Genomic DNA, 101,660 nt, shown 5'->3' with positions numbered 1-101,660 from the left:
TAAGCACTGCCGCGCCAATGGTACTTGGGCTTAAGCCCCGGGAGAGTAGGTCACCGCCAAACCTAGTAAAAGCCCATATCTCTCTTACGATCGAAAATCCCCTAACACCAGAATCTAATGCCAATGAAGGCTGTGTTGTTCCGGCGCACCCGCGCTTTCCAAGGAACGCTCGGTTCCATATCGACACGCATTGCATTCGACAAATCAGCGTTGTTCGCGGAATATTGCACGCGTAACCGAAGCAAACTGAAAGTCGTGTTTTGAAGGTCGTGATCCATCAGGGGTTTCACAAAACAGGCACCAGAACCCTGCAAACGATGTTGTTCAGGAACCGGTCCCTGTTGGAGGATCGACTGAACGTTCTAATCCCCCGCGATCTAAAGGGAGCAGGGTTTTCTGCGCGGCGCTATTCCCTTGTTCAAAAGGACCAAGTCCTCAGGAAATTCCGCCAAAGGGTTCGGCATGCTCTTGAGCCTTTCGACGGGCGGACAGACACACCTCTGCTTATCAGCAGCGAGGAGTTTGCCGGGATGATTCCGGGGCGCAAGGATGTGTGGTCCTATTCTCAGACTCACGTTCTGGCAGAAACTCTGGTCGATGAAATCGACCGGTTTTCAGATGGTACTGCGCGTATCACCCTGTTCTTCACGACCAGAAATGCCAGCGACTGGGTGCGCAGTGTCTATTGGCAGAACATCCGCGCGGACAGGATTCAGCAAGACCTTGTGGAATATAGCGAGCGTCTGCGACAAGCTGCGGATCTTGACGGCGTGGTGAACCGGGTAGAGGAGGCTGTATCACCCCGTGCGGACGTCGTGCGCCTCAACGTGTCCGGGCTTGATGATCGCCTTTTTCCCGTGACCAAGGCGCTGTCGATGCTGAATGTCAGGTCCGATGATCTGTTACCCGTCAACAACCTGAATGTTCAGCCTGATGGAGCGGCAGAGTATTTTCTGGAACTGAACCGATCAACCATGACCGACGAAGACGTGGCGGCGGCAAAGCGCGCCTATCTGGACAGTTTGAAGGCCGCAAGGCGGTAATCCGCAAACCGTGTGTCTGAAAGGTCAGAGGGAACGCTTCCGCTTTAAAGCAATGAGTTCCAGAATTTGATCCCTGGTTCGCTGAATATGGGTTTTCAACAGCTCACAAGCCGCCTCCACGTCGCCGGACCGGGCCATAGACAGAAGCTGGTGATGCTCGATTTTTGCGGGTTCCCTTTGCTTCATCACGCTCAAATGCATGCGGACGTAACGGTCCGCTTGCGTGTTGATCCGGTTGAGCATGTCGCGCGTCAATTGCCTGTCGGCGCCTGCATATAGGGCCGAGTGGTATTCGTGGTTCAGAATACCCCATTTGCCGACGTCATTCTGATCGAAGGAGGCGTCCATCCGGTCCAATATCTCGGCGCAGCGCGCGAAATCCATTTGGGTCATATTTGGAATGGAGCGACGGAACAGGTCCACTTCGATCAGGGTGCGCAGGTCGAATATCTCACCAATTTCCGTCAAAGAATGCTTGATGACAGAACCACCGCGATTGGTGGACCATTTCACCAGCCCCTCGGCGTTCAGCCGTTTCAGGGCCTCGCGGATGGGCATGCGTGAAACGTCGTATTCTTCGGCCAAAGCCTCTTGCCGGATGGTTTCACCCTCGGCCAGTTCGCCGTTCAGAATGCGTTCCCGCAGGTCATCCGTGATGATGTCCGGCAGGCTTTTCTTGGTGATTGCGCGGGTCCCCGGCATGTCAGGTCCTTTATTGATTAGTGTTGGTGGCAATCGACAGCATCGTCACGCGCCCCACGTATCTGACAGTCGATAGCCGCCCGGCCACGGGTCATCGGGGTCGAGCATGTGTTGGTGAACTCCGGTGATCCAGCCGCGCCCGCTGATCTCGGGGAGAACTGCGTTGCGCCCTGCAACCTTGGTGGTGCCAAGTATTCTGCCGGTAAAGCGCGACCCGATGATGGATTGCGCGTCGAATGTCTGGCCCGGTTTCATCTGACCTTTCGCCAGCATCAGGGCCATGCGGGCCGAGACTGCTGTGCCTGTGGGGGACCGGTCGATCTTGCCCGGTTGGATGGCGACGGCGGATTTTCCCGCCAAACCGGCTTCCGTTTCGCTTAACGGGCCACAGAAGGCGCAAAAGGATATATGGGTCCAATCCGGGTTGTCAGGATGGCTGAACCCAAGCTGTTCATTGGCTGCGTTGGTGATCCTGACGCCCAATTGGGCAAGCGTCTTGGCTTCGCTTTCGATGATCTCAAATCCAAGATCCTGCGCGTCAACGACGACAAAACTGTCACCGCCATAGGCTGTATCGACGGTTATCGTGCCAACACCCGGAACATCGAGCGAAACTGCGATCTGATCGGCAAAGCTGGGCAGGTTCTGCACGAAGATGCGCTGTGCTTTCCCATCCCGGCATTCCGCCCGGACCTGCAACAGACCACCTGGCGCTTCGAGCGTCAGGTGGGTTTCCGGTTCCTGCATCGGCAGGATACCCGAATCCAGCAAAACCGTTGCCACGCAGATCGAGTTCGATCCGGACATGGGGGGCGTGTCCTCGGGCTCCATGATGATAAAGGCGGCATCGGCGTCGGGGTGTTTCGGGGGCACCAGCAGGTTCACGTGACGAAACACTCCGCCACGCGGTTCGTTCAGGACAAAATTCCTGAGCGTCTGATCCTGCGCGATGAATGTGCGTTGGTCCCAAAGGGTTTCTCCGGGCGGTGGTGCGACGCCTCCGACAATGACGTCGCCAACCTCACCCTCGGCATGGGCAGAGATCACATGGATCGTTTTTGTGCTGCGCATCAAGGGCCTCCGGGGTCAGAACCGCGTTGCAGAAAAGGGGGACAGGTCGATTGCGGGTTTGGCATCCATCACCAGATCCGCCACAAGCTCGGCCGTTCCGGCGGATTGGGTCAGCCCGAGATGGCCATGGCCAAACGCATAGTGAATGCGCGGGGCCTTGGGCGCGCGGTCGATGACCGGCAGGCTGTCCGGCAATGAGGGGCGGAACCCCATCCATTGCGTGCCGCCACTGATATCGAGGTCGGGCAGGAACTGGCCAGCTTTTGCCAACAGGGTGTCGGCCCGCTTGAAATTCGGTTTCAGGGACAATCCGCCCAGCTCGACCGCACCGCCCACGCGCACGCCGCCATTTATGCGCGTCGCCACAAACCCATGGGCGCTGAAGGTCAGATGCGTGCGCAGATCGAAGGCACCCTGCGGCAGGGTCGTGTTATAACCCCGCTCGGTTTCCAGCGGGATTATGTCCCCCAGCTGCCGGGCCAGAATATGAGACCACGCGCCTGCCGAGATCACCAGATGTCGGGCGTGAACTTGCCCCGATGGGGTTTCCAGAACGACCCGTTCCCCTTGCTGCGTCACGGATGACACGGGCTGCACATCAATTCGCCCGCCGCGTGCCTGAAACTGCGCGGCGAGATGTTCGGTCCAGGCTTTCGGGTCGTTTGTGTTCATCCAATGCGGCGTGAACCCGGCATGGGTGAAGCGGCGGTTCAGACCGGGTTGTATCTCGGCAATTGCCTCGGGGCTGTGGAGCAGATCGAAATCCACCCCATGATCGCGCCGCAGGGTCCAGGCCGATTGACTGGCGCGGAATTGCGCGACCCCTTCATAAAGTTGCAACTGACCGTCGCGCTGTATCATGGCTTCGCCATCGACCTCGGCAATTTGGCGTTCGGTTGCCAGGCGGCAATGCTTCATCAAATCCCCCTGCGCCGCAAGCGAGGCGCGATAGCGATCCTTCCAGCTGGACCGCCAAAATCGCAGCATCCAAGGCGCAATCTGCGGCGCGTACAATGGGGGCACCGAAAGCGGCCCAAGGGGATCGAGCAGCCATTTTGGTGCCTCGTGCATGATGCCGGGCTTGGCCAAGGGTTCGATCTCGGCAAAGGCGAAGGCCCCGGCATTGCCTTGCGATGCGCCTGCGGCGACCCCTTCACGGTCCAGCACCAGAACATCGCGCCCGCGCCGTTGCAGTTCCAGCGCGATGCTGATGCCGATGATCCCGGCTCCGACGATGACGATGTCAATTGGGTCTTCAGGCGGCATTTGTGCTGTCCGTTTCAGGCGTGTCAGATCGGGATACCCAGTTTGAAGGGGTCATTCTCGGCGAAGACGAGCGTGCTGTCTGCCATGATATGGGCCTGCCCGGTCAGAGTAGGGATGACGCCGCCATTTGGGCCGGGCTGATAGGACAGGCGGTAGGGGCTACCGATGACGCTGTGCTGCACAATCTCGGCGCCGGGGGCCAGCAGACCATCTGCTGCAAGACAGGCCAGACGCGCGGAACTGCCGGTGCCACAGGGCGAACGGTCATAGTTGTCATCCGGGCACAAAACGAAATTCCGGCTGTGGACATCGGGCGTACCTGACGAGTCCTGAAAAATGACGTGGTCCACGGGCTCTCCGCCCTCACCGCCCACGGATTGCGCGATGCAGGCCTCGCGAATGGCGATCGTCATATCGGTCAGGGCGCGGATATTTTCGGGGGCGACGGGGATCGGGCTTGGGTCGAGGATGAAGAACCAATTGCCGCCATAAGCGACATCGCCGGTGACTGGTCCGTATTGGGTGGTCTCCACGGTGACCGATTTGCGCACCCTACGGCTTTCGACATTGGTCACGCTTACGGTGTTGGTATCGTGCACGTCGATTGTAATGACGCCTGCAGGGGTCTCGATCTTACTTGTGCCGGGTGTGATCCGGCCCAGATGGGCCAGAGTGACGCCCAGCCCGATGGTGCCGTGCCCGCACATGCCCAGCACGGCGTCGGCATCGAAATAGATGACGCCGGTGACGCAGTCGGGATCGACCGGCGGCACCAGAAGGGCCGCAACCATGCCGGGCTGTCCACGCGGTTCCAGCAAGACGGATTTGTAAAACGCCTCATGCTCGGTCGCCAGCCGCTGCGCGCGCTCGGCCAGCGGGCCGGTGCCCAGATCCGGCGCGTTGTCGAGGATCACCCGCGTGGGCATTCCGCCGGTATGGCTGTCGATCACATGCATTCAGCGATAACCCCGCCCTGCTTTGACCAATCGGCGAACCAGTTGCGGAACAGGTCATATTGCTGTTCGCAATAGTTTCGCTGTGCGTCCGTCAGCGCGTCAGTTTCATTGAAATGCAGGCGGTATTCCTCTTCACCGTTTAACACCAACAGGTGCTTGTAATAGAGCACCAGATCGGTGCCCTCATCAAAGCTGGCCAGAACGCCAAATGCCTCTTCCAACTCACGCGCGCGCATCCGGGCTTCGGCATGACCTTCGGCGGCTTTCTGAGCCAGGGCCGCCAGCAGCAACGCCTCTTTCGGCAGGGCGGTACCGATGCCGGTGATGGCCCCGGTCGCACCGCAGTTGACGAAACCATGATAGACCTCGGTATCGACGCCCACCATCAGGGTCACCTGATCGTCTTGTGAGGTGATGTGCTCGGCGGCATAGCGCAGATCGTCCTTGCCTCCGAACTCTTTGAACCCGACGAGGTTGGGGTGTTCGGCGCGTAGGGCAAAGAACAGATCAGCCTTGGTGGCAAAACCGTAGACCGGGCTGTTGTAGATGATCGCGGGCACATCCGGCGCGGCGCTGAGGATCGCCTTGAAGTGGTTTTTCTGCGCAGCCATGGAGGACCCCCGCGACAGCACACGCGGGATCACCATCAGGCCAACGGCCCCCACTTTCTGCGCGTGGGCGGCGTGGGCAACCGCGGATTTCGAATTGATCGCGCCGGTGCCCACAACAACCGGGATATCGGCAGAGGCCAGCCGTTCGACCCCTTCCATACGCTCGGCATCGGTCAGCAGGGGCCAATCGCCCATCGAGCCGCAATAGACCACGGCGGACATGCCTGCCGAGATCATCTCTTTCCCCTTGCGCACAAGGGCGTCGTAGTCGGGTGTCCGGTCCGCTGTGCAGGGGGTCATCAGGGCGGGCATGGTGCCCGAGAAGATGGATTTGGTCATCGCAGGGTATCTTTCAATGGCGGTGGGTCAGTTGGATTCCCGGCATTCATACTGGATATTGGATCCAGAATCTAGGAATCTGTTGTTTTCCTGCGAAAGGCCCAAGGGGTTTGGGCAAATGGCCGCCGACTTACACCCAAGCCCGCAAACGACTTGCCAGAAAATCGACCCTTTCTCGGACGGTATCCGAGATCACTCCGTTGCGCGGTGCGTCTTGCAAGGTCGTAAGCCATTCTGCCTTGGGGACCTGCTTGCGTGTCCTGCCGCGAAAGCTGAGCTGACGCAGCACGGCCTGGGCTGCGTCAGGCAGATGATCGGGTATGTCGTGCCCGGCCAGAATGCCCCATACACCTGTCCAAAGGCGGCCGACGGTCCACGGGTTGTAGCCGCCTCCGCCCAGCACCAACAGGCGTGGTGCCAGCCCGGTAAGGCCGCGCAGAACATCCCAATGGGCGTTGTTGGACAGCGACAGATGCGCCAGCGGGTCATCCTCGACCGCGTCCGCGCCGCATTGCAGGATGATCGCATCGGGGCGGAACGCGGCAACAGCAGGCAGGATCAACCGGGCGCGCACCAGTGCCATTTCGTCATCATGGAAGCCGCGCGGCAGGGGAAGATTCAGGGCGTTGCCGCCTGCGTCATCCTCCAACTTGCCGGTCTTGGGCCACAGGTTCTGTTCGTGGACCGAGATCATCAGGCAATCGGGATCGCCGCCAAAGCCGACCTCGACCCCATCGGGATGATGTGCGTCGATATCGACATAGGCCAGCCGCCGCACCCCATGCGCGCGCAGGCTGAGCATCGCAAGCACCGGATCGTTGAGATAGCAGAACCCATTGGCCCGATCCGGCATCCCGTGATGGGTTCCCCCCGCCGGATTGTAGATCACGCCACCGTTTGCCAACAGTTCGCCAGCCAGGATCGAGCCTCCGGCGGCTGTGGCAGGACGGCGGAACATCTCGGTGAATATCGGGTTCGAGATTGTCCCGATGTTGAACCGGGTTTTTTGGTCCGGGGTGACGGCTTGCAGATGCTCAGCCTGTTGCAGGGCCTCGATATAGTCCGGGTCATGCCACGCCGTAAGCGCCCAGGGTTTAGCCCGGGGCGAGCGGATATACTGCGCGTCCGGCAACCAGCCCAGGGCACGCGACAGGTCCATGACGGTCGAGACCCGAGGGATCCTGAGCGGATGCCATGTGCCATAAGTTGAGTGGCGATAGATTTCCGAGCCGATGAAACGCGCTGTCATGACGGCGTAGTTAGCGCGGCGGGTCTCCTCGAAAAGGCTATCGGGTTATCGCCACAACACCCCACGCGATCAGAAATCCGGCACGTAGAGTTGGGAATAGGCGACCCGCACCAGCTCGACCGTTTGTTCGCTGCGTCGCTCGATATGGCCGCGCAGGGCAGACACCGCCCGATCCACGTTGCGCGCCTTTACCGCATCCAGAATGATCCGATGCGCCGACATCGAGGTCTGGTCTGTCTCGGCGTTCTCGCGCCGGTCCCGCAGCAACCGCAGGTTGACGATGCGGACATAGCGGATGCGCTCATTGACGTTGTGCAGCAGCTTCAGCAACTCTTGGTTGCCGGAAAGCGCTGCCAGCTTGATGTGGAACTCTTCATCCATGCGCAGAAGCTCATCCAGATCGTGGCAGACGGAATAGGATTTTTCGACCTCGTCCAGATAGGCAATGACCGCGTCGATCTGCTGATCCTCGGCCCCGCCGATGGTGCGCAGCAGCGCCTCGGTCTCAAGCGCGCAGCGCAGTTGGTACAGTTCCAGTACTTTCTCTGGTGTCAGCGGGCGGCAGAAAAACCCCTTGCCCAGCGAAAAGGTCAGGAACCCTTCGGCCACCAGCCTGTTGAGCGCCTCGCGCAAGGGCGTCCGGCTGATGTCCAGCCGCTTGGTCAGCGACGTTTCGTTCAGCCGTTCACCCGGCTTGAACTCGAAGTTGACCGCCATCCGGCGCAGGGCCTGGTAGGCGCGTTCGACATTGCCTTCGGATTTGGACATGGATCTCCTGCCATTCGGTTGGACGTCTTTTACCAAAGACTGCCCCATAATAAACATTAGACTTCACAGAAATCTACAATCCTGTATACAGATCGGCATATCGCTGATTTCAAGCGATTCCCGGCAAGTTGAGAGCACATGACGACCAAGGAAGAACAGGTTGTAGTTGTTGGGGCGGGCATTGTTGGTGTCTCGACCGCGATCTGGCTGCGACGCAAAGGTGTTGAGGTCACGATTGTTGATCGCAACCCGCCGGGTGATCCAAACGCGACATCTTATGGGAATGCCGGGGTGCTGGCTGCGTGTTCCGTTGCACCGGTGACCGCACCGGGGCTGATGCGCAAGGGCCCCAAGATGGCGCTGGACCCGAACTTTCCGCTGTTTCTGCGCTGGTCCTATTTGCCCAAGCTGATGCCGTGGCTGCTGAAATACATGTCGCATGCCAATGACAGCGACACCCGGCGGATCGCGGCCGGCCTGACGCCATTGACCAGCGACTCGGTCGAACAGCATCAGGCGCTGACCAGCGATACCGGTGCGGCGGATTGGGTGCAGACCTCGGATTACAGCTTTGTCTATCCGACCCGTGCGGCGTTCGAGGCCGACAGCTATACTTGGGCGCTGCGCAAGGTGGCCGGGTTCGAGCCCGAGGTGCTGGAAGGCGGCGCGGTTCACGAGTTCGAGCCGAACCTGTCCAAGGATCTGAACCTGCTGGCCGTCATGCGCGACCATGGCTACAGCCGCGATCCCGGTGCCTATATCGCCGCGCTAGCGGCCGAGGCGGAAAAGCTGGGCGCTGTTTTCCGTCAGGCCGAAGTTGTCGATTTCGAACTGACCGATGGGTCCGTTTCGGCGGTCGTCACCAAAGACGGCACATTGCCCTGCAGCAAGGTGGTTCTGGCGACGGGCGTCTGGTCAAAACCTCTGGCCCGCAAACTGGGCCTGTCCGTGCCGCTGGAAACCGAGCGCGGCTATCATATGGAATTCGTACTGCCGGAAAACGGCCCGTCGACCCCGCTGATGGTAACAACCGGCAAGTTTGTTGCGACCCCGATGGAAGGCCGGTTGCGCTGTGCCGGTATTGTCGAGTTTGGCGGGCTTGAGGCCGGGCCGTCCGATGCCCCCATCGCCCTGCTGAAACGCAAGGTTCAGGAAAGCTTTCCGAACCTCACATTCGAAAGCGAAAAGACCTGGCTGGGCCACCGGCCCGCGCCGTCAGACAGCCTGCCGCTGATCGGTGAGATCGGCAAGACCGGCGTGCTGGCCGGGTTTGGGCATCATCACATCGGCCTCACCGCCGGGCCCAAGACCGGGCGGATACTTGCGGGGCTGATCACAAAAGACCGTACCAATATCGATTTGGGCGTGTACGATCCAATGCGGTTCTGAACCAAACTTCAACGACGCCCCCTGAAGGGGCACAAAAGTCAACAAGGGAGACAAACATGTCAAAAACACTTACCAAACTGGCTGCCAGCATTGGCGTGATCACGGCCTCTGCGGCGGCAGTGTCGGCGGAAACCTGGGACCTGCCGATGGCCTATTCGGCCACGAACTTCCATTCGGTAACCGGCGCGGTTTTTGCAGAATGCGTGACCCAAGGCACCAGTGGCGCGTTAACTATTCAGACCCATCCGGGCGGTTCGCTCTATGCCGGGGCCGAGATCAAGCGTGCGATCCAGACCGGTCAGGTCAATATTGGCGAGCGTCTGCTGTCTGGGCACCAGAACGAAAACGCGCTGTTTGGCTTTGACTCGGTACCCTTCCTGGCGACGTCTTTCGAGGACTCGGAGAAGCTGTGGGAGTTCGCCAAAGAACCGCTGTCCGAGTTGCTGGCAGAACAGAATCTGCACCTGCTGTATTCGGTACCGTGGCCGGGGCAGGGCCTGTATTTCGACCGTGAGGTCAACACTCTGGCAGATGCGGAAGGTCTGAAGTTCCGCGCCTATAACTCGGCTTCGGCCCGTATGGCGGAATTGGCCGGTATGCTGCCGGTGCAGATCGAGGCGGCTGAAATCAGCCAGGCCTTTGCCACCGGTGTGGCGCAGGGGATGGTATCGTCTGGTTCGACCGGCTACGACCGCAAGGTCTGGGAAAGCCTGTCGCACTATTATGGCGTCGACGCCTGGATGCCCCGCAACTACATGCTGGTCAATCTGGACGCCTGGAACGGTTTGGATGACGCTACCAAGGCCGTTATGAACGGCTGCGCCGTGGCGGCCGAGTACGCGGGCGACTGGCGCTCGATCCAGTACACCGAATTCACGGTGAACGAGCTGGGCAAAAACGGCATGACCACAGGCCCGGCAAGCGAAGAACTGGCCGCCGAACTGCGTGCGATTGGTGAAACCATGACCGCAGAATGGCTGGAAGCTGCTGGTGAGCCTGGTCAGAAAATCGTCAACGATTTTAAAGCTGCACAATAAAAACAACCGTGCGTTCTTTCCCGGCGGCCGTGGCCGCCGGGGGTATCTTACGACCGGCATGGTCGACCTGATCGCCATGCCTGCCTAACGGGGGACCCGCTATGGCGATCTTCTCAACACTGCGCAAAACGCTGGATGTGATCTATCGCTTTGCAGGCTATCTTGCCGCGTGCTTTCTGATACTGATCCTATTCTTCGTAACCCTGCAGATGGTGTCGCGCTGGGGTGGTGAAATCATCACGGGTGCACCGGACTTCACTGGCTATTGCATGGCTGCGGCCTCATTCTTGGCGCTGCCGTATGCGCTGAACGGCGGGGCCCATATTCGTGTCAGCCTGTTGCTGAATGCGCTGGGCCGGTTCCGAAGGTTAGGCGAGATCTGGTGCTGGGCCATTGCCAGCTATCTGACCTTCCTGTTCGCCCGTTACGCAATCAAGCTGACGTACGAAAGCTACCGCTTCAATGACATCAGCCAGGGGCAGGACGCCTGGCCCATCTGGATTCCGCAGATGTCCATGGTCATTGGAACCGTTCTGCTGGCGATCTGCGCGATCGACAACCTGATCACCATCCTCGTGACCGGGGAAGACAACATGCGATCCTCTGCGGTCGACGCACACGCGGAGTAAGCCTGATGGAAGAAGTCTATCTCGTTACCATTTTCCTGTTCGCCCTGTTCCTGTTGCTGGGAACCGGGGTTTGGGTGGCGCTGGCGCTGTTTGGCGTGGCCTATCTGGGGCTTGAAATGTTCACCTCGCGCCCGGCCGGCGATGCGATGCTGACGCGGATCTGGACCGGCTCGTCCAGCTGGACCCTGACCGCGCTGCCGCTGTTCATCTGGATGGGTGAAATTCTGTTCCGAAGTCGATTGTCGCAGGACATGTTCCGCGGCCTCAGCCCCTGGATGCAGCGGATGCCGGGCGGTCTGGTCCATGTGAACATCGTCGGCTGCACCATCTTCGCCGCCGTGTCGGGGTCGTCCGCTGCGACGCTGACCACAGTTGGTAAAATGTCGATCCCGGAACTGCGCAAACGCGGCTATCCCGAATACATGATCATCGGCACGCTGACCGGTGCGGCCACGCTGGGCCTGATGATCCCGCCCTCGCTGACGCTGATCGTTTATGGCGTGGCGGTCGAGCAGTCGATCTCGAAGCTGTTCATGGCGGGTATCCTGCCGGGCATCGTTCTGGCCGGTCTGTTCATGGCCTATGTCGCCGGCTGGTCCTTTGTGCGCCGGTTCGAGGTGCCCGAGATTGCCGACCGCATGACGTTCACGCAAAAGCTGAATGAAAGCCGGTTCCTGATCCCGATCATCCTGCTGATCCTGGTGGTCATCGGGTCGATGTATGGCGGCTTTGCCACCGCGACCGAGGCTGCGGCTATCGGTGTGCTGGGCGCATTTGCACTGGCCGCAATGCAGGGATCCCTGACCAAACAGGCCTTTGTCGAAAGCCTACTGGGGGCCACGCGCACCTCGGCCATGATTGCCTTCATCCTGATGGGCGCCATCGCCCTGACGCTGGCCATGGGGTTCACCGGCCTGCCGCGCGCCCTGGCCGAGTTCATCGAAGGGCTTGAGTTGTCGCGGTTCTCACTGCTGATCGCCCTGATGCTGTTCTACATCGTGTTGGGCATGTTCCTGGACGGTATCTCTTCGGTGGTGCTGACCATGGCGATTGTGCAGCCGATGGTCGAAGGCGCAGGCATCGATCTGATCTGGTTCGGCATCTTCATCGTGATTGTCGTCGAAATGGCGCAGATCACGCCGCCGATTGGCTTCAACCTGTTCGTGATGCAGGGGATCACCCGGCACGAGATGGGCTATATCGCCAAGACCGCGTTGCCGCTGTTCCTGATCATGGTCGTGATGGTCTTCATCATGATCGGCTTCCCGGAACTGGCGACCTATCTGCCGGACAGCATGGTGAGTTCAGCGGGCCGATAACCGGCCCGCCCCCCCGATTTACCGATAGCCACCCAAGAGGTGCCAAACCATGACGAAACCGAAAATTCTGGCAGCCGTGGACCTTGTCCACAAGGACAGCGACGCCGCAGTGATCCACGAGGCGATCCTGCTGGCCAAGGCCCATGATCATGAGGTCGAGGTTGTTTTCGTGATCCCGGATCAGGAAAACTCTTACGCGCAGAACTACATCCCGGCGGATATGCATCAACAGGTTGTCGATGACGCCGTGCGCGATCTTCAGGCCTATGCCGCCGGTTTTGACTGGCAGGGCGTGGTCCATGACAGTCAGGTGCTGCGCGGTGTTGTCTATGAAAAACTGATCGAACATGCCGACACGCTGTCCGCCGGTTTTGTGGTGATCGGTGCCAGCAAACCGTCGGTCACTGATCTGCTGATCGGTCCGAATGCGGCCCGCGTCGCCCGCTATGCCGGGTGCAGCGTGATGGTCGTGCGCCCGCGCTAAGACACGAATAACCCAAAAAACTCTCACACGGAGACGACCGTGAGCGATCACAAAATCGAAGCCCTGCGGGTTCACCGCATTCTGATCCCTGCCAAGGCCGTGCATTCCCACGGCTCGGGCGATGTTGCGGGTATCAACGTGGCCATTCTGGAACTTGTCACTGACACCGGGATCACCGGTTGGGGTGAGGCCTCGCCCTGGCCCGTGTTTACCGGCACAGCCGAAGGCAACGCCGCCGCGCTGCACGTGCATCTGCGTCCGCATCTGATCGGTCAGGACCCGGTGCAGGTCGAGAAACACATGAACATGGCCGAAAAGGTGCTGGTCGGCCATCCCGAGGCCAAGGCGGCGTTGGAAATGGCGCTGCTGGACATCACCGGGCAGATCACAGGCCTGTCCGTTTGCGAACTGGTCGGCGGCAAGATGCGCGACAGTATGGGGATGAGCTTTTCGGTCGCCAACCCGGATTTCGACGCCGATCTGGATGACATTGCCGCCATGTGGGACGACGGCGTGCGCATCTTCAAGTTCAAGACCGGCTTTGCCGATCACAAGTTCGATGTAATGCGTGTCGAGAAACTTCGCGAGATTTACGGCGATGAAGTCGATATCCGCATCGACTACAACCAGGGTCTGCTGGCCTATGACGCGGTGCGTTGCATCCGCGACCTCGAAGCCTTCCGCCCGACCTTTGTCGAACAGCCCGTCAAGATGCACGAGCGTGAGGCGCTGGCCCATATCACCCATGCCATCGATACGCCGATCATGGCGGATGAAAGCGTGTTTGATCCCAAAGGCGCGCTCTATGGCGCGCAGAACCGGATTGCCGATATTTTCTCGCTGAAGATCATGAAATCGGGCGGCATTCGCCGCGCGCTTGAGGTGGCAGCAATCGCGCGTGCCGCCGGGATTGAAATCTATGGCGGCTGCATGTTCGAAACCGGTCTGGCCCATGCCGCCGGTGCGCATCTGATGGCGGCTGTGCCCGATCTGGTGCTGCAATGCGAGTTTTACATGGCCACCTACTATGCCGCTGACGACATCCTGACCCAGCCGTTCCCCGTCAAGCACGGGCGCGTTCACGTGCCGGACGGGCCGGGGCTGGGCGTTGCGGTCGATCCTGACAAACTGGCGAAATACGCCGTCGCCGAAACACTGACGTAACTAAAAAACTGCGGATTTATTGTATACAGTCCTGTGCGCAAAAATCCGGCTGAGAAAGGTTCAAACCAATGACCGATGCTGACACCCAGCGCATGAACGGCGCTCAGATCATTCTCAAGATGCTCGAACTGCACGGTGTAAGCCACGTATTCGGCCTGCCCGGGGAAACCACAATCGGGTGGTACAAAGAGTGGCGCGAACACTCGAATATCGAATTTGTGCTGACCCGCGACGAACGTACCGCATCCTACGCGGCCGAATCCTATGCCAAGATCACCGGACGTCCTTGCGTGCTGGAAGCGCCAAGCCCCGGTGTAACTCACTGTACGCCGGGTATTACCGAGGCGTATCTGAGCTCGGTTCCGGTGATCTATTTCAGCTCGGACATCCCGATCAATCAGGACAAAAAGCACGGGCTGACCGGGGTCGATCAGACCAAGCTGTATGACAGCATCTGCAAGGAAAGCTTTGTTCTGACCAATGCCAGGGAAATCCCGTTCCTGATGCGCCGGGCCTTCCGCGTGGCGACCTCGGGGCGTCCGGCGCCGGTGCATATCCGCGTTCCGATCAACATCTTCGGGGAAGAGGCCGAGATCAACGATCTTTATGCCGAACCCGAATACAGCACCTATCCGGCGCATCGGCCCGTGGCCGATCACTCGAAAATCCGCGCGGCGATCGATGTGCTGCTGGCAGCCGAGAAACCGGCGATTGTTGTGGGGCAGGGCGGGCTGATTTCAAAGGCGTCCGAGGCGATCCTGGAACTGGCTGAACTGCTGCAAATCCCGGTCGGGACCACCACACCCGGCAAGGGTACCATCCCCGAGGATCACCCGCTTGCCCTGCGCGTGATCGGCGGGCGCGGCGGCATGGAGTATTCCAACCAATATGTGCACGACGCCGATACGATCTTCTTCATCGGCTCGAACACGGACAGCGCCGCCACCGATCACTGGAAGTTGTATGGCGATCCCAAGGCCAAAACCTTCCTGCATCTGGACATTGCCGAGGCGCATGTTGGCAACAACTTCCCCGTCAAAGTCGGTCTGGTCGGCGATGCCCGCGCGACGCTGGAATACATGAATGTTCTGATCAAAGCAGACCACCCAAACCTGACCCGCCCGAATATCGATCTGAACCCGATCAAGAAGACGGCGCTGGACAAGGTGTTCAACTCGAACATCCCCATGCCCGAAGGCACGATTTCCCCGGTCAAGCTGTCTCAGGTACTGGACCGGATCATGCCGGACAACGCGGTGGTCACGTCCGAACCGGGCGTCAGCGCGATCTACCCTTCGGCCCTGCTGACCTTCCGCAAGCCGGGGCGGCGCTATATCACCAACTATTCGATGGGCGCGCTGGGTTATTCGGTGCCTGCGGGGCTGGGCGCGATCTATGCCAATGACGGGCCGGTTATTTCGTTCACCGGCGACGGGTCGTTTGGATTTGTCATCGGTGACATGGAAACGCTGAAGCGCAGCGGCAAGAACATCACCGTTATCCTGACCCGCAACGACACGTTCGGCTGGATCCGGGGCGAGGCCATTCTGCTGGACGACGTGGACGAACCGTGGTCAACGGATTTTGGTCGTGTCGATTATTGCAAAGTGGCCGAAGGCTTTGGCTTCAAGACCGCCCGGATCAAATCCGAAGACGATATCGAGCCGATCCTGTCCGAGGCCATCGCCAACCCCGGCGCAAACTTCATCGAGATGATGGTTCCGTCGCAGGACAAGATCGTTCCGTTTGTCCCCAACTGGGTGCGCGCGGCGCGGGCAAAGAACCTGCCGCATTTCTATTGATGCCTTCGGTCGGGCGCTCGCGCCCGATCCTTTCAACACAGACCCCCCGGCTTTGTTCCAGGCCGGGGGGTCTTTTGTGACTATAGATCAGGACTGACCTGCCAGCCCGAGCAGCGGATCGTCCAGATCGACCGGAAAGCGATCCGGCACCAGCGCCTGATGGAACCAACGAACGAAGCTGTAGATTGAAAACACGGGCAGGCCGGTCAGTTTGCGCACATCCGCTGCGTAAGGCGTCATGTTGGTGCATTCCAGAATGATCGCGCCGATATCCTGATGCTCGGTCACCAATTGCCGCGCGGCGTCGCGCATGTCTTCGCGGCAGGCGGCAAAATCGATCTCGGGCGCGTCGCCCAGAATGTCGCGGGTAAAGACCCGACCGCCCTCGGTTCCGACAATCGGCGTATCCAGCGGGACATTCGCGGCCTGCAGATGCGCGGGTGTCAGCGTTTCCTTCGAGATTGTCAAAATCCCCGGACGTTTGCCGGGCGGCAACATGGCCTGCACCATCGGGGTTTGCATCAGCGATGAGGTGGCAACCGGAACCGGCACCGCCTCGGCCAGTTGATCCTGTACGATGGACAGGAAACCGCAATTGGTGGTGATGCCGTCGCAGCCGGTGGCAACCAGCTCTTTCGCGGCATCAATGAACAGCCCGACCAGTTCGCGGGCGTCATTGCGGACAACCTTGTCCGGCGTTGCGCTGCGGACGACGCGGTATTGCACCGGAAAAGGCCATGTGGTCGCGTTGCCGATATCGCCTGGAATGCGCGGAAACTGAGTTTCCAGCATCAGGATGCCCAGATTGGCCCCGAACACCGTTTTACCGCCATGCAATTTGTGCATATTCGCCTCGTCATATGTCGAACACAGTTGAACACCGTTCTGTATACAGCCTGCCGTTAAGTCAACCATGAATGGTTTGCTTGCCATGTGTCGAGACAAGCGTCGCCGAGAACCCCGCGTTTGAACGTCATGTTGACGCATATCCCCGCTTTGCTGGTTTCTTCGAACACCACTTGAAACTTGAATTCCGGCTTTGGGTCTTGCTGCCGACTGGCCAGCGCAACGCTTAATCAAGCGCGTCACTGGTTTTCAGCGATATACGGATGATCACGAACTCGGCCGGGCGCAGTGCAGCGACCCCGATCAGCATCACCAACCGGCCGTTTGCAATATCCGCCTCGGTCATCGTGTCCCGTCCGACGGACACGAAATACGCCTCGGATTCCTTTGCGCCCGCCAAGGCCCCCGCGCGCCATTGGGTGCTTAGGAAATTTCCCACCGCCTGCGCGACACTGGACCAGAGCTTTTCGTCATTCGGCTCGAACACAACACATTGGAGCGAGCGGGAAATGGATGCTTCAAGAAAGATAAAGAACCGGCGGACAGGCACGTATTTCCATTCCGGGTCCGACGACAGTGTTCGTGCGCCCCAGACGCAAATCCCGCGCCCGGGAAACTGACGAATGCAATTGACGCCGGCCTGGTTCAGAACGTCCTGTTGGTTTGCGTTCAGATGGAACTCGACATCCACGGCCCCGTTGATCGCCACACCCGCCGGTGCTTTCCAGACGCCGCGCGCCGAGTCCACGCGCGCGTAAACGCCACAGACGGCCCCGCCCGGAGGGACAAGAACCTTGTCGCCCGTCTTAGGATGTGCCGCAACAATCCAGGGGTAGTAGATCGCTGCATGGTCAGACGCGCGCCGATTGCGCGGAGACAGCGCGTCGGACCGCAAATCTTTCACGCCGCGCGGCGTATCGAGCACTGCAAAGCGAAAACGATTGCGTTCGCAATGTGCGATGACTTCATCCTGTATCGTAATCTCGGGCAGCGTGTCGTTTCCGATACCCGGCGCATGGACAATCGCGACAGACTGATATGCATCACGCTCCAGCGCCGCGAGGCCGCGATAGTTGGTCGGGTCTGTGATCACCGCCCCTGCCGCGTCGGTCCTGCCTGCGAACTGGGCGGCGGTAGGTCTTTTACCCTCCTGCCCCCCTTTCAAAGCGCCGCTGAACACCAGACCGGCAGGTGTTTCAGCCTGATCGGACAGATCGAGCGTGATCAGCGCAGATGGGTTTTCCGAGAGTTTCTTGCGCCAGAAATCATCGCTGTTCGTATCCAGCGACAGGTCATCGAAGTCTTCGACCAGAACGGGCCGGGGTTTGCGTTTGGAGTCGTCGAAAGGATCGAATAGGTCGCCGGAAAACCCGTGTCCGAAATATGCGACCTGCAGCCGAAATCCGATGGGCACTGGCCCGTCTGCACCGCGCTTCTGTGCGCTCGACGGCAGGATGCGGACCCAGATGGCGTTGCCGAATTGACCGGGGCCGCTTGCGCTCAGACGGTATCCGGCCGCGTCGATATGGGCCGTTTCCGCGCCATCTCCGACGACCCGGCAGACCACGCAACGCTGCCCGCCATTGTCGAAAAACGCTTTGACGCTGAATGGTACAAAGCGGTATTCGGCGAACACATCGCCAAACACACGCAGGTACTCCCGGTACGACGTGATCAGGGGCGGCCTCAGCGGTCCGCGTTCGGTTTCACCGATCATGGCCGTGGTACTGGTTTCAACACCTTCGACGGGCCTTGGGCCCCGGTTGACTTCTTCAACGAAAACACCGGGGGCAAGATATTCTGGCATGACAGAGATCCAATCGGTTCGCGGGGTTCTGACGGCGGCGTTGTCCGGCGCCGCCGGTCCGGGACATCAGCGGGACGAAAACTTCCAGTTGCCTTGCAGGGACTTGCGGGCAACGCCGCTGTGTTCAAGCGCGGTCAGGGCTTCGTCCAGATCCGCGTGTGAGCATCCAAGAATGGTTTGCAGTGTTTTGGCAGACAGCCCCTCGCGCCGGTTTGTTGTGGCCTCAAACAGCAATACAAGCGTGCGTTCCCGAAGCGTCAGTTCGGCCTTTACCGGTTTCTCGCCGCGCAAGGATTTTGCCCATTTTGCGGCCTTGTTGGCCAGCCCGATCATGTCGGCAATACTTTTGGCGGCACCGCTGATGGTCCCGACGGCGACACAAAACGCAAGGATCGCGGCCAGATCCGGCGTGAGCCCGCCCAGAAAGTTCTCTTCTTCATTGGGGCGGTCAGGATCAAGCAAGGCCCTGACATCGTCCAGATCTCCGCCCTGATCCGCTTGGGCAATTGCGGATACAAGTGTTGGATCGTAACTCATACGCGGTCCTCCGAAATGAATTTCAGGTCAAGCGCGCCAAACTGCTGCGCGAGGTCAAGAAAGACCGGCTGCCCGTTCAGGTGGTTGGCCGTGTGAAAGGCGGTCCATTTCCCTTCGATTTCACGTAGGTTGTTGGTCAATCGCTGGGCGCTGCCGACCTGCTTGAATTCATCATAGAGGCACCCGGATAAAACGGTTCGCAACAGACCGTCCCGGAAGGTTTCAAACGCCTCGGGTGTGACCAGCAGATAGGTGCGCAGGGCCCTTAGCGATTGATGCATATCGGCGGACCAAAGGTTTTGATAGGCGCGCACGGACCGCCCCAAAGCCGGGCTGCGATAGTCGGGAACAACCCGCGCCATAATATGATTGATGTAGAACAGCATGATATCGCAGCGGGTCAGCCCATCCGGATGGCTGGCCGTTTCGGGGGTTGTCCCCGGTCCAAGCCCCATCGCCTCGGATTGTATTTGCTGCATCGACCAAAGGCCAAAGAAGGTCAGGTTCCAGCCCAGGAATGAATCGCAGATAGCCTCGATGGCAATCCGAGGCTGACCGTTATAGACCTCAAGCAGACATGCGAAATGCCCGAAAACGCTGAAGCAATCGGCGGTGATTTCCGGGTTCCAGCGCGCCAGTTCCGGGGGCAGGATCAAACGCGCGTGCGCGTCCACCGGCTGCGTTCTTTCAGTGGGTGGTGCCCCAATTGCTGCTGACGCCGCACCAATTCTTTGGCCTTGATCCGCACCGGGAATGTCGACGAATTGATAGACCACCTGCGCAAAACCCTTTGGCAGTTGGTCGAACAGCACATGGCCGATCTCGTGCAGAAGGATCAGATTGGCGACGCTGCCCACCAGGTCCTCAAAAACGCGCTGGTCCATCGCCCGGGCCTCATGAGCAAGCTGCATCAGGACCGGGTCAAACACACGGTTCTTCGATAGAACGACCGACAGGATCAGCCATGTCGCCAGTTGCCTGAGCTGAGGGTTACCCCCGGAAACACCAAGCAGAAATTGGGTCAGAGTCAGGGTCATAGCCGTGCGAAAATCAATCTTCACCGCATGGCAGCCATTGCGTTCAAGCACGGAAAACCCATTGCGCGCCTCGCCTACAAAGACGAAAACTTCAGGCAGTTCGATGCTTTGGCCATAGAGTTTGTGCATAACTTCGGGCAGGCGCTCCCGCAGACGTTGCAACGCCAAAGCCGAGCCGTTCTGATACGCAATCAGGTAGTCGCATTCGCACGCGTGAACGGTCGCCCGGCCGGTTGGGAATGGCGACATATGGCTGTTCTCGGCCCGGTTCTGACCGAGATTGGCCGTGATCCACGCAAGGTAACGCGCATGTGCCTCCGGGATCGGGCCGATATCATCCAGAATGACGTCAACGTTCGGAAGTCGCATAACGTTCTCCCTTCTCGCGACCCTTTCGCACCGCGAAGCGTTGAGGGTTAAGTCGATTGGTCGAAGCTTGGTGCCATGCTTCCCTAAATGACGATCGAACGCGACCCCTGTCAACGTTTCAGGTGTTTTTGGATATTGGGTAAGGTCGTACTACCGGCGGTTCAGCCAAACCAAGACAATGGGCTTGATGTAGTGGCGGAGACGAAGGGATTCGAACCCTCGAGACGGTTTCCCGCCTACTCCCTTAGCAGGGGAAGCGGTTGCTTTTGAAAATATAGTGATGTGCGTAAGTTAAGTTCCATTTGCATTTTTAGTGTGTCGATTTCGTGCCACTTTTCTTGCGGTTTTGCTTTCTGGACTTAGCCGAGAAGGACAATGACTCTCATTCTCACTTTCGCACTACAGCTTCGGCCTCTTCGTTTATAGTAATCTTCCAATCTCGAATCTCGACATTCGAAAATTCTTTCTTCAGCTGAATGTTTGCCATTTTGTGGATCACCCACATTTTGACTTTGTTCGGGAACCAGATTTCAAGATAGCTGAATAGTACGAAGAAAGCCCCAAATAGCGTAGCACAGAACCCAACCGCCCAGCTGATCTGGAATCCCATTAAAAGAGATGCGATCAGAAAAAACACGGTAGAAAACGTCTCAACCAAACCCCATCCGTGCTTTTGTATTCTCTTGTTCAGGTGTTCTACTCGCGCGGCAATGTTCCTTAGCTGTTGTTGTCTTTCTTCTTTCGCTTTTTGTTCCATCGCTTGAATTTGTTGGCTACGGGCTTCCAATTCGATGTTCACATCGTCTTTGAACTGTGCGTAGTCTTCTTTTATTTCAGAGATTTGTTTTCCGGTTTCGCTAGCTAACCGCTTAATTTCGTTATCATGCTGACGAATTAACTCTTGCCGATCTTCCGCAGCCTTCTCTGAGACGTCCTTTGCGACTGCAGCCTTAGCCTTTGCGAGTACGACACCGATGTTCTCTTCGTTTATGAGGCTTGGATCGCCGGCTGTACTACTAACTATAGCGTTTACACTATCCCGGTCTTGAACCAGAAGTTCGATTGTCGATTCGTCTGCTACTTTTAGATCCCTCAGAATTTTCTCAGTTTTTTCTACAACATTACCAGTGTTGGACAGCGCCCTCTCACATGCCGCTAAAAGCGTTTTTTCAGGAATCCTAGATTCCTGTTTGAAACCGCCCGCTAACCATACGCTGGCTGAGAAGGCATTTAAGTGAACTACAGGAGGGCAAGAGCCCTCATTTATCATAAGGTATTCGAGGCACTTTTTTTGAGCGGCGTTGGAGAATTTCCAGTTGTTGGTGACAAAAACGTAGTCATTCCCAAGTATGTTAGCTGGATGGTTGCCTTTTCTTGCACGCATTGTGAGAGCAAGACACTCCGCGTCATGAAATTCACCCGCCTCTGTATTTGACCACGAAGAAGCCGTAACCGAGAAATCTCTGTATCGTTCTTCGGAAAAAAAGTGTTCTTCATTCGGAAAAGTTTCCAGATTTCGCGGTAGAGTTGTAACCCCAAAACTCTTTGTGTATTTCTCTGGGTCTTTCCTGATATCTTCGGCGACGGTCTCGGAAAGTTCGCCGCGCCGAATTGCTGTCGCAGTTGGTCCTCGCCTATTCCTGTGGTCATTGGACAGTACTGCGTGAAGCACTCTTTTCATCTCTTGAACACTGGTTGGAAAAACTACAAACTTTACCCCTAAGCTATTTGCCAAGCCTACCGTCGCATCAATACTTTTTTTGGAGTGTTTTCCGCTAGCACCGGTCACATGAAGGGCTATAGGTGCATCCAATATTGCAACCAACGTACTTCGCTTTGGTTGCTTTCTTTGTTGGGTCATACTTCCGATAACGGATCTGAGCAAACACAGCTCAGACAACTTTGAAAGCAGAGGCGGTAAGTTTCCGTCTTCGTCTGTGTGGTGGAGAATATAGTCAGAGACTATTCCAACTTTCCATCGTTCGAACTTCCCCCCGTCAACAGTAAATTCTTCTTCGTTTAGAAGATCTGAAATTTTGAATATTTCCGACATAAACAATTGAAGAATTTCGTCGTCCGTAATCTTCGGAAGAAGACTCTTGTCATCAACAAACAACCGGAAGTCTTTTATCAGGTCGTCAATGACTGAACCGCTACTATTCCTACGGGACGTTCCTTTGGCATAGAACACTTGGGCGTCGCCGACTTTTTCCGAACTGATGAAGTTATTCTGACCCATTCGGAACGTAAGAGCCTCTGCCACGGGACGCGGTAGATCAAGTCCGATATGCTGCAAAACGGTCTCCCGAACTATGGGTGCGGTGACCTGCTTCCCTTTTTCCATAGAAAGAAACAAAGGGCCAACCAAAAAAGAAAACCTGTCTAGAGCGTCTTGAGCCGCCGGAAAAGCTGCCTCTTGCGTCGCCAAGACGATTAATGCGTCGTGAGATAGTTTCAAGTTGTTCGTCCTCAAAATACTTCAGCTCAAATTTGCAGCGTACCCCCAACCAATTGCAACAGGTTTCTCGCTATCAATCGCAAACTCCAAACACAGCACCAAAATCATTGGTACGCAGGCTGGTGCTGTGACCAAGAGTTCCCGAACAGCTGTGCATTGGCGGACTCGTACACGACTGGGTTTGAGTAAATGGTCATGCATGTGTCCCGTTGAAGACGCTTCTAGCCATCAAAATACAGCCTGAAGCGCTTCAGGGACTACTGTGCCGGTTTTGTGCCAAAAACTCGGGGAATCGGGTGAATTTTGTGCCAATTTGGGTGAAAACCGTGCAACGCAAGTTTTAACGTGCAGTATCTGGCGCGCGGTGCTCGGCCAAAAAACTCTTTAATTTTATGGGTTTATGGCGGAGACGAAGGGATTCGAACCCTCGAAACCATTCCTGGTTTACTCCCTTAGCAGGGGAGCGCCTTCGACCACTCGGCCACGTCTCCGCCGACGGGTATATCCGTGCATGTCACCGAGATACAAGGTCGATTCTTAGCCTCATGTCATTTTTCTGAGCTCAAATCTCCAATCCGAAACGCTCGATCCCAAGGCGCTGCGTCTGACATGTTGGTTGGGCGTTTGGTTGGCACGGAAGTCCTTGCACCAAGGCCCGCACAACACTGTCTGGGAAGGGTGTTTTTTTGAAATACTTGCAAAGAATGCGATGTTTACGGCATATTTGTCTGTATTTAACAAATAAATGATAGCGCAAAGACTTTACGCAGGGGGCAAAAAAACCGGGCAGCGGGCGTTGAACGCTCGGACATTACCTTTGGGGGAAGGAAAGACTGTTGGCCTGGTTAAAAGTGTTTTGTGTTGCGGTTTGCCTGCTGATCATTCCATCTCAGGTGCTGGCGAATATCGGAACGGTCGTGGCGGTCAAACCGGGGGCCGAGATCACGCGTGACGGAAACCGGCAGCCGTTGAAGATGGGGATGGAGGTCGCCTCGGGCGATGCGATCTCGACGGATCGCAGCGGTGTGGTGCAGCTGATTTTCGTGGACGAGACGAAGATCGCCATCGGACCCAATGCCAGCATGGTGCTGGACGTCAAGATGCTGCGGGGAAATCGCAAGGCCAAAAGCTTTGCAGTGCAGGCGCTGGGCGGCAGTTTCAGGTTCATATCCGGCAAAAGCCGGAAACGGGCGTATTCCGTCCGCACGCCGACGGCGACCATGGCCGTGCGGGGTACGATTTTTGACATATGGATCGCGCCGGGCAATCAAAGCTCGATGCTGGTGTTGCAGGGCACGGTTCAGATGTGTGGTCTGAATGGCGGGTGCCGGTCTACAGGTCGGCAATGCAGCCTGTATGCCACCAGTCAGCGTGGCCGTGTCGGGCGTCCGATCGATCAGGAGCAATATGACAAAGCGATCCAAAGCGGCTTCCCGTTCATACAGGCGCAGGAACGGCTGCTTGTCCCGCTGCGGGTCAATATCGAAGGCTGCGCGCGCGAGGCTGCTCCGGTACGGCCCGAGAAACCTGATGGGCCGGAGAGGCGCGAAGCGCGGGCGCGCGAACCCGAGCCATCGCGGCCCTCGCGGCCCGAACCGGATCCAACGCCCGATCCCCCTTCGACAGGCGACCCCGGAACGCCCGGACCAGAGGGCGGCGGCGGTGAATCTTCGCCCGCCGCGCCTTCCGGGGCTGGTCAGGGCAACCCAACCGGTCAGCCAGAACGCGAATCCGAATAGGGCCGGACCTTGACCCTTTCGCTTGTCCAGCGAGGTTGATGTGACCAAAAAACCGCAGGAAAAGAACGGTCGGTGGCGCGTTTTTCGGATCGTGGGGCTGGGGCTGATCCTGTTTGGCTGTTTCATCCGGGTGCTGGACCCGTATCCCGTCCGGATGTCGCGTCTGGTGTATTTCGATATTCTGCAACGCCTGTCGCCGCGCGCGTTCAATCCTGATCTGCCCGTGCGCGTGGTGGATATCGACGAGGCCGCGCTTGAGACATGGGGTCAATGGCCCTGGCCACGTACTTTGCTGGCGCAGATGGTCGAACATCTGGGGGAATATGGCGCCGCCGCAATCGCCTTCGACATGCTGTTTGCCGAGCCAGACCGGTATTCCCCCGCGCGCCTTTTGAATGATCCGGCATTGTCCGGCGTGCTGTCCGTGGATCGCGCGGCGGCGGATTTGGACAATGATGTTCTGTTCGGGGCCGAGATGGCCAATTGGCCGGTCGTGCTTGGGGTTGCTGCGCGGCTGTCTGGCGAAGACCAACCCGTTTTTGCCAAGGCCGGAATCATCGAGATCGGGGACCAACCGACCGAGGGGCTGGTGTCCGTGCCGCAATGGACCCCGCTGGCCCCGCCACTGGATCAGGATGCGACAGGTATCGGCGGCGTCAATGTTTCGCCCATGGGTGATACCGGCGTCGTGCGCCGGGTGCCGGTGCTGTGGGGCGGCCCCGACGGCGCGCTGCCTGCGCTGGGGATCGAGGCGCTGCGGGTTGCGATGGACGAGCCGGTCATTCTGGCCGAAGGCGCGCAGGACGAGACAGGCATTATGCTGGGTGTCGAGATTGGCGCGTTTATCCTGCCCACCACCGAAAACGGCGAGGTCTGGATCAGATACCGCCACGAGAACCCGGCGCTTTATCTTCCGGCCAACAGGATCATGCAATCCGGGGACGACCCGGAAATGCGCGCCCAGATCGAAGGTCGGATCATTCTGGTGGGCACCTCTGCGGCTGGCCTGTTCGACATGCACCTGACGGCGCTGGGTGAATCCGTTCCGGGCGTGTCGATCCACGCGCAACTGCTTGAGCAGATCCTGACCGACGAGATGATCAGCCGGTCGGACGTAAACGCCGCGCTGGAATTACTGGCCTTCGCGTTGCTGGGCCTTGTCGTCATCGTTGTCATGACCCGCCGAGGCGCGGTGGCCTCATTCGTGGCCGGAGGGATCTCGGCGGCTGTGGTTCTGGGGATCAGCTGGCTGGCCTTTCGAAACCATCTGGTGCTGTTCGATGTCACCTTCCCGCTTCTTGGGGGTATGGCCAATTTCGGAGTTCTGGCCGGGTATCTGTTCGTTTCGACCGAACGCGAAAAGCGGGTGATCCGCCGCATCTTCTCGCGCTACGTATCACCGGAAATTCTGCACGAGCTTGAAGGCTCGGGCCATGCGCTGCAACTGGGGGGTGAGACGCAGGACATCACCGTGATGTTCTCGGACATCCGCGGCTTCACGCCCCTGTCGGAATCCGTGTCGGCGACCGATCTTGTGGCCATATTGAACGAGCTGTTTTCACAGGTCGGGGATCAGATTCTGGCCCAGCAGGGCACTATCGACAAGTTCATCGGCGACGCCGTGATGGCGTTTTGGAACGCGCCGCTTCCGGTTGCGGATCATCCGACACGGGCGGCGCAGGCTGCGTTGTTGATGCGGCAGGCGCTGGTGGCGTTCAATGTGTCCGGGGTCATGCGCGGGCGGCCGCCGATTGCCTTGGCAACCGGGTGCGCAACGGGACGGGCCTGCGTCGGCAATATCGGCTCGCGGCGGCGGTTCAACTATACCGTCATCGGGGATGTGGTGAATGTCGCCGCGCGGCTGGAACAAAGCTGCCGCCATGTCAATTATGACATCGTGATCTCGCGCGCGGTCGTTGATGACACACGAACCGAGCTGGCGGTGCTTGAGGCCGGGTTTGTGGAGCTGAAAGGCAAGGCCGAACTGGAACCGGTTTACATTCTGGTCGGTGACAAATCGGTTCTTCAAAGCGCGGCGTTTCAGTCCTTGGCCGAGACGCACAAGTCCCTGATTGCGTCCATTCGGGACGGTGCATCGCACGATCTGGTCCGGGCGAGGTGTCAGGACTGTGCCAGCCTTGCAGCGGACATCGAGCCGGGACTAAGCGCGTTCTATGACGCGCTTCCCGGTCGAGCGGCGGATTTCAGGTCGGATGTCCAGTCAAACCAGGTGTTGTTCAGCCACCGCGCCGCAGGGCATTGATGGCTGTTTTTGCAAGGTCGGTCAGGGATCAAGATACCCGGTGGCCTTGGCGACCACCGGGCCATTTTCGTCGACTACCGGAAGACATCCGCCAGATCGGATACGCTGACGCCCTCTTTGATCTCCTTCAGGCGGGCGAAGATCATCGCAATGGCAACACCGGTCCACCCGTACCCAATTGCTGATCCAATGCTTTCCGAGATGATTTCCGCCCCTTGCGAGTCGAAGGACAGCAAGGCCAGGCCAAAGATGAACCCGATAGCGGCGGCAAACAGGAAGATGCACAGGACAATCAGGATCAATGCGCCGACAATGGGCCAGCGGTAGTTTTTGGTCAGTTCCGCGCTGCGCCCGATGGCGCCAAACCCGGCCCGATCAATGACGATGGCGGGCACCACGACCGAGAAAACCGCGTAAAGCCAAATGCCCGGCACCACCAGCAACACCCAGCCGATCATGGTCAGGATACCGGTGATAATCGACAGGATTGCAATCGCGGGCAGGTTATTGAACGCCGAGGCGAAATACCGCCCGATCTGGGCCGGGCGGTTGAGCTTGGTGTCATAGGCAAACTGGATCACCATGGCCGAGGTGAAAGCGACGGCAACCATGGACACCAGAACCAGCCCGGCAAAAGCGGGCCAGAACGCGGCCCAGTCAATTTCGGCGGCCGGCGTCGTTTCGAACGAGCTGTCAAACAGCCACAGGCTGAGGACCACATCGACCAGCGCGGGAATGAAGCCCAGCAGCAGAACGATATGTATCTTGCGGAAGAAAATCGAAAACGTGTCACTGATCACAGTGCCAACGCCAAAGGGGATGTGAATGTGCTGATTTGTTGTGTCGGCCATCGTCAATTCCTGAACAAAGATCTTTGGGTTCTGGGCCAATAAAGCCGCGCGCCACCGGTCATCCGCAAGAGGAAGTCGCGACTAAAGCTTCGCCCTTGGGTAAAACGGCAACAGGGGCGCCTAGGCGTCTTCGTTTTTCAAGGTGTGGTGCTTGTCCTTGCGTTTGTCACCAAACAACTGGCGCTGTTCCAGAAACGCGCGCTGGGCTTTGTAAAAGGCTTCAAGAAAGGCTTGATGATCCTGTTCCGGCACCGGATCGGCATAGTCGATCTTGCGGCGTACCTGCGCGAAAATCGCGGCCAGGGTTTCCTTTTGACGCCTGTAAGCCTCGGGCCCGCTTGCGCGATTGGCATTGCGCAAAACAGATTCCAGCGTCTGCAATTCAAAGGCTCCGTAATGTTCCAACTGATGCGAGAGGAACCTGTAGGACGATTGCGCATTGGTCCGGGCCCGCATGGCGTTGGACATGTCCTGCAACAGAATGGGTTTCGGCAGGTGGATGACATAGGTTCCGGCGATGATGTCCCCAAGACGCTGGCGGCGTTTGTTGAACAGGGGCACGGCCAGAACGCCCAGCACCCAGGCCAGCGACAAAAGCGATGGCACAACCGCCTCGGTCGTCAGGGTCAGAACCAGCGTGCCAGGCAGAAAGATCTCGGCCTCTTTCATCAGGTTGCGCACGACCAGCGACTGGGTGGTCAGGGCCTGACCATCCGCCGCGACCACTTTGATTTTCAGCAGCCTCTTGCCAAGCGTCTGGCCGTTCCAGATCAGCTCGGACGCGGCGTAGTAGGGGATGCGGGTGATAAAGAACAGCATCGCGCCAATGGCCATTGCAGTGCTGGGTGTCACCAGATCGAAGGCAGCGACAAGCAGGAACAGGGCCACGGCCGCAGCGACGGTGATCAGCAGATCGGTGAGCTGCGCTGCGGTTCGCACGCCAACGCCCGCGACCCGAAAGAACAGGGGCACACCTTCGGGCGGCAACAGACGGTCCAGCGCGGGTTGGGTCATGACCGCTTCCTTCCACCCAGCACAAACCACGCAAGCCACAGCGCGCCGACGCCCCAGCCGACTGCAATTCGGGTTGATCGATCCTGAACCAACTGCCGCCCGAACCCTTCCAGCAGCGCCGCAACCACCAGCATCAGGGCCGCAATCACGGCCAGTTTGACCGCATCATGGCCCGCCGCGCGCATTTCTGCGCGCCGCGTGTGATGGCCGGGAAACAGGACGGCGAGGCCCAGCTTCAACCCGCCTGCGGCTGCGATACAGATCGCCGACAGCTCGGTCACACCATGGATGGACAGCCACCCGAACATGTCCCAGCCCAGCCCCCGGTCGATATGCAGGGCGTAGAAGACGCCCAATATCAAACCGTTATAGAACACCAGCATGACCGTCGGCGCACACAGAAACGCGCCCAGCCCGAAGACAAAGATGGCGATACGGGTGTTGTGCGAAAACAGATATGCCGCAAAGGCCCCAAGGCCCGAGGTGTCATCTTCGCCGTAAATGGCCGCCCGCAGATAGTCGGTGCTGGCATCCGGTCCGCGTCCCCCGGCCAGTTCAGAAGGCATGAAAACATAAAACCATTCGGGGTTGTCGAAATAGAAGAAATACCCGGCAAGCGCCCCTGCCGCCATGCACAAAAACCCCAGCAGCGTCACCCGCCACGAGGCGCGCATCGCCCGAGGGCCGCCACTGGTCAGGAACCTGCGGATGGTCCCGCCCAACCGTTGCTGCGGGGCGTAGACGCTGAGGTAAGCGCGGCTGGTCAGGGCTTCGAGATATTCCAGCAGACCCCGATCCAGCGAAATCTCACGTGCGATGGACAGGGACGTGGTGGCCTGACGGTACAGATCGGCCAGATCGCGGGCCTCTTGGAAACTCATGCGATGCAGGCCCTGATTTTCAGCCTTATCCACCAGATCGGACAATCTGAGCCAGTCGCCTTCGCGTTCCCGCCGAAACCGGGCCGAGCGGATCAGGTCGCTGTCAGCCATCAGATCATCTCTCGCGCTTTGATTTCCAGATAGGTCGAGATCAAACGGGCCGACACCTCGCCCGGCTCCGCGTCAATCACCGTCACACCCAACTGGTGCAACCGTTCCAGCACAAGGCGGCGCTCGCGTAGCAATTGCCCGGTCGAGATCGTCTCGGCCACGCCATCCATATCCTCGGCGGCCTGATTGACCTGCGTTTCAAGGATCGGATCGCGCAGGGTAACAAAGACAATCAGATGCCGCTTGGCCAGAACGCTGACGTTTTCGACCATCAACTCGGCCGTGGTCGTATCGACGAAATCCGAAAACACGATGATCAGGCTGCGTTTCGGGGTGCGCCCGTTCAACTCGGTCATCGCCAAGGTGTGATTGGTTTCGACGCTTTCATAGCTAAGCTCGGCGGTGCGGCTGCGCAGCCGGTTGAACGCGGTGCGCCCCGGTTCCGGCGGCAGGAACATGCGCGGCTTGGCGTCATAGGCATACAGCCCGACCAGATCGCCCCCGATGGCTGCGGCCCAGGCGGTGGCCAGCGCGGCGGTAATGGCGTGGTCGATCTTGGGCAGGCCTGCGACCTGCTCTCGCATCTGATAGCCGTTATCCAGCGCGATGATCACATGGTGGTTGCGCTCGGCCCGCACCTCTTTGGCGACCAGCGAGCGATACCGGGCCGAGCGTTTCCAGTCGATCGAACTGGCATCCATGCCACGCACGAAGTCGCGCAACTGATGGAACTCGGTGCCTTCGCCAATGGCGCGGTTTTCCTTTACGCCGAACAGGCGCGATTGCACGGTGGTCGAAATCTCACCCGACATGACACGGCGGATATTGGGAACGACCGCCACCGACAAGCCAAAGGCCAGCTTTGGGACAAGTTCGAACATTTTCAGCCTTGATGGCCAGGACAGCCACAGGTTGGACAGCGCCCATGTGCCCCGCTGGCTGGCGCGAAACGGGATCTGGGCAGTTCCGCCCGACAGATCAAACACTGACGGTCCGTCCAGTCCGGCGGGCCAGTCCAGTTTTCCCCGCATCCCCGGCGCGGCGGGGGAGACGGACAGATCAATTTGCCCCTCTTCGCCCACAAAGATATCCGATATCGGCTCGACCGAGACAGACCGGCGGCGGGGCCAGGACAGCAACAGGTCGAGGATCGCCAGACCGCACAGCACAAGCCACGGCAAACCGGCGATGGGACGCGTTGCGTCGCCCAGGACGATCGCCAGCAGCGTCAGGCACAGCGCTGCGCAGGCTGCGATCAGCAATATGCGGGATGGCCGGATCAGCGTGGGGCCTCGATCTGGTTGAGGATGTTCTCCAGCACCTGCCGCGCGCCGCGTCCTTCGATCTCGGCCGAAGGGGACAGCACGATCCGGTGTTGCAGCGCATGGATGATCAGGGTTTTGACGTCGTCGGGGATGGCAAAGTCGCGCCCGTTCAGGGCCGCCGTGGCGCGCGTTGCCCCGGCAATCGCATCAGCGGCGCGGGTCGAGGCGCCAAAGGCGATATCAGCGCTTTCGCGGGTCGCGCGGACCAGCCGCAGGATATAGGCCAGAATGTCGTCATCCAGCACGATCCCGTCGATCAACTGCCGCGCCGCCGCCATGGTGGGCGCGTCCAGCAGGGGCTGTACGGTTTGCGTCGCGCTCAGGAAATCCAGCGGCTCATTGGCGTGCTGGCGCAGGATCGACAGTTCCACATCCTCGGGCGGGAAGGTCAGGTTCACCTTGAACAGAAACCGGTCCAACTGCGCCTCGGGCAGGGGATAGGTGCCTTGCTGTTCAATCGGGTTCTGGGTGGCGACCACGATGAATTCCGAACCCAGAAGGTGGTCGGTGCCGTCAATCGTCACCATCCTCTCATTCATCGCCTGTAGCAGCGCGGCCTGCGTTTTGGGCGGTGCGCGGTTGATCTCGTCCGCCAGCAGGATCTGGCTGAAGACCGGACCTTTGGTCAGAACAAACTCGCTGGTCTGGAAGTTGTAGATCGAGGTGCCCAGCACGTCGCCCGGCATCAGATCGGGGGTGAACTGAATGCGCCCGAATTGCAGGTTCAGCGCCCCGGCAAAGCTGCGCGCCAACAGCGTTTTGGCGGTGCCCGGAGGGCCTTCGAGCAGCACATGCCCGCGTGCAAACAAGGCTGTCAGCAGCAGATCGACGGCCTCTTGCTGGCCTTGCACAACTTTGCCGATCTCGGCCCGCAGGGCCTCGGCGCGGGCAAACAGGTCTTCAAGATTCATCGGCAAGGTGCTCCAGTATCATTTCGAATTGGTCAATGTGGGAAATGGCGTCTGCCGCCGCCAGATGCGGGGGCAGGGCGCGAATGGTTTGGATCAGCGCGTCCAGTCGGGCCGCGAGGTCAGGTTTTCGGGCTCGGACATATTTCAGATAGGCCTCTTCCGGTGTGCCCATGGTCTTGTAAGTGCTGCCGAACACCGCCGCCGCGCGGGCGCGCAGGCGGGTATCAACATAATCGGACAGCATTGCACCGTCCTGGTCTGTCATACGCATCAGCCGTGCCCTTGCGCGGTTGGCCATGCGTTTGCCGGTGCCCAGCGTTGGGGCGATATCGATCACCGGGCCACTGCGCACCCCGCCCCGCCAGATCGCTAAGGCCAGCAACAGCCCCGCGCCGATCCAAAGCGCGCGGAACGGTGGTTCAAACAAACGCTTGAGGTCGTCCCACGTTCGTTCGCGGGCCTCAACGAGTTCCGGCGCGGTCAGCCAGTTCTGATCGCTGTAATCAATGATGATGCGCTGATCGCCCGCGATTTCGGGCAGAACCTGCGCCGCGATCCATGCATTGTCGCCCAGTGTCAGCCCGTGATTGTTCAGCAGATCAGGGTCTGACAGGATATAGACCTTCTGGCCGTCCTCGGACCCTGGCAGAGGGCACGCGCCCAGCAGCATCTCTCCGGCCCGTCCGACGATGGGGTCACATCCGCGTCCGGCAAAGGTTTGGGCGGCGTAGATACGGGCCTTCAGTTGCGGGTCAGCGGCCAGTGCGTAGTCGGAAAACGGACGGCGCGCCAAAGCCATCGGCCCGACATCAGTACCGGCAATCTGGTGCAGGATGGTCTGAATCTCAGCGCGCGGAGACATCAGAAACGGATGCCCGAACCCGGTCAGGCGCATTCCGCTGCGCCATTTGGGCAGGATCACCAGGCTGGGCACGGATTGCACCTTGTCGCGGATCACCTCGGTCTCCTGATCGAACTCATCCGCCTGCAACAGCAGTTCTTCTTTGGTTCTGGCCGCGTTGCGATCTGTGTCCAGACGCGTGTCATAGACCGGCTGCACCAGCAGACCCACGGTGCTGCGGTCCAGAGGCCAGCCACCGGTAAAGCTCTGCGTTATGTGGGACTGGCTGTTCAGCCAGCGATCCAGACCATCAAACCCGCTGGCCGACTCGCGCAGGGCGTATTGCCGCCCGGCCATGACATACAGAAAAATCCCGACGCAAACCGCAACCACAACGCCCACGATGACCCAATCCAGCCGGATGCGATCGGTCGTGGGCAAGCTGGTCGTATCGCTCATGCGGTGACCTCGCGCAGGACGGGTCTGATCCGGTTCAGAAGGGCCTCGAAATCGCCCTCGGTGATCGAGTGATGGCCGAAATTGACGCGTTCACTGGCCAGAACCAGGGCGCGCAGGTCGGGGATGTACCAAAGCGTCTGCGGCATGCTGCGCAGGGCCTCGCGATGGGTCCAGCTGCGTTTGAACAGCACTTCGTTTTTGGACAGGCAATGGCTCAGCGCCAGTTGCGCCAACCCGGTGACCGCCAGATCGCGATCTTTCAATTTCAGAAGCGCGTCAAGATCGGGAATGTTCTGCCCGGCGTCCGATAACTCTGGGTCGTCCCGCCCGCCTTTGCGCCGCGCATTACCCAAGGATTTGCGGAACGAGACCGAGGTGTTCCCGGCAGTGTTGTAGATGAACAAGGTCAGGAAAATCAGTATGACCGCAGACAGACCGCCGACGATCCAGCGGTTGTCAACGGACAGCTCGACAGACCGGTCGGGTTGCGGCGTTGCATCCGTGTCCAGTGGCGGCGCGGGTTGCGTGGGGTCGAAATAGACAACATCCGTGTCGATCCCGCGATACCGGACGGCTTTCAGATAGTCTTGCCCCGACGCGCTCAGATCCGGTCGGGAAAGCGTGGTTTCCTGCGCTTGGGCAGGGGCAAAGGCGCATAAGAAAAACGCTGAAACAATGGCAAAACCAGATCTCATTCCGGTATCGATAGATCACTCTCGCAAGGCAGGCAACAACCTGTGCGGAATTCTCGTATGGATTGTTCATGACCTCGTATCAACTCGGTCTACCCGGTCTTTTTGGCGCTGAAACGCAGGTGAGTGGCATGGCTCAGGCGTTCAGGGTGCCGGGCATCTTATTCCGGTTCCGCCGCGTATAGCCCAAGCTGGTGCCTGCGCTGATGAAACCGCTCAACCCGTTCGACGATTTCATCGCTGGATACCGCGATCACGAAGGACAGAAGCGTTTCCAGCAAGGCGATGGTCGACACAGAGGACGGGAAATATTGCGGCGTGTCGGCTGCCACGACAAATCCGTGCTGCGCGTTCAGGATCACCGGGCTGGCAGGGCTGTCCGAGATACCGACAACCGTCAGCCCCTGCTGGCGGGCAAGTTTGATCGCATCGATCACCTCGGTCCGGTAGGGATGGCAGGTGATCGCAATCAGCACGTCCTGTTCATCTGCCCAGGCCAGATCATCCACCGGGGTCGAGCCCGAGCGGGGAATGGCGTGAAACTGCTTCATCCCGGTCGAGGCCAGATAGGTAAAGTTCCGCGCGTTTGAATTGTTGACGCCGACGCCCAGCGTGAAAATCTGACGGCAGTTCCAAATATCTTCGGCTGCAGCGCGCAGCCGGTCGGCATCGATACCGGCAAATGTCTCTTCAATATTGCGGATCGTGGCACCGATCATGTCGGCGTAAAGGCCACCCATCTCACCGGATTTGCCGATTTCCTGCAACCAGCGGGCGCGGTCGGGAAACGAAACCGTCCCCTGCCGGATGGCCTGCCGGAACGGGGCACGAAAATCCTCGTAGCCTTCGAAGCCGACCTGCCGTGCCATGCGGACAAAAGTGTTGGGTTTGACGTTGGCGGCCTCGGCAATCTCGCGCACGGTGGACACGCCCACATCTGTGGGGTTTTCCAGCACATAGCGCGCGGCTTTCTGGGCCTCGGGCGTCAGGGCGTCCCATTCCTCGGTCAGGCGATCCAGGACGATTGATGATACATTTGTGTCATTCATGATTGACGATGGTACAGTTGTGAAATTAGCCTGTCGAGCAGAATCGCAGGCCGGGAAACGCGCATCGACCTGTGCCCCAACTCAGGAGACTAAAGGATGAGTCTGCCCGACACAATGAAAGCCATGGTGACCATGGGTCACGGCGGTCTTGAGCAAATGGTGCTGCACAAGGATTGGCCGCGCCCCGAACCCGCGGCGGGCGAAGTGCTGATCCGCGTCGCCGCCTGCGGGCTGAACAATACGGATGTGAACACGCGATCCGGCTGGTACTCGAAGACCGTAACTGATGCCACAACCGGCGGCGCGTTCGAGGAAGTCGGCGAAGACGATCCCACCTGGGGCGGCGCGCCCATCACCTTCCCGCGCATTCAGGGGGCCGATATCTGCGGTCATATCGTTGCCGTGGGTGAGGGTGTGGACAGCGCGCGTATCGGACAGCGGGTGATAACAGACGGCTGGTTGCGCGATCCCGACGATCCGCAAAACATGGACAAGGCCGGATACTACGGGTCCGAGCGGGATGGCGGCTTTGCCGAATATGCCACAACGCTTGCGATGAATGCGGTGCCGATCACGTCGGACCTGTCGGATGCGGAACTCGCCACATTCTCTTGCTCGTACTCAACGGCCGAAGGGATGCTGACCCGGGCCAATGTGACCAGCGCAGACACGGTTCTGGTGCCGGGTGCATCCGGCGGCGTTGGCGGCGCGCTGGTGCAACTGGCCAAACGCCGGGGCGCGCGTGTCATCGCGATGGCGTCCGAGGCCAAGCACGAGGACGTAGCCAAGCTGGGCCCCGACATGATCCTGCCCCGCGCGCCTGACAATCTGCGCGCGGCTCTCAGAGCTGAGAAAATTACCGTTGTCGCCGATGTGGTGGGCGGGCCGTACTGGCCGAAACTGATCGACATTCTGGAACGCGGCGGGCGCTATACCTGCTCTGGGGCCATCGCTGGCCCGATGGTCGAGTTTGATCTGCGCACCTTCTACCTGCGCGATCTGACCTTCACAGGCTCGACCGTGATTGACCCGCAGGTGATGCAGAACCTCGTGAAATACATCGAAGCGGCTGAGATCAAACCCGCCCTCGCCGCCACCTATCCGCTGGAGGAATTGCGGGACGCGCAGGCCGCGTTCATTACCAAGCAACACACTGGCAATATCGTGGTGATCCCATGACACTGGATGATGTGCTCGAAGCAGCGCGGCAACTGCATCAGGCGCATCCCGACCTGTCTGCGTTCGGGGCATGGCCCACGGATTTGTCGCCTTCCCCGTTGACGGCCGATCATATTCCGGCGGCTGATCTGGTGAAGGACTTTGAAATCGTGGGCAGCGATCTGACCCAACCGCTTATTTCTGCCATCTGTGCCACAACGCATCTGGCGCAGTGGAAACAGACCTATACCGAAGACGAGGTCGGCGCGGATTTCCTGCGACGCTATGGGTATTACGAGCTGTTCGGGCCGACGGGTCATTTCCACTCGACCCAATTGCGCGGCTACATCGCCTATTGGGGGCCGGGGCTGAATTACGACTGGCACAGCCATCAGGCCGAGGAAATCTATCTGACCCTTGCAGGCGGTGCCGAATTCAAAACTACCGAGAATACGGGTGTTGTCGGGACAGATCAGACCCGCCTGCATACCAGTTGGCAAAGCCACGCGATGGTTACAACCGATCAACCGATCCTTACCTTTGTGCTGTGGCGCGGAGAGGGGATGGGTGATCTGCCCAGAATGGATGCGGCATGAAAATCAATCGGATACGCGTCTATCAGACCGGGCTTCCGTATGTCGGCGGGGCATATGCCTGGGGGGCTGGCAACGCCATCGAAACCGCCACCGCCTCGGTCGTGGTCATCGACACCGATGCAGGGTTGCAAGGCTGTGGCGAGTTCACGCCCTGCGGTGAAAACTACATGGTCGCCCATTCCGAAGGCGTGGGTGCGCTGGCGCGGCTGGTGGCTCCGCATCTTCTGGGCGAAGATCCGCGTCAGGTGGCGCGGATCGAGCAGTTGATGGATCATCTGGTGCAGGGCCACGGCTATGCCAAGGCCCCGTTCGATGCGGCCTGCTGGGACATTCTGGGGCAGGCCTGCGATCAGCCGGTCTGGATGCTGCTGGGTGGCAAGCTGACCGACGGCGCGCCAATGTACCGGGTTGCGCCGCAGAAGGCGGTGGATGAGACCGTGGCCGAGATGGATCGTTACCGCGATCAGGGCTACCGGCAGTTTCAGGTCAAGGTGGGCAGCGACTGGGCCACCGACATTGACCGCATCCGCACCACGGTTCCCTTGCTGAACCCGGGCGAGAAGGCGATGGCCGATGCCAATCAGGGCTGGCGCGTGGACAACGCGATCCGGGTGGCCCGCGCCACGCGCGATCTGGATTTCATTCTGGAACAGCCCTGCCGCACCTATGAGGAATGCCAACAGGTGCGCCGCGTTGCCGAACAGCCGATGAAGCTGGACGAATGCGTCACCGGTATCCACGCGGCGCAGCGCATCGTCGCGGATCGCGGGGCCGAGATCTGTTGCCTGAAAATCTCGAACCTCGGCGGGATCAGCAAGGCGCGGCGGGTGCGGGATTATCTGGTCGACAACCGCATCCCGGTTGTCAGCGAGGATACATGGGGCGGCGAGATCACATCCTCGGTTGTGGCCCATTTCGCCGCCTCAACCCCGCCAGAGTACCTGCAGAACACAACTGACCTTATGAACTACAACACCCGATCCACCGGCATCGGCGGCCCGACTGCCCGTGACGGCAAGCTATACGCGCCCGACACGCCCGGACTGGGTGTCAAACCGGATTTCGAAAGCCTCGGCGCGCCTTTGGCGGAGTACGCGTTATGAGACCACAGGCCGTTGCCACTCAGATGATCGACGACGCACGCGTGCGCGTGACGCGGTTTGACTTTGCGCCCGGTGCGGAAACCGGATGGCATCGCCATGCGATGGATTACGTCATCACGGCGATTACCGATTGCCACATGCGTTTGGATCTGCCGGACGGAACGGTCAACGAGGTGACCGTGCCCGCCGGAACCGCTTATCGCCGCGATGAAGGGGTCGAACATAATGTCATCAATGCCGGGGATGCCCCGATGTCCTTCGTGGAAGTGGAATTGAAATGAAGATCTCCCGACTTTCGGTCTATCACGTCGATCTGCCTTTGGAGCATCCCTACTGGCTGTCCGGTGGGCGGTTGAAGTTCGAAATGCTGGACGCGACGCTGGTGAAGATCGAAACCGATGCCGGCCTGACTGGCTGGGGTGAGGGTACCCCGTGGGGCCACACCTATGTGCCTGCACACGGGCCGGGCATTCGCGCCGGGATTGAAACGATGGCGCCTTTCATCCTGGGCCTTGATCCACGCAAGGTTCTGGATGTGGAACGGGCGATGGATCTGGCCTTGCCGGGGCATCTCTATGCCAAAAGCCCCATCGACATGGCGTGCTGGGATATTGCCGGACAGGCGGCTGGGCTTCCGATTGCTGATCTGATGGGTGGCGGGTCCAGGACACCGCGCCCGATTGCGTCCTCGGTCGGGGCCAAAACGGTCGAAGAAACCCGCGAAGTGATGGAACGCTATCGCAGCCGGGGCTATATCGCCCATTCGGTGAAGATTGGCGGCAATGTCGAACGTGATATTGCGCGGGTCCGCGACGTCGAAAGCATCCGGCGACCGGGTGAGATTGTCCTCTATGACGTCAATCGCGGCTGGACCCGGCAACAGGCCCTGCGGGTCCTGAGCGCCTGCGAAGACCTGAATGTGATGTTCGAACAACCCGGCGAAACGCTGGACGATATCGCCGCACTCTCGGGCCAGCACGCCTCGCCCGTGTCGGTGGATGAAAGCCTTGTGAGCTTACAGGACGCTGCCCGCATCGCGCGTGACGGGATCGCCGAGATATTCGGGATCAAGCTGAACCGCGTCGGCGGCCTGACCAAAGCCGCGCGGATGCGGGATATTGCGCTGGCCCATGGCATCGACATGTTCGTGATGGCCACGGGTGGCAGCGTGCTGGCCGATACCGAAGCGCTGCATCTGGCCGCCACCATCCCGGATGACAATTGCCATGCAGTCTGGGCCTGTCAGGACATGCTGACCGTTGACATTGCAGGCGGTCGCGGCCCCCGCAATGTCGACGGCCACCTGCATTTGCCCGAGAGCCCCGGCCTTGGCGTACACCCGGATGAAGACGCGCTGGGCGATCCGGTTGCCGTTTACGAATAGACACTGATTTTATTGAATATGGAGATCGCGTGACATGCTGAAGATCAACACTCAATCCGAATGGATCGACCGCGCGAAGGCTGTTTTGCCCGCAGGCGGGTTCGGGAATTTCGATCCGGGCATCATCATCTCGCACGGCGAGGGCAGCCGCGTCTGGGATGAGGACGGCAACGAATATATCGACTATCTGATCGGATCGGGGCCGATGCTGCTGGGCCATGGCCACCCCGAGGTGATGGAGGCCGTGCTGGAGCAATTGCCCAAAGGCATGACCTTCTTTGCCAACAACACCAAAGGTATCGAACTGGCCGAGGCCATCATCGACGCGGTGCCCTGCTGCGAACAGGTGCGCTTTGTCGCTTCGGGCGGCGAGGCGGATATGTATGCGATCCGGCTGGCGCGGGCCTATACCGGGCGAGACAAGATCCTGAAATTCGAAGGCGGCTATCACGGCATGAGCGCCGAGGCGCAGATGAGCCTGGCCCCCAGCCGTCAGGTCAATTTCCCGCAAGCCGTGCCCGACAGTGCCGGTATTCCGCAAGGCGTGGCCGATCAGATGCTGATTGCGCCTTACAACGATCTTGAGGCGGTCGCGGCGCTGCTGGACGAACATGACGACATCGCCGCCGTCATGGCCGAACCGCTACAGCGGATCATCCCGCCGATGCCCGGTTATCTGCAAGGGCTGCGCGAATTGTGCGACAAGCATAACGTGCTGCTGATCTTCGATGAAATCGTCACCGGCTTCCGCCTGGACTATGGCGGGGCGCAGGAGCGGTATGGGGTTACGCCCGATATCTGCACCCTGGGCAAAATCACCGGCGGCGGCTTTCCTTTGGCAGCGTTGGGCGCAAGTGCCGAGATCATGAAGCATTTCGACAAGGCGCAGGTCGGTCAGGAGGGATGGCTGATGCAGCTTGGAACCCTGTCCGGCAATCCCGTCGCGTCGGTTGCAGGTCTGAAAACGATGGAGATTCTGCGCCGCGAGGGGACCTATGACCGTTTGCGCGACATCGGTGCCCGGTTGCAACAGATGCTGACGGGCGCCTTGGATCAGGCCGGTATCGCGCATCAGATTTGCGGGGACGTGACCCTGTTCGACGTTTACTTCACCGACAACGCCTGCCGAGACTATCGCAGCGCCAAACATGATGACCCCAAGCATAATGTCGTGTTCAACGAGGTTCTGCGATCCCATGGTGTGTTCAAATCACCGGGCAAGCTATACCCGTCACTGGCGATTACCGAGGCCGATCTGGAGCAGACGCAGAACGCCATTCATCACGCGGTCGCAGCGCTCAGCGAGACTACGCAAGGCTAGAAAATAGTCGGGTCGCTGTTGTTTCCAACAGCGACCCTGCACCTTCTGAATGTCGGGCTCAGCCTCGCCCCCTCGAATACTTATTAAAACACCAACTATCTGAAACTCTTCGATACATTTCGAGACTGATCCAACTTTTCAGCCGGTATGATCACAGTCTTGCCGCAATCTGAGACGTGGAACAGTGAATTAGTTCACATTGGTTAAAATTATCAGGAGTTTCTCCAGTCGAAGAAACCGGGGCCTGCGTTTTTCAACAGGATTTCGGCCATTGCGCGTCCCATCTCGGCCCCATCCTCGATGGACCCAACGGTATCCTCGGAAATCGCTTCTGATCCATCGGGGCGCAGAACTTCACCGCGCAGGCGCAGTTGGCCCTCCTGAATCTCGGCCAGACCGGCGATGGGGGTTTCGCAGGATCCGTCCAGCGCCGCCAGCAGGGACCGTTCAGCGCTGAGGCGCTTGCTGGTTTCAGCGTGGTGAATGGCCTCCAGCAGAGCGGCCGCGCGGGTGTCATTGCTGCGCCGCTCGATCCCGATCGTGCCTTGTGCAATCGCGGGCAGCATATCGTCTGGCGAGATTGCGGTTGCCGGAACCTCATCCATATCCAGCCGCCGAATGCCCGCCATCGCCAGAAAGGTGCAATCCGCCACGCCATCAGCCAGCTTTTTCAGCCGGGTCTGAACGTTGCCGCGAAACTCGACGACATTCAGATCCGGGCGGCGGTTCAAAAGCTGCGCCCGGCGGCGCAGGGACGAGGTGCCGACCACCGCGCCCTCGGGCAGGTCGTGAATCGATTGCAGATGCGGCGAGATGAACGCATCCCGCACATCCTCGCGCGGCAGGAACGTGTCCAGCACCAGCCCGTCGGGCTGTGCCACCGGCATGTCCTTGGTGGAATGCACGGCGATGTCGATGTCCTCGCGCAGCATCGCCTCTTCGATTTCCTTGGTGAACAGGCCCTTGTTGCCGATCTCTTTCAGCGGGCGATCCGCATCAATCATCGCGCGGTTGTCACCGGTGGTCTTGATCACAACGATTTCGAACGCGTCATCGGTCAGATCAAACGCGTCACGCAGCCTTTGGCGCGTCTCGTAGGCCTGAGCCAGAGCCAGCGGCGAACCTCGGGTCCCAATTCTGAGAGGTGATGCGGGGGTGGGCAGGGTCAAAGTCATACGCACAGCTTTAGTCGCGTCACATTGCCCTGACAATGGGGGCAGAGCTTGACAAATTGCCACTGAGCGCCGACCCGTTGCCAAAACCTGATTTCTGGGGATGACAATGGCCGAGACGAAAAAACTGCTGCGGGCACTGGCGGGTGAAGTACAGGATGTGCCGCCGATCTGGATGATGCGTCAGGCCGGTCGGTATTTGCCCGAATACCGCGCGACCCGGGCGCAGGCGGGGGATTTCCTGTCGCTTTGCTATAACCCGGATCTGGCGGCCGAGGTCACATTGCAGCCCATTCGCCGCTATGGGTTCGACGCGGCGATTCTGTTTGCCGACATCCTTTTGGTACCGCAGGCGCTGGGTGCGGATTTGTGGTTTGTGACAGGCGAGGGGCCTCGTCTGTCGACGATCACGCAGCAGTCGGAATTTGATGCGCTTAGACCGGTTGAGGATATTCACGAGACCCTGTCGCCGGTCTACGAGACGGTTCGCATCCTGTCGCGGGAACTGCCATCCGAGACCACGCTGATCGGATTCGCAGGTGCACCCTGGACGGTGGCAACCTACATGATCGCCGGGCGCGGCACGCCGGATCAGGGGCCTGCCCATGCGCTGCGGGAAGAGAACACCGTATTATTCGAGGCGCTGCTGGAGCGGATTACCCTGGCGACGATCGAATACCTCTCGGCCCAGATCGAGGCCGGGGCCGAAGTGGTCAAGATCTTCGACAGTTGGGCCGGATCGTTGAAAGGTGAAGCCTTCCGGAAATATGCGGTCGAGCCGTGCCGAGTGATCACTCAGGCGATCAAGGACCGGCATCCCGGCATCCCGGTTATCGGCTTCCCGCGTGAGGCTGGTGACGGTTATATCGGGTTTGCACAGAAGACCGGCGTGGATTGCGTGGCGCTGGACAACTCGGTCGCGCCCGATTGGGCGGCAGAACATGTGCAGGTGGATGGCTGCGTGCAGGGCAATCTGGCCTCGTCCCATATGGTGACCGGGGGGCAGGCGCTGGTGGATGAGACGCGGCGCATTGTCGAGGCGTTCTCGAAAGGGCCGCATATCTTCAACCTTGGGCATGGGATTACACCGGATGCGGACCCCGAGAATGTTCAGTTGATGATCGACACGGTGCGCGGGCGGTAAAGGGGAAGGGGGCCAGCCCCCTTCTTGGCCTGCGGCCAATTCATCCCCCGAGATATTTTTAGCCAGATGAAGGGGCGGATCCGCGCTGCTTGTCTAGCTCGGCTTTGATGTCCTCGCTGTGTTCGCCGCGGGTAGGGCTGGGTTTGGCAGTCCAGGGATGGTTCGGGAATCTTGGGGCGGCGGCGGCCTGCAGGGTGCCATCCACCGTCTGCCAGGTTTGGCGGCTTGCGTTCATCGGGTGTGTCAGGGCTTCGCTCGGGCTGAGCACCGGGGCGACGCAGGCATCGGTGCCCTGAAACAGCGCCGCCCAGTGATCGCGCGGGTGTTTGCAGAACAGCGCAGCGAGGCGTCGGGTTTGATCGGGCCAGAGGGCCGGGTTGAATTGTTGGGTGAAGTCGGGATCGTCGGTCAGGCCCATGAGGTGCAGGAATTGGACGTAGAACTTGGGTTCGAGGCATTGCACCGTAACATAGCGCCCGTCTGCGCAGGTGTAGGTGCGGCTCCAATGCGGGCCGTCCAGCATGCTTTGGCCCCGGGTATCGGACAGGTTGCCGGTTTGCCGCATGGTCATCAGCAGGTTCATCATATGGGCCGAGCCATCATAGATGGCGGCGTCGACGACGGTGCCTTGCCCGGTCCGTTGCGCATTGATCAGACCCGCCAGCAGGCCCGACACCAGATAGAGCGCGCCGCCGCCGATGTCGCCGACCAGTGTGGCGGGGGTTTGGGGCGGCGTGTCGGGTGTCGAGCCGTACCAGAGTGCGCCCGACAGGGAGATGTAGTTCAGATCATGCCCGGCGGTTTGCGCCAGCGGGCTGTCCTGCCCCCAGCCGGTCATCCGCCCGAAGACCAGCCTGGGATTGCGTGCAAAACAGGCGTCGGGCCCAAGGCCGAGCTTTTCCATCACGCCGGGGCGAAACCCTTCGATCAGGGCGTCGGCGGTGTCGATCAGGCGTTTGGCCGTTTCAAGATCGTCGGGGTCCTTGAGGTCCAGCGCGATCGACCGCTTGCCCCGGTCCAGCACCGACTGGTCCGGCATGCCGGGTGTGGGGTTGCCGGATTTGCGGTGGATGGTGATCACATCTGCGCCCAGATCGGCCAGCAACATGGCGGCAAACGGTGCGGGCCCCAGCCCTTCGATTTCGATAACACGTATTCCGTTAAGCATTCGGTTCCTCCATGGTGCGGCCTTCGGGGTATCGGCAGGCGGGCAGGGGATCAATGCGTTTCTGGCCACAGCGCAGTGGGCGATCGGGGCGGTGTGTGTCGCACTCTGATTGACCTTTCGGCAAAAATGCTCAGAACACTGTGCGGAAGTGACCTGTTCCGCGTGCGGATCGCGGGATATGGTCGGCCAAAACGGGGACCGTGCATGACCGCCATTTTGTCCATAAAGGATTTGCGCAAATCCTATGCTGACGGGTTTGAAGCGCTGAAAGGCGTGTCGCTGGATATCGAAGAGGGTGAGATTCTGGCGCTGCTGGGGCCAAACGGGGCGGGCAAGACCACCTTGATCTCGACGGTTTGTGGTATCACGACCCTCAGTTCAGGGTCGGTCACCGTAGGCGGGCATGACATTCAGACCGAGTTTCGCGCCGCCCGCAAGATGATCGGACTGGTGCCGCAGGAGATCGCGCTGGAACCGTTCGAGAAGGTCTATAACACGGTGCGGTTTTCGCGCGGCTTGTTTGGCCACGGCCATGACAGTGCGCGGATCGAGGAAATTCTGCGCAAACTGTCGCTGTGGGACAAACGCAAGAATGCGATCAAGGAATTGTCCGGTGGAATGAAGCGCCGGGTGTTGATCGCTAAGGCGTTGGCGCATGAGCCGCGCGTGTTGTTTCTGGATGAGCCAACCGCCGGGGTCGATGTCGAGCTGCGCAAGGATATGTGGGAGATCGTGGCCGAATTGAAACGGGCCGGTGTCACCATCATCCTGACCACCCATTACATCGAAGAGGCCGAAGCCATTGCCGACCGCGTCGGGGTTATCGACAAGGGAGAGTTGCTGCTGGTGCAGGACAAGGACACGCTGATGGCGCAGATGGGCAAGAAGCAGATCGAGGTCATGCTGACCGAGCCCATAACCGACATTCCCGACGCTCTGGCGGCACATAATCTGGTTCTGAACGGCAATGGCGACGCGCTGGTTTACACCTATGACACTCATGCCGACCGAACCGGGATCACCACGCTGTTGAATGATGTGGCGCAGGCCGGGCTTGTCTTGCGGGACGTTCAGACGCGGCAATCCAGCCTGGAAGAGATTTTTGTCAATCTGGTGTCGGGAGAGCCCGCATGAACTGGTCAGCCGTTGCCGCCATTTATCGATTTGAAATGGCGCGGTTTTTCCGTACCCTGGCGCAAAGCTTTCTGTCGCCTGTCCTGTCCACGTCTTTGTATTTCGTCGTTTTCGGCACTGCCATCGGCAGCCGGATTCAAGAGGTTGAGGGCGTCTCCTACGGGGCCTTCATCGTGCCGGGGCTGATCATGTTGTCGGTGGTGATGCTGTCGATCTCGAACGCCTCTTTCGGTATCTATTTTCCCAAGTTTCTGGGTACGATTTACGAACTGCTATCCGCCCCCGTGAACTTTATCGAGATCGTCATCGGCTATGTCGGGGCGGCGGCGACCAAGGCGTTGTTTGTGGGAATCGTGATCCTGATCACGGCAACCTTTTTTGTGGATATCCGCATCGAACATCCCTTTGCCATGGCCGCATTTCTGATCCTGTCCTGTCTCAGCTTTTCCTTGCTGGGCTTCATCATCGGCATCTGGGCCAGCAATTTTGAGCAGATGTCGCTGGTCCCGCAGCTTGTTGTGACCCCGCTGATCTTTCTGGGCGGGACGTTCTATTCGATCTCGATGCTGCCGCCGCTGTGGCAGACCATCACCCTGTTCAACCCGGTTGTGTACCTGATCTCGGGCTTCCGGTGGTCGTTTTACGGGCTTGCAGATGTGCCGATTGTGTTCAGCCTTCTGGCGATTGTGGCCTTCACGGGGATCTGTCTTGGCGTCATCGGATGGATCTTCAAAACCGGTTGGCGCATCCGCAGCTAGGCCACTGGCGGGCGTTGCATTTTTGCCCATTGGTGTCAGGAAATTGTCTCACGTCACGTTTTGCGATCTGAGAGTCCCTTGTTTAGACGTTGGGGGCACTCTACATCGGCACGCATGAAACTCAGCCTGCCGTTTGTCAAAAAGCACCCCGTTGTGGCCGTCGTGCGCCTGTCCGGAGCCATTGGTATGGCCGGGCGCGGGGCGTTGAACGATACCTCTCTGGCGCCCGTGCTGGAGAAGGCGTTTCGCAAAGGCAAACCGGTTGCCGTCGCGCTTGAGGTCAACTCGCCCGGTGGATCGCCGGTGCAAAGCTCGCTGATCGGGGCGCGGATTCGACGGTTGTCAGACGAACTGAAGATCCCCGTGATCGCGTTTGTCGAGGATGTTGCTGCCTCGGGCGGGTATTGGCTGGCCGCAGCGGCGGATGAAATCTGGGCCGACGACAGTTCGGTTCTGGGATCAATCGGGGTGATCTCGGCCGGGTTCGGGGCGCATGAGTTTCTTGTAAAGCAGGGGTTTGAGCGGCGCGTGCATACGGCAGGCAAGTCGAAATCGATGCTTGATCCTTTCCGGCCGGAAAAGAAAGAGGATGTGAAGCGCCTGCAAGGCCTGCTGGGCGACATCCATGAAAACTTCATTGCCCATGTCAAAGCCCGCCGGGGCGACAAGCTGGACGAAAACGCCGACCTGTTCACGGGCGAGGTCTGGCTGGCAAAACGCGCGCAGGAATTGGGTCTGATCGAAGGCATCGCCCATCTGAAACCCAAGATGCAGGAACGGTTCGGCGAGAAGATCAAGTTCCGTCGCTACGGTCTGCGCAAACCCATCTGGTCGCGCTTTGGGGCCTCGCTGGCGCAGGACGCCATTGCAGGGTTAGAGGAGCGGGCGGCCTACGCGCGTTTCGGTTTGTGACGTGATCATCAAGATTGTCACTTTGTTTCTGGTCGCCATGGGTGTTTTGGCGATGTTCGGCAAGCTGCGCTTTCCGGGGCAAAAGCGGTTGAGTTCCGCAAAATGCCCGCGCTGTGGCCGGTTTCGGATCGGCAAGGGCCCGTGCGCCTGCGAAAAAGGAGGCCGGACATGACGGCATGGCTGCTCTCCGGCCTTGGGTTGGTGATCCTGCTGCTGGCCGGCGATGCGTTGGTGCGCGGTGCGGTGAACCTGAGCCTGCGGCTGGGTGTGCCAGCGCTGATTGTCAGCCTGACGATCGTGGCCTTTGGCACCTCGGCCCCCGAGTTGCTGATTGCGATCAGCGCGTTGAAGGAAAACGCGCCGGGGATCGCGCTGGGCAACGTGGTCGGGTCCAATACCGCCAATATTCTGCTGGTGCTGGGTGTCCCTGCCTTGCTGGCGACCCTGCACACCAGCGAGTGTGACAGTCGTAAGAACTATGTGTTCATGCTGCTGGCCAGTGTGTTGTTCATCGGTCTGGCGTTTTGCGGCGTCTTCAATCTGGTCAGCGGTGCCATTTTGCTGGCCGCACTGGGCCTTGTTCTTTGGAATGCGTTCCGCGAAGCCAAAGCCCACCGCAAAGCCTGCGCCGATGCCGAGAACGGATGCGCCGAGGATGAAGAACTGGACGGTCTGGAAGAGGCCGACCCGGACATGCCGTACTGGAAGATCTCGATCTACTTGATCCTGGGTCTGATCGGCCTGCCCATGGGGGCGCACTTGCTTGTGGACAATGCCACCGTCATCGCGCGGATGTACGGGATCAGCGAGACGGTGATCGGGTTGACGCTGGTTGCGGTTGGAACGTCTCTGCCCGAACTGGCCACAACCGTTATGGCGGCGTTGCGGCGTCAGGCGGATGTGGCGCTGGGCAATGTGATCGGGTCGAACATGTTCAACCTGCTGGCCATCGTCGGCATCGCCACATGGTTCGGCAACATCCCCGTCGACCCGGAATTCCTTGAGTTCGATCTGTGGGTCATGCTGGGCGCATCGCTGCTGTTGATCCCGTTTGTGTTCTTCAAACAGGACATTTCCCGGATCTGGGGTCTGGTGTTGACTTTCCTTTATGCGCTTTATGTCACCACATTGCTGATGTGACCTGACAGAAAGAGGTAGCCCATGATCCGAGCACTAGTGACCGGAGCCGGTATCCGTCTGGGCCGCGCCATGGCGCTGTATCTGGCCGGGCGCGGGTATGATGTGGCTGTGCATTACGCGACGTCCGAAGGACCGGCGTTAGAGACCGTTGCGCAGGTCGAAGCCCTTGGCCGGAAAGCAGTTGCGCTGCAGGCTGATCTGCTGGATGAGGCTCAGGTCACCGCTTTGCTGCCACGCGCGGCCGAGGTGCTGGGCGGGCCGATCACCTGTCTGGTGAACAATGCCTCGATCTTTGAATACGACAATATCAAAACCGCAACGCGCCAAAGCTGGGACCGGCACCTCGACAGCAACCTGCGCGCGCCGTTTGTGCTGACGCAGGCCATGGCCGAACAGGGCTTGCAGCCCGAGACCGACGCGCAGGGTGAGCCCGTGGCGACCGGGCTGATCGTCAACATGGTCGATATGCGGGTGCGCAAGCTGACGCCCGAGTTCATGACTTACACCATCGCCAAGATGGGTCTGTGGGCACTGACCCGGACGGCGGCGCAGGCGCTGACCCCAGCCATACGCGTCAACGCCATCGGGCCGGGGCCAACCATGCAAGGCCACCGCCAGTCCGAAGCACATTTTCAGGCGCAGCGCGCCAACACCGTGTTGGAACGCGGGGCGAATCCTTCTGATATCACGGCAGCTTTGGGCTATTTCCTGGATGCGCATGCGGTCACAGGACAGCTTTTGTGCGTGGATGGCGGGCAGCATCTGGGATGGCAGACGCCGGATGTGCTGGGGGTAGAATAAGCAATTCCCGTGCAAGTTTTGCACCGCTCTCATTCGTGTTACCTGTCCGTTACAAAAATGTCTTTTTTTTCATGCACTTGCTAAGTGTTCAAAAAAATAACATTTAAAAACAATACGATATGGCATTGCCTATTTTTTGTGCAACTTGACGAAACAGCAAGGAAACAAGGAAAAATCCAGCCTCACGGAAACTTATCTTCACACTTATCCACAGAAACCGTGGATTTGTTTTCTCTTGAACTGAGACGCACAAGATTGCAGCCATTGTCAGGGAATCATATCTCAGGGCCATGACCTCCCACAGCGAATCAACTTCGGACACTCAGCCAACCGGCTATGCCTGCATTCAGCGTTACGTGAAAACGCTGGATAGCTCGCCCGGTGTGTATCGGATGCTGGATGGGGATAGTCGGGTTCTCTATGTGGGCAAGGCGCGGAATCTCAAGGCGCGGGTGTCGAATTACACGCGCCCCGGGCATTCGGGCCGGATCGAGAAGATGATCGCCGCGACCGCCTCGATGATGTTCCTGACCACACGGACCGAAACCGAGGCGCTGCTGCTGGAACAGAACCTGATCAAGCAGCTCAAGCCCAAGTACAACGTGCTGCTGCGGGATGACAAAAGTTTCCCGAACATTCTGGTCGCCAAGGATCATGCCTTTCCGCAGATCAAGAAACATCGCGGCGCGAAGAAAGAGAAGGGTGCCTATTTCGGGCCGTTTGCCAGTGCAGGCGCAGTGAACCGGACTCTGAACCAACTGCAAAAGGCATTTCTGTTGCGCAACTGCTCGGATTCCATGTTCGACAGCCGCACGCGGCCCTGTTTGCTGTATCAGATCAAGCGCTGTTCTGGGCCGTGCGTGGACCTGATCAGCGAGGCCGACTACCGCGAAAGCGTCAGGGATGCGGAACGCTTCCTGTCGGGGCGGTCCACCAAGGTGCAGGAGGAACTGGCCGAACAGATGATGGCCGCGTCCGAGGCGATGGAGTTCGAACGCGCCGCCGGTCTGCGCGACCGTATCCGGGCGCTGACGCAGGTGCAGACGTCTCAGGGCATCAACCCGCGCGGCGTGGCCGAGGCGGATGTGATCGGCCTGTACATGGATAGCGGGCAGGCCTGTGTTCAGGTGTTTTTTATCCGGGCCAACCAGAACTGGGGCAACAAGGATTTCTATCCGCGCGTGGGGGCCGATGTGTCGCCTGCTGAGGTGATGGAGGCCTTCCTTGGCCAGTTTTACGACAACAAGGAACCACCCCGGCAGTTGATCCTGTCGGATGGGATCGAAAACGCCGATCTGATGCAGCAGGCACTGACCGAGAAGGCAGGCCGCAAGGTAGAGATTCTGGTGCCTCAGCGCGGCGAGAAACAGGAACTGGTCGCCGGTGCCCTGCGCAACGCGCGTGAGTCACTGGCCCGGCGCATGTCGGAAAGCGCCACGCAGGCCAAGCTGTTGCGCGGCGTGGCCGAGGCGTTTGATCTGGACGGGCCTCCAGCGCGGATCGAGGTTTACGACAACTCTCATATTCAGGGCACCAACGCGGTGGGCGGCATGATCGTGGCTGGCCCCGAAGGTTACATGAAAAACGCCTATCGCAAGTTCAACATCCGCGGCGACGACCTGACCCCCGGCGATGACTTTGGCATGATGAAAGAGGTTCTGACCCGCCGTTTCACCCGCCTGCAAAAGGAAGACCCCGACCGCGACAAAGGGTTATGGCCCGATCTGCTGCTGATCGATGGCGGCGCAGGGCAGGTGAGTGCCGTGCATGAGATCATGGTGGAATATGGTGTCGAGGACATCCCGATGGTCGGCGTCGCCAAAGGTGTCGACCGTGACCACGGCAAGGAAGAATTTCACCGCACCGGCCAGCGCCCCTTTGCCCTGAAACGCAACGACCCGGTGCTGTATTTCATCCAGCGCCTGCGGGACGAGGCGCACCGCTTCGCCATCGGCACCCACCGTGCGAAACGGGCCAAGGCCGTGGGCGCGACCCCGCTGGACGAAATCCCCGGCGTGGGCGCGGCGCGCAAACGTGCCCTGCTGGCGCATTTCGGCAGCGCCAAGGCGGTCAGCCGGGCCAATCTGGCGGATCTGAAAGCGGTCGAGGGGATCTCAGCCGGGTTGGCGCAGAAGGTTTACGATTTCTTCCACGACAAGGGCTAAGCCCGCCGCCCGCGCCACAGGATATACAGCCCCGAGGCGACGATCAGTGCGGAACCGATCCACATGGTCTGGTCCAGACGTTCTCCGAACATCACCACACCCAACGCCACACCGAACAGCAGGCGGGAATAGCGGAACGGCGTGACGGCTGCGACCTCTCCGGTGCGCATGGCTTTCATCAGCGATGCATAGGCGATTGTTCCGAAACCCACGGCTCCGGCAACGTGCAGGCTTGTGTTCAAATTCAGCGCGGCGACCGGGGCCTGTTCCCAAAAGCTATAGGCAAACCCGGCGATGATCACGCAGGCAAAGCCATAAAAGCCCAGAACTTCGGTGCCCAGACTGGCCGGGGCCGCACGGCTGGCCAGATCGCGCCCGGCAAATCCCAACATGCCAAACAAAGCCAGCAGAGACAGCAGCGTGAAACTCTCGCCGGTTGGTTGGATGATGATCACAACGCCGAGCAAACCGACGAGAATGGCGCTCCACCGTCGCCAGCCGACGGTTTCGCCAAACAACAGCGCGGCGCAGGCGACGACGACCAGCGGGGTGGCCTGCAGGATCACGGTGGCCGAGGACAAGGGGGTCAGCGTGAAGGCCAGTATGTAAAACAGGCGTCCCAATATCTCGAACACGGCGCGGATTTTCATCGCGGGCGACAGCACGTCGGGCTGCCATAACCGAGTGCCACGCGCAAACGCGACACTGGCAAAGATCACCGCACCGCCCGCACCGAACAGGACCAGGATCTGCCAGATCGGCAGCGTCTGGGCGGCAGCCTTCAACAGCGCGTCCTCAAGCGCGAAACACGCCATCGCGCCGATCATCCACGCGCTGCCCGTTAGGTTCGCACGCGCATCGGTTTGAATATTCGGGGTCATATGTCGCCCTTGGCCAAGTCACCCGCAATCTGACGCCATTCCGACCTGGGGCCAAGAGGCAATGCGGCCCCGCACCAAACCCGCAGCGCTTTGAACAACCGCCTGTGATTGGTGCAGTTTTTTGCGCGTTCGTCTTTTCTGTCCTGACCCGGCGATGTAGGGTCTGCGCATGAAGTGGAACTTGCCCAATATTCTGACCCTGCTGCGCCTGCTGGCGGCACCCGGTCTGGCCGTGATGTTTCTGTATTTCACCCGCCCCTACGCAGACTGGTTTGCCCTGATCCTGTTCATGTCGGCGGCGATTACGGACTGGTTCGATGGCTATCTGGCCCGCGCGTGGAAGCAGGAAACCAAGATCGGAGCGATGCTGGACCCGATTGCCGACAAGGCCATGGTGGTGATTGCGCTGATGATCCTTGTGGGATACTCGACCGAGCATTGGACTCCGTGGCTGGTGCTGCCCGCCACCGTGATCCTGTTTCGTGAGGTCTTTGTCTCGGGCCTGCGCGAATATCTGGGGGATGTTGCCGGGACGCTCAAGGTAACAAAGCTTGCGAAATGGAAGACCACGGCGCAGATGTTCGCCATTGCAATTCTGTTTTCGCAGGGGATCTTTGAACACTATTTTGTGATGGCAACGTTTGGCATGGACGCGCCGACTATCGATCAGGTTCTGACCGGCCAGATCGAGGATGTAAACAACATCGCCTGGACGTTGGAGGGCATGTACTGGTCGGGTCAGATCGGGTTGTGGCTGCTGTGGATCGCCGCGACTCTGACATTGATCACCGGCTACGACTACCTACGTAAAGCCATGCCCCATCTGAAGGAGAGCTAAGCGATGGACGTGCTGTATTTCGCCTGGGTGCGCGAACGCATCGGCCTGCCGAAAGAAAAGGTCGCGACCGAGGCTGCGACCGTGTCCGAGCTGGTCGCCGAGCTTAGCGCACGCGAAGATCGCTATGCCGCCGCCTTTGCCGATATCTCGGCTCTGCGCGTGGCGCTGGATCAGGAATTGTCCGACTTCGACGCCCCCTTGGCCGGGGTGCGCGAGGTCGCATTTTTCCCACCCATGACCGGTGGCTGAGATGCGGATCGCGGTTCAGGAAGCGCCATTTGATCTGGGGGCCGAGGCCAATGCTTTTGCTGCCGGTGACGACGCCAACGGCGCCATTGTGACCTTTACTGGGGTGGTGCGCGATCTGGCCTCGGGCGATCTGGATGTGATGGAGATTGAGCATTATCCGGGCATGACCGAACGCGCCCTGACCAAGATCGCGGAAGAGGCGCGCGCGCGCTGGTCATTGGGCGATGTGCTGGTGATTCACCGCCACGGACGGCTTGCTCCGGGCGATCGCATCATGATGGTCGCCACCGCCGCGCGGCACCGCAAGGATGCGTTCGAGGCGGCTGAGTTTCTGATGGACTACCTCAAATCCCGCGCGCCGTTCTGGAAGAAGGAAATCACCGACTCCGGCGCGGAATGGGTCGCCGCCAAGGATGCGGACGAAGACGCGCTGACCCGTTGGGATGGAACGTCGCAACTCTCTGAGTCTTGATGCGAAATTTCTGAATCAATGCAGCGTGACCCGACACGTAGCATTGGCCCGAACACCGTGTATTGCTGATCCAGTGTCGGCAGTGCGGGACCAAGTTGTCGTTAAACCCACACGCGCCAATGTCAGCTTCAAGAATGTGCTGGTCACGAAACACTCGGAAATAGCAGTGTTGCGGATCAACGAGCGGGAGTGGTGGCCGAGCGTCAGAAGAAGCCGCCAGTGCCGTCGGACGGGGCTTCTCGCGATTGGTGAGGTACTGGCTAGGGCGAAGGACAAACAGGAGCGTCGAGAGGCACGGTAGAGGGGTCTTGACCTGCGCCACGTGCCAGAACGTCAAGCTGTAATTCCAAGGTCTGCTAGTAGCTTACCAATTTTCTCAGCGAAGCCCCACAACACATTCACGGACTTTATCCGCTCCTCGATTCCTTTGAGAACGCTTCCGATCACAGGTTTAGAACGCTTTCCGGCGATCTGCTCCGACAGGGTCCCGAGCAGTTCGCCTACCTCGTGCTTTTCCTCTTTCGTGATCTCATCGGAATCGACCACAGCTTGCGCGAAGTCTTTGATGGTGTGACCCAGCTCCTCAGCGTCACTTCCTTCCGTGATCGTTATAACTGCATTGATCTTCGCTAGGTCACCAGTGTTCAAAACGCCCACGGATGAATTTGAGATGGTGATATGGTTGTTTGTCATGGGGCGGCTCATTGCTTGGGATAGCGCGCTAACCGGGATTCTACCACCTCCCAGAGGAATGCCCGTCACCATGTCCATTTCATCCATGGCATGGTTCATCATAGCAGCGTTCATCAGGAAGCCACGGTAATTGTTTTCTTGCAGGATCGCATTGCAGGACAGGCACAGATACAGCCCGTTATCGTATTCGTAGAGCGCTGGCCGTTCACATTGACCACATTTCATAGGTTCACTTTATCCTAAGCCAGTGAGGCCGTCATCAACCACTCGATACAGGTGAGTAAGTCGCGCTACTGTATTTCTGCGTGCAATGTTGTTCGAGACCAGCTCTGGTTTTTGATCATAGCGCGAAAAACCGACGTTCGTTGTTGCCGCAGCATCTGACACCTAGGGCTTATAGCCGACACTTCCTAAAGAGCGCCGTACAGATCAGTACTCCTGTACCTAAACTCTTTGCTCCAAGGATGTTTGACTGGCGCACATCTCTGATGTTGAGCGCTCGCCTTGCTATTGATCCAACTATTACGGTTGAGTCAGGTTCGTGTGACGGTCAACAGCTGGCAAGCGCGAAGGTCTCAATTCTGAGGAAACTCCTAATCCGCGTTGTTGATGCGTCCGCGCAGTTCTTCGGCCTCTTGCCGGGCGGCGCGCAGGCCGTCCATGGCGGCGGCGAGTTCCGCTTCGGTCTGGGTCAGCTGGTTGGTCAGTTCGGCTTCGCGCTGTTGCAGGTAGGTGATCGCCTGATCGCGGGTTTCTTCGGCCTCGTGCAGCTCCTGGCTCATCCGGTCCAGATCGGCCACGTCGCTTTGACGCACGCGGGACAGGCGGTGGGCCAGCCAGTTGGCGAACCAGCCCATGCAGAAGGCCGCGAACAGGATGACGGCGGTGGCGATGATGAATTCGGTTCTGTTCACTCTATTGATCCTCTGCATCCGCATCCGGTGCGGTCGTGTCGGTCTGGTCCGGCTCGGTCGCGCCGGTTTCCAGCGCTTCAAGCCCGGTTTCGGTGTTTTCGACCGGTTCCGGGCGGATCAGGCGGAACTCGATCCGGCGGTTTTCCTCGCGGCCCGCTTCGCTGTCATTGTCGGCGATGGGCTGCGTTTCCCCATACCCGACGGCGGTATAGCTTGAGGTCGGAATCCGCCGCCCGCGCAATTCGTTCAGGATGGATTGCGCGCGCGCCTGGCTGAGTTGCTGGTTCATTTCTTCGCGACCCTGACTGTCAGTATGGCCCTGGATTTCCAATCGGATCGGGCCGCATTCGCGCAGGATATCGGCGATCTGGTTCACCGCATCGCGCGAGTCCGCCGCGATTGTGGCCGAGCCGGGCTCGAACGCGATTTTGCTGGCTTTCTGTACCTCGGCAATCCGTTCCTCGCACAGCTCGGGATCGGGCAGAGCGTCCTCGGGTTCCGGCGGCGGTACATAGGTGATGGACAGGGTGAAATCCTGCGCTTCGCCCAATTTCTCGGACAACATTCCGGCGATGCGGGCCTTGGCGTCTTCATCATGGCTGTTGCCGCTCAGGTCCACTGATTCCGGTGTCACGGTCAAAGCGCCGTTTTGCAGAAGCGACAGCGCCTCAAGCCCCGCCAGAACACGGACAGGCCAGTCTGCGGGCAGATCAGGAACGACGCGGGTGGCTGTATAAACCTGTTCCGACCCAAAGGCGGCTCGGGCATAGCTGTCGGCCATGTCCCGCAGGGTTTCATCGCCCACGCGACCGCGCAATTGCACCAGCCCTTCGGGGCTGCGCGTGGCTGAAAACTCAATCGGGCCTGCGGGTTCTTCGTCCTCGGGCTCGGGCAGTACGGCGTGCAGGGCGAAGACCTCGGGCAGGGCGTTTTCCAGTTCGCCCACCACACGGTCGAACAGGGCGGGATTGGTTCCTTGCGCGGCAATCAGGGTGATATCTGCATCGGACAGGGTGATCGATCCCTGCCCAATCTCGGCCAGCGCCTTGATGCCAAGGGTTGCCGCGTCTGCCCAACGGGGCGACGGCACACCCAGGCCGATGGTGCAGGTATATGTCGTGCTCAGACCGGCCTGCTGCGCGGCGGCAATGATCTGATCCCGCGCCTCTTCATCCTGGGTCGAGCAGGCGTCAAACTGGCCACCATCCGCGCCGATCAGGTAACGCAGGGTGAAAGGCGTTATAACCGGGCGCGGGGCCGAGATCGACAGGCCGATGCGCAGGCTGGGCGGCGCGGCGCGGGTCAGGTCCTGTTCCAGCTGTTCCTTCTCGGCCTGGCTGTCGGCGATGGCGGTCACTTTCACCAACCCCGGGCTGGCCGAGATCTTTGCACGCGGCAGGCGCGACAGGGCGCTGACCGCATAGGCAATCGCCTCATCCCAGCCATCGGGTTTCGGGTAGTCGGCAGTTTCCATCAGATCCGCAACAGGGGCCGCGCGATCCAGATCGCTAAGCCTGTCGACAAGGTCGTCGCGGCTTTCGCTGGCCGGGAACAGGCCAATGACCGAGATACCGCTGTCATTGCGCAGAATCTCGACCGAAAAGCGCGGCGCGGCCAGCGCGGTGGTTGCGGTGACCTCCATCTCGTCGATGACGCGCGAGGTATCGACCTCGGTTCCCGCAGCGGTCAGGGCATTGAACCGTGTGGCCTCGTCCGGTGCGATGCCGGTCAGCACCACGCGCAGCCCGTCTGACTGGACTTCGGCCCAGTCATGGCCTTTCAGGTCCAAGGCTCGCCGCACAGCAAATTCCGAGCTTTCCTCGATCTTGGTGACGGCAAAACCGGCCGCCAGCAGTGACACCCCTGCGGATACAAGAAAGATCAGGGACACGGACAGAAAATACGGCAGACGCATGTGCGGGCTAGTGACTCCTCAGGCGTTTGGGCGGACTCTTACAGACCCCGGCCCGCAGGTGCAATCAGAGCAGCAGCGCGACGCAGAGGAAGATCAGCGGAATAAGGCCGGTGTCCCGGTTCGACTGGAACAATTGCAGCAGCTTGGCATTGTTTTCCAGATCCAGACCGCGCAATTGCCACATCATGTGCCAGCCCATCGCCCATGGACCGCCAAGGGCGATAACCAGCACCAGAATCGACCCGCCGGGAACCAGCGCGTCGATGATCGCCAGCCCCATCAGCGAAACGGTGGCGGCCAGAAAATACTTGAGCCATTTTGCCGTATCGGTCCCGAACAGCCGCGCGGTGGATTTGATGCCGATCAGTTCGTCATCCTCGGCGTCCTGATGGGCATAGATGGTGTCATAAAACAGCGTCCACGCGATGCCCGCCAGATACAGGGTGATTGCGGGCCAGCCCACTGATCCGGTATGCGCAGCCCAGGCCAGCAGCGCGCCCCAGTTAAAGGCCAGCCCCAGAAACACCTGCGGCCACCATGTAAAGCGCTTGGCAAACGGATAGATCGCCACCGGCAGCAGCGACAGCACTCCCATCGCAATTGCCGCCTGATTGAAGCTGAGCAGGATGCCCAACGCCAGCAGACATTGCAGGATCATCCAGCCCATCGCCTGCCGCACCGTGACTTGACCTGCAGGCAGCGGGCGCGACCGCGTGCGTTCGACCTGCGCGTCGAACTCTCGGTCGGTGATGTCGTTCCAGGTGCACCCCGCCCCGCGCATCAGGAACGCGCCCAGCGCGCATCCGATGGCGATCCACAGATCCTCCAACCGCGCTTGCCCGTCATGCAGGATGGCCAGCGCCAGACCCCACCAGCAGGGAATCAGCAAAAGCCATGTTCCAATGGGCCGATCCGCGCGGCTGAGCCGCAGGTAGGGGCGCGCGAAAGCGGGGGCATAGGTGTCGACCCAGTTGCCGGATACGGCATCGGCGACCTGACCATCTGGTGTTGGGGCATTGCCTTGCATATGTAAGGTCTCATGAGTGCGAAGATCAGACTGTATGTAGAGCAGCCCCTGGGTCAGGGGCAATCGGTTGAATTGACGCGCGAGCAGGCGCATTACCTGTTCGGCGTCATGCGCCTGTCGGTTGGCGGTCCTGTGGCGTTGTTCAACAGCAAGGATGGCGAATGGCTGGCCGAGGTTGCCGAGGCCGGAAAGCGCGGTGGTGTTCTGACCTGTCAGCGGCAGACCAAGCCGCTGCAATTGCCGCCCGATCTGTGGTTTCTGTTTGCGCCGATCAAAAAGGCCCGCACGGACTTCATCGTTGAAAAAGCAGCGGAAATGGGCGCGGCGCGGATTGTGCCCGTTCAGACCGAGTTCACCAATTCCGAACGCATCCGACAGGACCGTTTGCAGGCCCATGCGGTCGAGGCTGCCGAACAGTGTGGCGGTACTTTTGTGCCCGAGGTTGCCGATCTGCAGCGACTGGATCGTGTACTGGACGCGTGGCCCGAGGGGCGTCAGTTGATGTTCTGTAATGAGGCCGAGGTGGGCTCGGCCCTGCGGTTGGCGGCCAACGAAAAGGGTCAGCCATGGGCCATTCTGGTGGGTCCCGAGGGCGGATTCTCGGACAAGGAACGCGCGCGTCTGGCGGCGCTGCCCTTTGCGCATGTGGTCAGCCTTGGCCCCCGTATCCTGCGGGCCGATACGGCGGCGGTGGCGGCGCTGACAATGTGGCAGCAGGCGTTGGGGGATTGGGCGTGATCCGCGAGGCTGCTTCACCCGACGCTCCGGCCATTGAGGCGTTTTTGGCCGAATATCCTGACACATCCATGTTTCTGCGCAGCAATCTGGCAGCGCATGGGGTTGGACTGGGAGACAACGACCACTCCACCCGGTTTTTCATTTGGGGGGCGGATCACATCCAGGGCGTGTTCGGCCTGACCAAAAAGGGGTACCTGATGGCGCAACTGCCCGATTGTTCGCCGCAAGCCGCGCGGGCCTTTGCGGGTCAGATCGCAGGTCAAACCGTGTTGGGCATGACAGGGGCCGCACCGCAGGTTGCGGTAACATTGAACGCGCTGGGGTTCGGACAGGCGGACTATCGTCTGCACCATGATGAACCCTTGTACCGCCTTGATCTGCACGAAGTACCCAAAGCGCAGATTCCCTTTCGCGGCCTGTCAGAGGCTGATCGGCCGCTGCTGACCCCTTGGTTTGCGGATTATTTTGAGGATACCGGTCAGGCCAAAGGGCAAGAAGCGTTGGATATGGCCCCCGACCGGATCACCACCGATATTCAATCGGGCCGAGCGATTGTCATGCTGGAAGGCGACGCTCCGGTTGCCATGGCTGCCATCAACGCATCCGTCCACGATCAGGTTCAGGTGGGCGGCGTGTTTGTGCCGCGCGAGAACAGAAATCGCGGCCTCGGGCGTAGGGTCACAACAGCCCTGCTGCAAAAGGCAAGGACCGAGGGCGCGAACACGGCCATCCTGTTTGCCAATAACCCACCCGCTGCACGCGCCTATGAGGCGATGGGGTTTCAGCAAGTCGGATGGTACCGGATCGCCCTGTTAGAAAATCCACAAGAGGCCCTGAAATGAGCTTTATCCGACCCGAAGCAAAACAGGCCCTGTGGCGCTGGCGCGAAGTGTTGGTGGCCGGGTTTGTCCTGATCCTCGGCCTCAGTTGGATCAGCGGGCCCGGTGGATTGCTGGGTTGGCTCGGCTGGGTGCTTGTGGCCGTCGCGGTGGCCTTGGCCGTGGTCGGGGTGCAGCGCGGACGGTTCCGGACCGGGTCGGGCGGGCAGGGTGTTGTCACCGTCGATGAAGGTCAGATCAACTACTTTGGCCCGCTGGACGGTGGCATGGTCGCCACGCGCGAGATTGAGCGGCTGGCGCTCGACCCGACCTCGACCCCGGCGCATTGGGTGCTGGAACAACCGGGCCAGCCTCTGCTTCACATTCCTGTGAATGCCGAAGGGGCCGAGGCGCTGTTCGATGTTTTCTCGGCCCTGCCGGGATTGAAAACCGAACAAATGCTGGCGGAGTTGAACGGTGGCGCGAGCCATCCGGTGGTGATCTGGGAACGCACCCCCTTACGGCCCGCGCATCTCAGGCTGCATTGACACTGGCGCGGTTTGCCCCCACGACTGACCAACCAGACAGACACATCAGGATCGGAGCGCGATTCATGTCCATCCCCCAGTCCGGCGGCGGACCGATCGAACGTCATGAGCAATTGGCCGAATACCTGGAATCGGGCTGCAAGCCCAAGCAGGATTGGCGCATCGGCACCGAGCATGAAAAGTTCGGCTATTGCAAGGACACCCTGAAACCGCTGCCATTCGAAGGCACTCGGTCTATCGTTGCGGTGCTGGAAGGTCTGCGGGATCGGCACAGCTGGGCCGAGGTGCGCGAAGGCGGCAAGCTGATCGGTCTGGAGAAAGACGGGGCGAATGTCAGCCTCGAACCCGGTGGCGCGCTGGAGCTGTCGGGGGCGCCGCTGGAAACGATCCACGAGACCTGCGACGAGGTGAACACCCACCTGCGCGAGGTAAAGGACATCGCTGACGAGATCGGCGTGGGCTTCATCGGTCTGGGCGCGGCTCCGATCTGGACCCATGATGAGATGCCGCTGATGCCAAAGGGCCGCTATCGGCTGATGAACGACTATATGGAGAAAGTCGGCACCATGGGCCGCGCCATGATGCGGCGCACCTGCACCGTTCAGGTCAATATCGACTTCGGGTCCGAAGCCGACATGGTGCAAAAACTGCGCGTGGCGCTGGCGTTGCAGCCGGTGGCAACGGCGCTGTTCGCCAACTCTCCGTTCTTCGAGGGCAAGCCCAACGGCCAGAAAAGCTGGCGCAGCTATATCTGGCGGCATCTCGATGATGCGCGCACGGGCATGTTGCCCTTCGTGTTCGAAGACGGGTTCGGGTTCGAGCGCTACGTGCAATACGCGCTCGATGTGCCGATGTATTTTGTCTATCGCGACGGTCAGTATGTGAATGCTCTAGGCATGTCCTTCCGTGACTTCCTGAAAGGCAAGCTGCCCGCATTGCCGGGCGAAACACCGACCCTGTCCGATTGGGCCGACCATCTGACCACCGCCTTCCCCGAAGCGCGGATCAAGAAATTCATGGAGATGCGCGGCGCTGATGGCGGCCCGTGGCGCAGGCTTTGTGCGCTGCCTGCCTTCTGGGTTGGCCTGACCTACGATCAGGGCGCGCTGGATGCAGCCTGGGATCTGGTCAAGGGCTGGGATGCCGAAACCCGCGAAGCGCTGCGTGTTGAGGCCGCCAAAGACGGGTTGCAGGCGCAGGTCGGCAACATCAACATGCACGATCTGGCGCGCGAGGTCGTGGCGATCTCGGAATCCGGGCTGAAATCCCGCGCCTTCCCCGGCGCAGGCGGTCTGGTGCCGGACGAAACCCATTTCCTGAATGCGCTGAAAGACAGTATCGAAACCGGCAAGGTTCCGGCAGATGAATTGCTGGATCACTATAACGGCGACTGGAACGGCGATCTGACGCGGATGTTCCCGCAGTACAGCTACTGACACCGACCTAACACGCCGAGCAGCCCACCTTACCCCTTTGGTGAGGTGGCGTGCGCGTCGTAAGCTGCCGTGTGGTAACGCAAATTGTGATCGCCTGTGGATTGAAGGCGTTCATCGTTCGTGAATACAAGCGTCCTAGTAATTGCGACGACCTTTCCCCAAAGGATGCCCTGAATGCCCCGCATCAGCGAATTGCACTACGCCGACCCGTTTGTCGTTTCCTCCGGCGTGAATGAGTTTGTCGAAGTTGCGCTGGGCGCGTCGGAAGATCCGGCAGATTTCACCGTTTCGCTTTACAACAGCGACGGCACCGTCGGGTTAGAGATCGCGCTGACCGATCCCGGCGTCGTAGTGACCACCGACCCGGACAACAATGAGCAGGTCTTTGTCATCTCGGCGGATAACTTCACCTTCCTGCTGACCGACCCCGATGCGCCTGTTCCGGTGAACGATACGATCTTCGAAGCGGTCGCATTGACCAACACAAGTACCAATGAGGTCATCGACTTCTATGACATCGGCAGCGGCACGCAGAATATTACCGCAATCGATGGGCTGGCTGCGGGGGCGACGTCCGAAAATCTGGTTGTTCTGACGGGTCCCGGCTCGACCACCACATCCCTGCAGTTCAACTAGCCCAACCCGAACACGCTGGTTCACGCCGACGTTTCGCCCGGTGACAGTGGCGCCGCCTGTTTCACGGCGGGCACGTTGGTGGATACGCCACATGGGCCCCGCCGTATCGAAACGCTTGAAGCCGGGGATCTGGTGAACACCGTTGATAACGGCCCGCTTCCGATCAGCTGGATCGGGGGCAGCACTGTGTCCGGGCGTGACCGCTTTGCCCCGATCCGGATCAGCGCAGGAACACTGGGCGCCCAGGATGACGTTCTGATTTCACCCCAGCACCAGGTTCTGATCACCGGCTGGCAAGCTCAGCTTTTGTTTGGCGAGCATGAGGTGCTGGTTCCCGCCAAGGCACAGGTCAACGGCGCGACCGTGACCGCCGTGCCCTGCGATATCGTGCGCTACATCCATATGATGTTCGACCGCCACCAATTGGTGATCACCAGCGGTCTGGTGTCCGAAAGTTTCTTTCCCGGGCAAGAGGGGTTGGATGGTCTGGGCAGTGACGCCACGGATGAGATCCTGACCCTGTTCCCCAACCTGCGCGACTGCCCCGAAACCTATGGCGAGACCGCGCGCCCGGTGCGGCCGGACAGAACCACCGCTTTGCTGCGCTGCGCCTGATTGCCCGGCCCCTCTTGCTTTCACGGTCCGCTGTGATAGCAGAGCCTGAACAGCAGTCAGGGGCCAAGGTCAGGAAGCGTCATGGACGATCTCAAGGCAAAATATCTGGGTCAGATCGCCGAAGCAGGCGACGAGAACACGCTCGAGTCGATCCGAGTCGCCGCCGTCGGCAAAAAGGGCGAGGTCGCGCTGAAGATGCGCGAACTGGGCAAGATGACCCCCGAGGAACGTCAGGTCGCAGGCCCCGCGCTGAATGCGCTGAAGGATGAGATCAACTCGGCGCTCTCCGCCAAGAAAGCAGCACTTGCCGATGCCGCGCTGGATGAGCGTCTGCGCACCGAATGGCTGGACGTCACCCTGCCGACCCGCGCGCGCCGTCAGGGCTCGATCCACCCGATCAGCCAGGCGACCGAGGAACTGACCGCGATCTTTGCCGAACTGGGGTTCTCGGTGGCCGAAGGGCCGCGGATCGAGACCGACTGGTATAATTTCGACGCCCTGAACATTCCCGGCCACCACCCCGCGCGGGCTGAGATGGACACGTTCTATATGCACCGCGCCGAGGGCGACAATCGCCCGCCGCATGTGCTGCGCACCCATACCTCGCCGGTGCAGATCCGGTCGATGGAGAAACAGGGCGCGCCGATCCGCGTGATCTGTCCGGGCGGTGTCTATCGCGCCGACTATGACCAGACCCACACGCCGATGTTCCATCAGGTCGAGGGGCTGGCCATCGACAAGGACATCTCGATGGCGAACCTGAAATGGGTTCTGGAAGAGTTCGTGAAAGCGTTCTTCGAGGTCGAGGATGTCGAGTTGCGCTTCCGCGCCTCGCATTTCCCCTTCACCGAGCCGTCGGCCGAGGTCGATATCCGCTGTTCCTGGGATAACGGCCAGCTGAAGATCGGCGAGGGCGACGACTGGATGGAGATTCTGGGGTCCGGCATGGTCCATCCCAAGGTGATCGCCGCCGGTGGAATTGACCCCGAGGTCTATCAGGGCTTTGCATTTGGCATCGGCATCGACCGTCTGGCGATGCTGAAATATGGCATTCCCGATCTGCGGGCGTTCTTTGATAGCGACCTGCGCTGGCTGCGCCACTACGGGTTTGCGGCGCTGGATATGCCGAACCTGCATGGTGGTTTGTCTCGGTGATCTATCACTTTCTGAGCGTCAATCGCGGAAGGTACTTGTGCCGGGAGCATGGGTCGTTTTGCGATAGTTCTGATGGTTATACGACAAATTGCCCGCTATGTTCTGCCGAGAGCAAATGTACTTGGGAAGTAATCCGAGTTGACCGCTCGTTGCAGATTCTTGGAAATGTACAAGCTCGATCACAAAGAGGTTTGGCGGTCGCGTCTGGGCTCCTTGGGGCTGCAAGTTTGGTTGGTTTGGCTGAAAAGATCACCGGATTGGGGATGCTCAAAAGCAGTGATCTTTTTGCACCCGGCCTATTGGTTGGGCTTTCTACACTTTTGATTGCGATCTGGCTCTACTTGCTTTCGATGAAGCACATGGATGTGACGGTTGATGGGCGATTTGAAAAACTCGAATTGAGCCAATGGGAGAAAAAGATCACTGGGTTCATCGGGCATGTTGAGCGACTACACACCTACGCCACTTATTTTCTCGGTGCTGCGATACTAACCTTTTCGTTAAGTCTTATTGTGCCGCCTGTTTGGGTTGAACTTGTAACCTATTGGCACAGGATAAATGGAAACATGGGTTTCTGAGTGCTGTTGCGCGGAGTAAAGGCCGATAGGCCGCCGCGCCATCGCCAGACCGCCCGCACGGGCTGGCGATTTGTCTCCGTCAGCGCTCCATTTGAACGACGCACGGATTTGGCCAACATAAACTGCCCAACATAACCGTTGGATCGCCATCCCGCGGTCTGGCGATGGCGCGGCTTGTTACAGGCTCGCACAGGGTTGTGACGTGACATGGCGCGCGGGCCGGGTAGGGTCGGGCGCATGATCTATCGACTACTCTGCCTTCTGTTGCTGACCGCCACCCAAGCCGCTGCTGTGGAGGCCTGCCATGGCGATATCGCCTGTCAGGTCGGCGATCGCTCGTATCATGTGCTGGAGCCGGACGGGTGGGATGGCGAAACGCCTCTGCCGGTGCTGCTGCATTTCCACGGCTGGGCGCGGCAGGGAACCGTGGTGGTGAACCATCAACGCATCGCCGGGGCGACCAAGCTGCGCGGCGTGTTGCTGGTTGCGCCCAACGGGTTGGGTAAAAGCTGGGATTTCTGGACCTCGGACACCGACGACGTACCCTTTGCCGACCGGGTGCTTCAGGACGTCGCCAAACGCTATCCGGTTGATCCCGAACGCATCTATGTCTCGGGCTATTCCTTTGGCGGCGCGATGGCGTGGCGTTTTGCCTGCCAGTCGGGTGACGACATCGCCGCGCTGCTGGGGGTGGCCGGAACCATCCGTCAGACCGAAGACTGCCCGCAGGCCCCGCGCCAGGTGCGCCATGTGCATGGGACGGGTGACACGGTGATGGATTTCCCGTTTGGGCCGGGCGGCGACACCACCTATCCGGTGGCGCTGTGGCGGCAGAAATACGGCTGTGACACCGCCACTCCGACCGGGGATTGGAGCGTGGTGCCGATCCTGACGCTCAGCCGCGTGGAATGGACCGATTGCGCGAAAGGCCATGTGGTGCTGGACACCCATCCCGGCGGCCATTTCATCCCGCATGGCTGGATCGGGCGGCAGTTGGATGAGATTTTGGGCCGCACCCCCAGCTATCCGTGACGCGCAGCGCTTGCACCCCGGCGTATTCTTTGCCATTGCCTGTGCCAAACGGATGTTTGCCCAAGAAGGCCGCTTGCAATGAAATTCACTCTGTCCTGGCTGAAAGACCACCTCGACACTGACGCTTCGGTTGATGAGATCGCCGAGGCGCTGACCGATCTTGGCCTTGAGGTTGAAGAGATCGTGAACCCGGCGGATCGGCTGGCAGGCTTTACGCTGGGCTATGTGAAACATGCCGAGAAACACCCCGACGCCGACAAGCTGCGCGTCTGCAAGGTGGACACGGATGAGGGTGAGTTGCAGATCATCTGCGGTGCCCCCAACGCGCGCGAAGGCATCACCGTCGTGGTCTGCAAACCGGGCATGTATATCCCCGGTCTGGACCTGACCATCAGCGTCGGCAAGATCCGTGGCGTTGAAAGCTTTGGCATGATGGCCTCGGAACGTGAGTTGGAGCTGTCGGACGAGCATGACGGCATCATCGAGCTGCCCTCGGGCGAGGTCGGAGACCGGTTCGTCGACTGGCTGGCCGAGAATGAGCCGTCCAAGGTCGATACGATGATCGAGATCGCGATCACTCCGAACCGCCCCGATGCGCTGGGGGTCGAGGGGATTGCCCGCGATCTGGCCGCGCGCGGGATCGGGACGCTGAAACAGCGGGACTACACGCCGGTGCCCGGCGATTTCGACAGCCCGATCAAGGTGACGATTGACGATGACACGCTGGATGGTGCGCCGCATTTCACCGGGCGTCTGATCCGTGGCGTCAAGAACGGCCCTAGCCCGCAGTGGTTGCAGGACCAGTTGAAGGCGATCGGGCTGCGTCCGATCTCGGCCCTGGTGGATATCACCAACTATATGACCTTCGACCACAACCGCCCGCTGCACGTGTTCGACGCTGACAAGGTGCAGGGTAACCTGCGGGTGCATCGCGCCAAAGGCGGCGAAAAGCTGGTGGCGCTGGATGAGAAAGAATACACACTGCAGCCGGGCATGATGGTGATTTCGGACGACAAGGGCCCGGAATCGATTGCCGGTATCATGGGCGGCGAGGAAACCGGCTGTACCGAAGAGACTGTGAATGTCTTTCTGGAAAGCGCGTTCTGGGATCATGTGCAGATCGCTCTGACCGGGCGGGCGCTCAAGATCAACTCGGATGCGCGGTATCGGTTCGAACGTGGTGTTGACCCGGAATACACGCTGGAAGGGTTGGAACACGCGACGCAGATGATTCTGGATATCTGCGGGGGCGAGGCGTCGAACGTGGTTCAGGCGGGCAAAGCGCCGAACCACGCGCGGGCCTACAAGCTGGATGCGGCGCGGGTGCAGTCTCTGGTCGGGATGGACATCGCCGAGAGCGAGCAGCGCCAGACCCTGACCCGTCTGGGTTTCCGTCTGGAAGGCGAGATGGCGCATGTGCCAAGCTGGCGGCCCGATATCATGGGCGAGGCCGATCTGGTGGAAGAGGTCGCGCGGATTGCATCATTGACCAAACTGCAGGGCAAACCGCTGCCGCGCGTGACGGATGGTATCCCCAAGCCGGTGATGACTCCGGCGCAACGCCGTCAGTCGATGGCGCGGCGGACCTGTGCGGCGCTGGGCTATAACGAATGCGTCTCGTACACCTTCATCGATCAGGCCTCGGCGGCGCTGTTTGGTGGTGGCGATGATGCGACGCAGTTGGAAAACCCGATCTCGTCCGAGATGAGCCATATGCGCCCCGATCTGCTGCCCGGTCTGTTGCAGGCTGCTGCCCGCAATCAGGCGCGTGGCTATGCAGATGTAGCCCTGTTCGAGGTTGGCCCGGTCTTCCATGACGGTGAGCCCGGCGATCAGAAGACCCAGATCACCGGCCTGCTGGTCGGTCGGAGTGGGCCGAAGGACGTGCACGGAGCCTCGCGCCCGGTGGACGTATTCGACGCCAAAGCCGATGCTGAGGCTGTGCTGGCCGCTATTGGCGCGCCCGCTAAGGTGCAGGTTCTGCGCGATGGCGATGCCTGGTGGCATCCGGGCCGTCATGGCAGGATCTGTCTCGGCCCGAAAAAGTTGTTGGGTGTCTTTGGTGAACTGCATCCGCGCGTGTTGCAGGTGATGGATATCAAAGGCCCGGCGATGGCCTTTACCATCTGGCCGGATGAGGTGCCGCTGCCGCGCAAATCCGGTGCCACCCGGGCCGCATTGGAACTGCGTGACCTGCAAGCGGTCGAGCGCGACTTTGCCTTTGTCGTGGATGAGGGCGTCGAGGCGCTGACGCTGGTGAACGCCGCAGCAGGTGCGGACAAGGCGCTGATCGAGGAGGTGCGCGTTTTTGATGAGTTCATCGGAGGCAGTTTGGGTGAGGGCAAGAAATCACTGGCCATCACCGTGCGTTTGCAGCCGACGGATGCGACGCTGAAAGAGAAAGACATCGAAGCGGTGGCTGAAAAGATCATCGCCAAGGTCACCAAGGCCACAGGCGGCGTTCTGCGCGGCTGACCGCCCCCGACATGACCCGACAAAAGCGCGCCACTCGGCGCGCTTTTTTGTTGTGGCGAAACGGCAACACCTGAAAGCGCTTCAAAACAAAGGGTTGAGCAGAATCACCCTCGGCCCCTACATCCGGCCCCCTGACGCAATCAAACCTCGGAGTCTGCCAGATGCCAGATCCCAGTCCCGCGCAAGCGATACCTCATATCTGATTGCCCGCCGGTTCTTCGGCGGGTGTGTTTCCCGTTGGAGAGCTGTCATGAAACGCCAAGACATCTCGATGATCCGGCAGATTCTGCCGAAAGAGATGCCCTTTCCTTACTATCCCGACCGGCAGAGCCCATGGTTGCTTGGCCAGGTCATGGATGCCGAGGCCCCGGTCTCGACCTTGAAGCAATCGGGACTGTCCCGTTTGCTGTCACGCCCGCTGTTGGCACCGATGATTGCACAGTGCGGTGGTGTCCTGCGGCGGCATGATGTGCTGGCGGTGGCCCATGCGGACCGTGCGATGCGGTTTGACGGGCTGAGCCCGGCTGCGCTGTCGGGGCTGGAGGTTGCCTATCAATCTCAGTGGATGGATTTCTGCCTCAGCTTCGACTGCTGGTCTGGCGAGCAGACTACGCGCAAGGCGCATAACCTTGTCGTGCAGTTGGGGTTCCCGACCGAACATGCCGCGCTGCTGTGGAAATACGAACAGCGCTGTGCTGTTGGTGCATATCAAAGCTGCTGGCATCCGGTCCGGACCGAAGGTCGTCCGACCCTTGCCTGGTGCCGTCTGGACGTCGATCTGACCAGCGGCCATTGCCTGATTGAAGAGGTTCAATCGGACTGGTTGCGCTTTGTCGGTCGTGCGCGGCAACGGTTGGAAAACCGCGCGCCACGCTCGCGCGAATTGCGGCTGACCTCGGAATATGAGCAGGCGCTGCGGCGGAAATACGCGAAAATCTGGGCTGAGGTGATGATGCTGGCGGTTCTGATGCTGCTGCGCGAGGAATTTGCCGTGCGCACCGTCTGGATGCATCAGCCCGGTCCGGGCGCAAAGCTGAAGGCGATCACCTGGGGCCGGATGCCGCCGCGGTCGATCTACACCAAACTGCCCCGCAGTTTCGGGTTCGAACCAACGCGCGAAACTCCGCCCTTTTTGGGCAGCAAGCAACGCAGTGCGGCCCGCAGGGTGGCTCGGAACGATCAGCCGGTGTTCTGGCGCTTGTCGTTCTGAGCGACCCCTTGGGTTGCGCGCCCTTTCGAACTAGGGTCGCAGCAAGAAATCAAAGGAGGCACCCATGGGCCTGAATGTCTATCTATCCGGAGAAATCCACACCGATTGGCGTGAGCAAATCATTGAAGGGGCGCAGGGGCTGGATGTCACGTTCAACAGCCCGGTCACCGATCATGCCGCCAGCGATGATTGCGGGGTCGCCATTCTTGGGGCCGAGCCGAACAAGTATTGGCACGACCACAAGGGCGCAATGGTCAACGCCATCCGCACCCGTAAGGGCATCGCGGATGCCGATGTGGTCGTGGTGCGGTTTGGCGACAAGTACAAACAGTGGAACGCGGCCTTTGACGCGGGCTATGCTGCCGCGCTGGGCAAGTCACTGATCGTGCTGCACGGCCCCGATCACCAACATGCCCTGAAAGAGGTCGATGCCGCCGCCCTGGCGGTTGCGGAAGACCCCCGACAGGTGGTGGAGATCCTGCGCTATGTCCTGACCGGCAAGTTGCCGGGCTAAGGTTAAACATCCGGTGGATGCCTGTGACGGGCATCCACCAGTTGCGTTCACTTAGTCACGTGCAGGTGTAACCAGTCCTTTTTGCACCGCAGGTCGGTCCAGAAACCGTTCCAGATAGGGCGCAAGATGGGCGTGGTCATCCCATCCCAGCAGGTCTTTGGCGCCGTAGAAGTCCAACCCGCGCAGCCAGGGTGCGATGGCGATATCGGCAATCGAGTACTCACCGGCAATCCAGTCCTGCCCGTCAAGTTGGGTGTTCAGCACGTTCAGCAGGCGCTTGGCTTCGTTCACGTAACGCTCGCGCGGGCGGGGGTCTTCGATCTCGCTGCCAGCAAATTTGTAGAAATATCCAAGCTGCCCGAACATCGGGCCGATGCCGCCCATCTGGAACATCAGCCATTGGGTGACGCGATGCTTGTCCGCTGCGGTTTGTCCTATGAACTGGCCGGTTTTCTCGGCCAGATACAGCAGGATCGCACCGCTTTCGAACAGGCCTAAGGGTTCGCCATCGGGGCCGTTGGGGTCGATGATCGCAGGGATCTTGTTGTTGGGGTTCAGCGACAGGAACGCGGGGCTTTTCACGTCGGCATCGGCCAGAGTGACCTTGTGCGCCTCATAAGGCAGGCCGGTTTCTTCCAGCATGATCGACGCCTTGACGCCGTTTGGTGTGGGGAAGGAATAGAGTTGGATTCTGTCAGGGAACTGCGCAGGCCAACGGGTCATGATCGGGTGTGTTTCGGCATCCAGCATTGAGGGGGCTCCTGTTTTGGATATCGTCAAACCTAGGCAGCACAGCGCGATCTTGAAAGCCCCTGCCAGTGTGCAAAGCCGGTCAGCGCCTGTTTGCTGGTGAACAACGGGGAAATCCCGCGCAACTCGCACCTAGACCAAAACGCGGTTTTGCCTCACAATTTGGCCAATCCCGCGCATAAGACGCGGGTTTCTTGTTGGACAAAGGAGATGCGCGTGGATGAGGTCGTAACACAGGTGGGTGCATTTGCGCCTGTGATCATGAACGCGGTGAAGGCACTGATCGTTCTGATCATCGGTTGGATTGTTGCGGGTATGATTGCTGGCGTCGTGCGGCGTCGGATCAACGCGACCCCGCATATTGACCCGACGCTTGGCAATTTCATGGCCAGCCTGGTCAAATGGGCCATTCTGGCGATGGTCCTGGTGGCTGTGCTGGGGATTTTCGGGATCGAAGCCACAAGCATCGTCGCCATTCTGGGTGCTGCATCGCTGGCGATTGGTCTGGCGCTGCAAGGGACACTCAGCGATCTGGCCGCAGGCGTGATGCTGGTTGTGTTCCGGCCCTATAAGCTGGGCCAATACGTGGATATTGGCGGAACAGCCGGGACGGTCAAAGACCTGAACCTGTTCACGACCGAGCTGGTGACGCCGGACAATGTGCAGATCATTGTGCCAAACGGGCAGGCCTGGGGCTCGGTCATCACCAACTACTCGGCCCATGACACGCGTCGCGTCGATCTGGTCTTTGGGATTGATTATGGTGACAGCGCCGATGAGGCGATGAAGATCATTCTGGACGTTGCGAACGCGGATGAGCGCATTCACAAGGACCCGGAACCCTGGGTGCGTGTGACCAATCTGGGTGACAGCTCGGTTGACCTGACGGCGCGCCTGTGGTGCGCGGCAGCGGATTATTGGGATGTGAAGTTCGAACTGACCAAGACGATCAAGGAAGCCTTCGACGCCAAGGGCGTGTCGATCCCCTATCCGCATTCGGTGGAGATCCAGAAACAGGGCTAAGGCCTCCCGCCCGTCGTTCGGGCATTCAAAATGCCCTCCTCCCGTTGGGCCCGGCGCCGCACATTCGTGCGGCGTCTTTTCTTTTGTGCGGATCGATATGCCAAAAACGCAAAAGCCGCGCCCGAAGGCGCGGCCTGGCCCAACGCTGGAAATAGCCCGCGTCAGCGGCGGGAGAACTCAGGACTTGATGACAACGTTGGGAGAGACGACGTCAATGCCCAGAGCTTTGCCAACCGCGTAATAGGTCAGTTGACCGGCGTGTACGTTCAGACCGTTCAGCAGGTGCGGATCGTCCTGACATGCCTGCTTCCAACCCTTGTCGGCCAGCGACAGCATGAACGGCATCGTTGCGTTCCCCAGCGCGATGGTCGAGGTCCGCGCAACCGCGCCCGGCATGTTGGCAACGCAATAGTGCATGATGCCATCCACGTCGTAGATCGGGTCAGCATGGGTGGTCGCCTTCGAGGTTTCAAAGCAGCCGCCCTGGTCGATGGCCACGTCCACCAGAACCGCGCCGGGCTTCATGGTCGACAGTTGCGCGCGCGATACCAGCTTGGGCGCTTCGGCGCCGGGGATCAGAACCGCGCCGATAACCATGTCGGCGGTCTGGATCAGCTCAGCCGTCGCGCCAGCGGTCGAGTACTGGTTCTTGAAGGTGCGTCCAAAGACGTCGTCCAGATAGCGCAGGCGCGGCAGCGAGCGGTCCAGGATGGTGACATCCGCGCCCATGCCTGCTGCGATCTTGGCTGCGTGCGTGCCAACAACACCACCACCGATCACCACAACCTTGGCCGGGCCAACGCCGGGAACGCCGCCCATCAGAACGCCGCGGCCACCATTGGCCTTTTGCAGCGTCCACGAGCCGACCTGCGGGGCCAGACGACCGGCAACCTCGGACATCGGGGCCAGCAGCGGCAGGCCGCCATTGCGGTCGGTCACGGTTTCATAGGCAATTGCGGTGCAGCCCGACTCCAGAAGGTCACGGGTCTGATCCGGATCGGGGGCCAGGTGCAGATAGGTGAACAGCAACTGACCTTCGCGCAGCATCTTGCGCTCGACCGCCTGCGGTTCCTTGACCTTGACGATCATGTCCGCTGTCGCAAACACCTCGGCTGCGGTGTCGACGATGCTGGCACCGGCTGCCACGTAATCTTCATTGGCAAAGCCGGATCCCAGACCCGCGCCGGTTTCGATGATGACCTCATGGCCGCGCGCGATGGCTTCCTGTGCGGCGTTGGGTGTCATGCCGACACGGAATTCCTGAGGTTTGATTTCCTTGGGGCAACCGATTTTCATTTTGGCTCTCCGTTCATAAACTGCTCAAATTATGTGCATTACGTTACGCAATTTTTGTGAAACAATGCCCGCCAATGGATTTTCTTTCGAAAGAATCTCCTGCAATAGGGCAAAACCTTGCAATGGATGTGCGTGAATGAGCTTGGATACGACTGATCGTAAGATTCTTGCCGCTCTGCAAAAGAACGGCCGCCTTTCGAATGCGGGCCTGTCCGAGATGGTGAATCTGTCGCCGTCAGCTTGCCATCGTCGCGTACAGCGATTGGAACTTGAAGGGTACATTCGAAATTACGTTGCGTTGCTGAACGCCCGGAAGATGAATGTGCCGACGACCGTGTTTGTCGAGATCACATTGCAGGGTCAGGCCGAAGAGGTTCTGAACGCGTTCGAAAAGGCCGTGGCCCGCATTCCGGATGTGCTGGAATGCCACTTGATGGCCGGGACGGCAGATTACCTGTTGAAAGTTGTGGCCGAAAACACCGAGGATTTTGCGCGTATCCACCGCCAATATCTGTCCCGTCTTCCGGGTGTGGCGCAGATGCAGAGCTCGTTTGCCCTGCGGACCGTTTTCAAAACCACGGCCCTGCCGGTTTAGGCCTCAGGCCGGACCCGGATAGGTGAAAAACGCCAGATGCACGAAATTGAACGCAAAATGCATCGCAATCGGAACCCACAGCCGACCCGTGGCGGCATAGGCGCAACCCACGCCCACACCAAGTAGCGTCGCAAAGACTACCAGGGCCGGACCGCCGCCGGAATGGACTAGCCCGAACAACAGGCTTGCCGCAGCTATCCCTCCGGCTGTTCCCAGTTTGGAACTCAGGATGGATTGCAGGTAGCCGCGAAAAAACGCCTCTTCCGCGATGCAGGTCAGGAACAGGTTTGAAAGCGCGAAAAGCAACCACCATGGCGGCAGGCCCATTTCCGACTGAACCGCGCCAGAGGCTACAGCAGCCGCTATCAGCAGCGGCAGCAAAGCACACCCGGCGGCAAGCAGCGCGACATTGGTTTTATGTGCAGCCCCAACCATCCCCGGCCAGGCAAGCAGGACCGCAAACACCACCATCGGTTTGTCGAGGTTCAGATGCATCGTGAATGCGGCGCTGTTTGCTCCGGCATGAACGGCATCCAGAACGCGCAGGTTGTTGAAGCCGGGTATCAAATGCGCCCCCAGGGCCAGACACCACAGGATCAGCAACACGTGCCCGACAACTGCACCCCATCCCGTCAGGCGGGGCAGGATCGACGCGCCGATCAGCCCCAGCGCGATAACTGCAACCGCCAGCGGTGTCATCAGGTCTGTGACCGAGGCGACGCTGGCAAACAACACCAACAGCGCCAAACCAACGCTCATGCGCCCCGACACCGCTGTGACCAGCGCTGCAATCAGGATCAGCCAGGGCCAGATCGCGGGAAGAATGGAAAAAACGTACGCCAATTCTATCTCTTCATGTCAACGACCTCAGTGATGTACAGCAATGCAAGACCGACTCAAGATTTCCGACTTGTTTTTTGGGTCAACCTGTTCAGATTGCGGCAATTCTGACGCTTGTATCCCCGCCCCGCGCGGGTCAAACTTGTGCAAAGGGTCGCTAAGCCGCCTGGACCCGGTGCAGGTTCGGGCAGGCGCATCATGTCATCAATTTGCCCGATGACATCAGGCGGTTACACACAGCCGATACGGTCCGCACCCGATGACCAAAAAGGAACAGACTTTGGCATATGAAAACGATGACGCCCCCAAAGACTGGCTGGAAGCCGAACTGGAAGACACGCTGGACGAAGATTTCGAGATCGAATTCAGCGAGCCGATGCTGTCGATGGAAGTCCGCAAGATCTACAAGGATCAGCATCCGGATATGCTGGACCGCAAGGTCTATTTCCGCAACCTGCTGCGCCTTCAGGCCGAGCTGATCAAGGTTCAGGATTGGGTGCAGCATACCGGTGCCAAGGTCTGTATTCTGTTCGAAGGCCGCGACAGCGCGGGCAAGGGGGGCGTGATCAAACGGATCACCCAGCGCCTGAACCCCCGTGTTGCGCGCGTGGTTGCCCTGCCCGCGCCCAGCCGCCGCGAGCAGAGCCAGTGGTATTTCCAGCGCTACGTTCCGCATTTGCCCGCCGCCGGAGAGATCGTGTTCTTCGACCGCTCATGGTACAACCGCGCGGGTGTCGAGCGGGTCATGGGCTTTGCCACCGAAGATCAGGTGGAACAGTTCTTTCAGGACGTTCCCGAATTCGAACGGATGCTGGTGCGGTCGGGGATTATCTTGCTGAAATACTGGTTCTCGATCACTGATGAGGAACAGCAGTTGCGATTCCTCATGCGCATCCACGACCCGATGAAACAGTGGAAACTATCCCCGATGGACCTGGAATCCCGCATCCGCTGGGAGGCCTACACCAAGGCCAAAGAGGATATGTTCTTCCGCACCAACATCTCTGAGGCGCCGTGGTACATCGTTGAAGGCAACGACAAGAAACGCGAGCGGTTGAACTGTATCGAGCATCTGCTGACTAAGATCCCCTACACGGATGTGCCGCAGGAAAAGGTCAACCTGCCGGATCGCCGCTACAACCCCGACTACGAACGCCGCGTCCTGCCGGACGAGCTTCACGTTCCCAAAATCTATTGAAACGAAACGCCCCATGTTTGGGGCGTTTCTTGTTTGGGTGTTGGGGGTGATCAGAAGATAAAATCATCCCGGCCGAGATCGGCCAACAGTGTATCCTCAAGTATCAGCCTGTTGCCCAAACCGTCATTGATCACAACGTCGTCGCCGGATTGGGTCATGTGGTTGTTCCTGAGGTCAGAGTAGCCGGTTATCGGGTCGGCAAACTTAAGGACGATCCTATCGACGTCTTGAAAGTCGGTGATCCGGTCAGTGCCTGGCCTGAACACGAAACTGTCCGCGCCACCCCCGCCAGTCATGATGTCATTGCCGACGTTACCGGCCAAAATATCGTTACCGCCGCCTCCGACCAGCGTGTCATTGCCCTGTCCGCCCCTGAGAATATCCGAACCGGTTCCACCTTTCAGTACGTCGTTACCATTTCCGCCATCCAGTGTGTCCGACCCTCGTCCACCATCCAGAGTATCAGATCCGAAACTTCCAAACAGTCGGTCGTTCTGATACCCGCCGAAAATTCTGTCATTGCCATGCCCACCGTCAAGGAGGTCTGCGCCATTGTTTCCGCGTAGCGTGTCATCGCCAGAGTTGCCGTATACTCTGTCGTTGCCGCCTTGGCCTGTCAGGTTGTCATGGCCGGACCCGCCGACGAGGACGTCCCTTCCGTTTTGGCCGGTCAAAGTGTCATTGCCGCCTTTACCTTCAAGTCGCCCCGCAGTTCCTGCTGCCAAGACAAAGATATCGTCTTGACTATCCCCGACAGTCCCCGGCGAGACAGTGCTAGGCTTGGGCGTAACAGGACCGGGCGTGCTGCCGGTGTCCAACTGCACCGGAGCGGATGTGCGCGCGAAGTTCTGGGTGACAATGACAGCGTCCCAGCCCTGGAAATTCCCGATCTCGATCCCGATCCCGATATATTCGAAATCGGGATTCAGGATGTTGGCGCGGTGGCCAGGGCTGTCCATCAGGCTTTGGTGCAATTGCGCGACATCATCAGCGGCCCCGCTGGCGCCACGCTCGGATTGCCACGCGATGTTTTCGCCGGATCGCCAGTTGCCTGTGAAGTCAAACCCTGCGTCTCGCATCCGCTGTGTGGCGCTGGATCCGCCTGCACCGGTGTGACTGAAGATATCCCTTTGAAGCATCCACTCGCTGTGGTCCTCGGCAGACTCATTCAGCTGCAGTTCAAGTTGCAGAGGATTAAGGCCACGTTTTGTGCGTTCTTCGTTGATAAGCCTGAGCATCTGACGTTCAAGATTGCTGGCGCTGGACATGATTCTGCCTCCGGTTGATTGTGTAATTTTGTGGGGACATTAGTGGCGAGACTTTGGCGAAATAAAGCCGCAGGTCGGGCTGTTCCGCCGGCTGAGCGAATTGTTACCAGCCATTGTCGGGGTCTGTGCAGAAACTCGCGCAGAAGCGGGGCGTGTTTGGCCCCGCCACATCATTTTTTCGCGATCAGGCAGCATCCATCATACAGCCCGGTTCAAAGGGCGTGAACACCAGCATGTCATCGTCATCGCCCAAGTCCGCCATGGGGTCCGAAGGTGTGTCGTCGGTGCTTGGGTCGGGCAGCAGCAGCAGGTCGTCGTCCGTTCCGGCGTCTACGGTCTGTGTGTCCGGCAGTTCGATATCGATCCAGTCAAAGTCGTCGATCAAGGCCAGAACTTCGTTCACGAATTGCTCGATCGCAGCAAGGAACGCTTCGACGTCAAAGGTGTATTCGTCCGTGGGCTCGGGCGTATCGGGTTGCTCGGCAACGTCGGGGTCCTCGGGCGCGACCGGTGCGTCCGGATCTTCCGCCACATCAGGTGTATCTGGTTCGACCGGCGTGTCCGGGTCATCGGTCACGTCGGGTGTATCGTCCACGTCCGGAGTGTCGGGTGTATCAGCCACGTCAGGAGTATCGGGTAGGTCTGGCGTATCAGGCGCGTCGGGCGTATCCGGTACGTCCGGGACATCCGGGATGACAGGTGGCGGGGTCGGGGCCGAGCCCGTGTCCAGCACAACCGTGCCATCCGTGGTGGCAAAGTTCTGTGTGACCATCACGGCGTCAAAGCCTTGCATGTCCCCGGTCTCGATCCCGATCCCGATATATTCGAAATCCGGATTCAGGATGTTGGCGCGGTGGCCGGGGCTGTTCATCAGGTTCTGATGCAGCCGTGCGACATCGTCACTGATCCCCGGCGTGCCACGTTCCGATTGCCAGGCGATGTTTTCGCCCGAACGCCAGCTGCCCGAGAAATCAAACCCGGCATCCTCCATCCGCTGTGTCGCACTGGACCCGCCCGAACCTGTGTGGCTGAAGATATCCCGATCCAGCATCCATTCGCTGTGATCCTCGGATGATGCGTTCAGCCGCGTTTCCAATTGCAGCGAGTTCAGCCCGCGGGATGTGCGCTCTTGATTGATCAGCGCGAGCATTTCTCGCTCGATATTGCTTGCAGTCGACATTGTAGCCTCCGTTTTTTGATGTGTCGTCTTGGGTGACGGGAGGCTGATACAAAGACCCGCAACGCGGCCGATAGCGGCGCTGAGCAATCAGGCGAATTTGGGCAGGCCCGCGCTACCGATGCGGGATTCGTTGCGCTGCAAAATGCCGGGCAAAATCCTGCCGGGGGCGAAATGGCAGCTTGCCGCACAGCCGCCATGTTCGAGTCGGCGAAATGAGACCGGTCCTGAAAACGACAAACCCCCGGGCGATGCCTCGGGGGTCGTCAAATAGTGTCATCCAAAGCTGGACGAGACCAAAGGTTTTAGAGCAAACCTTCGCGCTGTGCTTTCTTACGTGCCAGTTTACGGGCACGGCGGATCGCTTCAGCCTTCTCGCGCGCTTTTTTCTCGGACGGTTTCTCGAAATGTTGCTTCAGCTTCATTTCACGGAACACGCCTTCGCGCTGCAGCTTTTTCTTCAGGGCACGAAGCGCCTGATCGACGTTATTGTCGCGAACACTAACCTGCATGTGGTTGTCACCACCTTTCTAGATAGAGTTGCAAGGAAATTGCAGGAGTTGGCCGTATAGCAAAGCCGTTCTAACTTGTCTAGTACTGGCCCCGAACACCGGAGAACCGCCATGACAGTGACTTATGAAGACGCAAAACAGCAACTTCTGGATGCGATGCTGATCCACGTGCCGTTTGACGGCTGGTCCGAAACCAGCTTTCGCGCGGCGATCGCCGACTGCGATCTGGATGACGGTCTGGCCCGGGCGATCTGCCCGCGCGGCGCGGTTGATCTGGCGCTGGCCTATCATGCGCGCGGCGATCAGATGATGCTGGCCCGGATCAAGTCCGAAGACCTCAGCGCGCTTAAGTTCCGCGAAAAGGTCGCCGCTGCCATTCGTTTCCGGCTGGAAGCGGTCGAGGATAAGGAACTGGTCCGCCGGGGCATGACGCTGTTTTCGCTGCCAACGCATGCGGGCGAGGGGGCCAAGGCGGTCTGGCAGACCTGCGATCTGATCTGGGATGCGCTGGGCGATACATCGGATGACGTGAACTGGTACACCAAGCGGGCGACGCTGTCGGGGGTCTATTCCTCGACCCTGCTGTTCTGGCTGGGGGACGATTCGCCCGATCACCACAAGACGTGGGAGTTTCTGGACCGACGCATTGGCGATGTGATGCAGTTCGAAAAGCTCAAGGCGCAGGTGAACAGTAATCCGCTGTTCAAGCCGTTTCTGGCGGTGCCGAACTGGCTGGCCGGTCATGTGAAGGCTCCGGTAAAGATGCGGGCCGATCTGCCGGGTCTGTTGAACCCTCGCAAGTAGTCAACGCTTGGCCTTTGGCCGGATGACAGCTAGGCATTGGGCAAAGGAGATTTGCCCATGACCCAGATGATGCGCGCCATCGAAATCAGCCAGCCCGGCGGCCCCGACGTTCTGAAGCTGACCGAACGCCCGATCCCCACAGCCGAGGCGGGGCACGTTGTTCTAAAGGTTGCCTATGCCGGGGTGAACCGCCCGGACGCCCTGCAGCGCGCCGGGGCATACGATCCCCCGCCCGGCGCCAGCGATTTGCCGGGGCTGGAAGCGTCGGGCGAGGTTGTGGCCGTGGGCTCGGGCGTCGAGGGTCTGTCGCTGGGCGACAAGGTGTGTGCGCTGCTGCCCGGTGGAGGATATGCGGAATATGTCGCCACGCCTGCCGCGCATTGCCTGCCGGTGCCGGACGGGATGGACATGAAACAGGCCGCCTGCCTGCCCGAGACCTTCTTTACCGTCTGGTCCAACGTGTTCACGCGCGGTGGCCTGAAAGCGGCAGATCGGTTTTTGGTCCATGGCGGGTCCAGCGGGATCGGCACCACTGCGATCCAACTGGCCAATGCCTTTGGCGCGCGGGTCTTCGCTACCGCCGGGTCCGCTGAGAAATGCGAGGCCTGCCTGAAACTGGGGGCCGAAAAGGCGATAAACTATAAAGATGAGGATTTTGTCGGTGTCATGCGGGCCGAAGGCGGGGCGAACCTGATCCTCGACATGGTGGGCGGTGATTATATCCCGCGCAATGTGAAGGCTCTGGCCGAGGATGGGCGGCTGGTCCAGATCGCCTTTCTGCAAGGTCCGGTGGCCGAGTTGAACTTTGCCCTGATGATGGTGAAACGACTGACGCTGACCGGCAGCACGTTGCGCCCGCAAAGCGATCTGGCCAAGGCGAGGATCGCGCAGGATTTGCGCGAAGCTGTTTGGCCCTTGCTGGCCGCAGGCAAGGTCGCGCCAGTTATGGACAGTGAGTTCCCTATGGCCGAGGCTGCGGCGGCCCATGCGCACATGGAAAGCTCGCAACATATTGGCAAGATCGTTCTGAACGTCGCGGGCTGACCCGCGCCCCCCAAATCAGGTCACGCAACCGCGCGCCGATACAGGTGCCAGGTTGCGTGGCCCAGAACGGGCATCACCACGATCAGACCCAGCAGCATCGGGATTGCGCCCAAAACCAGCAGCGCGGCCACGATGAAGCCCCAGCACAACACAACGCCCGGATTGTGACGCAAAACGCGGACCGAGGTGACGACCGCGACCGGCAGACCCACCTTGCGATCCAGCAACAGCGGGAAGCTGACAACGCTGACGGCCAGCGCGCACAGGGCAAAGACAAACCCGACAGCGGTTCCGAAGATGATCATCGTCCATCCGGCCCCCGTGGTCAGAACTTCGCTCACGAACGCCCCGAATGAGGTTGGGGGTTCCGGGCCGAGGGTCTGCACATAGATGCTCTGCGCGACCATCAGCCAGACCAGCAGCAGCATGACCAGATAGAAACCCAGCGCCAGAATGGCCCCGAAGGACGGTGACCGGAAGACGCCGAACGCGTCCAGCCAATGGACTTCGCCGCCTTCTTCGCGCTTGCGGCTGATCTCATACAGGCCAACAGCGGCGACCGGTCCGATCAGCGCAAATCCTGCGACCAGCGGGGCGAGCAGCGGCACAAGGTTCAGGTTCATCGCAAAGCCGAACATCAGCAGCCCGGCGATCGGATAGATCAGCACGATAAAGATCGCGTCCGCCCGGGTTTCCAGGAAATCGTTGTATCCGGCCCTCAGGCAGGCCTTGAGATCCTGAATCGTAAGTGTCTGGACCATCGGCAGGTGGCGGACATCCGAACTACCAATGCGCGAGACGCTTTCGCTGACGTGATCGCTGGTCGCTCCAAGGCTTTGGGCTGCCCAGCTGATCGGATTACCGATTGTTTTTGCCATCTTGTTCCCTTTCCTTGGCGAAGATGCGCCGCGGAATGGATCCGGCTTGGGGTTGCCCGTGGCCGGACCAGCCGGCAACGCCTGATGCAACTATAGCACAGTTTTCGATAACCGCGAATCACGAGGATGCGTTTCGCGCCGATTGCCCTGTCGCGCAGGCGTGATAGCTTGGGCACAGGCAGAAGGAGGTCAGAATGCAGCACACCGCCCGCACAGTCGTCATCCAGGAATTTGGCGGACCCGAGGTTTTGCAGATCGAAGACAGGTCGTTGGGCGATCCCGGCCCCGGCGAGGTTCGCATCCGCCATCATGCCTGCGGTTTGAACTTCATAGACGTCTACCAGCGCACGGGCCTGTATCCTTTGGAGTTGCCCCATGCGTTGGGCATGGAGGCCGCAGGTGTGATCGAAGCGGTTGGCGAGGGTGTGACCCATCTGGAGCCCGGCCAGCGCGCTGCCTATGCCGCCGCCCCGCCCGGTGCCTATTGCGAGGCGCGGGTGATGCCAGCCGCGCAGGTCTGTCCGCTGCCTGATGGCATATCCTTCGAAGCCGCCGCCGCGATGATGCTGAAAGGCATGACGGTTGAATATCTGTTTCACCGCACCACGCCTTTGCGGCGTGGCGATACGGTGTTGTTCCACGCAGCCGCCGGGGGCGTCGGCCTGATCGCCTGCCAATGGGCCAAGTCCGAGGGGATTACCCTGATCGGCACCGCCGGAACCGATGAGAAATGTTCATTGTCCCAGTTCAACGGCGCGGCCCATTGTATCAACTACCGCACCGAGAATTTTGTCGAGCGGGTGGCCGAGATCACCAATGGCAAAGGCGTCGATGTGGTGATGGATTCGGTCGGGGCGGACACGTTCGAGGGGTCGCTGGATTGCCTCAAGCCGCTGGGCATGATGATTTCATTCGGCAATGCCTCGGGGCCCGTGCCGCCGGTGGATATCGGGATTCTGGGGCAAAAGGGATCGCTCAAGATCACCAGACCGACCCTGTTCACCCATATCGGGGATCACACGGTGTGTCAGGCCATGGCGCGGCGGCTGTTCGGCAAGGTCGAAGGCGGCGAGGTCAAAATCCACATAGACCAGCGCTTTCCGCTGGACCAGATCGCCGATGCGCACCGCGCGCTTGAGGCGCGTCAGACCACGGGCAGTACGATCCTGGATATCTGAACGCAAAGACCCGGCGAATGACGCCAGGTCCCGTTATCTATGTCGCGGTCGTCAGAACCGATAGGTCGCCCGGAATTGCAACGTGGTGGCGTCCACATCCACGCCGGTCGAGTTGAAATCGTCAAACTCGTGATACAGCAACTCGCCCCCGATGCTGACATTGGGCGCAACGAGCTGTTCATAGCCCGCGCCGATGAACCAGCCACTGTCGCTGCCCAGATTGTCGGTTCCGGCTTCGGCATAGCCCCCGACACCATAAAGCAGCCCCTGAGCGGTCACCTTGTACCCGGCGCGCGCCTTGATGCGCCAGACATCCTCGACCGTGGCCGCGCCAGACAGATCGACATCTGCCCAGTCATAATCGAACCCGCCACCCACGACCCAGTCGCCCAGATCATAGTCGTAGCCCAGAACGATGCCGCCGAGCGCGCTGTCTCCGTCCACGCCCGAGAGGCTGGTGTCAACGTCAATATAACCAAGCTGCAAGCCGCCGTAGAACCCGGTCCAGTCGCCCGAGGATTGCGCCATGGCCGACCCTGCCGCCAACGTGGATACAGCTGCGATGAGCGCCAATTTCCCAGTCATCTTTTGATCCTTTCATTCGCAAAATGAGCGCAGCGGCCAGAGGCCTGAGGTTGCGCCTGTGTACAAGCTGTTACGATCCGAAGCCGGGGCCGGATCATCGTTTGCTACATTTTCCGTACTGAATGTCGGTCGATCTGACCGGCCTGCGCCCGTTAAATCCGGGTCTGTCTGTCAAAAAAGATAGGGTGCGTGCCAAGGGCTTCAAATGACATGTCGGCGGCAGATCACTCTGCCGCCGACATGCGTTGGTTTTTAAGCGGATTATTGCTGCAGTTCTGCAGGCGCTTTGTCCGCGATGTCTTCCCAGTTTGCGCTGGCCTGTTCGATGAAGCCCGGGATGTCGCCTTCCCAACGTTCCTGAATGTCTTTCGACAGGTTCAGGTACAGCGTGTTGTCGACGATTTTCCAGTGGTTCGGGTCACCGTCGAACTTGAAGCCCATGGCCGCGCCAAACGCGCAGTAGCCGCCATATGCGGGCAGGTAAGCCTCGGGGTTGGCTTCGAACGCGGCTTTGTTTTCTTCCGACGAGAAGCGGTACAGCGCGTCGTCGTGCAGCGTGGTGATGCGGTAATCGCCCTTGGTGGCCTCGCCTTCGGTGAAATAAGCAACCGGGTCATAGCCCTGCATCGCCAGTCCGGTCGAGCTTGCGTTGATTTCAACGCCTGCGGCCAGGGTCGAAGTTGCCAGAGCAACAGACAGGGCAACGCCACCGATCAGAGATTTAAACGTGTTCATAGCTTCACCTTTCGTGAAATGGGCTGCGCGTTCTCACTGCAATTGCGATATGCGCACCCGGGATTTTGTCCTGTGCGGCCGGTAATTGACCGTCACGAAATTTCAGGTGGGAAGCGGGTTGTTCACGTTCAAAACAATCAATTGTGATTGTGCGAGGGTGAAGAGGGTCTGTTCGAAAATGCAGTCGAATCACGCATCCGGGCGAAGCGCCAGAACAAAGGCGACCACCTTCTCGGCGGGCATTTCGCAGGGGCGCAGCAACGCGCCGCTGTTGCGGGTCTGATACAGATTCAGGCTGATGTAATCGGTGCCGTCCAACTGATGCGCGACCAGTTTATGCGACTTGCCGCCCGCCATTTCCTGACGCGAAACAACGTACCGCCCGCCTTGCGCGTGGCCGGTGAACGTGCCCAGTGGCAACGCAAAAAACGCGGCAAGAAACACGTCTGTGGCGGTCACGGCTTTCCGATTTTGGGCTCGGTCCCGGCTTTGATCCGGGCCACGTTGGCGTTGTGACGCCAATAGACCAGCAGCGTCAGGATGATCCCCAGCACAAAGCTGGATCCATCGGTCAGAACCACGACCCATGTGGTGGACAAGGCGGCAGCAGCCAGCGCGCCAACGGATGAGATGCGCCAGATGGCAGCCGCCACAAGCCAGGTCAGGCAGCACGCCACCCCGACCCGCCAGTCCAGCGCCAGCCACAGACCCAGAAAGGTTGCCACGCCCTTGCCGCCCTTGAAGCCCAGCCAGATGGGGAAACAATGCCCCAGAAACGCCATCAGCGCAGCCACCTGTACGGCGTCTTCCCCCGCAAAGGCCCGCGCCAGCAGAACCGCCGCCGCGCCTTTTCCGGCATCGAACAGCAGCGTCAGCGCGGCCGCAGCCTTGTTGCCCGTACGCAGAACGTTGGTCGCGCCGATATTGCCCGACCCGATCTGCCGCAGATTGCCCAGCCCCATCACCTTGGCCAGGATCAGCCCAAACGGGATCGACCCAAGCAAATAGCCCATAGCCGCCCACAGGATGAGCTGGGTTGTCGTACTGTCAATCAAGGGCATCAGGCTCTCCGGTAGACTTCTTTGCCGGCAACATAGGTTGCAATGACCTTACCCTGCATCCTCTGCCCGTCAAACGGCGTGTTCTGTGATTTTGACCTGAGTGTAAACCGGTCCAGCACAAAGGGAATGTCCGGATCGAACACCAACAGATCGGCAGGCGCACCTGTGGACAAACGGCCACTGTCCAGACCCAGCCGTTTCGCCGGGTTCAGCGTCATTGCCCTAAACAGGGTCGGCAGGTCCAGCTGGCCCGAATGATACAGGCGCAGGGCCGCAGGCAGCAGCGTCTCCAGCGCGACGGCTCCGGATGCCGCCTCTTCAAACGGCAGGCGCTTGCTTTCCTCGTCCTGCGGGGTGTGCATCGAACTGATCGTGTCGATCAGGCCGGTTCGCACCGCCTCGATCACTGCCTGCCGGTCATCCTCGGACCGCAATGGCGGCTTGACCTTGAAGAAGGTGCGATAGTCGGCCACGTCCAGTTCGTTCAGCGTCAGATGGTGGATCGAGGTCCCGGCGGTGATATCCAGCCCGTTGCGCTTGGCGCGCTCCAGCGCGGGCAGGGCACGGCCGGTGGTGATCTGGTCGGCGTGATATTTTGCCCCGGTCATTTCCAGCAATGCAATGTCGCGGTCCAGCCCCATACGCTCGGCCATGGGCGAAACCGCAGGCAACCCGCGCAAGGCGGCAAACTTGCCGCTGGTTGCCGCCGCCCCGGCGCTGAGGCCCGGTTCCTGAGGATGCGCAATCACCAGCGCGCCGCAGGACCGCGCATAAGTCAGCGCGCGAGAGAACACCTTGGTGTTGGTGACGACATGGTCGCAATCGGTGAAAGCCACCGCGCCCGCGTCCATCAGGAACCCGATCTCGGTCATTTCGCGGCCTTCACGGCCCTTGGTCAGCGCGGCCATGGGCAGCACATTGACCGGAGTGTCGGCCTGCGCGCGGCGGGTCACAAACTCCAGCGTCTCGGGCGTATCGATGGCAGGAGCGGTATCGGGGCGCGTGACCATCGTGGTCACCCCACCCGCCGCCGCTGCCTGCCCGGCGGATTTATAACTTTCCTTGTGCCGCTCGCCCGGCTCGCACACTTTGACGCCAATATCGACGATACCGGGGGCAAGGCATTTGCCCTGGCAATCGATGACCTGCCCGTCGATGGCGGGGGCCTCTGCATCGCCCTTTGCCACGATGCGCCCGTCGGCCACGTGCAGCCACCCGGCCGAGTCCGCCCCGCTTTCCGGGTCGATCAGGCGGGCATTGGTAAACAGAACGGTGCTCATGGCAGGGCCCTTTCGATGGCGGCTTTGGTGGCGGCGGGATCCGCCTGGTACTTGATCAGATGCTTGTCGCCGCCCTTGGTCACAAGCTGGACAAAACTGCCCATGGTGTTCACAGCCTCGATCTGGTTCAGCGCAACTTTGCGCGGGCCGGGGCCGGTGAGCATGGTTTCGGTCATCTCCCACGAGGTGGTCAGTTCCTCGGAGGCCAGATACCACGCGCGCAACCCGATTGCGGCGAGGCCAGCGGGGGCTCCGGTCCAGACATAGGGATTGCCGATCAGCCACAGAATGATCATCGCGCCAGCCATGGCGGCGGCGGCGAGCCATGCGTTGGTGCGGATATAGGCCCCCTTGTCGGGCGCGAAGATCACAGGATCAGCCACAGGGCACCTCCGACGATCAACAACAGGACAAGGGCCAGAAAAGCCGATCCCATACGGCGCGACGCCTTGCCCCCATCGCCCGCATGTTGCGGGGCCGAGAAGGGTTTGGCGCTGTCCGTTTCGATTGCGCCGCCGGTCCAGTTTGTCGCCTCTTCCGTGAACAGGCCGATCAGCTTTAGGCGGGGATCGGGGGTCAGCGTCGCGGGGCGCCCGTGGAACGCGGCGCTGCGCAGGACCATGACCCAGCCCTCGACCGCGTCCAGCGTCGTGCGGTCCAATTGATCCTCGGACACGCCACAACCGTCGTTCAGATAGCCATATAGCCCGAGGTCTTCGAGGTCGGAGACCGGAAAGACGTCGATCTGATCCGGGTCCAGCCCGTCGACCCCCAGAACCTGATCCGCCGCACCCGGCTCGCGCAGGAACTTCGCCTCTTCGGGGCGCATGTCCAGCGTGAACAGGCGGATCACGCCGTGTTCATGGGGGGCGATGGTCAGATCGCTCATGCGGCCTCGCGAAGATTGCGGGCCAGCAGTTCCATGGCGGCCATTCGGACGGCGACGCCCATCTCGACCTGTTCCTGAATGACGGATCGGTTGATGTCATCCGCCAAGGTTCCGTCGATCTCGACACCCCGGTTCATCGGGCCGGGATGCATGACGATGGCGTCGGGTTTGGCCAGCGCCAGTTTGGCGGCGTCCAGACCGTAGCGGTGATAATATTCGCGTTCTGAGGGGATAAAGCCGCCATCCATCCGCTCTTTCTGAAGGCGCAGCATCATGACCACGTCGACCTCCCGCAGACCCTCGGCCATATCGTCATAAATCTCGGCCCCGAATTCGGCGAATTGCGCGGGCACCAGCGTCGGAGGGCCGATCAGGCGGATGCGGTTTTCCATCTTGCCCAGCAGGATCAGGTTCGAGCGTGCCACGCGCGAATGCGCCACATCCCCGCAAATGGCGATGTTCAGACGGTGCAGGCGGCCCTTGGCCCGGCGGATGGTCAGCGCATCCAGCAGAGCCTGCGTGGGATGTTCATGTTTGCCATCCCCGGCGTTCAGCACGGCGCAGTTCACCTTTTGCGCCAGCAGGTCCACCGCGCCGGAATGCGGATGCCGCACCACCAGCAGATCAGGGTGCATTGCGTTCAGCGTCATCGCTGTATCGATCAGCGTTTCACCCTTTTTGATCGAACTGGCCTGCATCGCCATATTCATCACATCCGCGCCCAGCCGCTTGCCCGCAATCTCGAAACTGGCCTGCGTTCGGGTCGAATTCTCGAAGAACATGTTGATCTGGGTCAGCCCCGACAACACGTCCGAGTGTTTGGCGGATTGCCGGTTCAGATCGACATATTTTTCGGCCAGATCGAGGATGGCGGTAATATCGGATTGCGACAGATGCTCGATGCCAAGAAGGTGACGATGGGCGAAACGCATTGGGCGGGCTCCTGTCTGACAATCGGACCGCTTATAGAAAGCCGCGCGGGCCAAGGCAACCTAAGGATCGGACCCTTCGGGCAATATCTCGCACCCGCCTTCGGGCAGGCACCGCTCGCCGGGTTTGCACCATTTGCCATAGCCGCAATCGACCGCCTTGACCGGGACACAGCCCTGATTTTTCGAGCATTTGAAGCCCGGGCGGCATTGCGACCCGGTTTTTTCACATAAGAACCATCCGGCGCGGGAACATCCGCCCTGCGGCAGGCAGAACGACCCGCGTGCACAAATCCGGCCATCGGCGCAGGGTTGCGGCAGGTTCAGGTGGAGATCGGGTTGGATAGGCTCGCACTCACCACGCCCGTTGCAACGGCTGCCGCTTGGGCAATCCAGGCTTGAATTACAGGCGTTTGCGGCCTTTGGTGCACAGCGGGTGCTGCCCGGAACACAGCGTTCAAACGGGCCGCAGGATCGACCGCCACCGCAATAGGTGCCGCCCAATGGGATGCAGTGCCCGTCAAAGCTGCACCTTTGTCCTGCCGAGCAGCACCGGCTGCCGCATTGAAACTGTCCGCCCCGGCATTGCGTGCCACGGTCGAATAACTGCGCATCGGCCGGACCGGTGAGAGGGACCAACAGAAAGGAAATCAAAAGGAATCGCAGGATCGACAACATGGTTGGGGTCATGGTCGGTGCGACCCTGCGCCGTGACAAGGTCTATTCGCTTTCCCTCAGTCAAAAGCTGGTTAGATTGAAGGGCATGGAATCGGGCTTGGACTATCATACCGCGCGGGCACTGCTGGATTGGCAGGTCGAACTGGGCGTGACCGAGGCTATCGGGGACGCGCCGGTGGACCGTTACGCGTTGCCCGATACCGCCCCCAAGGCCAAGAATCCCGCCACCCCGCAAGCGGCCCCGGCCACGCCCAAGCAGGTCGATCCGGTCGCGATTGCGAAATCCGCCGCGCAGAATGCAGGGTCACTGGACCAGTTGCGCGCAGCGATGGAGGCGTTCGACCATTGCGAGTTGAAACGCGGTGCGCGCCAGTTGGTGTTTGCCGATGGCACGCCGGGCGCGCGGGTGATGATCATCGGTGAGGCTCCGGGCCGGGATGAAGATCGCGAGGGCAAGCCTTTTGTCGGTCGCGCAGGGCAATTGCTGGATCGGATGCTGGCGGCGATTGATCTGGATCGGCGCGAGAACGTCTATATCACCAATGTGCTGCCCTGGCGGCCGCCGCAAAACCGGGATCCCAAGCCGGAAGAGATCGGCATGATGAAGCCGTTTCTGGAACGCCATGTGGCGCTGGCCAGGCCCGAGGTGTTGGTGGTGATGGGCAATATCAGCTGTCAGGCGGTGCTGGGCAAACGCGGCATCACGCGGCTGCGCGGCAATTGGGATCAGGCGCTGGACCTGCCAGTGATCCCGATGTTCCACCCCGCCTATCTGCTGCGCCAGCCGCAGATGAAACGGCAGGCCTGGGCTGATCTGCTGGAGTTGAAAGCACGGCTGGGGGCAGGGTGATGCGCATTCTGGCCTTCTCGGACCTGCATATGGCGCGCAACCGCGCGGCCGAGCTGGTTGCGGCCAGCGCCGAAGCGGATCTGGTGATCGGGGCCGGGGATTACTGCAATATGCGGCAGGGGCTGGATGAAGCGATGCAGATGCTTTCGGGTATTTCAGCACCATTGGTTCTGGTTCCCGGCAATGCCGAAAGCGCGGGTGAGTTGATCGATGCCGCCCCCGAGGGCGTGCATGTGCTGCACGGTACTGGCATGACCGTCGATGGGATGCGCCTGTTCGGTCTGGGCTATGGCGTGCCGGTGACGCCCTTTGGCGACTGGTCTTGTGACCTGACCGAGGCAGAAGCAACAGAATTGCTGGATCGCTGCGACGGGGCGGATGTTCTGATCGTACACTCGCCACCCAAAGGTTATGGCGATACCACGTCGCAGGGCATCTCTGTCGGTTCGGTCTCGGTGCGCGATGCGGTGGAAAGACTGCAGCCCGGTCTGGTGTTTTGCGGCCATATCCACGACAGCTGGGGCTATCGCGGCGCGCTGGGGCGGTCGCAGATCGCCAATCTGGGACCCAAGGCAAACTGGTTCGAGGCACCCTCATGATCGACACCGTCACGCTGCTGGCCTTTATCCCGGCGGCCATCGTGCTGAATTTTACGCCCGGCGCGGACATGATGTTCTGTTTCGGGCAGGGGCTACGTTCCGGCGCAAAACCGGCGCTTGTGGCCAGTGCCGGGGTCTCGCTGGGGCTGATGGTGCATGTGCTGCTGGCCGGGCTGGGCCTTGGGGCATTGGTGTCTTCAATGCCGTGGCTGTTCGATGTCATCCGCTGGATGGGCGTTGCCTATCTGCTGTATCTGGCATGGGGCGCGATCCGGAACGGTGCTGTTTCAGCAGAGGGGTCGGTCAGGCCGACCCGCATGGCCTTTCGGGATGGGTTGGTGGTGAACCTGACCAACCCGAAGGTGATCCTGTTTGTTCTGGCCTTCATCCCGCAATTCGTTGATCCCAACTCGGGGTCGATCCTTGCGCAGTTCCTGATCTTTGGCGTCATCATCGCGCTGGGCGGGTTTGTGGTGAACGGGCTGGTCGGTGTGTTCGCCGGAGGAGCGGGCAAGCTTCTGATTTCGAACCCGCGCGCCTCGCGCATCATGGGTTGGGTCACCGGAGGGATATTCATCACTTTGGCGGCCCGGCTGGCAATCATGGAAAGGGCCTGACGCTGCATGTCGCGCATCGATGAGAGTATGGAGTTTATCCCGGTCCGCATTGCGGTGTTGACCGTGTCGGACACGCGTTCGCTGGACGAAGACCGCTCGGGCCAGACATTGGTGGACCGGATCGAGCGGGCAGGGCATGTGCTGGCTGATCGTAAGATCATCCAAGACGAGCGCGCCGAAATAGCGGCGCAGCTGCGGCTGTGGATCGGCGACCCCGAAATAGACGTCGTGATCTCGACCGGCGGCACCGGACTGACCGGGCGCGATGTGACGGTCGAGGCGCATCGCGATGTTTATGAAAAAGAGATCGAGGCGTTCAGTACCGTGTTCACCATCATCTCGATGGAGAAAATCGGCACTTCGGCCGTACAGTCCCGCGCCACTGGCGGGGTCGCCGGGGGAACCTATCTGTTTGCCCTGCCCGGCAGCCCCGGGGCCTGCAAGGATGCGTGGGACGGGATTTTGGAAAAACAACTCGATTACCGCCACCGCCCCTGCAATTTCGTGGAAATAATGCCCCGATTGGACGAACATCTGCGACGGAAGTAGACTGGTCCTACGTTCAAGACCTTATAACCGCTTTGTGGCTTGGCATATTTGGCGGTCCGGCTACATTTTGCACAAGGCAGCCCATTGCAACCCGGGGTAAGTGAGAATGCGTTTTCTAAGGCAAAGTCTTGTCGGTGTCTTTCTGGCGTCGCTGACGCTGGCTTTGCTGTTTGTGGCCGCGCAAATCATCTCTGGCGCGGTGCAGGACGTGCTGACGCGCGAGAACGAACAACCTCAGGCGCGCGAGCGGGTCTTTGCGGTAACCGTCCGACAGGCCGAGCTTGAGACCGTCACCCCCTATCTGGAAGCGTTTGGTGAGGTGCAAAGCCGCCGCAGGCTGGAGTTGCGCGCGGCGCTGGGCGGGCGCGTGGTTGCTCTGGCTGATGATTTTGAGGACGGAGGCACCGTCACAGCAGGTGAGGTGCTGGTTGAGCTGGACCCGGCTGATGCGCAATCTGCCTTGGATCGCGCCAAATCGGATTTGCTGGATGCCCAGTTCGAAGAACGCGACGCCGAACGCTCGTTACTGCTGGCACAGGATGAGTTGAAATCGGCAGAGGCCCAAGCGGACCTGCGAGACCGCGCCCTGCAACGGCAACGCGATCTGGAATCCCGCGGTGTGGGGGCTACGGCCAGCGTGGAAGAGGCCGAATTGTCCGCCGCCGCCGCCCAGCAATCGGTTCTGGCGCGCCGCATTGCCTTGGCGCAGGCCGAGTCGCGTGTGGATCAGGCAACCACGCTGTTTGCGCGGGCGCGAATTGCGCTGGAAGCAGCGGAACGCGATCTGGACGATATGACCATTCGCGCCCGGTTTGGCGGTACGCTGACCGATGTCACCTTAGTCGAGGGGCGATTGGTGTCGGCCAATGAAAAGCTGGCCGAGCTGGTGGACCCAAATGCGCTGGAGGTGGCGTTCAGAGTTTCTACGGCGCAGTTTGTGCGATTGCTGGATGACACGGGCGCACTGATCGACGCGCCGGTGACTGTCTCACTTGAGGTAACAGGGACCGACCTGACCGCCCAAGGCCGGATCAGTCGGGATAGCGGGTCAGCCGGGGAAGGGCAGACCGGACGTCTGATCTTTGCCCGTCTGGACACCGCCTCGGGCTTCAAACCGGGGGATTTCGTGACCGTGACGGTGCAGGAACAACCTTTGGATGCGGTGGTGCGTTTGCCATCCTCGGTTCTGGATGCGGCTGGAACGGTTCTGGTTCTGGGCGCAGATGACCGGTTAGAGGCGCTGCCGGTGCAGTTGATCCGGCGGCAAGGCGATGAGGTGTTGTTGCGCGGCGAAGGTCTGGAAGGCCGCGAGGTCGTGATTGGCCGGACGCCGCTGTTGGGCTCGGGCGTGCGGGTGCGCCCCTTGCGGGTCGAGGCAAATGCCGACACGGATATGGTCGAGTTGACGGATACACAGCGTGCACAACTCATGGCGCAGGTGAAAGCCAGCGAAGGCATGCCGCAGGACGTCAAATCCCGCATGTTGGGTCAGTTGGAGGCGGCACAGGTGCCTGCCTCGCTTGTCCGGCGTATTGAAAACCGGGCCGGGGGCTAAGCGCCATGATGCGCGAGATCCCAAGCGCGGCCGGTGGTATCCTCAGCTATTTCACCCGGCACCGGACGGTCGCCAATCTGCTGCTGCTGGTCATGCTGGTCTTGGGGGCCGCAGCGATCCCGAACATGCGCGCGCAGTTCTTTCCCGATGTCATTCTGGAACGGGTCGATGTGGCGGTTGAATGGGACGGCGCAGGCCCCGAGGATGTCGACAATGGCATCGTTCAACTGCTGGAACCCGAGTTGCTGGCGGTTGAAGGTGTCACCAGCACAACGGCTACCTCACGCGAAGGTTCGGCCAGCATCCGGTTGGAGTTCGAGCCCAACTGGGACATGGCCCGCGCCATCGAAGAAGTCCGCACCGCCGTGGACAGCGTCACTAACCTGCCGGTGGACGCCGAAGAACCTTCAATCCGGCGCGGCGCGTGGCGGGATCGCGTTACGGATGTGGTTGTCACGGGTCCGGTTGCGCCTGACCAGTTGGCGAAGTTCACCGATGAATTGATCAACCGGCTATTTGCGGTCGGTGTTACCCGCACCACGATCCGGGGACTGGCGGCTCCGCGCGTTGTGGTCGAGGTGCCGACCGCTCAGCTGATCGCCAACGATATCGCTCTGGCCGATATCGCGACAGCCATCGCGGCCGAGGTCAATGCCAGCCCCGCCGGTGATGTCAGCGGTGCCAATGCCCGCATTCGGACGGGGGCCGAGAAACGCACACCGGAAGAGATCGAAGGCATCACGCTGCGCAACTTTGCGGATGGGTCCAAACTGCTCGTGGGTGATGTGGCGACGATCCGGGTCGAAGGGGTCAATCGCAACCGCAGCTACTTTGTGGGTGAGAACCCGGCCATGTCCATCCGGGTGGACCGCTCGAATCTGGGTGACGCCATCGGTATCCAGCATTCGGTCGAAGATGTCGTCGCCGAAATGCAGGCCAGCCTGCCCGAAGGTGTCACGGTTGAACTGATCCGCACCCGCGCGCAGGCGATCACGGATCGGCTGGATATTCTGATCGACAACGGCCTTGTCGGGCTTGGGTTGGTCGTCTGCCTGCTGTTTTTGTTCCTCAACGCCCGGATCGCCTTTTGGGTGGCGGCAGGCATCCCGGTCGCGATGTCAGCGGCGATTGCGCTGATGTATCTGGGCGGTTTGTCGCTGAATATGGTGTCCTTGTTCGGCCTGATCATCACGCTGGGCATCGTCGTCGATGACGCGATTGTGGTGGGCGAACACGCCGATTTCCGTGCCCGCCGATTGGGCGAACCGCCCATGGTTGCCGCCGAGCGCGCCGCCCGGCGCATGGCCATGCCGGTCTTTGCGGCCACGATCACCACGGTAATCGCCTTTTTCGGCCTGACCCTTGTCGGTGGTCGGTTCGGAGAGTTGATCCGAGATATTCCCTTTACCGTGATCGCCGTTCTGGCGGCCTCACTGATCGAATGCTTCCTGATCCTGCCCAACCACATGGCCCATGCCATCGCGCATTCGGCCAAGGAACATTGGTACGACCTGCCCAATCGGGTCGTGAACCGGGGGTTCCGCTGGGTGCGGGATCATCTGTTCCGGCCCTTCATCGCCTGGGTCATCTGGGCGCGGTATGTGGTCGTCGCCCTGATGATCGTTATTCTGGCCAGCCAGATTGCCCTGTTCATCCGAGGCGACGTGAACTGGCGGTTCTTCAATGCGCCCGAGCGTGGCTCGGTCACCGGCAACTTCATCATGGCCGAAGGCGCCACCCGCGCCGATACGCTTGAAATGATGCGCCAGTTGCAGCAGGCCACCGATGAGCTGGGACAGATTTACGAGGAACGCCATGGCCGCACCCCCATCGACTATGTTCTGGCCGAGGTTGGCGGCAGTGCCGGGTTTGGTCTGTCCGCCGCCGAGGGCAAGGACGACGATTTGCTGGGTGGTATTTCGATCGAACTGATCGACGCCGACCTGCGCCCTTATTCGAGCTTTGAGTTTGTGGGCGAGTTGCAGGAATTCGTACCCCGCCACCCCAAGGTCGAATTGATCAGTTTCCGCGGCTGGCGATCCGGCCCCGGCGGTGATGCCATCGATGTGCAGTTCTATGGCTCGGATGTGAATACTCTCAAGGCGGCGTCAGAGGATTTGCAGACCGAATTGTCGAAATTCCCCGAGGTCTCGGCGCTTGAGGATAATCTGGCTTATGACAAGGAAGAATTCATTCTGGACCTGACTGCGCAAGGTCAGGCGCTGGGCTTCCGGATCGAAACCTTGGGTCGGGTTCTGCGCAACAGGCTCAACGGGATCGAGGCTGCGACCTTCCCCGATGGTCCCCGCAGTGCTGAGATCCGTGTGGAATTGCCCGAGGGCGAACTGACCGCCGATTTTCTTGAACGCACGCTGATGCGCACCCCGGACGGGGTCTATGTGCCGCTGGCCGATATCGTCTCGGTCGAACGCAAGTCGGGCTTCTCGACCGTACGGCGTGAAAACGGGCTGCGGGTGATTTCGGTCAATGGCGACATATCCGAGGACGATCCGACCCGCGCGGCCGAGATCGAACGCGCGCTGAACGAAGAGATTCTGCCCAATATCGCCGCCGAACGTCAGGTCGAATGGCGCATGGCGGGCCTCAGCGAACAAGAGGATGAGTTCCTGTCCGAGGCGCGCACAGGCCTGATCCTGTGTCTGACCGGGATCTATCTGGTACTGGCCTGGGTCTTTGCCAGCTGGTCGCGGCCCTTAGTGGTGATGGCAATCATCCCGTTTGGCTTGGTGGGCGCGATCTGGGGGCATTACATCTGGGACGTACCGCTGAGCATGTTCACGGTTGTGGGTCTGCTGGGCATGACCGGGATCATCATCAACGACTCGATTGTGCTGGTGACGACCATCGATGGCCACCAGCAGGAACGCGGATTGGTGCCGTCTATCGTCGAAGGCACAGCGGACCGGTTGCGCCCTGTGATGCTGACCACGCTGACGACGGTGCTGGGGCTGACGCCTTTGCTGTATGAAGGCTCTCAGCAGGCGCAGTTCCTGAAGCCCACGGTGATCACTCTGGTCTACGGGTTGGGCTTTGGCATGTTGCTGGTTCTGGTGCTGGTTCCGGCCCTGCTGGCGATCCTGAACGACGTATCGCGTCCGATGACAGCCATGCGCCGAGCTGTCCGCGCCCCGGATCGGGTGATGCAGGGGGCAGTTGCCGCCACGGGCGCGGCGCTATTGTTCTGGTTTGCCGTGACAATGGTCTGGCCAGCGTTGACAGGCGCTCCGGTCGGTGCCCTGTCCGCCCTCTATTCGGGTGATGAAGGGGTGGCCGTTCTGAACATGGGTCTGGGCGCATTTCTGGTTGGGGCGATCCCGATTGTCGTCCTCAGCTTTATAGCCTCTGGGATGCTTTACGCGAGGCTGAAAGATCATGTTGGCCCTTAGCCTTCGCGCAGAGCATATTCCAGAAGTTGACGAACCCGTGCGCTCATCGGCAGATCGCCCTGCCGTATTTGCTCAATCGGAAACCAGCGCGCATCCAGTGCATCATCGCCTGCGACCGGCGCGCCGGATTGATAGCGGCAGGCCACGCCGACCAGCAGGTAGTGGGAGATCACAAGGCCCGCCTCATCCCGCCGCAGCATGTCCAGATTGTCCAGATAATGTGTTGGCTGCGCAGTGACCGAGGTTTCCTCGAATAGCTCTCGCTGCGCAGCCTCCAAAACGGTTTCACCCCATTCCAGGTGACCGCCGGGAAAGCCCCACAATCCCCGGTCAGGCTGTTTGCTGCGTTGCACCAGCAGAACCTGATCCTGATGCAGCACAACCGCCAGCGCGCCGATCTTCGGGGTTTGGGTCATGCGATCACCCAGCGGTGCAGCCCTGAATGTCCACGGCGTGGTTAGCGCCCAATACCGTGATCCGAATCTCGGACCGGTCCAGCGCAAAAGGCGCGCCAGAGGCATTGATGACCTCGGCAGTTGCGATCAGCGTGCCACCTTGCCGGACGGTTTTGGGCTGCGAAGCCCACAGCACCGGATTGCCGGGTTCTATCACCGCGATCTCTTGCCCACCCGCCGAAGGCATGGTCACACGTGCCTCGATCTGCATGCCGTCCGCCGTTGGGGTCAAACTACACCGCGCAGCGGATACGTTGGCCTCACGCGCGGAAAACGGGCGCTGGGCCAGTGCTGCGGCGATGGCAGGGTTGCGGCCCGCTTCGGCATCCAGCGTGTGGTCGAAATCCAGCCGTTCGGGGATGCAGACATCCTTGCAGACGCCCAAATCCATCTCACCGCGCAGACGCACGGGCTTGGCCGGGTTCTTCGGCGTGATCTCGACCGGCAGAACCAGTTGATCCTCGTATCCGATAGATTGCAGGCCGTTCTGGTCAAACACATCGGGCGCGGGCCATGTGATTGACACATCGCCCACGTTGCGCGACCCGTTCCAGTCGAATTGCGGCGGAATGCCCGCATCGCCCGGTGCGCGCCAATAGGTCTTCCACCCGTCCTTCAAAGTCAGGCGCAAGGCCCCCATATAGGTCCCATTGGCGGTGCGGCCACCATCCAGAATGTCCAGCCTGACAACTCCGTCCAGCCCCTGCGCGGTGGCCGGAAAGATCATGCAAAAACAGGCCGCGATGGTGGCGGCAAGGGATTTCATCAGCGTGTTCATTGCCTATACATGCGCGGTGCGGCACGAAAATCCAAGTCACGTTCGGGTCACCTGACTGAAATCTGCGGAAAACCCCGCTGCCGACTTGCCAATCCCTGCGCCGCAGGGTCATTGTGAAGCTGAGTTGAAAAAGAGAAGCCACCCAATGGACCTGACCGGAAAACTGTTGATTGCGATGCCCGGCATGGGCGATCCGCGATTCGACCACTCGGTTGTCTATATGTGCAGTCATGGCGACGATGGCGCGATGGGTCTGATCGTGAACAAACCCTCGGACCTGCGGATCAAGGCCCTGCTGGGGCAGTTGAACATCGCCTGCAGTATCCCGATTGTGGGCGAGCGGCTTGTGCATTTCGGTGGCCCGGTCGAGATGTCGCGCGGCTTTGTCCTGCACAGCGCAGATTACGAGGCCAACCTGCATTCCATGCAAATCTCGGATGATTTCAGCATGACCGCGACGCTGGATGTGCTGGAGGATCTGGCCTCGGGCCGGGGGCCGCTGAATTCTGTGCTCGCACTGGGCTATTCCGGCTGGGGGCCGGGGCAATTGGAAGATGAGATCGCAATGAATGGCTGGCTGACGACCGAGGCGAGCTCGAAACTCGTGTTTGATGTGCCCGACGACGAAAAGTGGGAGGCCGCCTTGGCCACGCTGGGCGTCGATCCCCTGACCCTGTCGGCCAGCGCGGGCCGCGCCTGATCAGCTGTCGCGTGGGGCCGCGGCCCGGCGCAGGCGGTCATTGATCGCAGCCCCAAGATCATGGTCCGGGATCGGAGACACGGCAATCGGCCGGCCCGTTTCATTCAAGCTGTGCAGTGCCGCAAACAGGTTGGCGGCGGCCTCGGGCAAGTTTCCGGCTTCAGACAGGTTCAGATCGCAATCGACAGGGCCAAAGCCCAAAAGAACCTCATCGCCTTGCCTGCTCTGCGCGTTCAGGCGCACGGGCGCATCCGGGGCATAATGTGACTGCAATTGCCCGGGCGCGGTCAGCAGGTCGCCGGATTGGTGCAGGTGCAGGCGGGTGTTGAGGGCGGTCTCGACCGCTTCCAGCGCCACACCTCCGGGGCGCAGCAAGGTCGGCTCTCCGGCCAGCCCCACGATTGTGGATTCCAGACCCACGCCACAAGGGCCATCATCCAGAATGGCTGCGATCCGGCCTCCAAGGCCTGCACGCACATGCTGGGCAGTCGTCGGACTGATTTGACCTGAGGGGTTCGCCGACGGGGCCGCGACCGGCCCGTCAAAGGCGGTCAGCAGATCGCGGGCGGTTTGATGCGCGGGCACCCGCACCGCCAGCGTGTCCAGCCCCGCCGTGACCAGTGAAGAAATCCCGTGCCCGTCGCGCAAAGGCAGAACCAGTGTCAGCGGGCCGGGCCAAAAGGCATTGGAAAGGGTTTCCGCGTGATCCGACCATTCGACAAACCGCCGCGCAGCCTCGGCCGAAGCGACATGGGCGATCAGCGGGTTAAAGCTGGGGCGGCCCTTGGCCTCGTAAATCGCGGCCACGGCCTCTCCGTTGCGGGCATCGCCGCCAAGGCCATAGACCGTCTCGGTTGCAAAGGTGACCAGCAGGCCCTGACGCAGCAGGTCAGCCGCGCGCGCGATGCCGTCTGGGTCTGCTGTCAGATCGAGAGTTGTGGGGATCATGTCTGGTGACGCCGCGTTTTGGTTGCTTGCAACATAAGGACAGGTAGGTAATGCACCCAAGCCTTGATGCATACCGGTGCCGGGCCGGAATTCCAAGCCCGCCTGCGCAATACCGGTCAGACAGCCCCCGAGGGACAACATGACATACCGCGCACCGATTTCAGACTACGAGTTCCTGTTTCAAAATGTGGTCGAATTCGATCAGATTGCGGCGACCGAAAGGTTTGCCGATGCCAGCCCCGACGTCGTCAGCGCGATCCTGTCCGAGGCGGGCAAGATGTGTGAAGAGGTTCTGGCCCCACTGAACGCCACCGGCGATCTGAAACCGGCACGGTTGGAGGATGGTGTGCTGCACAGCCCGCCCGGCTATGCGGATGGCTGGGCCGCGATTGCCGAGGGCGGCTGGATCGGGATCAGCGGCGACCCCGAGCATGGCGGTATGGGCCTGCCGATGACCGTCACCACCGCCGTGAACGAGATGATGAGCGCGGCCTGCCTGTCACTGCAGGTGGCCCCGCTGATGAGCCAGGGGCAGATCGAAGCCCTGCAGCACCATGCCAGTGACGCGCTCAAGGCGCTGTATCTGCCCAAGCTGATGACCGGTGCATGGTCGGGCACGATGAACCTGACGGAACCGCAGGCAGGCTCGGATGTTGGGTCGCTGACATCGAAGGCCGAACCCAACGGCGATGGAACCTATGCGATCTCGGGGCAGAAGATCTTTATCTCATGGGGTGACAACGACTTTGCCGAAAATATCTGTCATCTGGTGCTGGCACGCTTGCCGGATGGGGTGCCGGGCACAAAGGGGATTTCGCTGTTCCTGGTGCCCAAGTTTATCCCGGATGCCGATGGCAATCCGGGTGCGCGCAATGATCTGAAGGTTGTTTCAATCGAGCATAAGCTGGGTCTGCACGGCTCGCCCACCTGTGTGATGCAATATGACGGTGCAACCGGTTGGCTGGTGGGGCAGGAACATGGCGGCATGGCAGCCATGTTCACCATGATGAACAACGCGCGGCTGGGCGTGGGCGGGCAGGGCATCGGTGTGGCCGAAGCCGCCTATCAGCACGCGCTGGCCTACGCGCAGGATCGCAAGCAGGGCAAAACCCCTTCAGGGACAATCATTGACCACGCCGATGTGCGCCGAATGGTCGCCGATATGCGCGCCGATACCTTTGCGGCCCGTGCGATCATGCTGGCCAATGCTGCCGCCATCGACATGGCCGAAGCGACAGGCGACGCTGATTGGGTGGCCCGCGCTGCATTGCTGACCCCGATCTCCAAGGCGTTCGGGTCCCGCACCGGGATGCGCGTGTCTGAAACCGGCATTCAGGTGCATGGCGGCATGGGCGTGATTGAGGAAACCGGGGCGGCTCAGTTCTACCGCGATGTCCGTGTGACCGCGATCTACGAAGGCACCAACGGTATTCAGGCGATGGACCTTGTCGCCCGCAAGATGATGGACGGGGGCGAGGCGGCTTCGCGCCTGCTGGACGAGATCGAAGATCACGCCGAACAGGCCCGCGCCACTGTGCCCGATCTTGCCGGTCCCGTGTGGGAGGCGACCGAGTCCCTGCGCGAAGCAACCGAATGGATGGTGTCACAGGGCAACATGAATGACCGCTTTGCCGGGGCGCTGGCTTATCTGCACGCCTTCGCGCGGGTTCTGGGCGGGCATTTCCATCTGAAAGCCGCCCTGGCGGACCCAAAGGGCCCACGTGGCAAGCTGGCGCGCTATTACATCAAAGCGCTGCTGCCCGAATATACCGGCCTGCTGGCGCAAGCGCAGAACGGGTCGGTGGACCTGTTTGCCCTTAGCGCGGATGATCTGTCGGCATGATGGACGACCTGCACTCTCCGGCCATCCGCTACCCCTGGCCCGAGCCGCCTGCACCCGGCGAGGCCACGCGGATTGCCGAAGGTGTGCTGTGGATCCGACTGCCGCTGCCGATGGCGCTGGACCATGTGAATGTCTACGCGCTGGATGACGGTGACGGCTGGACCATCGTCGACACTGGGATGTCGTCGCGGAAAACCCGCGCGATCTGGCAGGATCTGATGTCCGGGCCGCTGGGCGGCAAACCCGTCCACCGGGTTGTGGCCACGCATCATCACCCCGATCACATCGGCAACGCGGGCTGGTTTCAGTCCGAATACGGCGCTGAACTGGTGACCAGCCGAACCGCATGGCTGTTCGCGCGCATGCTGACGCTGGACGTGCAGGAAAGCTGGCCGCAGGAAACGCTGGATTTCTACCAAAGCGCCGGAATGGCGGCCGAGGTTCTGGATAAACGCAAAGCCGACCGCCCCTTTAACTTTGCCGACAGCGTCTATCCCATGCCGCTTGGGTTCACCCGCATCCAGCAGGGCGACGTGTTCCGCGTGGGCGGGCGGGACTGGGACGTGCATATGGGCAACGGCCACGCGCCGGAACATGTCACGCTCTGGAGCCGCGACGATGATCTGGTTCTCAGCGGCGATCAGATCCTCAGCTCGATCAGTCCCAATCTGGGCGTCTACGCGACCGAGCCCATGGCCGACCCGATCTCGGGCTGGCTGGAGGCGTGTGAACGGCTTGCAACCCTGGCGCGGCCCGAACATCTGGTTCTGGGCGGGCACAAATTGCCGTTCACTGGCCTGCCGCTGCGGATGCGGCAGTTGATCGACAACCATCACGGTGCGCTTAAGCGCTTGTTGAAAGACCTGACCGAACCCAAAGCCGCCGCCGAGTGTTTTGCGCCCCTGTTCAAACGGTCGATC

General features: G+C 60.2%; 100 protein-coding genes and 1 tRNA gene (1 of these 101 only partly in view). 54 read left to right on the top strand and 47 right to left on the bottom strand.

Going from position 1 to position 101,660, the window contains the following annotated elements; genetic code table 11:
* Positions 1 to 530: 530 nt before the first annotated feature.
* A complete protein-coding gene (locus ACR0KJ_RS15390) occupies positions 531 to 1,043 on the top strand; it encodes a hypothetical protein (RefSeq protein ID WP_170521998.1) in 513 nt (170 codons plus the stop codon).
* 24 nt (positions 1,044 to 1,067) lie between these two features.
* Here ACR0KJ_RS15390 and ACR0KJ_RS15385 read toward each other — a convergent pair whose 3' ends face one another.
* The 7 genes from ACR0KJ_RS15385 to ACR0KJ_RS15355 all read right to left on the bottom strand — a co-directional run bounded on the left by ACR0KJ_RS15385 (position 1,068) and on the right by ACR0KJ_RS15355 (position 8,005).
* Complete coding sequence (locus tag ACR0KJ_RS15385; RefSeq protein WP_480627083.1) at positions 1,068 to 1,745, bottom strand: GntR family transcriptional regulator; 678 nt, start codon at positions 1,743 to 1,745, stop codon at positions 1,068 to 1,070.
* Positions 1,746 to 1,790: 45 nt separating this feature from the next.
* Entirely contained in the window at positions 1,791 to 2,816 is a 1,026-nt protein-coding gene (locus ACR0KJ_RS15380) for a trans-3-hydroxy-L-proline dehydratase (RefSeq protein ID WP_480627082.1), read from the bottom strand.
* A 15-nt stretch (positions 2,817 to 2,831) separates the two neighbouring features.
* Entirely contained in the window at positions 2,832 to 4,082 is a 1,251-nt protein-coding gene (locus ACR0KJ_RS15375) for an NAD(P)/FAD-dependent oxidoreductase (protein WP_480627081.1), read from the bottom strand.
* A gap of 23 nt (positions 4,083 to 4,105) precedes the next feature.
* Entirely contained in the window at positions 4,106 to 5,038 is a 933-nt protein-coding gene (locus tag ACR0KJ_RS15370) for a 4-hydroxyproline epimerase (protein ID WP_480627080.1), read from the bottom strand.
* Entirely contained in the window at positions 5,029 to 5,988 is a 960-nt protein-coding gene (locus ACR0KJ_RS15365; protein ID WP_170453261.1) for a dihydrodipicolinate synthase family protein, read from the bottom strand. Before ACR0KJ_RS15365 ends, ACR0KJ_RS15370 begins: the two co-directional genes overlap by 10 nt.
* Positions 5,989 to 6,118: 130 nt before the next feature.
* A complete protein-coding gene (locus tag ACR0KJ_RS15360; RefSeq protein ID WP_480627079.1) occupies positions 6,119 to 7,237 on the bottom strand; it encodes an acetoin utilization protein AcuC in 1,119 nt (372 codons plus the stop codon).
* Positions 7,238 to 7,306: 69 nt separating this feature from the next.
* A complete protein-coding gene (locus tag ACR0KJ_RS15355; RefSeq protein ID WP_480627078.1) occupies positions 7,307 to 8,005 on the bottom strand; it encodes a GntR family transcriptional regulator in 699 nt (232 codons plus the stop codon).
* 138 nt (positions 8,006 to 8,143) lie between these two features.
* Here ACR0KJ_RS15355 and ACR0KJ_RS15350 point away from each other — a divergent pair, with 138 nt between their 5' ends.
* The 7 genes from ACR0KJ_RS15350 to ACR0KJ_RS15320 all read left to right on the top strand — a co-directional run bounded on the left by ACR0KJ_RS15350 (position 8,144) and on the right by ACR0KJ_RS15320 (position 15,829).
* Positions 8,144 to 9,394, top strand: a complete 1,251-nt coding sequence (locus ACR0KJ_RS15350) for an NAD(P)/FAD-dependent oxidoreductase (protein WP_480627077.1) — start codon at positions 8,144 to 8,146, stop codon at positions 9,392 to 9,394.
* A gap of 56 nt (positions 9,395 to 9,450) precedes the next feature.
* Positions 9,451 to 10,431: a TRAP transporter substrate-binding protein gene (locus ACR0KJ_RS15345; protein WP_170624186.1), complete on the top strand. Its 981-nt coding sequence runs from the start codon at positions 9,451 to 9,453 to the stop codon at positions 10,429 to 10,431.
* 101 nt (positions 10,432 to 10,532) lie between these two features.
* A complete protein-coding gene (locus ACR0KJ_RS15340; RefSeq protein ID WP_170453256.1) occupies positions 10,533 to 11,060 on the top strand; it encodes a TRAP transporter small permease subunit in 528 nt (175 codons plus the stop codon).
* 5 nt (positions 11,061 to 11,065) lie between these two features.
* Positions 11,066 to 12,379 (top strand): TRAP transporter large permease, encoded by a 1,314-nt coding sequence (locus tag ACR0KJ_RS15335; RefSeq protein WP_480627076.1) that lies wholly within the window; start codon positions 11,066 to 11,068, stop codon positions 12,377 to 12,379.
* Between the two features lie 49 nt (positions 12,380 to 12,428).
* Positions 12,429 to 12,863 carry a universal stress protein gene (locus tag ACR0KJ_RS15330; protein ID WP_480585425.1) on the top strand — a complete coding sequence of 145 codons (435 nt, stop codon included), beginning with the start codon at positions 12,429 to 12,431 and terminating at the stop codon, positions 12,861 to 12,863.
* A gap of 39 nt (positions 12,864 to 12,902) precedes the next feature.
* Positions 12,903 to 14,027, top strand: coding sequence for an enolase C-terminal domain-like protein (locus ACR0KJ_RS15325; protein WP_170453253.1), 1,125 nt, complete (start codon positions 12,903 to 12,905; stop codon positions 14,025 to 14,027).
* Between the two features lie 68 nt (positions 14,028 to 14,095).
* Positions 14,096 to 15,829, top strand: a complete 1,734-nt coding sequence (locus ACR0KJ_RS15320; protein ID WP_480627075.1) for a thiamine pyrophosphate-binding protein — start codon at positions 14,096 to 14,098, stop codon at positions 15,827 to 15,829.
* An 87-nt stretch (positions 15,830 to 15,916) separates the two neighbouring features.
* Here the strand turns inward: ACR0KJ_RS15320 and ACR0KJ_RS15315 are convergent, their stop codons facing one another.
* The 6 genes from ACR0KJ_RS15315 to ACR0KJ_RS15290 form a co-directional block, all read right to left on the bottom strand.
* Positions 15,917 to 16,675, bottom strand: coding sequence for an aspartate/glutamate racemase family protein (locus tag ACR0KJ_RS15315; protein ID WP_170624178.1), 759 nt, complete (start codon positions 16,673 to 16,675; stop codon positions 15,917 to 15,919).
* Positions 16,676 to 16,901: 226 nt separating this feature from the next.
* Entirely contained in the window at positions 16,902 to 18,482 is a 1,581-nt protein-coding gene (locus ACR0KJ_RS15310; protein ID WP_480627074.1) for a phage tail sheath family protein, read from the bottom strand.
* A gap of 66 nt (positions 18,483 to 18,548) precedes the next feature.
* Complete coding sequence (locus tag ACR0KJ_RS15305; protein ID WP_480627073.1) at positions 18,549 to 19,019, bottom strand: hypothetical protein; 471 nt, start codon at positions 19,017 to 19,019, stop codon at positions 18,549 to 18,551.
* A complete protein-coding gene (locus ACR0KJ_RS15300) occupies positions 19,016 to 20,425 on the bottom strand; it encodes a hypothetical protein (RefSeq protein WP_480627072.1) in 1,410 nt (469 codons plus the stop codon). The genes ACR0KJ_RS15305 and ACR0KJ_RS15300 overlap by 4 nt, the downstream gene beginning before the upstream one ends.
* A 388-nt stretch (positions 20,426 to 20,813) precedes the next feature.
* Positions 20,814 to 22,883: a hypothetical protein gene (locus ACR0KJ_RS15295; protein ID WP_480627071.1), complete on the bottom strand. Its 2,070-nt coding sequence runs from the start codon at positions 22,881 to 22,883 to the stop codon at positions 20,814 to 20,816.
* A gap of 401 nt (positions 22,884 to 23,284) precedes the next feature.
* Positions 23,285 to 23,374: transfer RNA gene (locus ACR0KJ_RS15290), tRNA-Ser, on the bottom strand.
* A 345-nt stretch (positions 23,375 to 23,719) separates the two neighbouring features.
* Between ACR0KJ_RS15290 and ACR0KJ_RS15285 the strand changes: the two genes are divergently transcribed.
* A complete protein-coding gene (locus tag ACR0KJ_RS15285; protein WP_480627070.1) occupies positions 23,720 to 24,622 on the top strand; it encodes a FecR family protein in 903 nt (300 codons plus the stop codon).
* Between the two features lie 40 nt (positions 24,623 to 24,662).
* Positions 24,663 to 26,885, top strand: a complete 2,223-nt coding sequence (locus tag ACR0KJ_RS15280; protein WP_480627069.1) for a CHASE2 domain-containing protein — start codon at positions 24,663 to 24,665, stop codon at positions 26,883 to 26,885.
* Positions 26,886 to 26,959: 74 nt separating this feature from the next.
* Here the strand turns inward: ACR0KJ_RS15280 and ACR0KJ_RS15275 are convergent, their stop codons facing one another.
* From ACR0KJ_RS15275 to ACR0KJ_RS15240, 8 genes are all read right to left on the bottom strand, one after another.
* Entirely contained in the window at positions 26,960 to 27,736 is a 777-nt protein-coding gene (locus ACR0KJ_RS15275) for a hypothetical protein (protein WP_480627068.1), read from the bottom strand.
* Positions 27,737 to 27,856: 120 nt separating this feature from the next.
* Complete coding sequence (locus ACR0KJ_RS15270; protein ID WP_480627067.1) at positions 27,857 to 28,750, bottom strand: RDD family protein; 894 nt, start codon at positions 28,748 to 28,750, stop codon at positions 27,857 to 27,859.
* On the bottom strand, positions 28,747 to 29,742 hold the full coding sequence (locus tag ACR0KJ_RS15265; protein ID WP_480627066.1) for a stage II sporulation protein M: 996 nt from the start codon (positions 29,740 to 29,742) through the stop codon (positions 28,747 to 28,749). The genes ACR0KJ_RS15270 and ACR0KJ_RS15265 overlap by 4 nt, the downstream gene beginning before the upstream one ends.
* Positions 29,742 to 31,004 carry a DUF58 domain-containing protein gene (locus ACR0KJ_RS15260; RefSeq protein WP_480627065.1) on the bottom strand — a complete coding sequence of 421 codons (1,263 nt, stop codon included), beginning with the start codon at positions 31,002 to 31,004 and terminating at the stop codon, positions 29,742 to 29,744. Before ACR0KJ_RS15260 ends, ACR0KJ_RS15265 begins: the two co-directional genes overlap by 1 nt.
* Before the next feature lie 17 nt (positions 31,005 to 31,021).
* The gene (locus tag ACR0KJ_RS15255) at positions 31,022 to 31,978 is read right to left on the bottom strand and encodes an AAA family ATPase (RefSeq protein ID WP_170522040.1); all 957 of its coding nucleotides are present in this window, start codon (positions 31,976 to 31,978) and stop codon (positions 31,022 to 31,024) included.
* On the bottom strand, positions 31,968 to 33,278 hold the full coding sequence (locus ACR0KJ_RS15250; RefSeq protein ID WP_170453244.1) for a hypothetical protein: 1,311 nt from the start codon (positions 33,276 to 33,278) through the stop codon (positions 31,968 to 31,970). Before ACR0KJ_RS15250 ends, ACR0KJ_RS15255 begins: the two co-directional genes overlap by 11 nt.
* Positions 33,275 to 33,973, bottom strand: a complete 699-nt coding sequence (locus ACR0KJ_RS15245; protein ID WP_480627064.1) for a hypothetical protein — start codon at positions 33,971 to 33,973, stop codon at positions 33,275 to 33,277. Before ACR0KJ_RS15245 ends, ACR0KJ_RS15250 begins: the two co-directional genes overlap by 4 nt.
* Before the next feature lie 158 nt (positions 33,974 to 34,131).
* Positions 34,132 to 35,019, bottom strand: coding sequence for a MurR/RpiR family transcriptional regulator (locus ACR0KJ_RS15240; protein WP_170453242.1), 888 nt, complete (start codon positions 35,017 to 35,019; stop codon positions 34,132 to 34,134).
* 96 nt (positions 35,020 to 35,115) lie between these two features.
* Between ACR0KJ_RS15240 and ACR0KJ_RS15235 the strand changes: the two genes are divergently transcribed.
* The 6 genes from ACR0KJ_RS15235 to ACR0KJ_RS15210 are packed head-to-tail and all read left to right on the top strand — an operon-like array spanning position 35,116 to position 40,581.
* Positions 35,116 to 36,198, top strand: a complete 1,083-nt coding sequence (locus ACR0KJ_RS15235; protein ID WP_480627063.1) for an alcohol dehydrogenase family protein — start codon at positions 35,116 to 35,118, stop codon at positions 36,196 to 36,198.
* On the top strand, positions 36,195 to 36,773 hold the full coding sequence (locus tag ACR0KJ_RS15230; RefSeq protein ID WP_480627062.1) for a dimethylsulfonioproprionate lyase family protein: 579 nt from the start codon (positions 36,195 to 36,197) through the stop codon (positions 36,771 to 36,773). Before ACR0KJ_RS15235 ends, ACR0KJ_RS15230 begins: the two co-directional genes overlap by 4 nt.
* Entirely contained in the window at positions 36,770 to 37,876 is a 1,107-nt protein-coding gene (locus ACR0KJ_RS15225; protein ID WP_170453240.1) for an enolase C-terminal domain-like protein, read from the top strand. The genes ACR0KJ_RS15230 and ACR0KJ_RS15225 overlap by 4 nt, the downstream gene beginning before the upstream one ends.
* Positions 37,873 to 38,157, top strand: coding sequence for a cupin domain-containing protein (locus ACR0KJ_RS15220; protein ID WP_480585471.1), 285 nt, complete (start codon positions 37,873 to 37,875; stop codon positions 38,155 to 38,157). Before ACR0KJ_RS15225 ends, ACR0KJ_RS15220 begins: the two co-directional genes overlap by 4 nt.
* The gene (locus ACR0KJ_RS15215; protein ID WP_170522050.1) at positions 38,154 to 39,260 is read left to right on the top strand and encodes an enolase C-terminal domain-like protein; all 1,107 of its coding nucleotides are present in this window, start codon (positions 38,154 to 38,156) and stop codon (positions 39,258 to 39,260) included. Before ACR0KJ_RS15220 ends, ACR0KJ_RS15215 begins: the two co-directional genes overlap by 4 nt.
* Before the next feature lie 34 nt (positions 39,261 to 39,294).
* A complete protein-coding gene (locus tag ACR0KJ_RS15210; RefSeq protein ID WP_170522052.1) occupies positions 39,295 to 40,581 on the top strand; it encodes an aminotransferase class III-fold pyridoxal phosphate-dependent enzyme in 1,287 nt (428 codons plus the stop codon).
* Between the two features lie 212 nt (positions 40,582 to 40,793).
* Here the strand turns inward: ACR0KJ_RS15210 and hemC are convergent, their stop codons facing one another.
* Entirely contained in the window at positions 40,794 to 41,756 is a 963-nt protein-coding gene (gene hemC, locus ACR0KJ_RS15205; protein WP_170522054.1) for a hydroxymethylbilane synthase, read from the bottom strand.
* 106 nt (positions 41,757 to 41,862) lie between these two features.
* Between hemC and hemE the strand changes: the two genes are divergently transcribed.
* The gene (gene hemE, locus ACR0KJ_RS15200) at positions 41,863 to 42,897 is read left to right on the top strand and encodes a uroporphyrinogen decarboxylase (RefSeq protein WP_170522056.1); all 1,035 of its coding nucleotides are present in this window, start codon (positions 41,863 to 41,865) and stop codon (positions 42,895 to 42,897) included.
* Between the two features lie 58 nt (positions 42,898 to 42,955).
* Here the strand turns inward: hemE and ACR0KJ_RS15195 are convergent, their stop codons facing one another.
* Entirely contained in the window at positions 42,956 to 44,065 is a 1,110-nt protein-coding gene (locus ACR0KJ_RS15195) for a CaiB/BaiF CoA transferase family protein (protein WP_170522058.1), read from the bottom strand.
* A 204-nt stretch (positions 44,066 to 44,269) separates the two neighbouring features.
* Here ACR0KJ_RS15195 and ACR0KJ_RS15190 point away from each other — a divergent pair, with 204 nt between their 5' ends.
* From ACR0KJ_RS15190 to uvrC, 7 genes are all read left to right on the top strand, one after another.
* Positions 44,270 to 45,199, top strand: a complete 930-nt coding sequence (locus tag ACR0KJ_RS15190) for an ABC transporter ATP-binding protein (protein ID WP_170737341.1) — start codon at positions 44,270 to 44,272, stop codon at positions 45,197 to 45,199.
* Positions 45,196 to 45,957 (top strand): ABC transporter permease, encoded by a 762-nt coding sequence (locus tag ACR0KJ_RS15185; RefSeq protein WP_170453233.1) that lies wholly within the window; start codon positions 45,196 to 45,198, stop codon positions 45,955 to 45,957. The genes ACR0KJ_RS15190 and ACR0KJ_RS15185 overlap by 4 nt, the downstream gene beginning before the upstream one ends.
* A 114-nt stretch (positions 45,958 to 46,071) precedes the next feature.
* Positions 46,072 to 46,869, top strand: coding sequence for a S49 family peptidase (locus ACR0KJ_RS15180; RefSeq protein ID WP_480627061.1), 798 nt, complete (start codon positions 46,072 to 46,074; stop codon positions 46,867 to 46,869).
* Between the two features lies 1 nt (position 46,870).
* Positions 46,871 to 47,041: a hypothetical protein gene (locus ACR0KJ_RS15175; RefSeq protein ID WP_170522062.1), complete on the top strand. Its 171-nt coding sequence runs from the start codon at positions 46,871 to 46,873 to the stop codon at positions 47,039 to 47,041.
* Entirely contained in the window at positions 47,038 to 48,009 is a 972-nt protein-coding gene (locus ACR0KJ_RS15170) for a calcium/sodium antiporter (RefSeq protein ID WP_170522064.1), read from the top strand. The genes ACR0KJ_RS15175 and ACR0KJ_RS15170 overlap by 4 nt, the downstream gene beginning before the upstream one ends.
* A 21-nt stretch (positions 48,010 to 48,030) precedes the next feature.
* Positions 48,031 to 48,810, top strand: coding sequence for an SDR family oxidoreductase (locus tag ACR0KJ_RS15165; protein ID WP_170522066.1), 780 nt, complete (start codon positions 48,031 to 48,033; stop codon positions 48,808 to 48,810).
* Between the two features lie 290 nt (positions 48,811 to 49,100).
* Positions 49,101 to 50,975, top strand: coding sequence for an excinuclease ABC subunit UvrC (gene uvrC, locus ACR0KJ_RS15160; protein ID WP_480627060.1), 1,875 nt, complete (start codon positions 49,101 to 49,103; stop codon positions 50,973 to 50,975).
* Here uvrC and ACR0KJ_RS15155 read toward each other — a convergent pair.
* The gene (locus tag ACR0KJ_RS15155) at positions 50,972 to 51,856 is read right to left on the bottom strand and encodes a DMT family transporter (RefSeq protein ID WP_170453228.1); all 885 of its coding nucleotides are present in this window, start codon (positions 51,854 to 51,856) and stop codon (positions 50,972 to 50,974) included. The genes uvrC and ACR0KJ_RS15155 overlap by 4 nt on opposite strands.
* Before the next feature lie 169 nt (positions 51,857 to 52,025).
* Here ACR0KJ_RS15155 and pgsA point away from each other — a divergent pair, with 169 nt between their 5' ends.
* From pgsA to ACR0KJ_RS15140, 3 genes are read left to right on the top strand one after another with little or no spacing between them, the layout of a single operon-like run.
* A complete protein-coding gene (pgsA, locus tag ACR0KJ_RS15150; protein WP_170453227.1) occupies positions 52,026 to 52,694 on the top strand; it encodes a CDP-diacylglycerol--glycerol-3-phosphate 3-phosphatidyltransferase in 669 nt (222 codons plus the stop codon).
* Positions 52,695 to 52,697: 3 nt separating this feature from the next.
* Positions 52,698 to 52,943, top strand: a complete 246-nt coding sequence (gene moaD / locus ACR0KJ_RS15145; RefSeq protein ID WP_170522072.1) for a molybdopterin converting factor subunit 1 — start codon at positions 52,698 to 52,700, stop codon at positions 52,941 to 52,943.
* A gap of 1 nt (position 52,944) precedes the next feature.
* Complete coding sequence (locus tag ACR0KJ_RS15140) at positions 52,945 to 53,415, top strand: molybdenum cofactor biosynthesis protein MoaE (RefSeq protein WP_480627059.1); 471 nt, start codon at positions 52,945 to 52,947, stop codon at positions 53,413 to 53,415.
* 333 nt (positions 53,416 to 53,748) lie between these two features.
* Here the strand turns inward: ACR0KJ_RS15140 and ACR0KJ_RS15135 are convergent, their stop codons facing one another.
* From ACR0KJ_RS15135 to ubiA, 4 genes are all read right to left on the bottom strand, one after another.
* Entirely contained in the window at positions 53,749 to 54,333 is a 585-nt protein-coding gene (locus ACR0KJ_RS15135; protein ID WP_170624134.1) for a hypothetical protein, read from the bottom strand.
* Positions 54,334 to 54,701: 368 nt separating this feature from the next.
* Positions 54,702 to 55,022, bottom strand: a complete 321-nt coding sequence (locus ACR0KJ_RS15130) for a prefoldin domain-containing protein (protein WP_170453223.1) — start codon at positions 55,020 to 55,022, stop codon at positions 54,702 to 54,704.
* Between the two features lies 1 nt (position 55,023).
* Positions 55,024 to 56,937: an OmpA family protein gene (locus ACR0KJ_RS15125; protein ID WP_480627058.1), complete on the bottom strand. Its 1,914-nt coding sequence runs from the start codon at positions 56,935 to 56,937 to the stop codon at positions 55,024 to 55,026.
* 64 nt (positions 56,938 to 57,001) lie between these two features.
* Positions 57,002 to 57,964, bottom strand: coding sequence for a 4-hydroxybenzoate octaprenyltransferase (ubiA, locus tag ACR0KJ_RS15120; RefSeq protein WP_480627057.1), 963 nt, complete (start codon positions 57,962 to 57,964; stop codon positions 57,002 to 57,004).
* Between the two features lie 12 nt (positions 57,965 to 57,976).
* Here ubiA and ACR0KJ_RS15115 point away from each other — a divergent pair, with 12 nt between their 5' ends.
* The 12 genes from ACR0KJ_RS15115 (at position 57,977) to ACR0KJ_RS15060 (ending at position 69,719) form a co-directional block, all read left to right on the top strand.
* The gene (locus ACR0KJ_RS15115; RefSeq protein WP_170453220.1) at positions 57,977 to 58,702 is read left to right on the top strand and encodes a 16S rRNA (uracil(1498)-N(3))-methyltransferase; all 726 of its coding nucleotides are present in this window, start codon (positions 57,977 to 57,979) and stop codon (positions 58,700 to 58,702) included.
* Positions 58,672 to 59,544, top strand: coding sequence for a GNAT family N-acetyltransferase (locus ACR0KJ_RS15110; protein WP_170522098.1), 873 nt, complete (start codon positions 58,672 to 58,674; stop codon positions 59,542 to 59,544). The genes ACR0KJ_RS15115 and ACR0KJ_RS15110 overlap by 31 nt, the downstream gene beginning before the upstream one ends.
* The gene (locus tag ACR0KJ_RS15105; RefSeq protein WP_480627056.1) at positions 59,541 to 60,068 is read left to right on the top strand and encodes a hypothetical protein; all 528 of its coding nucleotides are present in this window, start codon (positions 59,541 to 59,543) and stop codon (positions 60,066 to 60,068) included. The genes ACR0KJ_RS15110 and ACR0KJ_RS15105 overlap by 4 nt, the downstream gene beginning before the upstream one ends.
* A gap of 65 nt (positions 60,069 to 60,133) precedes the next feature.
* Complete coding sequence (locus ACR0KJ_RS15100) at positions 60,134 to 61,504, top strand: glutamate--cysteine ligase (protein ID WP_480627055.1); 1,371 nt, start codon at positions 60,134 to 60,136, stop codon at positions 61,502 to 61,504.
* 174 nt (positions 61,505 to 61,678) lie between these two features.
* Positions 61,679 to 62,140, top strand: a complete 462-nt coding sequence (locus tag ACR0KJ_RS15095) for a hypothetical protein (protein WP_480627054.1) — start codon at positions 61,679 to 61,681, stop codon at positions 62,138 to 62,140.
* Between the two features lie 15 nt (positions 62,141 to 62,155).
* On the top strand, positions 62,156 to 62,755 hold the full coding sequence (locus tag ACR0KJ_RS15090; protein ID WP_480627085.1) for a Hint domain-containing protein: 600 nt from the start codon (positions 62,156 to 62,158) through the stop codon (positions 62,753 to 62,755).
* 81 nt (positions 62,756 to 62,836) lie between these two features.
* Entirely contained in the window at positions 62,837 to 63,910 is a 1,074-nt protein-coding gene (gene pheS / locus ACR0KJ_RS15085; RefSeq protein WP_480627053.1) for a phenylalanine--tRNA ligase subunit alpha, read from the top strand.
* Between the two features lie 149 nt (positions 63,911 to 64,059).
* Complete coding sequence (locus tag ACR0KJ_RS15080; protein ID WP_170453214.1) at positions 64,060 to 64,488, top strand: hypothetical protein; 429 nt, start codon at positions 64,060 to 64,062, stop codon at positions 64,486 to 64,488.
* Between the two features lie 237 nt (positions 64,489 to 64,725).
* Complete coding sequence (locus ACR0KJ_RS15075; RefSeq protein ID WP_170453213.1) at positions 64,726 to 65,520, top strand: alpha/beta hydrolase family protein; 795 nt, start codon at positions 64,726 to 64,728, stop codon at positions 65,518 to 65,520.
* Between the two features lie 78 nt (positions 65,521 to 65,598).
* On the top strand, positions 65,599 to 67,995 hold the full coding sequence (gene pheT / locus ACR0KJ_RS15070) for a phenylalanine--tRNA ligase subunit beta (protein WP_480627052.1): 2,397 nt from the start codon (positions 65,599 to 65,601) through the stop codon (positions 67,993 to 67,995).
* Between the two features lie 250 nt (positions 67,996 to 68,245).
* The gene (locus ACR0KJ_RS15065; protein WP_480627051.1) at positions 68,246 to 69,205 is read left to right on the top strand and encodes a hypothetical protein; all 960 of its coding nucleotides are present in this window, start codon (positions 68,246 to 68,248) and stop codon (positions 69,203 to 69,205) included.
* A gap of 64 nt (positions 69,206 to 69,269) precedes the next feature.
* On the top strand, positions 69,270 to 69,719 hold the full coding sequence (locus tag ACR0KJ_RS15060) for a YtoQ family protein (RefSeq protein WP_170453210.1): 450 nt from the start codon (positions 69,270 to 69,272) through the stop codon (positions 69,717 to 69,719).
* Between the two features lie 51 nt (positions 69,720 to 69,770).
* Here the strand turns inward: ACR0KJ_RS15060 and ACR0KJ_RS15055 are convergent, their stop codons facing one another.
* Entirely contained in the window at positions 69,771 to 70,469 is a 699-nt protein-coding gene (locus ACR0KJ_RS15055) for a glutathione S-transferase N-terminal domain-containing protein (protein WP_170453209.1), read from the bottom strand.
* A gap of 216 nt (positions 70,470 to 70,685) precedes the next feature.
* Here ACR0KJ_RS15055 and ACR0KJ_RS15050 point away from each other — a divergent pair, with 216 nt between their 5' ends.
* The gene (locus ACR0KJ_RS15050; RefSeq protein WP_170453208.1) at positions 70,686 to 71,492 is read left to right on the top strand and encodes a mechanosensitive ion channel domain-containing protein; all 807 of its coding nucleotides are present in this window, start codon (positions 70,686 to 70,688) and stop codon (positions 71,490 to 71,492) included.
* Positions 71,493 to 71,669: 177 nt separating this feature from the next.
* Here the strand turns inward: ACR0KJ_RS15050 and ald are convergent, their stop codons facing one another.
* Positions 71,670 to 72,788, bottom strand: coding sequence for an alanine dehydrogenase (ald, locus tag ACR0KJ_RS15045; RefSeq protein ID WP_480627050.1), 1,119 nt, complete (start codon positions 72,786 to 72,788; stop codon positions 71,670 to 71,672).
* A 136-nt stretch (positions 72,789 to 72,924) separates the two neighbouring features.
* On the opposite strand from ald, the gene ACR0KJ_RS15040 reads away from it, so the two are divergent.
* Positions 72,925 to 73,383, top strand: coding sequence for an Lrp/AsnC family transcriptional regulator (locus tag ACR0KJ_RS15040; RefSeq protein WP_170453206.1), 459 nt, complete (start codon positions 72,925 to 72,927; stop codon positions 73,381 to 73,383).
* A gap of 3 nt (positions 73,384 to 73,386) precedes the next feature.
* On the opposite strand, the gene ACR0KJ_RS15035 is transcribed toward ACR0KJ_RS15040, so the two are convergent.
* Positions 73,387 to 74,226, bottom strand: coding sequence for a CPBP family intramembrane glutamic endopeptidase (locus tag ACR0KJ_RS15035; protein ID WP_480627049.1), 840 nt, complete (start codon positions 74,224 to 74,226; stop codon positions 73,387 to 73,389).
* Positions 74,227 to 74,503: 277 nt separating this feature from the next.
* Between ACR0KJ_RS15035 and ppk2 the strand changes: the two genes are divergently transcribed.
* Positions 74,504 to 75,421 carry a polyphosphate kinase 2 gene (gene ppk2, locus ACR0KJ_RS15030; RefSeq protein WP_480627048.1) on the top strand — a complete coding sequence of 306 codons (918 nt, stop codon included), beginning with the start codon at positions 74,504 to 74,506 and terminating at the stop codon, positions 75,419 to 75,421.
* A 50-nt stretch (positions 75,422 to 75,471) separates the two neighbouring features.
* Here ppk2 and ACR0KJ_RS15025 read toward each other — a convergent pair whose 3' ends face one another.
* From ACR0KJ_RS15025 to rpsU, 3 genes are all read right to left on the bottom strand, one after another.
* The gene (locus ACR0KJ_RS15025) at positions 75,472 to 76,689 is read right to left on the bottom strand and encodes a CAP domain-containing protein (RefSeq protein ID WP_480627047.1); all 1,218 of its coding nucleotides are present in this window, start codon (positions 76,687 to 76,689) and stop codon (positions 75,472 to 75,474) included.
* Positions 76,690 to 76,873: 184 nt separating this feature from the next.
* Positions 76,874 to 77,869: a CAP domain-containing protein gene (locus ACR0KJ_RS15020; protein WP_480627046.1), complete on the bottom strand. Its 996-nt coding sequence runs from the start codon at positions 77,867 to 77,869 to the stop codon at positions 76,874 to 76,876.
* Positions 77,870 to 78,171: 302 nt separating this feature from the next.
* Positions 78,172 to 78,378, bottom strand: a complete 207-nt coding sequence (gene rpsU / locus ACR0KJ_RS15015) for a 30S ribosomal protein S21 (RefSeq protein ID WP_005614280.1) — start codon at positions 78,376 to 78,378, stop codon at positions 78,172 to 78,174.
* Positions 78,379 to 78,489: 111 nt separating this feature from the next.
* Here rpsU and ACR0KJ_RS15010 point away from each other — a divergent pair, with 111 nt between their 5' ends.
* Entirely contained in the window at positions 78,490 to 79,182 is a 693-nt protein-coding gene (locus ACR0KJ_RS15010; RefSeq protein WP_480627045.1) for a COQ9 family protein, read from the top strand.
* A gap of 57 nt (positions 79,183 to 79,239) precedes the next feature.
* Positions 79,240 to 80,226: an NAD(P)H-quinone oxidoreductase gene (locus ACR0KJ_RS15005; protein WP_480627044.1), complete on the top strand. Its 987-nt coding sequence runs from the start codon at positions 79,240 to 79,242 to the stop codon at positions 80,224 to 80,226.
* A 20-nt stretch (positions 80,227 to 80,246) separates the two neighbouring features.
* Here ACR0KJ_RS15005 and ACR0KJ_RS15000 read toward each other — a convergent pair whose 3' ends face one another.
* Positions 80,247 to 81,104: a DUF2189 domain-containing protein gene (locus ACR0KJ_RS15000; RefSeq protein ID WP_170737307.1), complete on the bottom strand. Its 858-nt coding sequence runs from the start codon at positions 81,102 to 81,104 to the stop codon at positions 80,247 to 80,249.
* 194 nt (positions 81,105 to 81,298) lie between these two features.
* Between ACR0KJ_RS15000 and ACR0KJ_RS14995 the strand changes: the two genes are divergently transcribed.
* On the top strand, positions 81,299 to 82,282 hold the full coding sequence (locus tag ACR0KJ_RS14995) for a quinone oxidoreductase family protein (RefSeq protein WP_480627043.1): 984 nt from the start codon (positions 81,299 to 81,301) through the stop codon (positions 82,280 to 82,282).
* 51 nt (positions 82,283 to 82,333) lie between these two features.
* On the opposite strand, the gene ACR0KJ_RS14990 is transcribed toward ACR0KJ_RS14995, so the two are convergent.
* The 9 genes from ACR0KJ_RS14990 to ACR0KJ_RS14950 all read right to left on the bottom strand — a co-directional run bounded on the left by ACR0KJ_RS14990 (position 82,334) and on the right by ACR0KJ_RS14950 (position 88,451).
* Positions 82,334 to 82,867, bottom strand: coding sequence for a porin family protein (locus ACR0KJ_RS14990; RefSeq protein ID WP_170624097.1), 534 nt, complete (start codon positions 82,865 to 82,867; stop codon positions 82,334 to 82,336).
* A gap of 261 nt (positions 82,868 to 83,128) precedes the next feature.
* Positions 83,129 to 83,602: a YHS domain-containing (seleno)protein gene (locus tag ACR0KJ_RS14985; RefSeq protein WP_170453197.1), complete on the bottom strand. Its 474-nt coding sequence runs from the start codon at positions 83,600 to 83,602 to the stop codon at positions 83,129 to 83,131.
* Between the two features lie 189 nt (positions 83,603 to 83,791).
* Positions 83,792 to 84,061 carry a hypothetical protein gene (locus tag ACR0KJ_RS14980; RefSeq protein ID WP_170624095.1) on the bottom strand — a complete coding sequence of 90 codons (270 nt, stop codon included), beginning with the start codon at positions 84,059 to 84,061 and terminating at the stop codon, positions 83,792 to 83,794.
* On the bottom strand, positions 84,058 to 84,663 hold the full coding sequence (gene plsY / locus ACR0KJ_RS14975; protein WP_170624093.1) for a glycerol-3-phosphate 1-O-acyltransferase PlsY: 606 nt from the start codon (positions 84,661 to 84,663) through the stop codon (positions 84,058 to 84,060). Before plsY ends, ACR0KJ_RS14980 begins: the two co-directional genes overlap by 4 nt.
* Entirely contained in the window at positions 84,663 to 85,943 is a 1,281-nt protein-coding gene (gene pyrC / locus ACR0KJ_RS14970; protein ID WP_480627042.1) for a dihydroorotase, read from the bottom strand. The genes plsY and pyrC overlap by 1 nt, the downstream gene beginning before the upstream one ends.
* Positions 85,940 to 86,326 carry a hypothetical protein gene (locus ACR0KJ_RS14965; protein WP_480627041.1) on the bottom strand — a complete coding sequence of 129 codons (387 nt, stop codon included), beginning with the start codon at positions 86,324 to 86,326 and terminating at the stop codon, positions 85,940 to 85,942. Before ACR0KJ_RS14965 ends, pyrC begins: the two co-directional genes overlap by 4 nt.
* On the bottom strand, positions 86,311 to 86,832 hold the full coding sequence (locus tag ACR0KJ_RS14960; RefSeq protein ID WP_480627040.1) for a hypothetical protein: 522 nt from the start codon (positions 86,830 to 86,832) through the stop codon (positions 86,311 to 86,313). The genes ACR0KJ_RS14965 and ACR0KJ_RS14960 overlap by 16 nt, the downstream gene beginning before the upstream one ends.
* Positions 86,829 to 87,764 carry an aspartate carbamoyltransferase catalytic subunit gene (locus tag ACR0KJ_RS14955; RefSeq protein WP_170453192.1) on the bottom strand — a complete coding sequence of 312 codons (936 nt, stop codon included), beginning with the start codon at positions 87,762 to 87,764 and terminating at the stop codon, positions 86,829 to 86,831. Before ACR0KJ_RS14955 ends, ACR0KJ_RS14960 begins: the two co-directional genes overlap by 4 nt.
* A 60-nt stretch (positions 87,765 to 87,824) precedes the next feature.
* Positions 87,825 to 88,451, bottom strand: a complete 627-nt coding sequence (locus ACR0KJ_RS14950) for a scavenger receptor class F, member 2 (protein WP_480627039.1) — start codon at positions 88,449 to 88,451, stop codon at positions 87,825 to 87,827.
* A 73-nt stretch (positions 88,452 to 88,524) separates the two neighbouring features.
* On the opposite strand from ACR0KJ_RS14950, the gene ACR0KJ_RS14945 reads away from it, so the two are divergent.
* The 6 genes from ACR0KJ_RS14945 (at position 88,525) to ACR0KJ_RS14920 (ending at position 96,016) form a co-directional block, all read left to right on the top strand.
* Entirely contained in the window at positions 88,525 to 89,289 is a 765-nt protein-coding gene (locus ACR0KJ_RS14945) for a uracil-DNA glycosylase (RefSeq protein WP_480627084.1), read from the top strand.
* A complete protein-coding gene (locus ACR0KJ_RS14940) occupies positions 89,289 to 89,888 on the top strand; it encodes a metallophosphoesterase family protein (protein WP_480627038.1) in 600 nt (199 codons plus the stop codon). The genes ACR0KJ_RS14945 and ACR0KJ_RS14940 overlap by 1 nt, the downstream gene beginning before the upstream one ends.
* Entirely contained in the window at positions 89,885 to 90,505 is a 621-nt protein-coding gene (locus tag ACR0KJ_RS14935; RefSeq protein ID WP_480627037.1) for a LysE family translocator, read from the top strand. Before ACR0KJ_RS14940 ends, ACR0KJ_RS14935 begins: the two co-directional genes overlap by 4 nt.
* A gap of 6 nt (positions 90,506 to 90,511) precedes the next feature.
* Positions 90,512 to 91,054, top strand: coding sequence for a molybdenum cofactor biosynthesis protein B (gene moaB / locus ACR0KJ_RS14930; RefSeq protein WP_480627036.1), 543 nt, complete (start codon positions 90,512 to 90,514; stop codon positions 91,052 to 91,054).
* A gap of 106 nt (positions 91,055 to 91,160) precedes the next feature.
* Positions 91,161 to 92,609 (top strand): efflux RND transporter periplasmic adaptor subunit, encoded by a 1,449-nt coding sequence (locus tag ACR0KJ_RS14925; RefSeq protein WP_480627035.1) that lies wholly within the window; start codon positions 91,161 to 91,163, stop codon positions 92,607 to 92,609.
* A 5-nt stretch (positions 92,610 to 92,614) separates the two neighbouring features.
* On the top strand, positions 92,615 to 96,016 hold the full coding sequence (locus ACR0KJ_RS14920; RefSeq protein WP_480627034.1) for an efflux RND transporter permease subunit: 3,402 nt from the start codon (positions 92,615 to 92,617) through the stop codon (positions 96,014 to 96,016).
* Here the strand turns inward: ACR0KJ_RS14920 and ACR0KJ_RS14915 are convergent.
* Both ACR0KJ_RS14915 and ACR0KJ_RS14910 read right to left on the bottom strand, forming a co-directional pair.
* Complete coding sequence (locus tag ACR0KJ_RS14915; protein WP_170624077.1) at positions 96,013 to 96,432, bottom strand: NUDIX hydrolase; 420 nt, start codon at positions 96,430 to 96,432, stop codon at positions 96,013 to 96,015. The two genes, ACR0KJ_RS14920 and ACR0KJ_RS14915, sit on opposite strands and share 4 nt — an antisense overlap.
* 4 nt (positions 96,433 to 96,436) lie before the next feature.
* Positions 96,437 to 97,237, bottom strand: coding sequence for a protein-disulfide reductase DsbD domain-containing protein (locus tag ACR0KJ_RS14910; protein WP_480627033.1), 801 nt, complete (start codon positions 97,235 to 97,237; stop codon positions 96,437 to 96,439).
* A 157-nt stretch (positions 97,238 to 97,394) separates the two neighbouring features.
* Here ACR0KJ_RS14910 and ACR0KJ_RS14905 point away from each other — a divergent pair, with 157 nt between their 5' ends.
* Positions 97,395 to 97,949: a YqgE/AlgH family protein gene (locus tag ACR0KJ_RS14905; protein ID WP_170453185.1), complete on the top strand. Its 555-nt coding sequence runs from the start codon at positions 97,395 to 97,397 to the stop codon at positions 97,947 to 97,949.
* On the opposite strand, the gene ACR0KJ_RS14900 is transcribed toward ACR0KJ_RS14905, so the two are convergent.
* Complete coding sequence (locus ACR0KJ_RS14900) at positions 97,950 to 98,897, bottom strand: L-threonylcarbamoyladenylate synthase (RefSeq protein ID WP_480627032.1); 948 nt, start codon at positions 98,895 to 98,897, stop codon at positions 97,950 to 97,952.
* Positions 98,898 to 99,036: 139 nt separating this feature from the next.
* Here ACR0KJ_RS14900 and ACR0KJ_RS14895 point away from each other — a divergent pair, with 139 nt between their 5' ends.
* Together ACR0KJ_RS14895 and ACR0KJ_RS14890 are read left to right on the top strand one after the other, a co-directional pair.
* Positions 99,037 to 100,740 carry an acyl-CoA dehydrogenase gene (locus tag ACR0KJ_RS14895; RefSeq protein ID WP_170453183.1) on the top strand — a complete coding sequence of 568 codons (1,704 nt, stop codon included), beginning with the start codon at positions 99,037 to 99,039 and terminating at the stop codon, positions 100,738 to 100,740.
* Positions 100,737 to 101,660: the 5' portion of an MBL fold metallo-hydrolase gene (locus tag ACR0KJ_RS14890; protein ID WP_480627031.1), read on the top strand. 126 nt of this gene lie beyond the right edge of the window; 924 of the gene's 1,050 nt are visible here — the first part of the coding sequence; it begins with the start codon at positions 100,737 to 100,739; the stop codon falls past the right edge of the window. The genes ACR0KJ_RS14895 and ACR0KJ_RS14890 overlap by 4 nt, the downstream gene beginning before the upstream one ends.

The organism is Ruegeria sp. AD6, from assembly GCF_056542325.1.
The sequence above is the reverse complement of the archived record's forward strand: the minus strand, read 5'-3'. Positions and strand labels throughout refer to the sequence as shown.

Bases quoted from the DNA above. Each gene is read 5' to 3' on its own strand.
- ACR0KJ_RS15390 (WP_170521998.1), top strand. From the start codon at position 531: ATGATTCCGGGGCGCAAGGATGTGTGGTCCTATTCTCAGACTCACGTT.
- ACR0KJ_RS15385 (WP_480627083.1), bottom strand. From the start codon at position 1,745: ATGCCGGGGACCCGCGCAATCACCAAGAAAAGCCTGCCGGACATCATC.
- ACR0KJ_RS15380 (WP_480627082.1), bottom strand. From the start codon at position 2,816: ATGCGCAGCACAAAAACGATCCATGTGATCTCTGCCCATGCCGAGGGT.
- ACR0KJ_RS15375 (WP_480627081.1), bottom strand. From the start codon at position 4,082: ATGCCGCCTGAAGACCCAATTGACATCGTCATCGTCGGAGCCGGGATC.
- ACR0KJ_RS15370 (WP_480627080.1), bottom strand. From the start codon at position 5,038: ATGCATGTGATCGACAGCCATACCGGCGGAATGCCCACGCGGGTGATC.
- ACR0KJ_RS15365 (WP_170453261.1), bottom strand. From the start codon at position 5,988: ATGACCAAATCCATCTTCTCGGGCACCATGCCCGCCCTGATGACCCCC.
- ACR0KJ_RS15360 (WP_480627079.1), bottom strand. From the start codon at position 7,237: ATGACAGCGCGTTTCATCGGCTCGGAAATCTATCGCCACTCAACTTAT.
- ACR0KJ_RS15355 (WP_480627078.1), bottom strand. From the start codon at position 8,005: ATGTCCAAATCCGAAGGCAATGTCGAACGCGCCTACCAGGCCCTGCGC.
- ACR0KJ_RS15350 (WP_480627077.1), top strand. From the start codon at position 8,144: ATGACGACCAAGGAAGAACAGGTTGTAGTTGTTGGGGCGGGCATTGTT.
- ACR0KJ_RS15345 (WP_170624186.1), top strand. From the start codon at position 9,451: ATGTCAAAAACACTTACCAAACTGGCTGCCAGCATTGGCGTGATCACG.
- ACR0KJ_RS15340 (WP_170453256.1), top strand. From the start codon at position 10,533: ATGGCGATCTTCTCAACACTGCGCAAAACGCTGGATGTGATCTATCGC.
- ACR0KJ_RS15335 (WP_480627076.1), top strand. From the start codon at position 11,066: ATGGAAGAAGTCTATCTCGTTACCATTTTCCTGTTCGCCCTGTTCCTG.
- ACR0KJ_RS15330 (WP_480585425.1), top strand. From the start codon at position 12,429: ATGACGAAACCGAAAATTCTGGCAGCCGTGGACCTTGTCCACAAGGAC.
- ACR0KJ_RS15320 (WP_480627075.1), top strand. From the start codon at position 14,096: ATGACCGATGCTGACACCCAGCGCATGAACGGCGCTCAGATCATTCTC.
- ACR0KJ_RS15315 (WP_170624178.1), bottom strand. From the start codon at position 16,675: ATGCACAAATTGCATGGCGGTAAAACGGTGTTCGGGGCCAATCTGGGC.
- ACR0KJ_RS15310 (WP_480627074.1), bottom strand. From the start codon at position 18,482: ATGCCAGAATATCTTGCCCCCGGTGTTTTCGTTGAAGAAGTCAACCGG.
- ACR0KJ_RS15305 (WP_480627073.1), bottom strand. From the start codon at position 19,019: ATGAGTTACGATCCAACACTTGTATCCGCAATTGCCCAAGCGGATCAG.
- ACR0KJ_RS15300 (WP_480627072.1), bottom strand. From the start codon at position 20,425: ATGCGACTTCCGAACGTTGACGTCATTCTGGATGATATCGGCCCGATC.
- ACR0KJ_RS15275 (WP_480627068.1), bottom strand. From the start codon at position 27,736: ATGGCCGACACAACAAATCAGCACATTCACATCCCCTTTGGCGTTGGC.
- ACR0KJ_RS15270 (WP_480627067.1), bottom strand. From the start codon at position 28,750: ATGACCCAACCCGCGCTGGACCGTCTGTTGCCGCCCGAAGGTGTGCCC.
- ACR0KJ_RS15265 (WP_480627066.1), bottom strand. From the start codon at position 29,742: ATGGCTGACAGCGACCTGATCCGCTCGGCCCGGTTTCGGCGGGAACGC.
- ACR0KJ_RS15255 (WP_170522040.1), bottom strand. From the start codon at position 31,978: ATGAATCTTGAAGACCTGTTTGCCCGCGCCGAGGCCCTGCGGGCCGAG.
- ACR0KJ_RS15250 (WP_170453244.1), bottom strand. From the start codon at position 33,278: ATGAGCGATACGACCAGCTTGCCCACGACCGATCGCATCCGGCTGGAT.
- ACR0KJ_RS15245 (WP_480627064.1), bottom strand. From the start codon at position 33,973: ATGAGATCTGGTTTTGCCATTGTTTCAGCGTTTTTCTTATGCGCCTTT.
- ACR0KJ_RS15240 (WP_170453242.1), bottom strand. From the start codon at position 35,019: ATGAATGACACAAATGTATCATCAATCGTCCTGGATCGCCTGACCGAG.
- ACR0KJ_RS15235 (WP_480627063.1), top strand. From the start codon at position 35,116: ATGAGTCTGCCCGACACAATGAAAGCCATGGTGACCATGGGTCACGGC.
- ACR0KJ_RS15230 (WP_480627062.1), top strand. From the start codon at position 36,195: ATGACACTGGATGATGTGCTCGAAGCAGCGCGGCAACTGCATCAGGCG.
- ACR0KJ_RS15225 (WP_170453240.1), top strand. From the start codon at position 36,770: ATGAAAATCAATCGGATACGCGTCTATCAGACCGGGCTTCCGTATGTC.
- ACR0KJ_RS15220 (WP_480585471.1), top strand. From the start codon at position 37,873: ATGAGACCACAGGCCGTTGCCACTCAGATGATCGACGACGCACGCGTG.
- ACR0KJ_RS15215 (WP_170522050.1), top strand. From the start codon at position 38,154: ATGAAGATCTCCCGACTTTCGGTCTATCACGTCGATCTGCCTTTGGAG.
- ACR0KJ_RS15210 (WP_170522052.1), top strand. From the start codon at position 39,295: ATGCTGAAGATCAACACTCAATCCGAATGGATCGACCGCGCGAAGGCT.
- hemC (WP_170522054.1), bottom strand. From the start codon at position 41,756: ATGACTTTGACCCTGCCCACCCCCGCATCACCTCTCAGAATTGGGACC.
- hemE (WP_170522056.1), top strand. From the start codon at position 41,863: ATGGCCGAGACGAAAAAACTGCTGCGGGCACTGGCGGGTGAAGTACAG.
- ACR0KJ_RS15195 (WP_170522058.1), bottom strand. From the start codon at position 44,065: ATGCTTAACGGAATACGTGTTATCGAAATCGAAGGGCTGGGGCCCGCA.
- ACR0KJ_RS15190 (WP_170737341.1), top strand. From the start codon at position 44,270: ATGACCGCCATTTTGTCCATAAAGGATTTGCGCAAATCCTATGCTGAC.
- ACR0KJ_RS15185 (WP_170453233.1), top strand. From the start codon at position 45,196: ATGAACTGGTCAGCCGTTGCCGCCATTTATCGATTTGAAATGGCGCGG.
- ACR0KJ_RS15180 (WP_480627061.1), top strand. From the start codon at position 46,072: ATGAAACTCAGCCTGCCGTTTGTCAAAAAGCACCCCGTTGTGGCCGTC.
- ACR0KJ_RS15170 (WP_170522064.1), top strand. From the start codon at position 47,038: ATGACGGCATGGCTGCTCTCCGGCCTTGGGTTGGTGATCCTGCTGCTG.
- ACR0KJ_RS15165 (WP_170522066.1), top strand. From the start codon at position 48,031: ATGATCCGAGCACTAGTGACCGGAGCCGGTATCCGTCTGGGCCGCGCC.
- uvrC (WP_480627060.1), top strand. From the start codon at position 49,101: ATGACCTCCCACAGCGAATCAACTTCGGACACTCAGCCAACCGGCTAT.
- ACR0KJ_RS15155 (WP_170453228.1), bottom strand. From the start codon at position 51,856: ATGACCCCGAATATTCAAACCGATGCGCGTGCGAACCTAACGGGCAGC.
- pgsA (WP_170453227.1), top strand. From the start codon at position 52,026: ATGAAGTGGAACTTGCCCAATATTCTGACCCTGCTGCGCCTGCTGGCG.
- moaD (WP_170522072.1), top strand. From the start codon at position 52,698: ATGGACGTGCTGTATTTCGCCTGGGTGCGCGAACGCATCGGCCTGCCG.
- ACR0KJ_RS15140 (WP_480627059.1), top strand. From the start codon at position 52,945: ATGCGGATCGCGGTTCAGGAAGCGCCATTTGATCTGGGGGCCGAGGCC.
- ACR0KJ_RS15135 (WP_170624134.1), bottom strand. From the start codon at position 54,333: ATGAAATGTGGTCAATGTGAACGGCCAGCGCTCTACGAATACGATAAC.
- ACR0KJ_RS15125 (WP_480627058.1), bottom strand. From the start codon at position 56,937: ATGCGTCTGCCGTATTTTCTGTCCGTGTCCCTGATCTTTCTTGTATCC.
- ubiA (WP_480627057.1), bottom strand. From the start codon at position 57,964: ATGCAAGGCAATGCCCCAACACCAGATGGTCAGGTCGCCGATGCCGTA.
- ACR0KJ_RS15115 (WP_170453220.1), top strand. From the start codon at position 57,977: ATGAGTGCGAAGATCAGACTGTATGTAGAGCAGCCCCTGGGTCAGGGG.
- ACR0KJ_RS15105 (WP_480627056.1), top strand. From the start codon at position 59,541: ATGAGCTTTATCCGACCCGAAGCAAAACAGGCCCTGTGGCGCTGGCGC.
- ACR0KJ_RS15100 (WP_480627055.1), top strand. From the start codon at position 60,134: ATGTCCATCCCCCAGTCCGGCGGCGGACCGATCGAACGTCATGAGCAA.
- ACR0KJ_RS15095 (WP_480627054.1), top strand. From the start codon at position 61,679: ATGCCCCGCATCAGCGAATTGCACTACGCCGACCCGTTTGTCGTTTCC.
- pheS (WP_480627053.1), top strand. From the start codon at position 62,837: ATGGACGATCTCAAGGCAAAATATCTGGGTCAGATCGCCGAAGCAGGC.
- ACR0KJ_RS15075 (WP_170453213.1), top strand. From the start codon at position 64,726: ATGATCTATCGACTACTCTGCCTTCTGTTGCTGACCGCCACCCAAGCC.
- pheT (WP_480627052.1), top strand. From the start codon at position 65,599: ATGAAATTCACTCTGTCCTGGCTGAAAGACCACCTCGACACTGACGCT.
- ACR0KJ_RS15065 (WP_480627051.1), top strand. From the start codon at position 68,246: ATGAAACGCCAAGACATCTCGATGATCCGGCAGATTCTGCCGAAAGAG.
- ACR0KJ_RS15060 (WP_170453210.1), top strand. From the start codon at position 69,270: ATGGGCCTGAATGTCTATCTATCCGGAGAAATCCACACCGATTGGCGT.
- ACR0KJ_RS15055 (WP_170453209.1), bottom strand. From the start codon at position 70,469: ATGCTGGATGCCGAAACACACCCGATCATGACCCGTTGGCCTGCGCAG.
- ald (WP_480627050.1), bottom strand. From the start codon at position 72,788: ATGAAAATCGGTTGCCCCAAGGAAATCAAACCTCAGGAATTCCGTGTC.
- ACR0KJ_RS15040 (WP_170453206.1), top strand. From the start codon at position 72,925: ATGAGCTTGGATACGACTGATCGTAAGATTCTTGCCGCTCTGCAAAAG.
- ACR0KJ_RS15025 (WP_480627047.1), bottom strand. From the start codon at position 76,689: ATGTCCAGCGCCAGCAATCTTGAACGTCAGATGCTCAGGCTTATCAAC.
- ACR0KJ_RS15020 (WP_480627046.1), bottom strand. From the start codon at position 77,869: ATGTCGACTGCAAGCAATATCGAGCGAGAAATGCTCGCGCTGATCAAT.
- rpsU (WP_005614280.1), bottom strand. From the start codon at position 78,378: ATGCAGGTTAGTGTTCGCGACAATAACGTCGATCAGGCGCTTCGTGCC.
- ACR0KJ_RS15010 (WP_480627045.1), top strand. From the start codon at position 78,490: ATGACAGTGACTTATGAAGACGCAAAACAGCAACTTCTGGATGCGATG.
- ACR0KJ_RS15005 (WP_480627044.1), top strand. From the start codon at position 79,240: ATGACCCAGATGATGCGCGCCATCGAAATCAGCCAGCCCGGCGGCCCC.
- ACR0KJ_RS15000 (WP_170737307.1), bottom strand. From the start codon at position 81,104: ATGGCAAAAACAATCGGTAATCCGATCAGCTGGGCAGCCCAAAGCCTT.
- ACR0KJ_RS14995 (WP_480627043.1), top strand. From the start codon at position 81,299: ATGCAGCACACCGCCCGCACAGTCGTCATCCAGGAATTTGGCGGACCC.
- ACR0KJ_RS14990 (WP_170624097.1), bottom strand. From the start codon at position 82,867: ATGACTGGGAAATTGGCGCTCATCGCAGCTGTATCCACGTTGGCGGCA.
- ACR0KJ_RS14985 (WP_170453197.1), bottom strand. From the start codon at position 83,602: ATGAACACGTTTAAATCTCTGATCGGTGGCGTTGCCCTGTCTGTTGCT.
- plsY (WP_170624093.1), bottom strand. From the start codon at position 84,663: ATGCCCTTGATTGACAGTACGACAACCCAGCTCATCCTGTGGGCGGCT.
- pyrC (WP_480627042.1), bottom strand. From the start codon at position 85,943: ATGAGCACCGTTCTGTTTACCAATGCCCGCCTGATCGACCCGGAAAGC.
- ACR0KJ_RS14960 (WP_480627040.1), bottom strand. From the start codon at position 86,832: ATGAGCGATCTGACCATCGCCCCCCATGAACACGGCGTGATCCGCCTG.
- ACR0KJ_RS14955 (WP_170453192.1), bottom strand. From the start codon at position 87,764: ATGCGTTTCGCCCATCGTCACCTTCTTGGCATCGAGCATCTGTCGCAA.
- ACR0KJ_RS14950 (WP_480627039.1), bottom strand. From the start codon at position 88,451: ATGACCCCAACCATGTTGTCGATCCTGCGATTCCTTTTGATTTCCTTT.
- ACR0KJ_RS14945 (WP_480627084.1), top strand. From the start codon at position 88,525: ATGGAATCGGGCTTGGACTATCATACCGCGCGGGCACTGCTGGATTGG.
- ACR0KJ_RS14940 (WP_480627038.1), top strand. From the start codon at position 89,289: ATGCGCATTCTGGCCTTCTCGGACCTGCATATGGCGCGCAACCGCGCG.
- ACR0KJ_RS14935 (WP_480627037.1), top strand. From the start codon at position 89,885: ATGATCGACACCGTCACGCTGCTGGCCTTTATCCCGGCGGCCATCGTG.
- moaB (WP_480627036.1), top strand. From the start codon at position 90,512: ATGTCGCGCATCGATGAGAGTATGGAGTTTATCCCGGTCCGCATTGCG.
- ACR0KJ_RS14925 (WP_480627035.1), top strand. From the start codon at position 91,161: ATGCGTTTTCTAAGGCAAAGTCTTGTCGGTGTCTTTCTGGCGTCGCTG.
- ACR0KJ_RS14920 (WP_480627034.1), top strand. From the start codon at position 92,615: ATGATGCGCGAGATCCCAAGCGCGGCCGGTGGTATCCTCAGCTATTTC.
- ACR0KJ_RS14915 (WP_170624077.1), bottom strand. From the start codon at position 96,432: ATGACCCAAACCCCGAAGATCGGCGCGCTGGCGGTTGTGCTGCATCAG.
- ACR0KJ_RS14910 (WP_480627033.1), bottom strand. From the start codon at position 97,237: ATGAAATCCCTTGCCGCCACCATCGCGGCCTGTTTTTGCATGATCTTT.
- ACR0KJ_RS14905 (WP_170453185.1), top strand. From the start codon at position 97,395: ATGGACCTGACCGGAAAACTGTTGATTGCGATGCCCGGCATGGGCGAT.
- ACR0KJ_RS14900 (WP_480627032.1), bottom strand. From the start codon at position 98,897: ATGATCCCCACAACTCTCGATCTGACAGCAGACCCAGACGGCATCGCG.
- ACR0KJ_RS14895 (WP_170453183.1), top strand. From the start codon at position 99,037: ATGACATACCGCGCACCGATTTCAGACTACGAGTTCCTGTTTCAAAAT.